General features: G+C 71.5%; 77 protein-coding genes and 4 pseudogenes. 43 read left to right on the forward strand and 38 right to left on the reverse strand.

Annotation, left to right across the window (positions count from 1 at the left end; translation table 11 throughout):
• From KBY19_RS12880 to KBY19_RS12895, 4 genes are all read right to left on the reverse strand, one after another.
• The coding region (locus KBY19_RS12880) for an FAD-dependent oxidoreductase (RefSeq protein ID WP_210965794.1) at positions 1-656 on the reverse strand (656 nt) is incomplete at its 3' end.
• Positions 657-743: 87 nt separating this feature from the next.
• Positions 744-1,769, reverse strand: a complete 1,026-nt coding sequence (locus KBY19_RS12885) for a 3-oxoacyl-ACP synthase III family protein (protein ID WP_099884413.1) — start codon at positions 1,767-1,769, stop codon at positions 744-746.
• Entirely contained in the window at positions 1,766-2,434 is a 669-nt protein-coding gene (locus KBY19_RS12890; protein WP_209214284.1) for an SRPBCC family protein, read from the reverse strand. The genes KBY19_RS12885 and KBY19_RS12890 overlap by 4 nt, the downstream gene beginning before the upstream one ends.
• Positions 2,431-4,230 carry a thiamine pyrophosphate-binding protein gene (locus tag KBY19_RS12895; RefSeq protein WP_210965795.1) on the reverse strand — a complete coding sequence of 600 codons (1,800 nt, stop codon included), beginning with the start codon at positions 4,228-4,230 and terminating at the stop codon, positions 2,431-2,433. The genes KBY19_RS12890 and KBY19_RS12895 overlap by 4 nt, the downstream gene beginning before the upstream one ends.
• Before the next feature lie 187 nt (positions 4,231-4,417).
• Between KBY19_RS12895 and KBY19_RS12900 the strand changes: the two genes are divergently transcribed.
• The 12 genes and pseudogenes from KBY19_RS12900 (at position 4,418) to KBY19_RS12955 (ending at position 17,889) form a co-directional block, all read left to right on the forward strand.
• The gene (locus KBY19_RS12900; protein WP_099884409.1) at positions 4,418-4,669 is read left to right on the forward strand and encodes an acyl carrier protein; all 252 of its coding nucleotides are present in this window, start codon (positions 4,418-4,420) and stop codon (positions 4,667-4,669) included.
• Entirely contained in the window at positions 4,666-5,559 is an 894-nt protein-coding gene (locus KBY19_RS12905) for a cyclopropane-fatty-acyl-phospholipid synthase family protein (RefSeq protein ID WP_185018185.1), read from the forward strand. Before KBY19_RS12900 ends, KBY19_RS12905 begins: the two co-directional genes overlap by 4 nt.
• Entirely contained in the window at positions 5,560-6,885 is a 1,326-nt protein-coding gene (locus KBY19_RS12910) for an FAD-binding oxidoreductase (RefSeq protein WP_185018184.1), read from the forward strand.
• Positions 6,882-7,898 (forward strand): SDR family oxidoreductase, encoded by a 1,017-nt coding sequence (locus tag KBY19_RS12915; RefSeq protein WP_099884404.1) that lies wholly within the window; start codon positions 6,882-6,884, stop codon positions 7,896-7,898. Before KBY19_RS12910 ends, KBY19_RS12915 begins: the two co-directional genes overlap by 4 nt.
• A gap of 21 nt (positions 7,899-7,919) precedes the next feature.
• The gene (locus KBY19_RS12920) at positions 7,920-8,846 is read left to right on the forward strand and encodes an SDR family NAD(P)-dependent oxidoreductase (protein WP_210956216.1); all 927 of its coding nucleotides are present in this window, start codon (positions 7,920-7,922) and stop codon (positions 8,844-8,846) included.
• Positions 8,847-8,984: 138 nt separating this feature from the next.
• Positions 8,985-10,457 (forward strand): MFS transporter, encoded by a 1,473-nt coding sequence (locus KBY19_RS12925; protein WP_185018182.1) that lies wholly within the window; start codon positions 8,985-8,987, stop codon positions 10,455-10,457.
• A gap of 143 nt (positions 10,458-10,600) precedes the next feature.
• Positions 10,601-11,611, forward strand: coding sequence for an acyl-CoA desaturase (locus tag KBY19_RS12930; protein ID WP_099884398.1), 1,011 nt, complete (start codon positions 10,601-10,603; stop codon positions 11,609-11,611).
• Positions 11,612-11,613: 2 nt separating this feature from the next.
• Positions 11,614-13,260 (forward strand): AMP-binding protein, encoded by a 1,647-nt coding sequence (locus KBY19_RS12935; RefSeq protein ID WP_210965796.1) that lies wholly within the window; start codon positions 11,614-11,616, stop codon positions 13,258-13,260.
• 36 nt (positions 13,261-13,296) lie between these two features.
• Entirely contained in the window at positions 13,297-14,394 is a 1,098-nt protein-coding gene (locus KBY19_RS12940) for a histidinol-phosphate transaminase (RefSeq protein WP_210965797.1), read from the forward strand.
• A gap of 87 nt (positions 14,395-14,481) precedes the next feature.
• Positions 14,482-16,319 (forward strand): annotated as a pseudogene (locus KBY19_RS12945) (acyl-CoA dehydrogenase).
• 94 nt (positions 16,320-16,413) lie between these two features.
• Positions 16,414-17,055: a hemerythrin domain-containing protein gene (locus KBY19_RS12950; RefSeq protein WP_307842518.1), complete on the forward strand. Its 642-nt coding sequence runs from the start codon at positions 16,414-16,416 to the stop codon at positions 17,053-17,055.
• A gap of 171 nt (positions 17,056-17,226) precedes the next feature.
• The gene (locus KBY19_RS12955; protein ID WP_143674917.1) at positions 17,227-17,889 is read left to right on the forward strand and encodes a DUF6875 domain-containing protein; all 663 of its coding nucleotides are present in this window, start codon (positions 17,227-17,229) and stop codon (positions 17,887-17,889) included.
• A 121-nt stretch (positions 17,890-18,010) separates the two neighbouring features.
• Here the strand turns inward: KBY19_RS12955 and KBY19_RS12960 are convergent, their stop codons facing one another.
• The 7 genes from KBY19_RS12960 to KBY19_RS12990 all read right to left on the reverse strand — a co-directional run bounded on the left by KBY19_RS12960 (position 18,011) and on the right by KBY19_RS12990 (position 25,656).
• Positions 18,011-18,880, reverse strand: coding sequence for a potassium channel family protein (locus KBY19_RS12960; RefSeq protein WP_210956213.1), 870 nt, complete (start codon positions 18,878-18,880; stop codon positions 18,011-18,013).
• Between the two features lie 80 nt (positions 18,881-18,960).
• Positions 18,961-20,703 (reverse strand): glycosyltransferase family 2 protein, encoded by a 1,743-nt coding sequence (locus tag KBY19_RS12965; protein WP_210965798.1) that lies wholly within the window; start codon positions 20,701-20,703, stop codon positions 18,961-18,963.
• Between the two features lie 210 nt (positions 20,704-20,913).
• Positions 20,914-22,995, reverse strand: a complete 2,082-nt coding sequence (locus KBY19_RS12970; RefSeq protein WP_099884385.1) for a SpoIIE family protein phosphatase — start codon at positions 22,993-22,995, stop codon at positions 20,914-20,916.
• 208 nt (positions 22,996-23,203) lie between these two features.
• Positions 23,204-23,740 carry a Dps family protein gene (locus KBY19_RS12975; RefSeq protein WP_099886796.1) on the reverse strand — a complete coding sequence of 179 codons (537 nt, stop codon included), beginning with the start codon at positions 23,738-23,740 and terminating at the stop codon, positions 23,204-23,206.
• A 188-nt stretch (positions 23,741-23,928) separates the two neighbouring features.
• Positions 23,929-24,459 carry a DUF1360 domain-containing protein gene (locus KBY19_RS12980; protein WP_185018179.1) on the reverse strand — a complete coding sequence of 177 codons (531 nt, stop codon included), beginning with the start codon at positions 24,457-24,459 and terminating at the stop codon, positions 23,929-23,931.
• A gap of 92 nt (positions 24,460-24,551) precedes the next feature.
• On the reverse strand, positions 24,552-24,881 hold the full coding sequence (locus tag KBY19_RS12985; protein WP_099884381.1) for a plasmid stabilization protein: 330 nt from the start codon (positions 24,879-24,881) through the stop codon (positions 24,552-24,554).
• A 175-nt stretch (positions 24,882-25,056) separates the two neighbouring features.
• On the reverse strand, positions 25,057-25,656 hold the full coding sequence (locus KBY19_RS12990; protein WP_307843500.1) for a helix-turn-helix domain-containing protein: 600 nt from the start codon (positions 25,654-25,656) through the stop codon (positions 25,057-25,059).
• Positions 25,657-25,702: 46 nt separating this feature from the next.
• Between KBY19_RS12990 and KBY19_RS12995 the strand changes: the two genes are divergently transcribed.
• Both KBY19_RS12995 and KBY19_RS13000 read left to right on the forward strand, forming a co-directional pair.
• A complete protein-coding gene (locus tag KBY19_RS12995; protein ID WP_210956210.1) occupies positions 25,703-26,515 on the forward strand; it encodes an AzlC family ABC transporter permease in 813 nt (270 codons plus the stop codon).
• Positions 26,512-26,820, forward strand: a complete 309-nt coding sequence (locus KBY19_RS13000) for an AzlD domain-containing protein (RefSeq protein WP_210965799.1) — start codon at positions 26,512-26,514, stop codon at positions 26,818-26,820. The genes KBY19_RS12995 and KBY19_RS13000 overlap by 4 nt, the downstream gene beginning before the upstream one ends.
• 29 nt (positions 26,821-26,849) lie before the next feature.
• On the opposite strand, the gene KBY19_RS13005 is transcribed toward KBY19_RS13000, so the two are convergent.
• The 4 genes from KBY19_RS13005 to KBY19_RS13020 form a co-directional block, all read right to left on the reverse strand.
• On the reverse strand, positions 26,850-27,350 hold the full coding sequence (locus KBY19_RS13005; RefSeq protein WP_247690930.1) for an ATP-binding protein: 501 nt from the start codon (positions 27,348-27,350) through the stop codon (positions 26,850-26,852).
• 383 nt (positions 27,351-27,733) lie between these two features.
• Positions 27,734-28,525 (reverse strand): enoyl-CoA hydratase/isomerase family protein, encoded by a 792-nt coding sequence (locus KBY19_RS13010; RefSeq protein ID WP_210965800.1) that lies wholly within the window; start codon positions 28,523-28,525, stop codon positions 27,734-27,736.
• An 87-nt stretch (positions 28,526-28,612) separates the two neighbouring features.
• Positions 28,613-29,884 (reverse strand): Ig-like domain-containing protein, encoded by a 1,272-nt coding sequence (locus tag KBY19_RS13015; protein WP_247690923.1) that lies wholly within the window; start codon positions 29,882-29,884, stop codon positions 28,613-28,615.
• Between the two features lie 312 nt (positions 29,885-30,196).
• Positions 30,197-31,495 carry an Ig-like domain-containing protein gene (locus tag KBY19_RS13020; protein ID WP_099884370.1) on the reverse strand — a complete coding sequence of 433 codons (1,299 nt, stop codon included), beginning with the start codon at positions 31,493-31,495 and terminating at the stop codon, positions 30,197-30,199.
• Positions 31,496-31,968: 473 nt separating this feature from the next.
• Between KBY19_RS13020 and KBY19_RS13025 the strand changes: the two genes are divergently transcribed.
• The 6 genes and pseudogenes from KBY19_RS13025 to glgB all read left to right on the forward strand — a co-directional run bounded on the left by KBY19_RS13025 (position 31,969) and on the right by glgB (position 43,410).
• On the forward strand, positions 31,969-33,258 hold the full coding sequence (locus tag KBY19_RS13025; protein WP_099886794.1) for an MFS transporter: 1,290 nt from the start codon (positions 31,969-31,971) through the stop codon (positions 33,256-33,258).
• Between the two features lie 439 nt (positions 33,259-33,697).
• Positions 33,698-35,299: a M4 family metallopeptidase gene (locus KBY19_RS13030; protein ID WP_307843501.1), complete on the forward strand. Its 1,602-nt coding sequence runs from the start codon at positions 33,698-33,700 to the stop codon at positions 35,297-35,299.
• A gap of 533 nt (positions 35,300-35,832) precedes the next feature.
• Positions 35,833-37,875: pseudogene (locus tag KBY19_RS13035) on the forward strand (maltotransferase domain-containing protein).
• Positions 37,862-39,571 carry a maltose alpha-D-glucosyltransferase gene (gene treS / locus KBY19_RS13040; RefSeq protein WP_185018176.1) on the forward strand — a complete coding sequence of 570 codons (1,710 nt, stop codon included), beginning with the start codon at positions 37,862-37,864 and terminating at the stop codon, positions 39,569-39,571. Before KBY19_RS13035 ends, treS begins: the two are co-directional and overlap by 14 nt.
• Positions 39,572-39,679: 108 nt before the next feature.
• Positions 39,680-41,106: pseudogene (locus KBY19_RS13045) on the forward strand (phosphotransferase).
• A pseudogene (gene glgB, locus KBY19_RS13050) lies at positions 41,103-43,410 on the forward strand (1,4-alpha-glucan branching enzyme). Before KBY19_RS13045 ends, glgB begins: the two co-directional pseudogenes overlap by 4 nt.
• 47 nt (positions 43,411-43,457) lie before the next feature.
• Here the strand turns inward: glgB and KBY19_RS13055 are convergent.
• Positions 43,458-44,822, reverse strand: a complete 1,365-nt coding sequence (locus tag KBY19_RS13055; RefSeq protein ID WP_099886792.1) for a cation:dicarboxylase symporter family transporter — start codon at positions 44,820-44,822, stop codon at positions 43,458-43,460.
• Between the two features lie 231 nt (positions 44,823-45,053).
• Here KBY19_RS13055 and KBY19_RS13060 point away from each other — a divergent pair, with 231 nt between their 5' ends.
• Both KBY19_RS13060 and KBY19_RS13065 read left to right on the forward strand, forming a co-directional pair.
• Positions 45,054-46,736: a sensor histidine kinase gene (locus tag KBY19_RS13060; protein ID WP_185018174.1), complete on the forward strand. Its 1,683-nt coding sequence runs from the start codon at positions 45,054-45,056 to the stop codon at positions 46,734-46,736.
• Complete coding sequence (locus KBY19_RS13065; RefSeq protein ID WP_099884359.1) at positions 46,733-47,440, forward strand: response regulator; 708 nt, start codon at positions 46,733-46,735, stop codon at positions 47,438-47,440. Before KBY19_RS13060 ends, KBY19_RS13065 begins: the two co-directional genes overlap by 4 nt.
• A 209-nt stretch (positions 47,441-47,649) precedes the next feature.
• Here KBY19_RS13065 and KBY19_RS13070 read toward each other — a convergent pair whose 3' ends face one another.
• Together KBY19_RS13070 and KBY19_RS13075 are read right to left on the reverse strand one after the other, a co-directional pair.
• A complete protein-coding gene (locus KBY19_RS13070) occupies positions 47,650-48,285 on the reverse strand; it encodes an LAETG motif-containing sortase-dependent surface protein (RefSeq protein ID WP_099884358.1) in 636 nt (211 codons plus the stop codon).
• A gap of 202 nt (positions 48,286-48,487) precedes the next feature.
• Positions 48,488-49,405, reverse strand: a complete 918-nt coding sequence (locus KBY19_RS13075) for a LysR family transcriptional regulator (protein WP_210965814.1) — start codon at positions 49,403-49,405, stop codon at positions 48,488-48,490.
• A 158-nt stretch (positions 49,406-49,563) separates the two neighbouring features.
• On the opposite strand from KBY19_RS13075, the gene KBY19_RS13080 reads away from it, so the two are divergent.
• From KBY19_RS13080 to KBY19_RS13090, 3 genes are all read left to right on the forward strand, one after another.
• The gene (locus KBY19_RS13080; protein ID WP_210965802.1) at positions 49,564-50,772 is read left to right on the forward strand and encodes an MFS transporter; all 1,209 of its coding nucleotides are present in this window, start codon (positions 49,564-49,566) and stop codon (positions 50,770-50,772) included.
• A 15-nt stretch (positions 50,773-50,787) separates the two neighbouring features.
• The gene (locus tag KBY19_RS13085) at positions 50,788-51,966 is read left to right on the forward strand and encodes a protein kinase (protein WP_185018172.1); all 1,179 of its coding nucleotides are present in this window, start codon (positions 50,788-50,790) and stop codon (positions 51,964-51,966) included.
• Positions 51,967-52,166: 200 nt separating this feature from the next.
• Positions 52,167-54,227: a hypothetical protein gene (locus KBY19_RS13090; RefSeq protein ID WP_210965803.1), complete on the forward strand. Its 2,061-nt coding sequence runs from the start codon at positions 52,167-52,169 to the stop codon at positions 54,225-54,227.
• A 73-nt stretch (positions 54,228-54,300) separates the two neighbouring features.
• On the opposite strand, the gene KBY19_RS13095 is transcribed toward KBY19_RS13090, so the two are convergent.
• Positions 54,301-55,326 (reverse strand): ATP-dependent 6-phosphofructokinase, encoded by a 1,026-nt coding sequence (locus KBY19_RS13095; protein WP_099884352.1) that lies wholly within the window; start codon positions 55,324-55,326, stop codon positions 54,301-54,303.
• Positions 55,327-55,735: 409 nt separating this feature from the next.
• Here KBY19_RS13095 and pta point away from each other — a divergent pair, with 409 nt between their 5' ends.
• The 3 genes from pta to pyk all read left to right on the forward strand — a co-directional run bounded on the left by pta (position 55,736) and on the right by pyk (position 60,679).
• Positions 55,736-57,895 (forward strand): phosphate acetyltransferase, encoded by a 2,160-nt coding sequence (gene pta / locus KBY19_RS13100; protein ID WP_099884350.1) that lies wholly within the window; start codon positions 55,736-55,738, stop codon positions 57,893-57,895.
• 83 nt (positions 57,896-57,978) lie between these two features.
• Positions 57,979-59,187, forward strand: a complete 1,209-nt coding sequence (locus KBY19_RS13105) for an acetate kinase (protein ID WP_099884349.1) — start codon at positions 57,979-57,981, stop codon at positions 59,185-59,187.
• 70 nt (positions 59,188-59,257) lie between these two features.
• Positions 59,258-60,679 (forward strand): pyruvate kinase, encoded by a 1,422-nt coding sequence (gene pyk, locus KBY19_RS13110; RefSeq protein ID WP_185018170.1) that lies wholly within the window; start codon positions 59,258-59,260, stop codon positions 60,677-60,679.
• 96 nt (positions 60,680-60,775) lie between these two features.
• On the opposite strand, the gene KBY19_RS13115 is transcribed toward pyk, so the two are convergent.
• The 4 genes from KBY19_RS13115 to KBY19_RS13130 all read right to left on the reverse strand — a co-directional run bounded on the left by KBY19_RS13115 (position 60,776) and on the right by KBY19_RS13130 (position 65,175).
• Entirely contained in the window at positions 60,776-62,218 is a 1,443-nt protein-coding gene (locus KBY19_RS13115) for a hypothetical protein (RefSeq protein WP_210965804.1), read from the reverse strand.
• Positions 62,208-62,792, reverse strand: a complete 585-nt coding sequence (locus KBY19_RS13120) for a DUF6114 domain-containing protein (protein ID WP_099884343.1) — start codon at positions 62,790-62,792, stop codon at positions 62,208-62,210. The genes KBY19_RS13115 and KBY19_RS13120 overlap by 11 nt, the downstream gene beginning before the upstream one ends.
• 118 nt (positions 62,793-62,910) lie before the next feature.
• Complete coding sequence (locus tag KBY19_RS13125; RefSeq protein ID WP_099884341.1) at positions 62,911-63,528, reverse strand: DUF6230 family protein; 618 nt, start codon at positions 63,526-63,528, stop codon at positions 62,911-62,913.
• A 684-nt stretch (positions 63,529-64,212) separates the two neighbouring features.
• Entirely contained in the window at positions 64,213-65,175 is a 963-nt protein-coding gene (locus tag KBY19_RS13130) for a tetratricopeptide repeat protein (RefSeq protein ID WP_185018168.1), read from the reverse strand.
• A 200-nt stretch (positions 65,176-65,375) separates the two neighbouring features.
• Here KBY19_RS13130 and KBY19_RS13135 point away from each other — a divergent pair, with 200 nt between their 5' ends.
• Entirely contained in the window at positions 65,376-66,062 is a 687-nt protein-coding gene (locus KBY19_RS13135; protein ID WP_099884338.1) for a TetR/AcrR family transcriptional regulator, read from the forward strand.
• A gap of 20 nt (positions 66,063-66,082) precedes the next feature.
• Here the strand turns inward: KBY19_RS13135 and KBY19_RS37215 are convergent, their stop codons facing one another.
• The 7 genes from KBY19_RS37215 to KBY19_RS13165 all read right to left on the reverse strand — a co-directional run bounded on the left by KBY19_RS37215 (position 66,083) and on the right by KBY19_RS13165 (position 71,149).
• Positions 66,083-66,214 (reverse strand): hypothetical protein, encoded by a 132-nt coding sequence (locus tag KBY19_RS37215; RefSeq protein WP_280635150.1) that lies wholly within the window; start codon positions 66,212-66,214, stop codon positions 66,083-66,085.
• Positions 66,189-67,517, reverse strand: coding sequence for an OFA family MFS transporter (locus KBY19_RS13140; RefSeq protein ID WP_099884336.1), 1,329 nt, complete (start codon positions 67,515-67,517; stop codon positions 66,189-66,191). The genes KBY19_RS37215 and KBY19_RS13140 overlap by 26 nt, the downstream gene beginning before the upstream one ends.
• A gap of 115 nt (positions 67,518-67,632) precedes the next feature.
• Entirely contained in the window at positions 67,633-69,333 is a 1,701-nt protein-coding gene (locus KBY19_RS13145) for a methylmalonyl-CoA mutase (protein WP_210965805.1), read from the reverse strand.
• A gap of 107 nt (positions 69,334-69,440) precedes the next feature.
• A complete protein-coding gene (locus KBY19_RS13150) occupies positions 69,441-69,779 on the reverse strand; it encodes a DUF3817 domain-containing protein (protein ID WP_185018167.1) in 339 nt (112 codons plus the stop codon).
• Positions 69,780-69,846: 67 nt separating this feature from the next.
• On the reverse strand, positions 69,847-70,365 hold the full coding sequence (locus KBY19_RS13155; RefSeq protein WP_099884330.1) for a MarR family winged helix-turn-helix transcriptional regulator: 519 nt from the start codon (positions 70,363-70,365) through the stop codon (positions 69,847-69,849).
• Positions 70,366-70,457: 92 nt separating this feature from the next.
• On the reverse strand, positions 70,458-70,754 hold the full coding sequence (locus tag KBY19_RS13160) for an MTH1187 family thiamine-binding protein (RefSeq protein ID WP_099884328.1): 297 nt from the start codon (positions 70,752-70,754) through the stop codon (positions 70,458-70,460).
• Positions 70,751-71,149 (reverse strand): DUF3817 domain-containing protein, encoded by a 399-nt coding sequence (locus KBY19_RS13165; RefSeq protein ID WP_099884326.1) that lies wholly within the window; start codon positions 71,147-71,149, stop codon positions 70,751-70,753. Before KBY19_RS13165 ends, KBY19_RS13160 begins: the two co-directional genes overlap by 4 nt.
• A 118-nt stretch (positions 71,150-71,267) precedes the next feature.
• On the opposite strand from KBY19_RS13165, the gene KBY19_RS13170 reads away from it, so the two are divergent.
• From KBY19_RS13170 to KBY19_RS13185, 4 genes are all read left to right on the forward strand, one after another.
• A complete protein-coding gene (locus KBY19_RS13170; RefSeq protein WP_099884324.1) occupies positions 71,268-71,912 on the forward strand; it encodes an AIM24 family protein in 645 nt (214 codons plus the stop codon).
• Positions 71,912-72,562 carry an AIM24 family protein gene (locus KBY19_RS13175; RefSeq protein WP_099884322.1) on the forward strand — a complete coding sequence of 217 codons (651 nt, stop codon included), beginning with the start codon at positions 71,912-71,914 and terminating at the stop codon, positions 72,560-72,562. Before KBY19_RS13170 ends, KBY19_RS13175 begins: the two co-directional genes overlap by 1 nt.
• Positions 72,562-73,365 (forward strand): AIM24 family protein, encoded by an 804-nt coding sequence (locus tag KBY19_RS13180; protein WP_099884320.1) that lies wholly within the window; start codon positions 72,562-72,564, stop codon positions 73,363-73,365. The genes KBY19_RS13175 and KBY19_RS13180 overlap by 1 nt, the downstream gene beginning before the upstream one ends.
• A gap of 126 nt (positions 73,366-73,491) precedes the next feature.
• Entirely contained in the window at positions 73,492-73,968 is a 477-nt protein-coding gene (locus KBY19_RS13185; protein ID WP_099884318.1) for a MarR family winged helix-turn-helix transcriptional regulator, read from the forward strand.
• A gap of 31 nt (positions 73,969-73,999) precedes the next feature.
• On the opposite strand, the gene KBY19_RS13190 is transcribed toward KBY19_RS13185, so the two are convergent.
• Both KBY19_RS13190 and KBY19_RS13195 read right to left on the reverse strand, forming a co-directional pair.
• Entirely contained in the window at positions 74,000-75,475 is a 1,476-nt protein-coding gene (locus tag KBY19_RS13190) for a cell wall metabolism sensor histidine kinase WalK (protein ID WP_099884316.1), read from the reverse strand.
• Positions 75,468-76,148, reverse strand: a complete 681-nt coding sequence (locus KBY19_RS13195; RefSeq protein ID WP_210965806.1) for a response regulator transcription factor — start codon at positions 76,146-76,148, stop codon at positions 75,468-75,470. The genes KBY19_RS13190 and KBY19_RS13195 overlap by 8 nt, the downstream gene beginning before the upstream one ends.
• 125 nt (positions 76,149-76,273) lie before the next feature.
• On the opposite strand from KBY19_RS13195, the gene KBY19_RS13200 reads away from it, so the two are divergent.
• On the forward strand, positions 76,274-76,948 hold the full coding sequence (locus KBY19_RS13200) for a PepSY domain-containing protein (protein WP_210965807.1): 675 nt from the start codon (positions 76,274-76,276) through the stop codon (positions 76,946-76,948).
• Positions 76,949-76,999: 51 nt separating this feature from the next.
• On the opposite strand, the gene meaB is transcribed toward KBY19_RS13200, so the two are convergent.
• On the reverse strand, positions 77,000-77,956 hold the full coding sequence (meaB, locus tag KBY19_RS13205; RefSeq protein WP_099884312.1) for a methylmalonyl Co-A mutase-associated GTPase MeaB: 957 nt from the start codon (positions 77,954-77,956) through the stop codon (positions 77,000-77,002).
• A 98-nt stretch (positions 77,957-78,054) separates the two neighbouring features.
• On the reverse strand, positions 78,055-79,272 hold the full coding sequence (locus KBY19_RS13210) for an acetyl-CoA C-acetyltransferase (protein WP_185018163.1): 1,218 nt from the start codon (positions 79,270-79,272) through the stop codon (positions 78,055-78,057).
• Positions 79,273-79,407: 135 nt separating this feature from the next.
• Here KBY19_RS13210 and mce point away from each other — a divergent pair, with 135 nt between their 5' ends.
• The 7 genes from mce (at position 79,408) to KBY19_RS13245 (ending at position 88,474) form a co-directional block, all read left to right on the forward strand.
• Positions 79,408-79,851, forward strand: a complete 444-nt coding sequence (gene mce / locus KBY19_RS13215) for a methylmalonyl-CoA epimerase (protein WP_099884308.1) — start codon at positions 79,408-79,410, stop codon at positions 79,849-79,851.
• 240 nt (positions 79,852-80,091) lie between these two features.
• A complete protein-coding gene (locus tag KBY19_RS13220) occupies positions 80,092-83,130 on the forward strand; it encodes a hypothetical protein (protein WP_210965808.1) in 3,039 nt (1,012 codons plus the stop codon).
• 125 nt (positions 83,131-83,255) lie between these two features.
• Positions 83,256-84,206: a cellulose-binding protein gene (locus KBY19_RS13225; RefSeq protein WP_099884304.1), complete on the forward strand. Its 951-nt coding sequence runs from the start codon at positions 83,256-83,258 to the stop codon at positions 84,204-84,206.
• Positions 84,207-84,406: 200 nt separating this feature from the next.
• Entirely contained in the window at positions 84,407-85,459 is a 1,053-nt protein-coding gene (locus tag KBY19_RS13230) for an ABC transporter ATP-binding protein (RefSeq protein ID WP_210965809.1), read from the forward strand.
• 2 nt (positions 85,460-85,461) lie between these two features.
• Positions 85,462-86,232, forward strand: a complete 771-nt coding sequence (locus tag KBY19_RS13235) for an ABC transporter permease (protein ID WP_099884302.1) — start codon at positions 85,462-85,464, stop codon at positions 86,230-86,232.
• A 137-nt stretch (positions 86,233-86,369) separates the two neighbouring features.
• Positions 86,370-87,566, forward strand: a complete 1,197-nt coding sequence (locus KBY19_RS13240; RefSeq protein WP_247690924.1) for an ABC transporter ATP-binding protein — start codon at positions 86,370-86,372, stop codon at positions 87,564-87,566.
• On the forward strand, positions 87,566-88,474 hold the full coding sequence (locus KBY19_RS13245; protein ID WP_099884298.1) for an ABC transporter permease subunit: 909 nt from the start codon (positions 87,566-87,568) through the stop codon (positions 88,472-88,474). Before KBY19_RS13240 ends, KBY19_RS13245 begins: the two co-directional genes overlap by 1 nt.
• Before the next feature lie 47 nt (positions 88,475-88,521).
• Here KBY19_RS13245 and KBY19_RS13250 read toward each other — a convergent pair whose 3' ends face one another.
• A complete protein-coding gene (locus KBY19_RS13250) occupies positions 88,522-88,884 on the reverse strand; it encodes an ATP/GTP-binding protein (RefSeq protein WP_099884296.1) in 363 nt (120 codons plus the stop codon).
• A 314-nt stretch (positions 88,885-89,198) separates the two neighbouring features.
• On the opposite strand from KBY19_RS13250, the gene KBY19_RS13255 reads away from it, so the two are divergent.
• Complete coding sequence (locus KBY19_RS13255; RefSeq protein ID WP_210956197.1) at positions 89,199-90,281, forward strand: LLM class flavin-dependent oxidoreductase; 1,083 nt, start codon at positions 89,199-89,201, stop codon at positions 90,279-90,281.
• Between the two features lie 197 nt (positions 90,282-90,478).
• On the opposite strand, the gene KBY19_RS13260 is transcribed toward KBY19_RS13255, so the two are convergent.
• Positions 90,479-90,871, reverse strand: coding sequence for an SCO5389 family protein (locus tag KBY19_RS13260; protein ID WP_099884292.1), 393 nt, complete (start codon positions 90,869-90,871; stop codon positions 90,479-90,481).
• Between the two features lie 218 nt (positions 90,872-91,089).
• Here KBY19_RS13260 and nucS point away from each other — a divergent pair, with 218 nt between their 5' ends.
• Complete coding sequence (gene nucS, locus KBY19_RS13265) at positions 91,090-91,752, forward strand: endonuclease NucS (RefSeq protein WP_099884290.1); 663 nt, start codon at positions 91,090-91,092, stop codon at positions 91,750-91,752.
• A gap of 104 nt (positions 91,753-91,856) precedes the next feature.
• Here nucS and KBY19_RS13270 read toward each other — a convergent pair whose 3' ends face one another.
• Both KBY19_RS13270 and KBY19_RS13275 read right to left on the reverse strand, forming a co-directional pair.
• On the reverse strand, positions 91,857-93,416 hold the full coding sequence (locus KBY19_RS13270) for a PH domain-containing protein (RefSeq protein ID WP_210965810.1): 1,560 nt from the start codon (positions 93,414-93,416) through the stop codon (positions 91,857-91,859).
• A 126-nt stretch (positions 93,417-93,542) separates the two neighbouring features.
• Positions 93,543-95,897 (reverse strand): ATP-binding protein (locus KBY19_RS13275; protein ID WP_210965811.1); only part of this gene is annotated, 2,355 nt, incomplete at its 5' end.

Here is a 95,897-nt window from a genome sequence, read left to right on the forward strand (position 1 = left end):
GCGTAGATGAACACGCTCTGCGCGTCCCGCACCAGACTCCCCCACACCTGGCCGCGCCCCCACGACTCGTGCGGGACGAAGCCGGAGCCCGGTGTCGGCGCGAGGATGCGCCACACGGTCCAGCCGCCGAAGGCGGGGCCGGGGAAGTCGGGGAAGAGGATGGCGCGGGCCGGGGAGCGCACGCCGTCGGCGGCGATGACCAGATCGGCCTCGTGCATCCCGTTCGGGGTGCCGACGTGGGCCTTGTGCCGCGCCGAGCCGGCGTGGGTGAGGAACGCCGCCTCCCCGGTGCGGACGGTGCCTTCGGGGAGCCGGTCGACGATCAGATCGATCAGGTCGCTGCGCCGCAGAACGATCAGGGGAGCACCGAACCGGGCGACGACGGCCTCGCTGTGGGTGCGGGTCAGGGGACGGCCCACCGGATCGCACATCAGGCCGTCGCCCTGCCAGGACGCCAGCTTGGTGATCTCCTCACCGAGGCCGAGCGCGGCCAGCGCGCGCTGAGCGTTGGGGGCCAGAGTGAGAGCGGCCCCGACGGGGGCCAGTCGGGAGGCGCGTTCCAGGACGACGGTGTGCCAGCCGCGCCGGTGCAGGGCCAGCGCGGTGGTCAGGCCACCGATGCCACCGCCGATGACGACGGCTCGGGGTCGGGACATGGGCTCTCCTCGGGGTGGATGCGGTGCGTGCTCGGGCCGGCGGGCCGGCGGACGGAGCCGGGGCCCGGTCCGGCCGGCCCACCCCGGTTACTCGCGCGCACCTCCCGCTCGCCAGTGCACGGCCGCCGCCCCGGCGAAGTCCCCGGCGTGGGCGAAGCCCGCCAGCATCAGCAGGCTGCCGTCCTCGACCCGGCCCTCGCGGATGCCGTGGTCGAGCGTGATGGGGACGCCCGCGCCGAAGAGGTTCCCGAACCGGTCGAAGGTGTCCAGATGGCGCTCCGGCGGGATGGAGAGCCGCTCCTGCCACTGCTTCAGGAACATCCGGTTGGGCTGGTTGGTGATCAGCAGATCGATGTCGCCGGTCTTGAGGTCGAGTTGCTCGCACACCCGGCCCACCACCTCGGGGACGAGCCGGTTGCCGCGCTCGACGATGTCCGACACCTTGTCGGGGGTGAAGCCGACATGCATCTGGCTCTCCCCCGGCTCCCAGTACTTGCGCCCGTCGTGGAGCGAGAGCCCGCAGTCGCGGGTGTAGTCGCCGCGGTTGGAGACCGCGAAGCCGAGCACCGGCGACTCGTCGGAGGCCGCCACGTAGGCGGCACCGCAACCGTCGCCAGGGATGACGGCCTCCGGGAGCTTGCGCACCTCGGACTGGGTCATCACCGGGCCCGCGCCGTTCTGGACGTTGAACAGCAGCGCGGAGTTGGCCTGGCCCGAGCCGATCAGGGCGGTGGCAAGCCGGAGCAGGTGCACGAAGGAGGCACAGCCGCCGTTGTGGGCGTCGAGCACCCAGTCGGCCCCGACGCCGAGCCGGTGGGCGACCTCGGCGCCCGGGCCGGTGAACGGCACCTCGGGCAGCAGCGTGTTGGTGATCACCACGTCGGCGCCCCGGACCGCGTCCTTGCCGATCCGCTCCTGCAGGAGCAGACCGGCCTTCTCCATCATGTCAGCGGGTGTCTCGTCCCTGCCCACCTGGTGCCGGTGGCGCGGCGCCTTGAACATGGTGTGCCCGGCCATCTCGCCGCTGTCCTCCTGGTATGGGAGGAAGTAGTCCGTGCCCACCGGTTCCCCCGGCAGGTAGGAGGCGAGTTCGAGCAGGCTCACCGTCCTCATGCGGCGGTTCCGTGGCGAAGTTCGAGGATCGTCTTGAGGTTGTCGATCTCCACCTTGTGACCGGCGTAGAAGAGGCCCCAGGTGTCGCCGACCCAGGGGCGCTCCGGGCTGGACGCCAGCTCGGGGTGGGGGTTCTTGTCGTAGTACGGGTGGTGGCAGTTGGTCCAGATGACCACCGAGCCGCGCTTGCCCAGCACGGTCTCCGCCGAGATGATCCGGTGGATGTAGACCATCCACAGTTCCTCGCCCTGGTCCCAGGCGCACTTCATGTCCACGGTGAGCGCGTCCGGGTTGCCGTCGATACGCAGGAATATCTTGGTCTCGTCGTCGAGCAGGGTGTCGCGGCCCTGGTAGAGGCCGGGGGTGTCGGTGGGGGCGAAGTCGCGGGTGCTGTAGGTGTACTCGTTGAGGTTGCGCTCGTCGGTCAGATAGTCGTAGACGGCCTGCGGGGGCGCGTCGATGTACTGATGGACCGTCACGAACTGCCCGTACACCTCGTCGTAGGTGAAGGTCTCCTTGGTCAGCTCCGCGGCGCGCGCGAACGCCTCCTCACGGGGCGTGGTCTCCCAGCGCAGCAGCCCGGGGACGTCCTTGAGGTCGTCGGGGACCGCGGGCGGCGGGGTGTATCCGGCGGCGGGGTCGGTGTGCGTCGGGGCGGTGGTCATCCTGGTACGACTCCTTGGTTGGCGGACCGGTTGGTTCCGGCGGCGATGGCGTGTTGGAACGGACGGAACGGGGGCACCTCGGCCGGATCGACCTCGATGCAGATCAGCGCGGGTGAGCGGCCCGCGTGGGCCCGGTCGAGCGCCGCGCGCAGTTCGCCCGCGCTCCGGGCGGTCACCGCGTCCAGGCCGGGGAACATGGCGGCCATGCCGTCACCGATCCGGGCCGGGCGGAAGAGGTTGTAGGAGTAGTCGCCCGCGTAGAACAGCTGCTCCCTGGTGTGGCACATGCCGTGCGACTGGTTGTTGAAGATCACGAAGGTGACGGGCAGCTGGTGCTCGACCGCGGTGTGCACCTCCATGCCGTGCATGAAGAACGCCCCGTCGCCGGCCAGCACGCAGGTGCGCCGGTCGGTGGCGAACGCGGCGCCGACCGCGGCGCCGAAGCTGTGGCCCATGCCGCCCATGCCCATGGCGGCGATGAACCGGCCACCCGGGGGCACGGCCACGTGGTGGATGGCGACCGCACCGGTGTTGCCGGCGTCGCTCACCACGGTGGAGCGCTCGGGCAGGGCGGCGCCGATGACGCGGGCCGCCGTCGTCATGTCCAGCGCCGCCGCTTCCGGTACGGCCGGCTCCGGCGTACCCGGTCCCGGCGCGCCGCCCGGCGGCTCCGTCCGCGGTTCCGGAAGCGCTGCGGGCGCCTCCCACCGCAGGTTCTCCGCCAGGGCCCGCGCGGCGCCGTTCCGCTCCTGGAGCGCCGCACCGGGCGCGAGCAGTTCCCCGGTCAGCAGCGACATCTCCTCCGCCAGGTCCCCGGAGAGCCGCACCAGGTCCTCGTGCGGCTCCAGGAACGGCGCCCTGGGGTCGAGGCAGACAACGGGCACGCCCTTGAGGTGGTCGTGCAGTCCGGCGCCCGCCATCTGCGGCAGCCGGGTGCCGGCCAGCAGGACGGCGGAGGCCTGTTCGAGCGCCGCCTGCACCTCCGCCCTGCCGATCACCCCGGCGATACCCAGATGGCGGGGGTCCCGGTCGTCGAAGACGTCCTTGGCGTCGGGCACCACCGCGACGCGCGCTCCCAGTGCCGCCGCGAGCGCGGCGAGTTGGGGTCTGGCGTCCGCCCTCGCCACACCTTCGCCGGCGATCACCGCCACCCCCTGCCGCTCCACGGCCGAGCGCAGCAGGGTCACGGCCCGCGCGCGGTCGGCGTCCGCGGAGCGCGGGCGCCCGGCGCGCGCTGTCGCCCCGGGCCTTGGCCAGGGCGCGAGGAGGGCCTGCTGGACGTCCTTGGGCAGCAGCAGGACGGCGGGGCCCGGCGCGGCCAGCGCGGCGGCGAAAGCCCGCGGCAGCTCCTCCGTGATCGCCGCCGGCTCCGCGACGCGGACGCAGTGCACGGCGATCTCCTCGAACAGCCGGGCCGCGTCCATCGAGCCCGCCAGGCCGCTGGTCTCCTGGAAGGAGCCGCACCCGTCCAGCGACCGGGGCGGCTGCCCGATCAACGCGAGGGCGGGCACGTAGGAGGACCGCAGTTCGGCGAGCCCGGGGACCAGATTCATGGCGCCGGCTCCGGAGGTGGAGGCGACCACGGGCATCCGCTGGGCGGCACGGTGGTAGCCGTCCGCCATCGTGGCGGCCGAGAACTCGTGTTTCGCGACCACGCCGAGCGGGCCGTCGGCCGAGACATGGAGAGCGTCGTAGAGGTCCTCGATATTGGCGCCACCGACTCCGAAGACGTGACGGACTTCCTGCCGGCTCAGGAAATCGACGATGAAGTCGACCACGCGGAATTGGGTTCTCATGGACCGTCCTTTTCTCAGGCGGTGGTCCATTCATTTCAGGTCCGGCGGCGCGCACCGGCAAGTGGCATCTGTCTGTCATCAGGGAGCGGGGACGGTATGGCAGGGATCTGCCATACCGGTCTGTCATGTGCCGTGCGGCCGGGGAGGTTAGGTTCCTGGAACCGCGATCGACCGAAAGGGAAAAGCCGTGATCAACACCGACACCGTATGCGCCCTCATAGCGAAGAAGCTCGGCAGCAAGGCCGCCGATCTCACCCTCGACGCCGATACCGCTTTCGACTCGGTGGGCCTGTCCAGCCTGCAGATCGCCGACATCGTCTACACGATCGAGGACGACGCGGAGGTCGAGCTGGATCCGAGCCAGGCGGCCAACGTGAAGACGGTCGGCGACCTGGTCCAACTGGTCGAGACGACCCGGGCCGCCGGCGCGACGGCGTGAGCGCGACCGCCTACCAGGGCGCCACCGCCGAGGCGATCCGGCACCACTACGACGTCTCCAACGACTTCTACGCGCTCTGGCTGGACAGCTCCCTCACCTACACCTGCGCCCTGTGGGCCGAGCCCGGGTCCGGGGAGGAGGCGGCGCCGGACGATCTGGAGACGGCGCAGGCGCGGAAGCTGGACCACCTCATCGAGGGGGCGCGGGCCGGTGGCGCGCGGCGCGTCCTGGACGTGGGATGCGGCTGGGGCAGCCTGCTGAAGCGGCTGACCCAGGTGCACGGCGTACAGCACGCGGTGGGCCTCACGCTCAGCGACAGCCAGGCCGACCTGGCCGAGTCGGCCCGCATCACCGGGGCCGAGATCCGGGTGGAGAACTGGCGCGACCACCGGCCGGCCGAGCCCTACGACGCGATCATCTCGATCGGCGCCTTCGAGCACTTCGCCCGGACCGGCCTCACACGCGGCGAACGGGTGGCGGCCTACCGGGAGTTCTTCGAGCGCTGCTACGAGTGGCTCCCGGCGCGCGGCCGCGTCGCCCTGCAGACGAACATCAAGGGCAACAACACGGTGATGGACAAGGCCACCGTGCGCGAACTGATGTTCATCATCGAAACGATCTTCCCGGAGTCCGAGATCCCGGCCCTCTCGGAGGTCGTCGAGTCCGGCGAAAAACTCTTCGACGTCGTCTCCCTGCGCAACGACCCGGACCACTACAGCCGGACCTGCGCGGAATGGCTGCGGCGGCTCCAGGAGAACAGGGAAGCGGCCGTCCGACTCTCCGGCGAGGAGAACGTCGTCAACTACGAGAATTATCTGGGGGCGAGCGTCAGGCATTTCCAGAATCGCCACCTGGGACTGTCGAGGATCATTCTCGAAAAGGGGCGCTGAGTGAGTACGCGAAAGCATGTCGTCTACTGGCACGAGACGGAACCGGTCGTCCCGGAACCACCGCTGCGCGAGAACGTGGACTGCGACGTCGCCATCGTCGGCGGGGGCTACACCGGGCTGTGGGCCGCGCACTTCCTCAAGGAGGCCGAGCCCGCGCTCGACATCCGCGTCGTCGAGGCCGAGTACGCGGGGCACGGTGCGTCCGGCCGGGCCGACGGCTTCGTCACGCCGACCATCGGCAAGGACATCCAGGCCCTGGTCGAGCAGTTCGGGACGCACCGCGCCCTGGAGGCCTCGCAGGCGGTCGGACGCTCCGTACTGGAGATCGGCCGCTTCACCCGCCGCAACAAGATCGACGCGGAGTACGAGGCCAACGACTACCTGATGGTGGCCACCACCCAGGCGCAGCTGCGCCGGCTGCGCGCCGACCGCGAGTTGGCCTCCACGCTCGGCGGCCGACAAGAGCCGCCGCTCCTCTCGGCGGCCCAGGCGCAGGAAGTGATCGGCTCCCCCGCCGTGCTGGGAGCCATGCGCGCCGGCGGCGCGCTGGTCAACCCGTTCAAGCTGGCCCGCGGGGTGGCCCGGGTGGTCAAGGAGCGCGGGGTGGTCGTCCACGAGAACACCCCGGTCCTGCGGGTGAGGCCGGGGGTGCGGCCGCAGGTCGTCACCCCCGGAGGCACGATCACCGCCGACAAGGTGATCGTCGCCGCCAACGCGCGCCAGTTCACCTTCCAGCAGTTCCGCAACAAGACGGTTCCGCTGTGGAGCTACGCGATGGTGAGCGAACCGCTCACCGACGAGCAACTGGGCCGCATCGCCTGGGCGGGCCGCGAGGGCATGGTCGAGGCGAAGACGTTCCTGACCTGTGCCCGCTTGACCGCGGACAACCGGCTGCTGTGGGCGGGCGGACCGGCCTTCTACTTCTGGGGCCGTGACATGCGCCGCCGCCGTATGAACGACCAACGCGCCTACCGCGCCCTCCTCCAGGAGTTCGGCCGGTTCTTCCCCATGTGGCGGGACCTGCGGTTCACCTACACCTACGGCGGCGTCATGGACATCACCCGGGACTACGCCCCGCACTTCGGGTCGCTGCCGGGCGGCAACATCTTCTACGGCTACGGATTCAACGGCAACGGCATCGCCGCAACCCATACCGGCGGCAAGGTGTTGCGGGACCTGACCCTGGGCAAGGACTCGGAGTTCTCCCGTTTGCTCTATGTGGACGACGCACAGCGCTCGGCACGCGACTTCCCGCCGGAGCCACTGCTGTACATCGGCGCCCGTGCCACCGCACGCCTGATGGAGTGGAAGGAGTCGCGGGCATGAGCGAGAGCCGCACCGTACTGCTGACGGGGGCCTCCGGCGTCGTCGGCCGGGCAGTCCTGCAGGAGGCGCCGGGCCGCCCCCTCCGGCTGATATCGATGACCAGGCCGCAGGGCACCGCGCTGCCCGCCGACGCCGGGGAACAGCTGGCGGCCGACCTGGCCGAGCCCCGCTTCGGCCTGGACGAGGACAGCTACCGGGCGCTGGCCCGCGACGTGGACACCGTCATCCACTCGGCCGGGCTGACCGAGTGGGGCCTGCCGGACGAGCGCTACCGGCCGGTCAATGTGGAGGGCACCCGCCGGGTGATCGAGTTCGCCGAGGTGTCCGGCGCCACGGTGCACTTCATGAGCACCGCGTTCGTCGCCGCGCTGTCGGCGGGCGCGCCGCACCGGCTCAGCGAGACCAACGTCACCACCAACTACGTACGCTCCAAGCTCCGTTCCGAGCAGCTGCTGCGCGACAGCGGCCTGCCGCACACCGTCTTCCGGCCGACCAACCTGATCGGCGACTCCCGGACCGGCTGGACCTCCCGGGGGCAGATCGTCCAGCTGATGTCGGACTGGATCAGCCGCGGGCGCGCGCCGTTCCTCCCGGTGCACCGCGGCAACCGGATCGATGTCGTACCCCAGGACCTGCTCGCCAAAGCGGTACTGCGCTGTATCGAACTGGGCGACGACAGCGGGGAGTTCTGGGTGACGTACGGCGAGGAGGCGATGGACATGGAGACCGCCGTCGAGGTGTGCGCCAAGCACGCCGCCTCGCTCGGGCGGCCACTGGCCCCGCCGCCGGTCACCGACCCCGACACCCTCGACCCCGAGGAGCTGCGCCGGCTTTCCCCACTGGCCCGCTCCTACCTCTCGGTGCTGCGGGACGTCAGTGAGGTGACCCGGTGCTGTGGCGGCGTACTGCCGACCTCGATGCCCTTGCTGCGCGAACGCTACGGAGTCCCGCACGTCGTGGACACGGACGCCTACGCGCGGACCCTCGCCTACGCCTCCGCCCACCTCAGCTAGCGAGCCGGAAAGGACGCAACCGTGAACCAGGACGCGCATGAGGAGTGGCAGCCGCCGCTGCTGGACAAGACCGTCGCCGTGGTCACCGGCGCCAGCCGGGGCGTGGGACGCGGTATCGCGCTCGCCCTGGGCAGCGCGGGCGCGACGGTGTACGTCACCGGGCGCAGCACCCGCGCCACCGGCCGCACCGAGGACCTGCCGGGAACGGTGGACGACACCGCTGAGGAGGTCACAGCGCGCGGCGGCACCGGCATCGCGGTGCGCTGCGACCACAGCTCCAGCGACGACAACCAGGCGCTCGCCGACCGGCTCGCGGCCGAGCACGGCTCCCTGGACCTGCTGGTGAACAACGCCTGGGCCGGCTACGAGCGCTCCGCCGACGTCCGCTTCGACGCCCCCTACTGGAAGCAGCCGATGTGGCGGTACGAGCTGTGCGAGGGCTCGCTGCGCGCCCAGTACGACGTGACGAGGCTGCTCACCCCGCTGATGATCGGGCAGCAGCGGGGGCTGATCGTCGGTATCGGCTTCACAGACGGCGACACCTACCTCGGTCAGGCCGCCTACGACGTGTTCAAGTCGGCGAGCGACCGGCTCAGCAAGGCGTTCGCCGCGGACCTGCGCAAGCAGCGGGTCGCCTCCCTCTCGCTGCACCCCGGCTTCGTGCGCACCGAGCGGGTGGAGGCGGCCTGGGAGGCGCTGGGCGACGGCCCCGCCGCGGTCGTCCACTCGCCCGAGTACGTGGGCCGGGCGATCGTCCATCTGGCCGCCGACCCGCAGGTGCTGGACCGCTCCGGGAAGGTGCTCTCGACCGGCGACCTGGCCGAGGAGTACGGCTTCAGCGACATCGACGGCCGACAGCTGCCCGCCTTCCGCCTGGAGGGCCGGATGAGCCTCGCCACCCGCATGGACCGGCTGAACCAGGTCGTCGCCCGGGCCGGCGCCTCCTGACCGGCCAGGCAGCGGGTCGGCACGGGAGCGGCCGTGACCCGCCTCGGCGCTCCGCATCGTGCTCCCGGGCGCCCCGAGCCCGGCACCCACCCCCACCCCGCTGTGTTCCCACGCAGCACGACGAAAAGGAGGAGCCCTATGGGCAGGGGAACAGCCCGGTCCACCGCGGGACCCGAATCCGCCGCGGCCCCCAAGGCAGCCGGCCTCGCGCTCGCGGTGACCTGTGGTGCGCAGTTCATGGTGATCATCGACGACACCGTCGTCGCCATGGCGCTGCCGACCATCCGCAGCAGCCTCGATTTCGACCGGGCCTCGCTGGCCTGGGTGGTCGATGCCTACATGCTGCTGTTCGGCGGTTTCCTGGTGCTCGGTGGCCGCTGCGCCGACCTGTTCGGCCGCCGCCGGGTGTTCCTCACCGGACTGGGGGTCTTCACCCTCGCCTCGCTCGCGTGCGGACTGGCCAACTCGCCCGGCATGCTGATCGTGGCCCGCGGCGCCCAGGGGTTCGGGGCGGCGCTGCTGAGCCCGGCCGCACTGGCCATCCTCATCACCGTCTTCACCCAGGCCAAGGAGCGGCGCAAGGCGCTGGGCGTCTGGGGTGGTCTCACCGGCATCTCCGGGGTCTCCGGAGTGCTGCTGGGCGGGGTCATCACCGATCTCATCGACTGGCGGTGGGTGTTCTTCGTCAACATCCCGATCGGCGCTCTGCTGTTCGCTCTCGCGCTGCGGCCCACGCTCGCCGACCGTGAGGCGGGGCCCGCCAAGCGGCCCGCGACCGACGGGACCGGAGCCGTTCTCATCACCGGGGCGCTGCTGCTGCTCGTCTACACCGTCATCAGCACCAACCACCGCCCGTGGGGGTCCGCCGCAACGGTGGGGGGTCTCATCGGCTCCGCGGTACTGCTGGCCGCCTTCGTGGTGCGGGAGCAGCGCGCTCCCGAACCGCTGATCCGGCTCGGCCTCTTCGCCAACCGGCAGATCTCCACCGCCAACGTGATGATGCTGCTCGCCGCCTCGGGGCTGTACGGGATCTTCTTCTTCCTGACCCAGTACATGCAGAACCTGCTGCACTGGTCGCCGCTGAAGGCGGGCCTGTCCTGGGCTCCTTTCGGCGTCACGATGGCGGTCTTCTCCGGAATCGCGATCCAGCTGCTGCCGAAGGTGGGCAGCCGTGTCCTGTGTCTGGTCGGCCTCGGTTCGGCGACCCTCGGGCTCGGCCTGCTGCTCAGGACGCCGCTGCAGGCGTCGTACCCCACCGACCTGCTGCCGACCCTGCTGCTGTGCGCGGCCGGCTACGGGCTGGCCATGGTGCCGCTGGTGGTGGCGGCCGTCAGCGGAGTGCCCAAGGCCGACTCCGGAGCGGCCTCCGGGGTGCTCAACACCGGCCAGCAGATCGGCGGCGCGATCGGACTCGCGGTCCTGGCCACCCTCGCGAGCAACCGGCTGGACGACGAGATCGCCTCCGGCACCGCGGTACCGGACGCGCTGCTGACCAGTTTCCACTCGGCGTTCCTGGTCGGAACGGTGCTCACCGCGTGCGCCGCGCTGCTGTCGCTGGCGCTGCCCGCGCTGCGTACGGAGTTCGACCCGGAGACCACCTCGGGCGTCTGATCCCGCGCAACCGGACCCGCCCCCCCCCCCCACAGGGCAGCACGTCAGCACGTCAGCAACCCGACAGGACAGACAGCACGACAGGACGACCAGTCAGGGCATGACCAGGCACGGCAGGAAAGAGAGAAGAGGACAACAGGGATATGGACGGCAAGGAACACCGCTGGTACATGCTCGTCGCGTCGCTGGTGCCGCTGCTCGCACTCGGCGCAGCCATGGTGCTGGCCTGGAACCACATCTTCGGCTGGACCGACGTCCTGGTCACGCTGATCATGTACGTCATATCGGGCCTCGGCATCTCCACCGGATACCACCGGATGCTGACGCACCGCTCGTTCGAGACCTACAAGCCGATCCGCGTCGCTCTCGCCACGGCCGGAGTGATGGCAGGCCAGGGCCCGCCGATCATCTGGGCCGCCCACCACCGCAAACACCACCGGGTCGCCGACAAGGAGGGTGACCCGCACAGCCCGCACCTCGGTTTCGAACCCGGGTTCAAGGGCGCGGTGGCCGGGATGTGGCACGCGCACCTGGGCTGGCTCTTCGACCAGGGGCTCAAGTCCGACCCCATCCGCTACTGCCCCGACCTGGTCAGGGAGCGGCCGCTGCGCTGGCTCAGCGAGAACTTCGTCGCCGTCGTCGCCGCCGGCATCCTGCTGCCCGGTCTGCTGGCCTTCGCTGTCAGCGGGGGCTCGGTCCAGGCGCTGCTGACCGGCATCCTGTGGGGCGGTCTGGTGCGGATCTTCCTGATCAACCATATGACGTACGCGGTGAACTCCATCGGCCACTACTTCGGCCGCCGGCGGTTCACCACGACCGACCATTCCCGCAACGTCGCCTGGCTCGCGCTGCCGTCCTTCGGTGAGGCGTGGCACAACAACCACCACGCCTTCCCCCGCTCCGCGCGGCACGGGATGAAATGGCACGAGGTCGATCTCTCGGCCGTCTTCATCTGGAGCCTGGAGCGCACCCGGCTGGCCTGGAAGGTCATCCGGATCGACCCGGAGCGGATGACGATGCGCGAGGCCGGGATCAGCCGGGTCAGCGGCAGCAAGCTCAGCCGGGAGGAACTGCTCGTCGAACAGCAGCGCATCGCCCCCATGGCGCACCGGTCCCGCGACGGTTCCGACGTCTCCCTCGTGGACGTGGAGTAGCCATGGCAGCCACCGGCACCGAACTGTGGGACCTGCTGCTGCGCGACCGGTCCCGGGGAGTCCTGCACCACTGGGACGGCGAGGACTTCGGGCACACCCCGTGGCGTGAGGTCGTCCAGGAGGCGCACGGCATGGCCGCCACACTCCGTGCGGCCGGCGTGCACCCCGGGACCCGGGTCGCGACCGTCCTGACCAACTCGGCGCACACCGTACGCGGACTGCTCGCGATCTGGCTGGCAGGCGGTGCAGTCGCGTCCTTCCCGTTGCCGGCCCGCGGCCAGACCCCCGAGGAGTACGGGAGCCAGCTGACGCGGCTGACCGAACGGCTCGACGCCGCGGTGCTGCTGACGGACGAGGCCATGGTGCCGCTGGTGCCCGCCGGACTGGCCGCGCGGCTCCCGGTCCTCACCTGGACCTCGCTGTACGGCGACGGGCACCTCGACCCGTCGCCGCCCGGACCGGAGGAGATCGCCTTCGTCCAGTACTCGTCCGGCAGCACCAGCCTGCCCAAGGGGTGCGCGCTCACCTCCCGCGCCATCGCCACACATCTGCAGATGCTCTACGGGCTCGCGGACGGGCGGGTCGGCGCCGAGACGATCGTCTCCTGGCTGCCGCTCTCGCACGACATGGGCATCTTCGGAACCCTGTTGAACGCCTGGGCGTTCGACTACGACTTCGTCCTCTCCTCACCGGAACGCTTCGGGATGGCGCCGCGCACCTGGTTCCGGGACATGTCGAGGTTCGGGGCCACCATGTCCGCCGGCACCAACACCGCCCTGTATCTGGCCGCCCGGGCGCAGGGCAGCACGCCGCTGCCGAAGCCGCTCGCCCTGAAGGTCTTCGTGGTGGGCGCCGAGCGGGTGGACACGGCGACCCTGGAGACCACCATGGCCGCGTTCGGGCCCTCGGGCCTGTCCCGGGCGGCGTTCATGCCCGCGTACGGCATGGCCGAGGCGACCCTGGCGGTCGCCAGCAGCCCGACGGGGCAGGACCCGGTCACCCGCAGCTTCGAGGCGGCGGCGCTGGTGGACGGCGAGGTCGTCGAGGTGGCCGACGACGCCCCGGGCGCGACCCAACTGGTCTCCAACGGCCCGCCGCTGCCCGGGGTCACGGTGACCACCCAGGAGCCGGGCCGGGTCTCGCAGCTCCTGGTCTCCTCCCCCAGCCTGGCCTCCGGATATCTCGGGGACCCCGAGCGCACGGCCGAGCGGTTCCGGGACGGCGTACTGCACACCGGCGATCTGGGCTTCGTCCACAAGGGTGAGGTGTACTTCGTCGGCCGTGCCGACGACCTGATCTCGGTGGGCGGGCGCAACGTGTACACCAGCGAGATCGAGTCGGCGATCGAGGCCCTCGGCCCGGTCCGCAAGGGGTGCTCGGCGCTGGTGGACGTGGCCGACGGCGGCATCTCCCGGCTGGTCCTGCTGCTCGAACCCAAGCGCCGGAGCGACGACTTCCGTCTGATCGCCGGCCGGGCCGCCACCGTTGCCCGGGAGAAGTCGGGCATCGCACTCGCCGAGTGCGTCTTCGTGGAGCGCGGCCATCTGCCCCGCACGCCCAGCGGGAAGATCCAGCGGTTCCGCTGCCGGGCCGCCCTGGGGCCGGACGGGGGCGAGCTGAAGACCCTCGCCCGGGTCCCCCTCGGCTGACCCGTCCCTTGGCCACCGTTCGAGAAAGGGATTCCCATGCCCCAGGACCGCTCGGCGCAGCCGGGCTTCTTCACCGCCACCGAGATCGTCGGCCGGGAGGACTGGCTGCGCCTCCACCTCAACGAGAACCCGTACGGTCCACCGCCCGGCACGGTCGATGACGTGTGCGCGGAGGCATCACGTCATCTCAACCGCTATCCGGACAGCGGGTGCCGACTGCTGCGGGAGCGCCTGGCCGAACGCTTCCGGGTCGCCCCCGACATGATCGCGGTCGGCAACGGCACCGACGAGCTGGTGCTGCTCGCCTCGATGACGTTCCTGCGCGAGCCCGGCAGCTCCGTCGTCACCACGGCCACCACCTTCCCCGGATACGTGACCTCGGCGGCGGCCGTGGGCGCGCCCGCACACGTCGTCCCGCTGGTGGACGCGGCGATCCCGGTCGCCGGCATCACCGCCGCCATGCGGCAGGGCGCCGCCCTCGCGTTCGTCTGCAATCCGCTCAACCCCACCGGCGCGCTGCTCAACCGCGACGAGGTCATGGAGCTGATCGACGCCGCCGAAAGCAGCGGCACCGTGCTGGTCTTCGACGAGGCCTACCTCGACTTCGCCGGCCCCGCCCACGAGTTCGCGCTCGAAGCGGTGCGCGAGGGGCGGCGGGTACTGGTGACCCGCACCTTCTCCAAGGCCTGGGGCCTCGCCTCGGTACGCGCGGGCTTCGCCCTCGGCCCGCCGGAGCTGATCGGGCGGATCGGCACCACGGCGACGGCGCTGCCCTTCAACGTCAACCGCCAGGCACAGCGGGCCGCGCTGCGGGCCCTGGAGGCACCCGAGCACCTGGACCGGGTACGCGCGGACAACACCAGGGTCAGGGAGCTGCTGTGCAAGACCCTGGACTCGCTGGGTCTCGGCCACTCCCCCACGGCGGCGAACTTCGTGATGGTCCAGGTCCCGGGGCAGGGCACCGAACCGGGCGACAGCACCCGCTTCGCGGCCCGTCTCGCCGAGGAGCACCACATCCTCGTCCGCGATCTGGCCGTCCTCGGGCTGCCCGGCCGGCTGCGTGTCTCGGTCGGTACGGAGGCGGAGGTCGAGCGTCTGGCCACGGCCCTCACCCAGCTGCTCGGCCGCCGCTGACCCAGCTGTGGCGCCGAGCGCCGCCCGACGCGGAGCCGCGTTCCGACGCCGGGCCATTTGTCTCACGAAAGGAGCGGGAAACCGGCCATGGGCCACTACAAGTCGAACCTGCGGGATCTGGAGTTCACCCTCTTCGACGTGCTGGGCCGCGCCGAGGCGTACGGCCGAGGGGCGTTCGCCGGGACCGGTCAGGACACCGCGCGCGCCGTGCTGGCCGAGGTCGAACGCATGGCCGTGCACCAGTTGGCGGACGCCTCCGTGGCAGCGGACCGCACCCCGCCGGTCTACGACCCCCGGGCCAGGTCGGTCACGCTGCCCGACTCCTTCAAGGAGGCCTACCGGGCCTGGATGGAGGGCGGCTGGCACCTGCTCGACCTGCCGGCGTCGTTGGGCGGGGCCGATGTGCCGCCGTCGCTGCGCTGGGCGGTCGCGGAACTGGCCCTGGGCGCCAACCCCGCGCTCTACCTCTACCAGGGGTTCACCGGTTTCGCGCGGGTCCTGGACCGGCTCGGCACCGATGAGCAGCGGCAGCTCGCCCGGCTGATGGTCGAACGGCAGTGGGGCAGCACCATGGTGCTGACCGAACCCGAGGCGGGCAGCGACGTGGGAGCGTGCCGGACCAGGGCGCGGCGGCAGCCGGACGGGAGCTGGCATCTGGAGGGCGTCAAGCGGTTCATCACCTCCGGCGAGCACGATCTGGCCGAGAACATCGTCCACTTCGTGCTCGCCCGGCCGGAAGGCCACGGCCCCGGGACCAAAGGGCTTTCCCTGTTCCTGGTACCGAAGTTCCAGGTCGCCGACCCCGGGACCGGCCGGCTGGGGGCACGCAACGGGGTGTTCGCCACCGCGCTGGAGGACAAGATGGGCCTGAAGGCCTCGGCCACCTGCGAACTCACCTTCGGGGCCGAGGAACCCGCGGTCGGCATGCTGCTCGGCGAGGAGCACGACGGCATCCGGCAGATGTTCCAGATCATCGAACAGGCCCGGATGATCGTCGGTACCAAGTCGGCGGCCACCTTGTCGACCGGCTACCTCAACGCGGTCGCGTACGCGAAGGAGCGGGTCCAGGGCACGGACCTGGCCGCCCTCGGCGACCGCTCCGCCCCCAAGGTGCCCATCACCCGCCATCCTGAAGTGCGGCGCTCCCTGCTGCTCCAGAAGGGGTTCGCGGAGGGACTGCGCGCCCTGGTCCTGTACACCGCGACCGTGCAGGACCGGATCGCCGCGGCGCGGGCCGAGGGGCGCACCGACGAGGAGGCGACGGCGCTCAACGGCCTGCTCCTGCCGATCGTCAAGGGCTACAGCTCCGAGCGCGCCTGTGAGCAGCTCAATCACGCACTGCAGATCCTGGGCGGGGCGGGCTATACGAAGGACTTTCCGCTGGAGCAGTACATCCGCGACACCAAGATCGACACCCTGTACGAGGAACCACCGCCATCCAGGGGCTGGACTTCTTCTTCCGCAAGGTCGCCCGGGACCAGGGCACGGCCTTGCGCGCCCTGCTCACCGAGGTGGAGAAGGACGCGCGGGACGAGACGGGCGGTGACCTGGCGCCGGAGCGGGCGCTGCTCAGCGAGGCGGTGGCGCAGTTGCGCGCGATGGCGGACGCCATGGGCACGCAGTTGCTCCGTTCGGTGGACGAGCCGTCCGCCGTCCACCAGGTGGGGCGGAACACCACACGGCTGCTGATGGCCACCGGCGACGTGCTGCTCGGTTGGCTGCTGCTGCGTCAGGCGGCGGTCGCCGAGGCGAAGTTGGCCGGCGGCCAGGATGGCCGGAACGGCACCGAACGCGCCTTCTGTCTGGGCAAGATAGCAACGGCCAGGTTCTTCGCGCAGGAGGTGCTTCCGTTGCTCACCGCCGAACGCGCTCTCGCGGAACGTCAGGACAGCCTCCTGATGGAGCTGCCGGACGACGCCTGGTGACCACCCCGTGCCGGTCCCGCGGTTCGCCGGCCCAGCACACGCGAAGCGCCCGCCCCCAGGGCCCTCTCACCGCCGAGCCTGTAAGGAGCTACTCGTGACCGAGTCCGACACCACCACACTGCCCCCGGCGCACCAGACGATGCTGCTGGCCCACCGCGCCATGGTGCGCGACCTGGAGCGCATCGGCCGCGCCGCAGGCGAACTGCCAGCGGGGAACACCGAACGCACCACAGCGCTGCGCGACTACGTGGACAGGATCTTCCAGCTGATCGAGCACCACCACGAGGGCGAGGACGACTTCCTGTGGCCCAAGCTGCGCGAGCGGGGCGCCGACGAGGAGGCGCTGGCCCTGATGACCGCCGAGCACGAGGAGCTCACCAAGGTCCTGCGCGCCTGGCACGCGACGAGTCGGCGGCTCGGTACCGACGAGACGGCCCCGGCCGAGCTGGCCGCACAGACGAAGGAGCTGCGCGAGCAGCTCACCAAGCACGCCGGAGACGAGGAGCGCGAGCTGTCGGGGCGACTGGCCCCCGCCCTGGACAGCCGGGTCTGGAAGGGCTTCGCGACCCATATGCGCAAGACGGCACCGGGCTGGACGCTGCGGTTCATGCCGGCCTGGCTGCTGTCCGTGGCGGGCCCCGGGGAGCGCGGCGGTGTTCCCGCAGCGCCGGTCGGGCGGCTGTTCAGCGGCCGGCTGGAGAAGGACCGGCGCGCCGCGTTCGGCGAGCACTACTGAGCGCACCGGCCCAGCAGCTGCCTCCCGGAACTGACCCACCGGCGCCGATCCACCGAAACTGAACGGCCAGAACTGAACCACTGAACCGCCCGGTCGCCGGGCGACCACACCCCCCGTGTCGTACGGGTCCGGGTGGCGGTTCAGTGCGTTCTTGAACGGGGAGGAATATCCATGCAAATACCTATATCTTCCGGATCACTGCCGCAGGAGAGAACCGAGGCGGAAGGCCCCCCGGCGTCGTCGCTCGTCGAAGCGGGACGCCGGTGGGTGGAGGAGTTCATCACCCGCCCGCACGAGGGCACCAACCGGGAGGGCGCGGTCTGCCCGTTCGTGGAGTCCGCGATGAAGGCGCGGACCTTCCTGCTGGAGGAGTGGGAGGTCGATCCGGGGATCGACGCCGAGGGCCTGGTGCAGGTGGTGCGCAGGATGGCCGAGGCATTCGAGGCCACCCGCTGGGAGGGCCGCAACAGCGTGCTGCACACGCTGGTGCTGGTCCTCTCGGGGCTCACCGAACGGCGCTACCACCTGCTCGACGAGGCGCACCGGCTGGTCAAGCCGGAGCTGGTGGGCCGGGGGCTGATGGTCGCGCAGTTCCACCCGCACTGCGACGAACGGGCTGCCCGCAACCCCGACTTCCGGGTCGCCCGGGCCCCGGTGCCGATGCTCGCCATGCGCCGGATGGCCTTCCACGACGTGCTGTTCCTCGACTCCGACCCCGAGTGGTTCGCCGCCTACGAGGAGCGGTACGGCAAGCGGCACGAGCGGGGGTCGGTCGCCGACCCGCTGTTCGCCGAGGCGTTCGCCGTGGCACGGAACCGGTGGAACGGCGCCTGAACGCGCCTGGACGGGCGCCGCGCCCGCCTTCCCCACGGGGCGGCGCAAGGCCGCCCACCGCCGTCATCTCCTTCGGGGGGGCAGGGAGAGGGAGCCATCACCGGCCGGGGTGCTCGCGCGGTCAGTCCTTCGCCGTCGGCTCGGTCTCGCGGCGGGACGAGGACCCGTCGGCCGGCCGGGGCGGGAGCAGGTCCGAAGCTGCTCCCATCGCGGTGAGCAGGGCGCGCTGTTCCTGCAGTTGACGCTGCTGGGCGCGGATGACCTCGGTGAGCTCGCGGACCTCCTGCCGGGTGACCGCCTCCTGTTCCGTACCGGCTGCCGACACGCGTTCGATGAACCAGGAGGCGAGCGAGGCGGACACCACACCCAGTACCGCGATGCCCGCGATCATCAGCAGCACGGCCACCAGCCGGCCGGTGGACGTGACCGGGTAGTAGTCCCCGTAGCCGACCGTGGTCACGGTGGCGAAGGTCCACCAGACGGCGTCGGGGAAGCTCTCGATGGTGGCGCCCTCGGCCCCGCGTTCGGCGTCCAGCACGGCCAGCGCTCCGCAGAACATCAGCAGACCGGTGGCACCGGCGGCATAAGTGGTGACCTGGCCTCGCAGGGAGGCCGTGGCGCGGCGGTTGAGGACGCTCATCACCGTCAGGAGCCGCAGCATCCGCAGCGGGCGGAAGAACGGCAGGACCACGGTGGCCAGCGGGAACAGATTGCGTTTGAAGTGGGTCCAGCGGTCCGTGGCACGCACCAGCCGGACGACGTAGTCGAGGGCGAAGATGCCCCAGGTGATCCAGCCGGCCCAGGCGCACGCGGTCCGCCAGCCGGTGCTCAGATCCGGCTGGAGGATCGGCCAGGCGTACGCCGCCAGGAAGACCAGCACCACGCCCATCAGCAGCACATCCACCGTCTGCAACCGCTGCGGAGGCTCCGGCGCGACCTTGGCGGCGCGGAATGTCCTGGGCTCCGAGGTGGTTTCCGTGCGCTCGTCCATCACGCGCACGATACCGACGCCCCTGAGCCGCGTCCCAGGTCGGTTCCCGCAGCTCCCGCAGCGGGGCTCGCCCAGGACGGTCAGGTGCGGGCCGTCACCCTGGGCTCCTGGCGCTGCCGCGGAGGCCGTACCTGGTGGAGAGCCGGCTCCTCGGTGCGCTCGGCCGGCTCCGGTACGTCGATCGAGTGGCCGGGCAGCGGCTGGGAGGTGCGCCAGCCGCCGCAGCCCAGTTGGAAGCGCAGATCCCAGGTCCCGGCCGCCAGCGGACGGCCGTGGTCGGCCGTTGCGGGGTCGACGGTGAACTCCGCCTCGAACCGCAGCGTGCACCGATCCTCCCGGCCGCGGCGGGCGCCCGGCAGCCAGGCGGCCAGCCGCGCGGTCAGCTCGGCGGTCGTGTCCGCGAGCGGCCCCGGCACCGAACGCGCCAACCGGCGACCTGCCGACCGGAGTCGGCGCACCACCGCGCCCTCCCGCCGGGCGCGCTCCCCCGCCGGCACCTCGATCACCCGCCAGGTCGTCGGCAGGTTCAGCACCGTGCCGCCCTCGCGGTGGTGGAGCTGGCCACGTACGTTGCTGCGGCGTACGGCCTTGGCGAAGTCGGCCCGGGCGGCAGCCGCCTCCACGGCGGCGACCCGCGGTGGCAGCCGCAGCACACGGCGGTCGCCGTCCCGGCGGAAGGCCAGCGGAACGGCGCGGCGTCCCGGTCCCCGGCCCGAGCGGCGTATCAGGGAGGTCGAGCAGCGGACCGTGAGCTGCCCTTCCCGCCACCGGGTCGAGACCACGCGGGGCCGGTGGACGACACCGGCCTCGAACCGCGCCTGCTCCTCCAGCAGCGCACGGTCGCCGTGCCGGGCCAGGGCCGCCACGATCCGCAGCCGGGTGGGCAGCGCCGTGTCCGCCTCCGGGGGCAGCTCCGCGGCCAGCGCGCCGACTGCTTCGACCCACTCGGCCCTGCGGTCCTCGGGCTGGTCCAGCAGGCGCTTCCCGGAGATGCGGTCGAGCGCCTTCTTGCCGTACCACTTGGCGACCAGCCGGTTGCGGTGCCGGCCCGGTGGCACACAGGTGTCGGGGGCGTCGAGGATGGCGAGGAGGCGCCGGATGCTGTCGATGTAGGGGCCCGGCTCGATGGTCCGGTAGCTGACGTTGTGCTCGCCGTCGGTGTGCCGGACCCAGTGGTAGCAGGTGTAGTCGTGCACCGTGGCCACCCGGTCGGTGAGGAGGAAGGCGCGCAGGGTGAACATGTGGTCCTCCAGGCGCACCTTGCCCTCGGGGAAGCGCAGCCGGTGTTCGCGCAGAAAGGCGCGGCGGAAGAGCTTGTGCACCGTCATCGAGGCCAGCAGCGCGGTGTCGGTGCGCAGGTCGCAGGAGGTCATCGGCTTCTCGAACAGGGCGCGCGGCGCCTGCCGTCCGTGCCCGGCCATCCGGCCGATGACGATGTCGGCGCCGGTCTCCCGCGCCCTGGCGTACAGCCGCTCCAACGCCTCGGGCGCGAGCCGGTCGTCGTCGTCCACGTAGTGGACGAACTCGCCACGGGCCAGGTCCGTCCCGATGTTGCGGGGGCGCCCCGGCCAGCCGGAGTGCTCGGCGCGCACCACGCGCACCGTCGACCCGGCGCCCTGCTCGGCGATCTCGTTCTCCAGCAGCGCGACCGTGTCGTCGTCCGACCCGTCGTCCACATAGATGACCTCGAAGTCGGGGCGGGACATGGACTGCGCGAGGAAGGAACGCAGACCGGTCAGGACCGTCTCGCCGGTGTTGTGGGTGGGAACGACGACGCTGACCTTGACGGGCTGCTGACGGGCGGGGGGTTCTGCGGTCTGCACTGCGGCCTTTCGTCCGATCCTTCGCCGGCCCTGCGTAGGTCGTGCGCCGGCCCGGCGCGTCCGTGGTCCGGGTGCCGTAGCTCATATGAGCGGCACCGTCCCGGCCGGGTGCCCCGCTGACCGCACGCCAATCCCCGGTCCCGCGGTTCGGCACAGCCGGCGCGCGACGACCGGTGGGGAGGCGGTGGGGAACGCGATACGGGGCGGTGATCAGTGCGGAAGCAGGGGGATCTCGCACCAGACGCGCTTGCCGTTGCCGCGAGGTTCGACGCCCCAGTCGGTGGCGAGCTCCTCGATCAGCATCAGGCCGCGCCCAGAGGTGGACTGCTCGGTGGCGGCCCGGCGCTGCGGCGAGGTGGGTGAGGAGTCGGTGACCGCGATACGGACGGCGCGGCCGCCGTTGCGTACCGGCCGGGCGGTCAAGGTGGCGTCGCCCTCGGTGTGCAGCAGCGCGTTGGTGGCCATCTCGCTGGCCAGCAGCTCGGCGGTGTCGGCGAGCTCGCCGAGGGACCAGCGGTGCAGCGCGGTACGCAGGGCCTGCCGTGCCGCGTGCAGGGATCGCGGGTCGCTGGAGGAGATGGTGACGGCCATCTGCGGGGCTGCGGCCCGTCTGCCGGACGCCCGACGCAGCAGCAGGAGGGCGACGTCGTCCTCCTCGCCGGTGAAATTGCCCATGGTGCGCAGCAGATGGTCGGCGAGTGCGTCCGGGCGGGTGGGCCCGTGCCGTACGGCGTCGAGGAGCTTCGCCCGGCCCTCGTCGATGTCGTGGACGCGGGACTCGATGAGGCCGTCGGTGCACAGCACCAGCGTGGAGCCGGGCTCCACCACCGTTTCGGCCAGCGTGTACGGGGGCTGGGCCGACGGCGCAGCGAGTCCGAGCGGCAGCCCGACGGGGGCGTCGACCCAGGCGCAGCTGCCGTTCGGGCGACGCAGCAGGGGCTCCAGATGGCCGGCGCGGACGCACGCGGCGACACCGGTGCGGGGGTCGAACAGGACGAGGAGGCAGGTGGCGAACCGGTCGGTGTCCAGTTCTGCCAGGAAGGCCGAGGCACGGGCCATCACGGTCAGCGGCGGATGCCCCTCGGCGGCGTAGGCACGCAGCGCGATCCGCAGCTGTCCCATGACGGCGGCGGCCGTCACGTCGTGGCCCTGCACATCGCCGACGACCGCGGCGATCCGGCCGTCCGGCAGCGTGACGGCGTCGTACCAGTCGCCGCCGATCCCGCCGCGGGCGCGGGCCGGCCGGTAGCGGGTCGCCATGGCGAGGCCGGGTACGTGCGGGATGTGCCCGGGGAGCATCGCCGTCTGGAGCCCGGCGGCGAGCTCGTGCTCCTGGTCGAAGAGGAGGGCGCGCTGGAGCGACTGGGCGATGGTGTTGCTGAGCGCGGTCAAAACGGTGCGCTCGTCGTGGGTGAAGCCGGTCTTGTCCTCGTAGGACAGGCCGACGGCGCCGATGGCGGTGTCGTGCGCGATCAGCGGGAGGAAGACGGCGGCGGTGGCGTTGGGCACCAGTTCGAGATATTTGCGCAGCCCCGGGTACTGGTGTGCGAACTCCTCGCGGTCGGTGAAGAAGACCGGCTCCCGGCTGCGGACCGCCTCACTGAGCGGCAGCGGCGAGCCGATGCGGGAGAGGTGGAAGTCGCGGATGAGCTCGTCGGGTACGCCGTTGGAGCCCACCAGCTCCATCCGCCCGCCGTCGACCAGCCCCAGGACGATGCTGGACGCGCCGAGCCGCTGCACCAGCCGGGTCGTGGTGAGGGCCTCGGCGACGTCGTCGACCGTGACGGTGGGCGCCAGCGCGTCGTTGACGTGGCCCACGATGTCGGCCTGCCGGCGCCGGTCGCTCTTGGCCTGCCGCAGCTCCCGCGTCTGGTCGATGGCCCGCAGCTCCTGGCTGGCGTCCCGGATGATCCCGATGACCTGCGCCGGATTGCCGTTGTCGTCGCAGACGACGGTGGCCTGGGAGTGCTTCCAGCGCAGCGAGCCGTCGGAGTGGCGGACCCGGAAGTAGAGGCTGTAGCCCGTCCGCTCCTTCAGCGCCCGGCCGACCTGCGACTGGATCTCGGGCAGCTCCTGGGGCACCATCCGCTCGGCGATGGTGGCGGGACGGTTGTCGTACTCCCCCGGCTTGAATCCCAGCACGGCGAGACCGGCGTCGTCGTACCGCATGTCACCGGCGTTCAAGTCCCAGCTGAAGCAGCCCATGCCGTTGACGGCCAGCGCGACATGAGCGGCAACCGGTGCGTCGCCGCGCCGGGTGGGCCCCGTGTTCGGTTCGCGGAAGCGGTGCATCGCTGTCTCCCGATCGCGTGGCCCGGTGCGTGGGTCCCGGCTCGGCGACAGCCACCGCAGCGCGCCTGAGGCCGGGACCACCTCCCCATCATGCGGGGGCCGGGCCACCGCCGCCCTCCCCCGGACTCCGTCCGGGTGGTGCCCCCACCGGTACGGCGGTGGCCCGGAAGCGTGAGAGGCCTGGGGCACGGTGGGAGCGGGCCCGGCGTCAGGGCTTGCCGCGGGCCTGGGTGGCGGCCTTCTCGGCGGCGGCCGATTCGGAGTCGTTCGGAGCGGTGGACAGCTTGCCGCCGGAGCTCTCGATGTGCGCGCGGACGAACCACTGGAACAGCTCCAGCTTCCGCAGGTGCTCGATGAGCAGGTCCTGGGTGACCAGGTCGGAGCTGTCGGTGGCCTGGACCGCCTTGCGGTGGTCCTCGATCACCCCGGTGTAGACGACGTCGAGGGCACCGAGGTGTTCGATGGCCTCGGCCCGCCCGAGCGTGTAGTCGCTCCAGGTCCGCTCGGCGACCAGCACACCCGGGGTGCCCCAGGGCGAGCCGCCCAGCGTCGAGATGCGCTCGGCCGTGTTGTCGATCATCTCGCGGACCGCCTCGACCTGCGGGTCCAGCATCTCGTGGACGGCGATGAAGTGCGGTCCGATCACATTCCAGTGCACATGCTTCAGCGTCAGCGCCAGATCGTTGAGGGCGTGCAGTCGCATCCGCAGAAGCTGGATGACGCTGCCACCGTCGGCCGTGGACATTCCCGGGACGGTGTAGGACGGCTGCGAGCCGTTGGTGGATACGTGGGCTGCCACGGTGCACTCCAATCCTCGGAAGGGCAGAACGTAGAAGAAGCAGTAGAAGAAGCAGGGGCCGACCGTGGAAGGCGGACCTGCCGGCCGTCGGGTGCCGTTCGCGTTCCCACGGCTGCCGGCCGGCGAGCCGGCGGTCAGTCGTGCGGCGAGTGCCGCTCCTGCGCGGCCGCGTACGCGTACTGGAGGAAGTCCGAGCCCGCGACGGCCGTCAGACCGGTCGTACAGGTGCGTGCGGTGGCCGGAGCCGCCGCGTGCAGGATGAGCAGCGCGGAGGCCGCCCAGGGAGCCAGGCAGAACGGGCAGGTCACCAGCTCACCGACGGCGTGCCGGAGCCCTTTTCCACGGGGTTCCTCCGCCACTTCGGCGGGCGCGCCGGTGCCCTGGTAGCGGGCGAAGGGGGCACGCAGCGGACTGGCCACCGCGTCCTTCGCCACCATCCTGGCCAACTTGTGGGTGGCCAGGGTCAACAGCACCAGTTCACGGGTGCTCAGCCTCTTGGGAGCCCGCCGCCCGGCCCAGCGCGCCGCGAGCGCGGCTCCCACGACACCGGTGCCGAACGAGGAGAGCACAGCCAGATAGCCGCCCAGCGGGCGCTCGGCGTCGGGGGCGTACTCGTGCTCGTGCTCTCGTACGGCTTCGCGGGCCGTGCGCTGCATGCTGGGCATGCGCTTACCTCCCATGGCGTGACACGGGCACGACGTGCGCGGACACGGCGTGCGCGGACACGACGTGGTGCGGGCGCTCCCGGACGGGGCGGTCAGCGGCCGAGGGCGCGCTGGAGCTCGTCCTTGTTCATGTGGGAGCGGCCCTTGACGCCACGCTGCTTGGCCTCGTTGTAGAGCTGGTCGCGGGTGGGGCCGGCGGGGCCGGTGCGGTTTCCGGAGCGCTGGCCGCCGCGCTTGGGGGCGGGCTTGTCACGCACGGAGGTGCGGCTGGCCGTCTTGGACTCGCCCTTTTGGGCGCGCTCCTTGTTCACCGTGCGGGCTGCGATCTCCTTGGCACGACCCGTGGAGGTGCCCCGGCTCTTGGCGCCCTCCTTGATGTGCTCGTACTGGCGCTCACGCTTGCGGTTCGACCCTGCAGGCATGGTTCCTCCGTCTCCTGCGGTGTGGTGCTGTCGCGGTCGGTGCGGCCGATCACTGCCCATATGGGCAGTTATGACCGTTTCCATCCTCCGCTCTCGCGGTCCGGACGGCGACCGCACCAGTGCGCTACGACCCCGGGTTCCACATGCGCCGACCGCCACACCTACCACCGGCTCGCTACCGGTGCTCCATCAGCAGCACCAGCGAGGACCCCGGCTCCAACGCCTCGCACAGATGGGGGACATCACCCGGATAGCTGACACAGTCGCCCGGCTCCAGCTCCACCGGATCGTCCGAGGCCCCGATGCGCACCCGCCCCGAGGCGACGACGGCATGCTCGAAGGTGCCGGGCGAGTGCGGCTCCGAGATCCGTGGCGCCCCCGGCTCGACGTGCACCGTGTACAGGTCCCTGCGCGCACCCGGCGGGCAGGCGGACAGCAGGGTGGCGACATAGTGCGCCTGCTCGGAGGGGACCGCGACGCCCTCGCCCCGGCGCAGCACCCGGGAGCGCGGCCGGGGCGGGTCGACGAGCCCGCTGAACGGCACATCCAGCGCGACACTCAGCGCCCACAGCGTCTCCACGCTCGGGTTGCCGGTGCCGGCCTCCAACTGCGAGAGCGTGGACTTGGCGATGCCGGCCCGCCTGGCGAGCTCGGTGAGGGAGAGTCCGGCGCGGGTGCGCTCGGCGCGGATCGCGGCGGCAATACGGGCCAGCGGCGGCCGGGCGGGACCGACGGAGGGCCCACCGGGCGAGGTCTGTTCGCTATGACGGTCCACCTGTTCTCCTTGACGAACGACAGCAGAGGCGTTCAGCATAGCGCCCATGCGTTCGCCACACCGAACATCCATACCCGGACCTGGCTCCCTGCCGCTGCGGGAGATCACCGTGCTCGCGGTCGCCATCGGCATCGTCGGGGTCTCCTTCGGAGCCGTCGCGGTCGCCGAGGGCGAACCACCGTGGGTACCGCTCGCGATGTCACTGACCGTCTTCGCCGCCGGGGCCCAGTTCGCCTCCCTCGACCTGGCGCTCGACGGCGCCGGGACAGCCGCCGCCGTGACCGCCGGGCTGGTGCTCAACGCCCGGCTCGCGCTCTTCGGCTTCGCACTGCCCGGAGTGCACGGGCGGCGCCTGGGCGCCCGGCTGTGGAGCAGCCAGCTCCTGGTCGACCAGTCGGCCGCGCTCGCCCTGGCGGAAGGCGAACCGGCGCGCCGCCGGGCGGTCTTCCTCGCCTGCGGCGGCGCGCTGTACCTGGCCTGGAACCTCGGCACACTGGTCGGCGTACTGGCGGGCGGCACCATGAGCGACCCGCAGGCACTGGGACTGGACGCGGCCGAGCCGATGGTGCTGCTCGCCCTGGTCCTGCCCGCGCTGTCGGCACACGGCCGCCGGAGTGACGACGACACGGCCCACGGCGCACGGCGGCGCTCCGCCACCCGCCGCGCCGCCCTCGCCGGGGCGCTGACGGCGCTCGCGGCGACCCCGTTCCTGCCCCCGGGAACCCCGGTGCTGGCGGCACTGCTGGGACTGCTCGCGCGCCGGCCCGGAAGGACACCGCCCCGCCCCGGGCGAGGCTCCCGCCCCGAAGGAGCCGCAGGTACCGAAGGAGCGGCCGGTACCGAGGGAGGCCGGGCATGACGCTGTTGGCCGTGGTCCTGCTGGCGGCGGGCACCTACGGGCTGCGACTGTGCGGCCCCCTCCTGCGGGCCCGTACGGAGCTACCGGCGCGCACGGAACTGCTGCTCGCGGACGCCGCGACCGTGCTGCTCTGCGCGCTGGTGGCCACCTCGGCACTCATGGAGGGCCAGCAGTTCGCGGGCTGGGCACGCCCCGCGGGGGTCCTGGTGGGCGCGGCGCTGGCCTGGCGGCGGGCGCCGTTCCTGGTCACCGTCCTGGGCGCCGCCGCGGTCACCGCGGGGATGCGCTGGGCGGGAGTGGCGTGACGGCCGCCCGTCCGGGGCCTGACGGCGACTCAGTCCGTGGCCCGCATCTCGAACCACGTCGTCTTGCCGCGGGGCAGCAGGTCCACGCCCCACCGTTCGGACAGCATGTCCACGAGGAAGAGCCCCCGGCCGCTGGTGTCCAGTTCGCCGACCGGCAGCAGGCACGGCAGCCCGCGCGAGGGGTCGCGGACCTCCACCCGGATCCAGCTGGAACGCCGCAGCATCCGGATGCCGATGGTGTGCGCGCCGGTGTGCCGCACGGCGTTGCCGACCAATTCGGAGACGAGCAGCACGGTGTACTCGGTGCGCTGCGTCGGGAGGTCCCAGTGCTGCTGGAGGACGGCCTGGGCGAGCCGCCGCGCCCGGCGGGCGGATTCCGGGAGGTTCGGGAGCGGCACCTCCCGCACGGTCGGATCGCCCTCCTGGTCGAGAACGGTGCTCACCGACTCGACGCCCCACGCCTCTTCGGGGTCTTCCGGAACCCGTTCGGTCACGCTCGCCACATCTCCCTGACCCGCCATGCCCACCATCATGGCGGCAGGTGAGAGCCCCTGGGGGCGGTTCGCGGGTTTCCAGAAAGCCGGAACCGCCCCGTCCAGGGCGACTGGTGCGCCACCCCGGGCCACCACACGACCGCTCGGGCACGGCGTGACCTGGTATGACATCGGGTGCGCGAGTGATCACATTGCGCCACAAGTGAGCGGCGAAAGAGGGCATATCACCGACGGGAAATTCCCCCCCACGGTGGGGCGCCCGACGCTCCCGCGCGTACGCCACCCCCCACCACCCCACCCCGCAGCTGAGGGACAGCGCCCCATCAGGGACCCGGGGGACCGCGCGGGCAACCGCAGCCCGCCCGCAGCCCGCACACCTCCGACAGGGGCGCCCCTGGCCCGATCCCGCGGCGCGCCGCCTAGCGGAACTTCGCCTTGCCCGGGCCCTCATCGACGAAGCTGCGCATACCGATCTCCCGGTCCTCCGTCGCGAACAGCCCGGCGAACCAGTTGCGTTCGAGCGCCAGCCCGGTCTCGATGTCCGCCTCGAGACCGAAGTCGACCGTCTCCTTGGCCGCGCGCAGCGCGAGCGCCGGGCCCCGCGCCAGCCGGGCCGCCCAGGCGTGTGCCTGCTCGTAGACCTCGGAGTCCGGCACCACATGGTCGACCAGACCGATCCGGGCGGCCTCGTCGGCCGCGACCGTGCGCCCGGTGAAGATGAGGTCCTTCGCCTTGGCCGGGCCCACCAGCCGGGACAGCCGCTGGGTGCCGCCGGCGCCGGGGATCAGTCCCAGCAGGATCTCCGGCTGGCCCAGCTTGGCGCTCTCGCCCGCGAACCGGACGTCGGCGCACAGCGCCAGTTCGCAGCCGCCGCCGAGCGCGTAGCCGGTGACGGCCGCCACGACAGGCTTGGGGATACGGGCGACAGCGGTGAACGCCTCCTGAAGCCCCCGCGAGCGCAGGACCATCGCGGCGTGGTCCATCTCGCGCATCTCCTTGATGTCCGCGCCGGCCGCGAACACCTTCGCACCGCCGTAGAGCACCACGGCCCGCACGTCCTCGCGGTGTGCCGCCTCCTCGGCGAGCTCGCGCAGCAGGCCCTGGGTGGCGATGTCGAGGGCGTTCATCTTCGGCCGGTCGAGCCGGATGGTGCCGACGCCGTCGGCGACCTCTAGGCGCGCGGTGGCGCCGCTGGGTTCGTTAACCGTCATACAGGGAGGTTAACGGCCGTTACACGACGCGGCCCCGGTGCCGTTCCTCACAGCACCGGGGCCCACGCGGCAGGGAGCCCTCGGGGCCTACTGCGGCGCCGTCCACTTCTTCCAGGACATGTTCCAGCCGTTGAGGCCGTTGTCCGGTTTGATCGTCTCGTCCGCGGAGTTCTTGACCTCCACCACGTCACCGACCAGCGAGTTCTGGAAGAACCAGGCGCCGGGTGAGCCGTTGGCGCCGCCGCCGCGCATGTCGAACAGGCCTATGCACCCGTGGCTGCCGTTGACCTTGCCGAACTGGTACTTGGCCATCCAGTAGTTGCCGTGGATGAAGGTGCCCGAGGTGCTCAGGCGCATCGCGTGCGGCACGTCCTTGATGTCGTACTCGCCGCCGAAGCCCACGGTCTCCCCGTTCATCCGGGTGACCTCGTGCTTCTCGCTGACGACCATCTTGCCGTTGTAGGTCGGATTGGCCGGGCGGCCGGAGGTGATCGGGATGGTCTTGAGCTTCTTGCCGTCCCGGGTGACGGTCATCGTCTTCTTCTTCGCGTCCACCACGCTGACCTGCTGCCTGCCGACGGTGAACTTCACCGTCTTGCGCTGCGTTCCGTAGACACCCTCGGAGCCCTCGACACCGCTCAGGTTGAGGTCGACGGTGACCTTGGTGCCGGATTTCCAGTACTCCTCGGGGCGGAAGTCCAGCCGCTGGTTGCCGAACCAGTGGCCCGCCACCTTTACCTGTGGGTCGGCGGAGACGGATATCGCCTTCTCGACGGCCGCGCGGTTGGCGACCGGCCGGTTGAAGTTGATCGAGAACGGCATGCCGGCGCCGACCTTGTCACCGTTCTCCGGCGTGAAGTACCCGACGAAGGTGTTCTGCGGGACGAAGGTGGTGAATGCGGCGTGCTTGGCCGAGGCGCGGCCCTCGGAGTCCTTGGCCACGGCGTCCACCGTGTACTTCGTCCCCGCCGCCAGGTGGGTGGCCGGCCGCCACACGGTGCCGCCGTCGGCGAGCTTGCCCTTGACCTTCTTGCCCTTGCTGTCCTGAACCGTCACCTTGGTCAGCTTGCCCTTGGCGGCCGAGACCTTGAGCACCCCGGAGGTCTTGACGTCCTCGGCACCGTCCTTGGGCGCGACGGTCACCACCGCCGCGGACGGGCCCTTCGCCGGCTTGTCGGCATCCTTGGTGTCCGCACGGGCCCCGGAGCCGCCGCCACCGCCGCATGTGGTCAGCGTGAGCAGCAGTACGACCAGCAGCACCACCAGCCCGACGGCCGAACCGCCTATGAGCTGGGCACGGCTGTCCCCCCGGATCGTCTCCCACTTGAGCTTGTCCCTGGCCACGGTCTTCAGATCCAAGACGGCCCACCCCTCGTCCTCACACGGCTTTCGCGCACCCGTGTGCGCCCCCGAAAACACGGTGCCGCGCCGCCCGGCCGTGAACGGCACATGAACGGCGGCGCGCGTCCGCCTTGTTAGATAACCACACCACAGTGACACCGAGCGGCGCCTGAGGGTCACCGTTCGGTCGCGGTTTTGCGGAGGCCGGGGGGAGGAAGGCGCTTTGGACTCGGAGGTCGGGTATGTCGGTCGGCACAGCGGGCGGCGGCGGCCGTCGGTGCCGCCCGGGCCGGGACGGCGGGTCGGGTCGCCTCCCGCCGCGGCGGCGGATCAGTTCAGCGCCGAGCCCGCCACCCATGCGTCCCAGGGCATGTTCCAGCCGCCGAGCCCGTTGTCCGGCGCCACGGCCCGGTCGTGCGAGCCGCGCACGGTCACCAGGTCGCCGACCAGCGACCGGCGGAAGAACCGGCCGGCGGGTGACTTCTCGTCACCGCCGCGCTCGTCCTCCAGCCCGATACAGCCATGGCTGGTGTTCTTCTCCCCGAACGTGCGCCGAGGAGCCCAGTAGTTGCCGTGCAGGAAGGTGCCGCTGCGGGTCAGCCGCATCGCGTGGGGGACGTCCTTGATGTCGTACTCGCCCCCGAACCCCACGGTGTCCCCGTTCATCCGGGTCTCCTCGAACTTCTCGCTGATGACCATGAGCCCGTTGTAGGTGGGGTTCTTCTTCGTGCCGGCCGTGATCTGGAACTTGTCGACGGTGCGCCCGCCGCGCTGGACGGTCAGGGTGCGGCGGCGCACGTCCACGACGCTGCGCTGGTCGCGGCCGATGGTGTACCGCACCTTCTTGTGCTGGGTGCCGTAGACGCCGGGAGCCCCGCGCACATCCCGCAGCCGCAGGTCGAGGGTGACCTCGGTGCCCGGCTGCCAGAACGTACGCGGCCGGAAGTCGAGCCTGTTGCGGCCGAACCAGTGTGCGGCCACCGGGACCCGGGGCCGGGAGGTGACGCTGATGGCGCGTTCCACGGCCGCCCGATCTGTGATGGGCCGGCTGAACTCGAGGGTGACGATCGTCGCGGTGCCCACCGTCTGCCCGTCCTCCGGCCGGAAGTAGCCCACGAAACGGTGCGGGGGGACCCGGGTGGAGAAGGTGGCGTGCCGGATCACCCGGTCCCCCTCACCGTCGACGGCCACCACGTCCACCACGTAGGTGCTCGCCAGCTCCAGCACCGTCTTGTTGCCGTGTCCGAGCTCGCCGCGTCCGGAGGCGTTGGCGCGGGAGGCCGGCAGCGGGCGCCAGCTGCGCCGGTCGGGGGAGAACCTGCCGGCGATGGCGCGCCCCGCGTCCTTCCCCTTGCGCTGCATACGGACGCTGCGCAGCTTCCCCTCGGGCACCGAGACCTCGACCCGGGCGTCGGTGGGTACGTTGCGTGCCCCGTCCTGCGGCGTCACGCGGATGGCGTCGCCCGGTGGTTTCGAGTCGTCCATGACACCGCACCCGGCAGGCGCGGCACACAGCACAGCGAGCCCCACCGCGACCACCACGGCGCGCAGCCTCCGCCGCACGCCCCGCGTGCGGTGAGGGTCTGCCCCGACTTCTCGTGCCGTCGTGCCCCGTGCGCCCCGTCCCATATCGACCCCGCTCCTGTGTGTACGTGCTGCCCGGCGCGTGCCGCTGCCCGATCTCACCCGGACGAACGGACCAACGAAGCGCGTGCGGCAGGGACACCGCGATCACACGTGTGAGCGAGGTTTCCCCTCCGGGAAGGAACGGGAGGAGCAGGACAGGCGGTGCCGCCCCGCACCGGACACCGCGCCGCTCGCTCCGACGCCGCAGAGCCGCGGGAGGCCGCCACGTGTCGTACGCCGAGCCGGCGCCCCCACCGACAGAACGGCTGTCGGGCTCCAGCGACCTGCACGCCCGGGGCGGGCGGCGGCCGTAGGCGGTGGTCGGCCTCGTCATGGCGCACGCTGGCTGCACCCTGCGCGATCTGGTCACCTACGAGCACGAACGCAACCAGGCGAGGGGGAGGGCAACCGGGACGGCACCGTATCGGCGGAAAAGAGTTCGCCGCCGCACCTCCGCGGTCCCACACTGGTTGGACGTGACCCCTCCCGGCGCCCCAGCGGCCTCACTCCGTTCCCGTAACTTCGTCCTCTTCTTCACCGGCCGGGCCGTCGCCAAGCTCGGTGACGCCATGCTGCCTCTCGCGCTGTCGGCCGGGTTGATCCAGCACGGTCACGGGCCCGGTGCGATCGGGGCGGCCCTCGCCTCGCTGACGGTGTGTCTGGCGGGCTTCGTCATCTTCGGCGGCGTCTTCTGCGACCGGTTCGACACCCGGACGCTGATGATCGGTTCCGATCTGGTGCGGGTGGTCACGCAGGCGGGGATGGCCGCGCTGTTCCTGAGCGGACATGTGGTGCTGTGGCAGGTGTGTGCGATCGGTGCCGTGAACGGTATCTGTGCGGGCCTGTTCCAGCCGGGTGTCGCCAGCACCGTCCCCCGGGTGGCGGCCGATGTGCAGGGCGCCAACGGGCTGATCCGTACCGCCGAGTCACTGGCGATGCTGCTGGGCCCGGCGCTGGCCGGTGCGCTGGTGGGTGCCTTCTCGCCGGGCGGGGTCTTCGCCGCGCACGCCGGTACGTATCTGCTGAGCGCGCTGTGTCTGGCACTGCTGCGGCTGCCCCCGGCGGCCGGGTGGCGCCCGGCCGAACGCGCCGGCTACCGCGCCGACCTGGTCGAGGGGTGGCGGGAGTTCCGGGCGCGCACCTGGATGTGGAGCGTCATCCTCATCTGGATGGTCTACATGGTGACCGTCTCCGGTCCGCTGGTGCCGCTGACCGCGTCCGAGATCATCCCGGCCGACGGGCCGGGCGTGTACGGCCTGGTCAACTCGGCGCTGGGCGGCGGTACCGCGCTGGGCGGGCTGCTGGCGCTGCGCTTCAGACCTGTGCTGCAGCTGCGCGCCGGTTCCATCGCACTGCTCGGCTGCTGCTGCTACCCCGCCGCTGTCGGGCTGGGGCTGCCGCCCGCGGCCATGATGGCGGCGGCCGCCATGTGGGGGGTGGGCGGTGGCATCTGGAGTGTGATGTGGGCGACCAGTGTGCAGACCCAGGTGCCCGGTCAGATCCTGAACCGCATCCACGCCTACGAGGTGGCGGGCTCGCTGGCGATGATGCCGGTGGGCCAGGCGCTGGCGGGCCCGGCCGCCCAACTGCTCGGCGGCCGTACGGTGCTGCTCGCGGGCGGCGTCATCATGGTCGGTATCAGTGCCTCGCTGCTGTCGGTGCCGGCGATCCGCAATCTGCGGGCGGTGACGACCCGGGCCGGTGCCGCCCGGAGCGCCGAGCCGTCGACGGACCGCGGTGACCACGCGCGCGACATCAGCGCCTGAAGCCGCCGTACCGGCACACCGCCACCGGCACACCGGCACACCGGCACACCGGCACACCGGCCTGTGACCGGCCGTCGGTCCCCCGGGCTCCTGACCTGCCGTCACCCTTCAGGCCGCTGACCGGCCGTCATGCGCTCCTGGGCGCCGCCCTCCCGCCCCGGCCGGCATGGCGGCGCGGCGCGGAGGCGGTTCTCCCAGTTGTCCGTTATGCGGGCACGGGTTTCGTATCAACGAACAGAATCCGGCCAACCTCTGATCGAAGAGGTGACGCCCAGTGACATGTCCACGTCGAAAGTGGCAGGCTCACCACACGCGACGCGGGATTCGCACAGCAGCACGATCTTCAGTCGTACGTCCGCGTGGCGCACCGCACTTCAGTTCTGCCCGGACGGTTGATCGCCCATGCCGCCCGGTCCCCATGGCAGAAGGAGCCACCGACGTGAGACCTCTCACCTCCAAGCAGCGGATATCCGCCCTCGCCGCAACGGCGGCCCTGGTAGCGGCGGGTGTCACCGCGGGCACCGCAGGCGCGGCACCCAGCGGACAGAACTCCGCGAACGGCGCGCTGCCCGCGCAGCTGACCGCGGCCCAGCACACCAAGCTGGTCAAGGCGGCGGACACCGAGGCGGCCAAGAGTGCCGACGCCCGCGCGCTGGGACTCGGGGCCAAGGAGAAGCTCCACGTCAAAAGCGTCATCAAGAACAGGGACGGGTCCACGCACACCCGTTACGAGCGCACCTACGACGGGCTGCCCGTGCTCGGCGGCGATCTCGTCGTCCACAAGAACGCCGACGGCAAGCGCACCGGCAGCACCAAGGCCACCAACGCGAAGATCGCGGTGAAGACCTCCGCCTCCACGGCGCACAAGCCCACCACCGCCAAGGCCAAGGGCAGCGAGGCGCCGCGGAAGGTCGTCTGGGCCGCCGAGGGCAAGCCCGCACTGGCCTGGGAGACCGTCGTCGGCGGCTTCCAGAAGTCCGGTGCCCCCAACGAGCTGCATGTGATCACGGATGCGAAGACCGGCAAGAAGCTCTTCGAGTTCCAGGGCATCAAGGAAGGCACCGGCAACAGCCAGTACAGCGGCAAGGTCGAGATCGGCACCTCGGGCAAGACCGGCAAGTTCAAGATGGTCGACGAGGGCCGCGGCGGCAACAGCACCAGCGACCTCAAGGGCGGCCAGAGCGGCAAGGGCAAGGTCTTCACCGACAAGGACGACGTCTGGGGCGACGGCACTTCGGGCGACCGGGCCACCGCGGGTGTCGACGCCCACTACGGTGCGGGCCAGACCTGGGACTACTTCAAGAAGGTGCACGGCCGCGAGGGCATCGCGGGCGACGGCAAGGGCGCGCTCAGCCGGGTCCACTACGGCAACAACTACGTCAACGCCTTCTGGGACGACTCCTGCTTCTGCATGACCTACGGCGACGGAGAGGGCAACAAGAAGCCGCTCACCTCGCTGGACGTCGCGGCGCACGAGATGTCGCACGGCGTCACCTCGACCACTGCCGACCTGGTCTACGCCGGTGAGTCGGGCGGCCTCAACGAGGCCACCTCCGACATCTTCGCCGCCGCGGTCGAGTTCCACGCCAACAGCCCGAAGGACGTGCCGGACTACCTCGTCGGCGAGAAGATCGACATCAACGGCGACGGCACCCCGCTGCGCTACATGGACGAGCCCAGCAAGGACGGCAACTCGCTGGACTACTGGAGCCCCGAGGCCGGCGACGTGGACGTCCACTACTCCTCGGGCATCGCCAACCACTTCTTCTTCCTGCTGTCGGTCGGCAGCGGGGAGCGCGAGGTGAACGGCGTGAAGTACAACTCGCCCACCAAGGACGGCTCGAAGCTGGACGGCATCGGCATCGAGAAGGCCGAGCAGATCTGGTTCAAGGCGCTGACCGAGCAGATGACCTCGACGACGGACTACGCCGGCGCCCGGGAGGCGACCATCAAGTCCGCCACCGGTCTGTACGGCAAGGACAGCGCCGAGGTCAAGGCGGTCAAGGCCGCCTGGACCGCGGTGAACGTCACCGGCAGCTGACGGACGCCTCCGGCGGAGGGCCGGGCGCGGTCGCAACGGCGATCGGCCCTTCGCTCATCCGGTCCGGGTCCGGCTGACCGGCAGGACGCGGCTCGAAGCCCGGAGTCGAGCCGCCCGACGAACGGCCCACGGGCCCCGTCCCCCTCGGGGGGCGGGGCCCGTTCGCGTGCGCGGTCCGAAGCGGCGGATGTTGCCGCGGGATGTCGCCGTGGCGCCCGGTGTTGCGGAGGTGTTGCCGGAGCAATATGCCTGCTCAACTCCCGTACACATGCCCGGACTTGATCTCGCGAGCGCCCTTTGCGGTCACGGAAGTATCACGTACTGCCGGGAACGCGGTACATGTCGAGCGTTACGCACTCGACGCCCGTATCCGGCACAGCCTCCACCCGAGTGAAGCGGGCAGGAGCCGTCATGCCCGCGCCCGGCCAGCGCTTCTTCGCAGTGACATCGCCTGACACAGTACGGAGACTTTCGCCCTCGCCGGCCTGAGGCCGGGAGACCTCTCATATGCCGCTATGCCCATAGGTGAGCTCATGATCGGTCGCATTCCCGTGCTCGATGTCCGCCCCTTTGTGGGGTGCGGAAACCGTCCCGCGAAAGCCGTGGTGGGCCATCCGGTCCCGATCACGGCGACCGTCTTCCGCGAGGGCCACGAGGCAGTCGGTGCCAATGTGGTGCTGCGCGACCCGGCCGGGCGAGCGGGGCCGTGGACCCCGATGAGCGAGCTGGCGCCGGGCACCGACCGCTGGGGAGCCGAGGTCGTCCCCGAGGCGGAGGGCCGTTGGAGCTACCTGGTGGAGGCCTGGAGCGACCCGATCACCACCTGGCGGCAGCACGCGCAGATCAAGGTCCCGGCCGGCATCGACACCGCACTCGTCCTGGCGGAGGGCGCCGCGCTGCACGAGCGTGCCGCGCTGCGGGTGCCCGAGCCCGCGGACCGCTGCGTCGTCCTGGCCGCGGCCGACGCGCTGCGCGAGACCACCGGACCCGTCGCGGCCCGCCTCGCCGCCGCGTTCACGCCCGAGGTCACAGCGGTACTCGCCCGCCACCCGCTGCGCGAACTGGTCTCTCCTCCCGCCCCTCCCGCTCCAGGTCGAGCGCCGCCGGGCGCTGTTCGGCTCCTGGTACGAGCTGTTCGCGCGCTCCGAGGGTGCCCTCGTCAAAGAGGGCGAGCCACCGGTCAGCGGAACGTTGCGCACGGCTGCCCGACGGCTGGACGCGGTGGCCGCGATGGAATTCGACGTGGTCTATCTGCCGCCCGTCCACCCCATCGGCGACACCTACCGCAAGGGCCCCGACAACACCCTCTCCGCCTCGGAACACGACGTCGGCTCCCCCTGGGCGGTCGGCTCGGCGGCCGGCGGCCACGACGCGCTCCACCGGATCTGGGCACCATGGCGGACTTCGACCACTTCGTCGCCCGCGCCCGGGAGTCGGGGATGGAGGTGGCGCTCGACCTCGCCCTGCAGTGCTCCCCGGACCACCCGTGGGTCAAGGAGCACCCCGAGTGGTTCCGCAAGCGCCCGGACGGCTCGATCGCCCACGCGGAGAACCCGCCGAAGAAGTACCAGGACATCTACCCGCTGTGCTTCGACGACGATCCGACGGCCGCCGACGGCATCCTGCGCGAGACGCTGCGGGTGCTGCGGCTGTGGATGGACCACGGGGTGCGGATCTTCCGCGTCGACAACCCGCACACCAAGCCGGTGGCGTTCTGGGAGCAGGTCATCGCCGACATCAACCGCACCGATCCCGATGTGCTCTTCCTCGCCGAGGCGTTCACCCGCCCCGCGATGCTGCACACCCTGGCGCGGATCGGCTTCCAGCAGTCGTACACCTACTTCACCTGGCGCAACACCAAACAGGAGCTGACCGAGTATCTGACGGAGCTGACCGGTGAGGCGGCGGCGTATCTGCGCCCCAACTTCTTCGTGAACACCCCCGACATCCTGCACGCCTATCTGCAGCACGGCGGCCGTCCCGCGTTCGAGGCCCGCGCGGTACTGGCGGCGACGCTCTCGCCGACCTGGGGGATGTACGCGGGCTTCGAGCTGTGCGAGAACACCCCGGTGCGGCCCGGCAGCGAGGAGTACCTGTCCTCGGAGAAGTACCAGCCGCGCCCTCGCGACTGGGCGGCCGCCGACCGCGAGGGCCGCTCGATCACCGGACTGATCACCACGCTCAACCGGCTGCGCCGCCGCCATCCGGCGCTCCAGCAACTTCGTGACCTGCACTTCCACCACGCGGACAACGACAATGTCCTCGTCTACTCCAAGCACACCACCCGGCCCCGACCGGACGTCGTGCTCGTCGTGATCAACCTCGACCCGCACCACACCCACGAGGCGACGGTGTCGTTGGACATGTCGCGACTCGCATCCGGACTGAGCGCCGCTCAGTTGAGCGGTGACGAGTCCTTCCCGGTGCGCGACGAGCTCACCGGAGAGACCTATCACTGGGGCAGGAACAACTATGTGCGGCTCACGCCGGGAGGTGAGTCCCCCGCCGCGGCCCACATCCTCACCCTGCGACCGTCCTCACCGACCGGAGGGTCACCCACTCATGATCGTCAATGAGCCCGTCCCCGACACCTTCGAGGACACACCCGTCAAGGACCGCGACCCTGACTGGTTCAAGCGCGCCGTCTTCTACGAAGTGCTCGTCCGCTCCTTCCAGGACAGCGACGGCGACGGCATCGGCGACCTGAAGGGGCTCACGGCGAAGCTGGACTACCTCCAGTGGCTGGGCGTCGACTGCCTGTGGCTGCCCCCGTTCTTCAAGTCCCCGCTGAAGGACGGTGGCTACGACGTCTCCGACTACACCTCCGTGCTGCCGGAGTTCGGTGACATCGCCGACTTCGTGGAGTTCGTGGACGCCGCCCACCAGCGGGGCATGCGCGTCATCATCGACTTCGTCATGAACCACACCAGCGACCAGCACCCGTGGTTCCAGGAGTCCAGGCGCGACCCCCAAGGGCCGTACGGGGACTACTACGTCTGGGCCGACGACGACAAGCAGTACCAGGACGCGCGCATCATCTTCGTCGACACCGAGGTGTCCAACTGGACGTTCGACCCGGTGCGCAAGCAGTACTACTGGCACCGCTTCTTCTCCCACCAGCCGGACCTCAACTATGAGAACCGGCTGGTCCAGGACGAGATGATCTCGGCGCTGCGGTTCTGGCTGGACCTGGGCATCGACGGCTTCCGGCTGGACGCCGTCCCCTATCTGTACGCCCAGGAGGGCACCAACTGCGAGAACCTGCCGCAGTCGCACGCCTTCCTCAAGCGCGTCCGCCGCATGGTCGACACCAACTACCCGGACACGGTGCTGCTGGCCGAGGCCAACCAGTGGCCGGAGGATGTCGTCGACTACTTCGGCGACTACGCCAAGGGCGGCGACGAGTGCCACATGGCGTTCCACTTCCCCGTGATGCCGCGCATCTTCATGGCGGTGCGCCGCGAGTCCCGCTACCCCGTCTCCGAGATCCTCGCCAAGACCCCGCCCATCCCCTCCGGCTGCCAGTGGGGCGTCTTCCTGCGCAACCACGACGAGCTGACGCTGGAGATGGTCACCGACGAGGAACGCGACTACATGTACGCGGAGTACGCCAAGGACCCGCGGATGCGCGCCAACATCGGCATCCGGCGACGGCTGGCGCCCCTGCTGGACAACGACCGCAAGCAGATCGAACTGTTCACCGCACTGCTGCTGTCCCTGCCCGGCTCGCCGATCCTCTACTACGGCGACGAGATCGGCATGGGCGACAACATCTGGCTCGGCGACCGCGACGCCGTACGCACCCCGATGCAGTGGACGCCCGACCGCAACGCCGGGTTCTCCTCCTGCGACCCGGGGCGGCTGTTCCTGCCGACCATCATGGACCCGGTGCACGGCTACCAGGTCACCAACGTCGAGGCCGCCATGAGCTCGCCCAGCTCACTGCTGCACTGGACCCGGCGGGTGATCGAGGTCCGCAAGCAGAACCCCGCCTTCGGACTGGGCTCCTACGAGGAGCTGTCCTCCTCCAACCCGGCCGTCCTGGCCTTCCTGCGGGAGCTGAGGCTTCCCGACGGCGGTGACGACCTGGTCATGTGCGTGCACAACTTCTCGCGGTTCCCGCAGCCGACCGAGCTGGACCTGCGGGCGTGGAAGGGCCGCATCCCGGTCGAGCTGATCGGCGGCGTCCGCTTCCCCGCCATCGGGGAGCTGCCCTATCTGCTCACCCTCGCGGGGCACGGCTTCTACTGGTTCCGCCTGCGCCGCTCCTGACGAGGGGTGCCCGTGCCTGTCGTATGCAGAGCGCGGGTGCGCCGTGGCTGGTCGCACCGCCCCCGCGCCCCTTCGAGGCACTGCCCCCGACGAAACGGGAAGGACGTCATGTTGGACGGTACGTCGTCCCTCATACGATCGCTGGGCCCGCAACTGAAGGAATGGCTCCCTCACCAGCGCTGGTTCGCCGGGAAGGGGCGCCCCCTCACGGACGTCTCCCTCGTGGCGGCCACCGAAGTGCTGCCGTGCGGCACCGGCGGCGGGGGCGCCCCGGGCCTCCTCCACCTCCTCGTCCGGGCCCGACCCCACGAGGGCGGCGGCTGCTACCAACTGCTGCTCGGCGTCCGCGAGGCCCCGCCGCCCGAGCTGGCCCCCGCCCTCATCGGGCGCCCGTCGGCGGGCCGTTACGCGGCGCGGCGGTCTACGAGGCGTTACGGGACCCGCGGCTGACCGGCCTGCTGCTGGAGCGGCTGCGCACCCCGGGCATCCTGGGACCGCTGCGCTTCCGCCGGGAGCGGGACGCCACGCTCCCGGCGCGGAGCAGCCCGCGCCTCCTGGACGCCGAGCAGTCCAACTCCGCGGTGGTGTACGGCAACGCGGCGATACTGAAGGTGTTCCGCAGGGTGGAGCCCGGTGTGAACCCGGAACTGGAGCTGACCCTGGCCCTCTCCCGGCGCGGCTGCTCCCATGTGCCGCCGCCGCTGGCGTGGTTCGCGACCGGTGGCGACGGGGGCGAACCCGGCGACGGCTCCGAGACGTTGGGCATCCTCCAGCCCTACCTCGCCGACACCCGGGACGGCTGGCAGTTGGCGCTGCGGGCCCTGGCGAAGGGCACGGACTTCACACCGGCGGCCCGGGCGCTGGGCCGCACGACGGCGCGCGTCCACACGGGGCCGGCCGAGGCCCTGCCCACCTGCACACTGTCCCGCACCGATGTGGAGCGCACGGCGCACAGCATGGCCGGGCGGCTGGAGGCGGCGAGTGCGGCGGTGCCCGCACTGCGCCCGTACCGTACCGCGCTGCTGGACGTCTTCCGCGCGCCGGCCGGACTCGGCAGTCGGCGGCGGGCACTGCCCGCCCAGCGCGTACACGGCGATCTGCATCTCGGTCAGGCGCTGGGCCCGGACGGCGACCGTGTCCCGGACGGCTGGACGCTCATCGACTTCGAGGGGGAACCCGCCCGCCCGCTGGTCGAGCGCCGTGCGCCCCAGCCCGTGGAGCGGGACGTCGCCGGGATGCTGCGCTCGTTCGACTACGCGGCCTGCCAAGCCCCGGCGGCCGGGCCGCAGACCGCGTTCTCCCGCGAGTGGGCGGCGGCCAACCGGGCGGCCTACTGCGCGGGTTACGCGGAGGCGTGCGGCCGTGATCCGCGGGAGGACGCCGTGCTGCTGCGCGCGTACGAGACGGACAAGGCCGTCTACGAGGTGCTGTACGAGGCGCGCAACCGGCCCTCGTGGCTGGAGGTCCCGCTGTCCGCGATCCGGCGACTGGCGGCTCCCCCGCACTCGTCGCCGTGCTCCCCGCCCTCAGCATGAACGTTTCTTCGCCGCCCGCCCGGCCCCACTGGAGGAGGAAGCACGTGCGTTCCGACAAGCCGCTCTCCCAGCCCCGCGAGGTCGAGGCCCCCAGCCCGCTGCCCGGCCAGGAGCGCGCCCGGCTGCTGGCCGGTACCCACCACGACCCGCACGCGCTGCTCGGCGCGCACCTGGCCCGAGACGGGGTCGCGGTCCGCACGCTGCGGCCGTACGCCAAGGCCGTCACCCTGGTCACCGACGGGCTGCGGGCCGGACTCAGGCACGAGGGGGACGGGCTGTTCGGCGGGGAGCTGCCGTGGGAGCCGGGGGCCGCGCCCGGGTACGAGTTCGTCATCCGGTACGGCGCCGGGCCCGGCGAGGACGAGATCACCACCGCCGACCCGTACCGGTTCCTGCCCACGCTCGGCGAAGTGGACCTGCACCTGATCGGCGAGGGCCGGCACGAGGAGCTGTGGCGGGCGCTGGGGGCACATCCCATGACCGTCGAGGGGGTGCGTGGCACCCGGTTCACCGTGTGGGCGCCCAACGCGCGGGGCGTTCGGGTCGCCGGGGACTTCAACCACTGGGACCCGACCGCCGCACCGATGCGGTCGCTGGGCTCCTCCGGCGTGTGGGAGCTGTTCCTGCCCGGCGTCGGCACGGGCGCGCTCTACAAGTTCGACCTCGCACGGCCCGACGGCTCGCACACGCTGCGGGCCGACCCGATGGCGCGGCGCACCGAGTGCCCGCCCGCCACGGCGTCGGTGGTGGAGGAGTCCACCTACACATGGCAGGACGCGGAGTGGCTGGCCGCCCGGGCGCAGAGCGCTCCGCACCGGGAGCCGCTGTCGGTGTACGAGGTGCACCTGCCCTCCTGGCGGCCGGGGCTGGACCATCGGGAGCTGGCCGAGCAGTTGCCCGCGTACGTGCGGGACCTGGGCTTCACCCATGTGGAGCTGATGCCGCCGGCCGAGCACCCGTTCGGCGGCTCGTGGGGCTACCAGGTGACCGGTTTCTACGCGCCGACGGCCCGGCTGGGCACCCCGGACGACTTCCGATACCTGATCGACGCGCTGCACCGGGCCGGCGTCGGCGTGCTGATGGACTGGGTACCGGCGCACTTCCCCAAGGACGAGTGGGCGCTGGCCGCGTTCGACGGGACGCCGCTGTACGAGCATCCCGACCCGGCGCGGGCCGAGCACCCGGACTGGGGCACCCTGGAGTTCGACCTGGGGCGGCGCGAGGTGCGCAACTTCCTGGTGGCGAACGCCGTGTACTGGTGCGAGGAGTTCCACATCGACGGACTGCGGGTGGACGCGGTCGCCTCGATGCTCTACCTGGACTACTCGCGCGGCGAGGGGCAGTGGACGCCGAACGTGTACGGCGGGCGGGAGAACCTGGAGGCGGTCTCCTTCCTCCAGGAGATGAACGCCACGGTCTACCGGCGCTGCCCCGGGGTGATCACAGCCGCCGAGGAGTCCACCGCGTGGCCGGGGGTGACCCGCGCGACCCACCACGTCGGCGAGGGCGGCTTCGGCGGGCTCGGCTTCGGCTTCAAGTGGAACATGGGCTGGATGCACGACTCGCTGGAGTACATGTCCAATGAGCCGGTGCACCGCAGGTACCACCACGGTGAGATGACGTTCTCGTTGGTGTACGCCTGGGCGGAGAACTACATCCTGCCGATCTCGCACGACGAGGTGGTGCACGGCAAGCGGTCGCTGGTGGCCAAGATGCCGGGCGACTGGTGGCAGCAGCGCGCCAACCACCGCGCCTATCTGGCCTTCATGTGGGCCCACCCGGGCAAGCAGTTGCTGTTCATGGGACAGGAGTTCGCCCAGGGGGCCGAGTGGTCGGAGGAGCACGCCCGACTGGTGGCTGCTGGATCCCTCCTACGCCGCGGAGCCGGACCACCGCGGGGTGCGCGACCTGGTACGCGCGCTGAACACCGAGTATCTGGCGGCACCCGCGCTGTGGGAGCGGGACACCGAACCCGCGGGGTTCGCATGGATCCTCGCGGACGCCGCCGAGGACAATGTGCTCGCCTTCTTGCGGTTCGCCGCCGACGGGAGCCCCCTGCTGGCGGTCAGCAACTTCTCCCCCGTCGTCCGGGAGGGCTACCGGCTGGGGATGCCGGACCTGGGCGGTTGCTGGCGCGAGATCCTCAACACGGACGCCGCGTGTTACGGAGGCAGCGGCGTGGCCAACACGGGGCTCATACGCGGGGAGCACCGCCCCGCGGATGGGCGCCCCGCCTCGGTCACCCTGACGCTGCCACCGCTCGCCACGGTGTGGCTACGCGCCGACGCCGAGCGCAGGGGCTGAGGCGGTGCGGCAAACCGCACCGCCTCGGCCGCACGCGCCCGGAAGGGTCAGGCCTTGGTCATGACCTGGGACGGAACCTTCTCGTCGGCGCCCTCAGCGAGGGGGTCGTGTGCCGGTGCCGGCCCGTACTCGGTCGACAGGGTCTGCTCGTCGAACGGCAGCCGCCCGGCCAGCACCTCCCGTACCCGCTCCCGGTCGATCTCCTTGGTCCAGGTGCCGATCAGTACCGTCGCCACCGCGTTGCCCGCGAAGTTGGTCAGGGCGCGGGCCTCGCTCATGAAGCGGTCGATGCCCACGATCAGGCCGACGCCGTCCACCAGCTCGGGGCGGTGGGACTGGAGGCCGCCCGCGAGGGTGGCGAGGCCCGCGCCGGTGACTCCGGCGGCGCCCTTGGAGGCGACGAACATGAAGAGCAGCAACGAGATCTGCTCGCCGATGCCCAGCGGGTTGCCCATGGCTTCGGCGACGAAGATCGAGGCCATGGTCAGGTAGATCATCGTGCCGTCGAGGTTGAAGGAGTAACCGGTCGGAACGGTGATGCCCACGACGGGCCTGCTGATGCCCAGGTGCTCCATCTTCGCGATCAGCCGCGGCAGCGCCGACTCGGACGAGGAGGTGGACAGGATCAGCAGGAACTCCCGGCCCAGGTACTTCAGCAGCGAGAAGATGTTGATGCCCGTGAAGACACGCAGGATCAGCCCGAGTACCACGAAGACGAACAGGAAGCAGGTGGTGTAGAAGCCGATCATGATGACGGCGAGGGACTTCAGCGCGTCCACGCCCGTCTCCCCGACCACGGCGGCCATCGCGCCGAAGGCGCCGACCGGGGCCACCCACATGATCATCGCGAGCACCCGGAAGACCAGCTTCTGGATGTGCCCGATACCGCGCAGCACCGGCGCCCCGGCCTCGCCCATGGCCTGCAGCGCGAAGCCGACCAGCAGCGCGATCAGCAGGGTCTGGAGGACCTGCTCCTGGGTGAAGGCGGAGAGCATGGTGGTGGGGATGATGCCGATCAGGAACTCGACCGTCCCCTGGCTCTCCCCGGCCTGCGAGGAGCCCGCGTCCCGCGCGGCCTCGGTCAGATGCAGCCCATGGCCGGGCTCCAGGATGTTGCCGACGAACAGCCCGATCCCCAGCGCGACCAGCGACATCGTCAGGAAGTAGCCGAGCGCCAGCCCGCCCACGGCGCCCACCTTGGCCGCCTTGCGCACCGAGCCGATGCCGAGCACGATCGTGCAGAAGATGATCGGCGAGATCATCATCTTGATGAGGTTGACGAACCCTTCGCCGAGCGGCTTGAGCTCGGTGGCCACGCCCGGTGCCGTCAGCCCCAGGATGACGCCCAGCACCACCGCGGCGATCACCGCGATGTAGAGGTAATGGGTACGGTCCCGCTTCGGCTGCTTCATCGCCGGGCCTCCCGGTGCGGCACCCGCTGCGGCCTGCTGCGGTGTCTTCTTCGACACGTCGGCGGCTCCTCGTCCGTGGGTCACTTCACGATGTCCTCGCGGGAACGCCCTGGTGGACGCTCGATTGCGAATCCGGATCGTGTTGAGTCCCGGCGACTATGCAACACGGTGCGACGTGCGTCACCCTTACGTGCATTACGTGCACGAAACAAGCCACGGCAGACTGAGAGAATGCGCGTTCCCCGCCTCCGCCCGCCTGTGCGGTCCCGCCCGCGCAGCCTGGCGGGCCAGCTTTTCGCCATGCAGGTGGTGCTGGTCGCGGTGGTGGTGGCCGGTTGCGCCGTGTTCGCTTACGTTTCCGGAAAGTCACAGGCCAGGGAGGCGGCGACGCATCGGGCCCGGGCGACGACCGAGGCGGTGGCTGATTCTCCCTCCGTCCGGGAGGCCATCCGCTCCGCCGACCCCAGCGCGCTGCTGCAGCCGTACGCGGAGGAGGTACGCCGCGACACCGGCGTCACCTTTGTGACGATCATGGACACCGGCGGCAGCCGGTGGACGCACCCCGACCCCCACCGGATCGGCAAGAAGTTCGTCGGCCATATCGGACCCGCGCTGCGCGGCCGCACCTTCGACGAGACCTACACCGGCACTCTGGGGCCCTCGGTGCGGGTGGTGAGCCCGATCCGGGAGGCCGGGCACGACGGGCGCCGGGGCCGGATCATCGGCCTGGTCAGCGCCGGAATCGCCGTCGACACCATCAGCAGGCGGGTCAGCGAGCAGCTCACCGCGATACTGGCCGTCGCCGGCGGAGCCCTCGCGCTGGGCGCCGTGGGCACCTATGTGATCAACGCCCGGCTCCGCCGCCATACGCACGGCATGAACGCGGCCGAGCTGAGCCGGCTGTACGACTACCACCAAGCGACGCTGCACGCGGTACGGGAGGGACTGCTGCTGCTCGACGGACAGGGCAGGGTCGCGCTCGTCAACGACGGGGCACGCCTTCTGCTGGGCCGGGACGAGCAGGAGGAGCTGGTCGGCCGGCGCGTCGCGGACCTCGGTCTGCCGACCGAGCTGACCGAGGCGCTGCTGGCCGACGAGGAGCGGGTCGACGAGGTCCATCTGACCGGTGAGCGGATCGTCGTCGTCAACACCGCCCCGGTGGACGGCGGAGAGCGGCGCGGCGCGGTGGTGACGCTGCGCGACCACACCGAACTGCGCGCCCTGGCGGGCGAACTGGACTCGGTGCGCGGCTTCGCCGAGGCCCTGCGCTCCCAGGCCCACGAAGCGGCCAACCGGCTGCACACCGTCGTCTCCCTCATCGAGCTGGGCCGGGTGGAGGAAGCCGTGCGCTTCGCGACCGAGGAACTGGAGCTCGCACAGGCACTGACCGACCGGGTGGTCAACGCCGTCCGGGAGCCGGTGCTCGCCGCACTGCTGCTGGGCAAGGCCGCCCAGGCCAAGGAACGCGGCGTCGAACTGACCCTCAGCCCGGACTCGGGCGTCGAGGACGTCGCCGGGCTGCCGGGCCGCGATCTTGTGACGGTGCTGGGCAATCTGATCGACAACGCGCTGGAGGCCGTGTCGGGAGGCCCCTCCCCCCAGGTCACCGTCACCGTCCGGCGCACCTCGGCCCCGGGCGCGCTGCTGCTCCGCGTCGCCGACAACGGCCCCGGCCTCCCCCCGCACGCCGAGGGCCACCTCTTCGAGCGGAACTGGTCCACGAAGCCGGGTCCGGGCGGCGGCATCGGCCTGGCCCTCGTCCGGCAGACGGCCCGCCACCACGGCGGCGAGGCCGAGGCGCGCAACCTCCCCGGCGCGGGCGCCGAGTTCGAGGTGCGGCTGCCGCTCCCCCAGGAGGCGCTCCCCCAGGAGGCACTCCCCCATGAGGCACTCTCCCAGGAGGCGCCGCGATGACACTCCGCGTCCTCGTCGTCGAGGACGACCCCGTGGCTGCCGACGCGCACGCCCTCTACGTCAGCCGTGTGCCGGGCTTCGAGGTGGCGGCGACGGCCCACTCCCGCGCGGAGGCGCTCCGCGCCCTGGAGGAGGCCGCGGCCCGGAGGGCGGGCGGCGTCGATCTGATCCTGCTCGACCTGTACCTGCCCGACGGCAACGGCCTGGACCTGCTGCGCTCGCTGCGAGCGGCAGGCCACTCCGAGGACGTGTTCGCGGTGACCTCGGCGCGCGATCTGACGCTGATCCGCGAGGGGGTCTCGCTCGGCGTCGTCCAGCATGTGCTCAAGCCGTTCACCTTCCGTACCCTCAGCGACCGGCTGCTGCGGTACGCGGACTTCCGGGCCACGGCGGAGGCGCGAGGCGAGGCGGTGAGCCAGGACGAGGTGGACCGGACCCTGTCGGTGCTGCGTGCCGCGCCGACCGCCTCGACCCTGCCAAAGGGGCTGAGCGCCCCGACGCTCGGCCGGGTGACGGAACGGCTGCGGGAAGCGGCCGGGGCCGGGCTGACGGCGAGCGAGGCGGCGTCGGCGCTGGGCGTCAACCGGATCACCGCGCGCCGCTATCTCGAACACCTTGTCACCACGGGCCGCGCGGAACGGCGGCAGCGCTACGGCCAGGTGGGGCGCCCCGAGCACCACTATCTGTGGCGAGGCGGGCAGTAGCCCGACGCGACGGTCGCGCTGCCGCGCCCGCCGCGCCCTTCCGCCGTCGCATGTGCGTGCCGGTGCGGCGGGGCGGGGCGGGCGGCGGGCGGGATGCCCGGCGGCCGGGTGGGGCGGGCCGCCGGGCGGTGGTACGGGCTGTCGTCAGTCACCCGACCCAACGGTTCAGGGCTGCACGGGGGACAGCCCCGTCGCGGTCGGCGCCGCGGTCAGTTCTGCGACGAACGGCGCTTGCGCGCGAAGGCCACCAGGGCCCCGCCTGCGACGACCACGGCGGCCGCGATGCCGGCGATCATCGGGGTGTTGCTGGAGGAACCCGTCTCGGCCAGGTCGTCACCGCCGCCCTGCGGCTTCTCGGCCGGGGCGCTGGTGCTGCTCTCGGGCGCGCTCGGCTCCGGCTTCTCACTCGCACTCTGCGAGGGGCTGGCGCTGGGCGAGGGCGAGGTGGACTCCGACTCGCTGGGCTCCGGGGCGGGGGTGGGCTTCTCCGTCTCGCAGACCGGGGACTGCTTCGTCTCCGGGCCCCAGGAGAACTGGTCACCGTCCGAGGCGACCACCTGGGCCGTCACGTCCAGCGGCTTGCTGTGCTCGGGCAGGTCCACCTTCTTGTGGAAGCTGCGGCCGAAGGTGTCGTCGATCAGGACCTTGCCACCCGCCTTGACGGTGACCTTGTTGCCCTTCTCGGCGTACTGCTTGAGATCGATCGAGACCGAGTCACAGGTCACCGACCATTGGGGGGTGTGTGCCTGGGCGGGGGCGGCCGCTATCGCGGTGCCGACGAACGCCGCGGCACCGGTCGCCGCGATGGCGACCGACCGCTGCCATCTGAGGCGCAGTGCTGTCATCGTTTTCCTTCCGGTAGGACCACGCCGCACGAGAGGCACGTACGGCGGGTGACAGCACGGTACTCGCATCCACAACGCAGGACACACGGACCCCGCAATATCCAACTGTTCCCGGCCAACGGCCGGTTCGCCGCGCCTCCACCGAACCTCCATGGCCGCAGGTCGAGAGGGCGGCGTCGGGTCTGCTCCAAGGAGATTGCGATTAGGTGAAGTTGGGGACGGGCACCGCGGCCGGCTCCGCGCCGGGCGCCGCCGCCCCGGTCACCGCCCGGGCGAAGGCCCGCAGCAGCGCGGTGTCCGCACCTCGGACCGTCACCGTCGCCAGCTCCGACGACGGCAGTCCCTCCAGAGGCACATAGGCGATGTCCGCGCGGGCGTGTGCTTCGGCGGTAGGGCGGCACAGCAGCATGCTCCCGCGCCCGGCCGCGGCGTTGGCCAGCCCCTCCTGCAGCGTGGCGACGGCCGGTCCGCGCCGTGTGGCACGGCCCTGCGGGGTGCGCGGCGGCGCCTGGTGGTCGCGCCAGTAGCCGGGGGCGGGCGGCGCGGCGGCGACGAGGGGGCTGTCGGCCAGGTCCTCGGCGTCCAACGTGCCGCGGGCGGCCAGCGGATGGTGCGCCGAGACGGCCAGCATCCAGGGCTGTTCACCGAAGCAGGGGCCCACCACCAGGTCGGGCTCCGCGACGGGCAGCAGAACCACGGCCACGTCCACCTCGCCGCGCCGCAACGGGCCGAAGGGATCCGCCATGGTGATCTCCACGACGTCCGTGACCACCTGGGGATGCCGGGCGTGGAAGAGGCCGAGTGCCGCCGTCAGCCGGTGGTTGGCGCTGCCCAGAAACCCCAGCCGCAGCCGCCCGGCCACGCACCGCGCCGCCGCCCGCGCCTCGTCCACGGCGTCCCCCAGCATCCCGTAGGCAGGGCGCAGCTGTGCGAGGAAGCGGGAGCCCAGTGCGGTCAGCTCCACCCGGCGGCTGGTGCGTTCCACCAGCCGCGCCCCGATCCGGCCCTCCAAAGAGCGCAGCAGTTGGCTGACCCTGCTCTGGGACACATACAGCCGCTCGCCGGTACGGCCGAAATGCAGCTCCTCGGCGAGGACGAGGAAGCACTCCAGCTCCCTCATCTCCAGCGAACGGATCCGCGTCGCCCTGTCCAACTCAGCCTCCCACTGTCACTGCGCGGCTGCGCGTCGGCTCCGCCCGCCGCACCGATGAGTCCCGCTCATGGAAGGATGAGAAGTCCGCCGTTGTTCCCGACCGGGCCGCGGCGAAGGCTGAGGGCATGGCAGAAACCCTCACCTCCACCCCCTCCACGGGGCCGCACCGCACCCCGCTGCGTGTCTGGCTCGGCGTCGCCTCGCTCACCTCGGCCACGTTCGCGGTCACCGCGGCCGAGATGCTGCCCGTCGGGCTGCTCACCCCGCTCAGCGACAGCCTGCACGTCTCCGAGGGCTCCGCGGGGCTGACCGTCACCCTCACCGGCGTCGTCGCCGCCCTCGCCGCGCCCCTCGTCCCCCTGGCCGCCGGCAGACTCGACCGGCGCGCCTCACTGGCCGGACTGGCCCTGCTGCTGGCCGCCGCCAACGCGCTGTCCGCCGTGGCGCCCTCCCTCACCGTGCTGCTGATCGCGCGCGTCCTGGTGGGCATCGCACTGGGCGGCGTGTGGGCACTGGCGGCCGGCCTCCCGGTACGGCTGGTGCCGCAGCACTCGCGGGGCACCGCGCTGGCGGCCGTCTTCGGCGGTATCGGCATCGCGAGCGTACTGGCTGTTCCCGCGGGCACCATGCTGGGCGAAGTCGTCGGCTGGCGGGCGGCTTTCGGCGCCGCGGCAGCTCTCGCGGTGGCCGTCGCGCTGGCCCTCACACTGCTGCTGCCCGCGCTGCCCGCCGAACGCCCGGTGAGGCCGGGCACCCTGCTGCGGCTCCTGCGCAACGCCCGGCTGCGCACCGCTTTCGTCTTCCTCGCGCTGCTGGTGACCGGCCACTTCGCCGCCTACACCTACGTTCGGCCGGTGCTGGAGCAGATCTCCGGCATCGCTCCCGCGCTGATCGGAGCGCTGCTGCTGGGCTACGGCGCGGCGGGCATCGTCGGCAACTTCGCCGCGGGCGCCCGCGCGGCACACCGGCCCCGGGCCACGCTGCTGACGCTGGGCGCGGGCATAGCGGTGACGACGGTGCTGCTGGCGGCGACCGGTTCGGCCACCGGGTTCGCCGTCGCGGTGCTCCTGCTGTGGGGCCTGGCCTACGGCGGACTCTCGGTCAGCGCCCAGGCGTGGGTCCTCGCCGCGGCGCCGCTGCAACGCGAGCCGGCGGGTGCCCTGTTCGCCTCCGTCTTCAACGCCGCCATCGCGCTGGGCGCCTTCACCGGCGGGCGGGTGGTGGACGCCGCACCGCTGCGCACGGTGCTGCTGGTGGGCGCCGGGCTCGCCGCCTGCGCGCTGGTCGTGCTCGCCTTCGCACAGGGTCCGGCCGCCGACCGGGCGGACGGGTGAACCTAGCATGAGCGCATGCGAGGGCGTCGGCTGCACGACCGGTACGAACTGCTGGAACTCCTCGGCACCGGCGGGATGGGCGAGGTGTGGCGGGCCGGCGACCTTCGGCTGGGGCGGGAGGTCGCCGTCAAGGTTTTCATGCCGCAGCGCGACGTCACCGACGGCACCGACCGCGACGAACTGCTGGCCCGTTTCCACCGCGAGGCCCGCTCGGCCGCGGCCCTGGACAGCCCGCACATCGTGACCGTGCACGACCACGGCACCGACGGCGGCACGCCCTTCCTCGTGATGGCGCTGGTGCACGGCACGTCACTGCACGAGGTGCTGCGCGACACCGGCCGCGTCCCGCTCGCCGACGCGCTGCGCTGGACCGCCGACGTGTGCCGCGCGCTGGAGGCGGCCCACACGGCGGGCGTCGTGCACCGCGACATCAAACCGGCCAACATCATGGTCGAAGGTGCTGAGGGGCACAGCCGGGCGAAGGTCGTCGACTTCGGCATCGCGAAGTTCGTCGAGGCCCGCTCGACCGAGCCCCGGCTGACGACGACGGGCGGGATGCCCTTCGGCAGCGTGCTGTACATGGCGCCCGAGCAGTTCCGGCAGGAAGGCGTCGACGGACGCACCGATCTGTATGCGCTCGGCTGCGTCCTGTACGAACTCCTCGTCGGCCGCCCGCCGTACACCGGCTCGGCGGCCGGCGTCATGTTCAACCATCTGCACGATGTACCCCTGCGCCCCGGCCGCGCCCGCGTGGAACTCCCCGCCCGTCTCGACCGCCTGGTCCTCGACCTGATGGCCCGCGACCCCACCGACCGCCCGGCGGACGCGGCGCGGACGCTGGAGCGGATACGGGATGTCGCGCGGGCGGTCCGCGAGAACGAGAGTGCCTGTGTCGCACCGGGCCAGGAGGCGGCACCGGCACGGGGAGGGGAGCCCGGTCCGCACGTCGAGGACCGCCGCCCCGCCTCGTCCGGCCTGCGCACTCCCTACCACCCTCCTCAGGTGCCCGCCCTGCGCCGCGGAGTCCCCACGCCCACGACTCGTTCCACGGCGGGACGTGTCTGGCGCGACCCGGAATGGACGCCCACCGCTGCGCAGATCAGCCGGCTGATCCCCGGCCGGGGCCGACGGGGCACCGTCCTGCTGCCACTCGCCGGCGTTCTGATCGTCGTTGTCATCCTCCTCACCCGGTGAGGCCGCTCCGCCGAATATGGGCGCGAAGTTTCCCAGGGGGGTGAAGTGGGCCTTCAGGCACGCCATCTGTGACATCACCGCCGGGCAAGGACATCGCACAGGCACCGACCTGTTGCCGCCAATGCTGCCTTGACCACCGGCATCACTGTCTTTCTCTCTTCATCGGATAGTTGCCCCCTCCCTTGCCTACACTCCTGCTGGTGACGACGCCTTCTCTCGACAGCACGCCCACCGGAACGCTGTCTCCGCTTGCCTCGCGTTCCGACTCCCTGCCCCTGCTGCCCGGTGGCAACGATCAGCAACTCGCCGTCCTGCGGCGGCTCATCGACCAGCTCGGCACCGGGCGCGAGGCCACGGACCGCATTGCCTGGCCGGACGAGGGCGACAGCGTCACCGTCCGCGATGCCGTGCGGCGCCTGGGAAGTGTGGGGGTCGTGGCGCGCGAGGGGTCACGGGTGGTGCCCACCGCCACCGCGCTGGACTGGCGGCGGACGGGGCAGCATGACCTCCTCGTGGGAACCTTCCACCGTCATGTGGCGTTCGTCGGCGAACTGCTGGCGGCACTCAGCGACGGGCCGCTCGGCCTGGAGGACCTGCTGAGGCTGGGCAAGGAGGCATACGGCTTTAGCTGGCAGACGGTAACTCCCGTACGCCAGCGGACGATCTGGCTCCGGGTCACCGGCATGATCGCGTACTTCGACGGCAAGGCCCGGCTCACCGACGCCGGCCGCACACTGCTCGGCCGCCTGGTACTCGGCGAACCGGCCGGCGGCGCGCGGGGCCGGGAAGAGAGCGCACCCCCCAGCTTGTCCCGCGCAGCCACCGCGGTGACCAGCCTCTGGGAGAAGCGGGCCACCAAGGGCTGGGAGACCAGGGGAACCGGTCGGAACCTCTACATCCCCGGGTCCAAGGACGACAACGGCCGCCTCCGCGCGCTGCGGACCCTGGTCGCCGGTTCCCGCCCCCAGGTCACGCGGGAGAAGTTCGGTCAGCTGTGCGACAAGGTCTCGGGAAGGCCGGTCGCCGTCTCCTCCGTCAGCACCGTGCTGGACGCGGTCAGTGCCCTCGGGCTGCTCACCCGCGTCGGTGAGAACGCCTGGACCCCCGCCGCCGCCGCAGAAGCCTGGCTGGCGGCGGACGACCCGCTCGACCTGGCCCGGATCATCCACTCCGCGATCCGGTACTTCGGCGAAATACTGGCCGTGCTCGGCACGGAAACGGTCTCCACAGGCTCCCTCGTACGGCACAGTTCGGCATACGTGGACGACGGCCTCACGCCGGCGGCCGTCAACGCACGCCTGCATCTGCTCGAGTCGTGCGGGCTCGTGAAGAAGATCACCAGCAAGACCTACCAGGCCACGCCCCTCGGCCGGGCCTTTCTCCGCACCCTGCCTCCCGACTCGGTCATCAGCGCCCCTCCCCGCTCCACGGGGGCGGCTGCCGACTCCGCACCGGGCCACAGGCCGCGAGCCACGGCGGAGGAAGTGGCGGCCGAACTGGAAATCGCGGCCAGGGAGAGCGAAGACCACGTCCGGCTGGAGAAGGCCGCCGTCGCCGCGCTGGAACAGCTGGGCCTGGAGGGAGTACACCTCGGAGGCAGCGGCAGGACCGACGGCGCCGTACGGCTCGGAGTCGGGCTTCGGAAACGGACCTTCGCCGTGGAGGCCAAGGCCACCGCGACGGGGGCGGTGGAGCGCAAGGCCGTCGATCTGGAAGGGCTCGCCGAGCACCGTGAAAAGCTCGACGCCGAGGCGACGTTGCTCATCGGCCCCGCCTTCCACGAGCGGGTACTGACCGCCGCGCGCAAGGACGGCAAGGTCGCCGTCCTGCACACCGGGCTACTGGCCGCCGTGGTCCGCAGCCGGCAGACGGTGCCCCTCACGGGCGAACTCCTCGACCTTCTGCTCGACCCCGCCCGCGATCCCGCGACCCGGGAGAAGGAGATCGAGGCCGCCCGGCAGGAGGAAGAGCGGCGCTTCGCCGTCGAACGAGCCGTCGTGGACGCCTTGTTGGAGGAGGCGGAGTACTCGGAGGGCTGGCTGACTCTGCGCGACCTGGTACGCGATCTGCGGAAGGGCGGACCGGCCACCGACGAGGGGGAGATCCAGGAGGTGCTGCACTTTCTCGCCTTCCCCCGGATCGGCGCCGTCGAGGAGAGGAACGGTCAGTTCCGGGTGACCGTCAACCGGCGCACCCTCGTGCACCTCGTGCAGACGATGGGCCGCTCCTGGCTCACGGTCTCCCCGGAGGAGGCCGGGTGACGCGAGGCCGGGGGTTGTCCCTCGCGGCACCGCGGCCAGGTGGGCGATACGCCCGATGCTGCGGAACCGGCGCTCAGAAGACCGCTTCGGTCTCGTCCATCCGGTCCTGCGGGACCCGCTTCAGCTCGGAGACGGCGTCCGCGAGCGGGGCCATGACGATCTCGGTGCCGCGCAGGGCCGTCATCCGGCCGAAGTCCCCGCGGTGGGCGGCCTCGACGGCGTGCCAGCCGAAGCGGGTGGCGAGCACCCGGTCGTAGGCCGTGGGCGTGCCGCCGCGCTGGATGTGGCCGAGGATGACCGGCCGTGCCTCCTTGCCGAGCCGGTGCTCCAGCTCGACCGCGAGCCGGTTGCCGATGCCGGCGAAGCGCTCGTGACCGTACTGGTCGATCATGCCCTTCTCGTACGGCATGGACCCCTCGGCCGGGTGTGCGCCCTCGGCGACGCAGATGATGGCGAACTTCTTGTTGCGGGCGAACCGCTCCTCGACCATCTTGGCCAGGTCGTCGACCTCGAAGTTGCGCTCGGGGATGCAGATGGCGTGGGCGCCGGCCGCCATGCCCGCCTCCAGGGCGATCCAGCCGGCGTGCCGGCCCATGACCTCCACGACCATGACGCGCTGGTGGGACTCGGCGGTGGTCTTGAGGCGGTCCATGGCCTCGGTGGCGACGCCGACGGCCGTGTCGAAGCCGAAGGTGCGGTCGGTCGCGGAGATGTCGTTGTCGATGGTCTTGGGGACGCCGACGACCGGCAGCCCGATCTCGGCGAGCATCCGCGCCGCGGTCAGCGTGCCCTCGCCGCCGATGGGGATGAGCGCGTCCAGACCGAGGCGGTCGATCAGCTCCTCGGAGTTGTTGCACGCCTCACGCAGCCGGTCGCGCTCCAGCCGGGCCGAGCCGAGGATGGTGCCGCCACGGGCGAGGATGCCGCTGACGGAATTTATGTCCAGGGGGCGGTAGCGGCCCTCGAGCAGGCCCTTGAATCCGTCTTCGAAGCCGATGACCTCGTCGCCGCGGTCGTGTACGGCACGGTGCACGACGGATCGGATCACGGCGTTGAGACCGGGGCAGTCTCCGCCTGCGGTGAGGACTCCGATGCGCATGGGGTTCGCTTCTCCTGCTGAAGTAGATGCCCGCCCGGGGACGGGCCGCTTGGGCACGGTCGGACCTCACTGTCCGGGGGTGCCGCTGGTCCGTGTGAGCCGGTGCGATTGTTTCACGTCTTGAACGCGAGGGCATGGGTCCCGCCCAGCATCCGGACCCCCTGGCTCCGGCCCCGCAGCAGTCGTGCGGCGGTCGTACGGCGGGGGTGCCGCGGTCGTCGCCGCTGCCCTTGGGCCCCCTCCTCCGGGCCCGGTGCCCGGGGTCGCGGATCGCACTCCTGGCGAGCGGCATAGCCAGAAGCGCAGGTATTGTCAAGGGTATAGCCATACCCTTACGGGTGCTTTCTGGGCAATACCGCTCAAGAACCCCCCCAAGGCGATCTCGACCGCGACCCGGAGGAGACAGCGCGTGACGCGCAGCGTGTACGTGACCGGCATCGGACGCAGCGACGGCCGACAGGTCGTCGAGCTGGGCGTCATGGAGCTCCTGACCCGGCAGGTCGATCGCGTCGGGGTGTTCCGTCCCCTGGTGCACGACGGGCCCGACCGCCTGTACGACCTGCTGCGCAGCCGCTACCGGCTCAGCCAGCCCGCCTCCTCGGTCTTCGGTATGAGCTACGAGGAAGCGGCGGCGCTCCAGGCCGAGCAGGGCACGGACGAGCTGATATCCCGCCTGGTGGACCGCTACCACCAGGTTGCCGACACGTACGAGGCCGTACTCGTCCTCGGCACCGATTTCGCCGACACCGGGCTGCCCGCCGAGCTGGCCCTCAACGCGCGGCTCGCCAACGAGTTCGGTGCCGCCGTGCTGCCGGTGGTCGCGGCCCGCGACCAGTCCCCCGAGGCGGTGGTCGCCGAGGTGCGCAACGCCCACCACGCCTACGCCTCGCTGGGCGCCGACCTGATCGCCATGGTCGCCAACCGGGTGGCCGACCCGGAGGCCGCCGCCGCGGTGCGCGGGCTGGCCGAGCGGCTGCCGGAGCCGGTGTTCGTGCTCCCGGAGGAGCCCGCGCTGGCCGCGCCCACGGTCGCCCAGGTCAAGGAGAGGACGGGGGCCGAAGTGCTGCTCGGCGACCACGCCGGGCTCTCCCGCGACGTCCGCAACCTGGTCTTCGGCGGCGCCCACCTGCCCGCCTTCCTGCCCGCGCTGACCGAGGGCTGCCTGGTGGTCACACCCGGCGACCGCTCCGATCTGATCATCGGTGCGCTGGCTGCCCACTCCGCGGGCTCCCCCGCCATCGCCGGTCTCCTGCTCACCCTGGACGAGCGCCCCGGCGAGCAGACGCTGGCGCTGGCCTCCCGGCTGGCGCCTGGCACGCCGTTGCTCGTCGTACCGGAGGGCTCCATGCCGACCGCGGACGCGCTGCTGTCGCTGGAGGGCAAGCTGACCGCGGCCACCCCCCGCAAGGCGGAGATCGCGCTGGGGCTGTTCGAGACCCATGTGGACACCGCCCGGCTGTCCGAGCGGCTGTCGGTGGAGCGCAGCGAGCGGGTCACGCCGATGATGTTCGAGCACGAGCTGGTGGAGCGCTCGCGCGCCGGGTCCTCGAAGCGACGCCACATCGTGCTGCCGGAGGGCACCGAGGAGCGGGTGCTGCGCGCCGCCGAGGTGCTGCTGCGCCGCAACGTCTGCGACCTGACGCTGCTGGGCGAGCCGACGGTGGTCCGCAAGCGCGCCGCGGAGCTGAGCATCGGCCTCGACCTGCCGGCGGACGACGAGACACCGGCACAGCCCACCACGGGCGCCGGCGGGGCCACCGCGCGAGTCGTCGATCCCCAGACCTCCCCGCTGCGGGAGCGCTTCGCCGAGTCGTACGCCAAGCTGCGCGCCCACAAGGGCGTCACCTACGAACTCGCCCACGACGTGGTCTCCGACGTCTCGTACTTCGGCACGATGATGGTCCACGAGGGGCTGGCCGACGGCATGGTCTCCGGCGCCGTGCACTCGACGGCGGCGACGGTCCGCCCCGCCTTCGAGATCATCCGCACCCGGCCGGACGCCTCGATCGTCTCCTCCGTCTTCTTCATGTGCCTGGCCGACCGGGTGCTGGTCTACGGAGACTGCGCCGTGGTACCCGACCCGGACGCCGAGCAGCTCGCGGACATCGCGATCCAGTCGGCCACCACCGCGGCACGGTTCGGGGTGGAGCCGCGGATCGCGATGCTGTCGTACTCGACGGGCACCTCGGGCTCCGGCGCCGACGTGGACAAGGTGCGGCGGGCCACCGAGCTGGTCCGTGAGCGCCGCCCCGACCTGCTGACGGAGGGACCGATCCAGTACGACGCGGCCGTGGAGCCCTCGGTCGCCGCCACCAAGCTGCCCGGCTCCCGGGTGGCGGGGCAGGCGACCGTGCTGATCTTCCCGGATCTGAACACCGGCAACAACACCTACAAGGCCGTGCAGCGCTCGGCAGGGGCCGTCGCCGTCGGTCCCGTGCTCCAAGGGCTGCGCAAACCGGTCAACGACCTGAGCCGGGGCGCCCTGGTGCAGGACATCGTCAACACCGTGGCGATCACGGCCGTCCAGGCGCAGGGCGACGACCCGGTGCCCGGCGGCCCGGTCGGCTGACCCCCTTCCGGTTTCCCCGGTATCCCCGGCCCCCGTCCCCGATCGGTTCCCGAACCCCGCCCCCGTAGAGAAAGCCCCTTGCTGTGAGCCCCACCCGGATCCTCGTCCTCAACTCCGGCTCGTCGTCGGTGAAGTACCAGCTGATCGACATGGCCGACCGCACCCGGCTGGCCGCGGGGCTCGCCGAGCGGATCGGCGAGGAGACCTCGGCCGTCTCCCACCAGCCGCTGGCCACCGGCGGCGAGCCGCGCACGCGCGAGGGCCGGCTGGCCGACCACGACGCGGCGCTGGGAGCCATCGCGGACGAGCTGGCCGCCGACGGGCTCGGCCTGGACTCCCCGGACCTGGCCGCGATCGGCCACCGGGTGGTGCACGGCGGGCTGAAGCTGACCGCGCCGACCGTGGTGGACGACGTGGTGCTCAAGGAGATCGAGCGGCTGGTCCCGGTGGCGCCGCTGCACAACCCGGCCAACGTCACCGGCATCCGTACGGCGCAGCGGCTGCGCCCGGACCTGCCGCAGGTCGCGGTCTTCGACACCGCCTTCCACTCCACGATGCCGGAGCACGCGGCCCGCTACGCCATCGACACGGAGACCGCGGACGCGCACCGGGTGCGCCGCTACGGCTTCCACGGCACCTCGCACGCCTACGTCTCGCGCAGGGCGGCCGAGCTGCTGGGCAAGGACCCCGCCGAGGTCAATCTGATCGTGCTGCACCTGGGCAACGGCGCCTCGGCCTCCGCCGTGCGCGGCGGGCGCTGCGAGGACACCTCCATGGGTCTGACCCCCTTGGAGGGCCTGGTGATGGGAACCCGGTCCGGCGACATCGACCCGGCGGTGGTCTTCCACCTGGGCCGGGTGGCCGGGATGGACGTGGACGAGGTGGACGAGCTGCTGAACAAGCGCAGCGGCCTGCTGGGGCTGTGCGGCGCCAACGACATGCGGGAGATCCGCCGCCGGGTGGACGCGGGCGACGCGGCGGCCACCCTGGCCTTCGACATCTACATCCACCGGTTGCGGAAGTACATCGGCGCCTACTACGCCGTACTGGGAAAGGTCGACGCCGTGGTGTTCACCGCCGGCGTCGGGGAGAACGCGGCGCCCGTGCGCGAGGCCGCCGTCGCGGGCCTGGAGGAGCTGGGCCTGGCGGTGGACGGCGAACTCAACGCGGCGGGCGGGAAGGAAGCACGGCTGATCTCGCCCGAGTACGCGAGGGTGAAGGTGGCCGTCGTACCGACCGACGAGGAACTGGAGATCGCAGAGCAGACCTACGCGCTGGTCGCCCCGAGCTGAGCGGCCCTGACGCCCGGGGGAGCCGCCCCCGAATCGTTCAGTACCTAAACAAAACGATAGGATCGCCACCATGCGCCGTTCCAAAATCGTCTGCACCCTGGGCCCCGCCGTCGACTCCTACGAACAGCTCAAGACGCTGATCGAGGCGGGTATGAACGTGGCCCGCTTCAATATGAGCCACGGCTCCCACGCCGAGCACGAGGAGCGGTACCACCGCGTCCGCAAGGCCGCCGAGGAGACGAGCCGCGCCGTCGGTGTGCTCGCCGACCTGCAGGGGCCCAAGATCCGGCTGGAGACCTTCGCCGAGGGCCCCGTCGAGCTGGTCCGCGGTGAGGAGTTCACCATCACGACCGAGGACGTGGCGGGCGACAAGACCATCTGCGGCACCACCTACAAGGGGCTGCCGGGCGACGTCTCCAAGGGCGACCCGGTGCTGATCAACGACGGGAACGTCGCACTCCAGGTCGTCGAGGTCGAGGGCCCCCGGGTACGCACCATCGTCATCGAGGGCGGTGTCGTCTCCGACCACAAGGGCATCAACCTGCCCGGCGCCGCGGTGAACGTACCGGCGCTGAGCGAGAAGGACGTCGACGATCTGAAGTTCGCGCTGCGGATGGGCGCCGACATGATCGCCCTCTCCTTCGTGCGGAGCGCCTCGGACGTTCGCGACGTGCACCGGGTGATGGACGAGGTCGGCCGCCGGGTACCGGTCATCGCCAAGGTCGAGAAGCCGCAGGCCGTCTCCAACATGGAGGAGGTCGTGCTGGCCTTCGACGGCGTGATGGTGGCCCGCGGCGACCTGGCGGTCGAGTATCCGCTCGAGCAGGTCCCGATGGTGCAGAAGCGGCTCGTCGAGCTGTGCCGCCGCAACGCCAAGCCGGTGATCGTGGCGACCCAGATGATGGAGTCCATGATCACCAACTCGCGGCCCACCCGCGCGGAGGCCAGCGACGTCGCCAACGCGGTGCTGGACGGCGCCGACGCGGTGATGCTCTCGGCGGAGTCCTCCGTCGGGCAGTACCCCATCGAGACGGTCAAGACGATGTCGAAGATCGTGCAGGCCGCCGAGGAGGAGCTGCTGGGCCGCGGCCTCCAGCCGCTGGTGCCGGGCAAGAAGCCGCGCACCCAGGGCGGTTCGGTCGCCCGCGCGGCCTGCGAGATGGCCGACTTCCTCGACGGCAAGGCCCTCGTCGCCTTCACCAAGTCCGGTGACACGGCGCGGCGGCTGTCCCGCTACCGCGTCAGCCAGCCCATCCTCGCCTTCACCACGGACTCGGCCACCTGCAACCAGCTGACGCTGAGCTGGGGTGTGGAGACGTTCGTGGTCAAGCACGTCGACCACACCGACGAGATGGTCGAACTGGTCGACGCGGAGCTGCTGCGCCTGCAGCGCTTCGAGACGGGCGACACCATGCTGATCACGGCAGGCTCCCCGCCCGGCGTCCCCGGCACCACCAACATGGTCCGCGTCCACCACCTGGGCACCGCCTGATCCGGCTCCGGACAGACGAAAAGGCCCGCACCCTGGCAGGTGCGGGTCTTTTCGTGAGGGGGTTGTTCGCGGGTCGCCGCCGACTGCCGCCGCGGCTTACTTGCTGACGTACTGGTGCAGTCCCGGCACCGTGAGGGTGCCGCCGAACTGCCCGGCCTGGGTCACCGAGACATCGGTGAAGTAGGCGAACGGCACATTGATCGGCGGCGGCGTCTCGGGGGAGAAGGTGATCGGGATCAGCCCGAACAGATTGCCCTTCAGCTCCTCGGTGTACATCGTCACCTTGCCGCCGCGGATGGTGGAGGTGGAGCCCTCGGCCGCCTGCACGTGGTAGGTGACGCCGTCGGCCTTGACGGTCTGGTGCAGGTCGCCGATGTCCAGCGCGTCGGCGGTGAACTTGAGGGCCTGCTTGGTCTTGCCGTTGGGCATCTTGATGTTGACGACGCCCTCGTAGTCGAGGCCCTTGAGGGTGAGGGAGGAGGCTTCCAGGTACCAGGGGTCGTACGGGATCTGCGCGGGGGTCTGTTCGTCCTTGCCCTCGACGCTCATCTTCTCGGGGCACGGGAACGGCTTGCCCGCGTCCTTGGCGGGGTCGTAGTCGCGTGCGGTGCCGTCCTTCTTGTCGGCACCGGGGCCCTCGGAGTCCTTGCCGCCCTTGTCGCCCTTGTCGCTCTTGCCGTCCTCGCTGTCCTCGGCGGACGTGCCGGGCTTGTCGTCCTTCTTCGCGGACCGCGAGTCAGAGCCCGCCTCGGGGCTGCCGGCCTTCGGCTCGCCGCCGCCGCTCTTGCGGCTGCCGCTGTCCGAACCGCCGCTCGGCGCGGAGGACTTGTCGCCGTCCCCGGAGCCCGAGTCGGAACCGGAGCCCGTCGAGGGGCTGGGGGTGGCGGAGGGTTCGTCGGCGGGCTCGTCCTTGTCCTTGTCGGGGTCGAGGACACCATCGAGCGTCTTGCCGACCCCCAGCGGGTCGTACCAGGGGTTCTCCTCGTCGTCCTGGGAGCCGGCCGAGCCGTCGTCGGAGCCGGTGGACGGCGAGGGCGACGGGGCGGGCTTCGCACTCCCGGAGGAGCCGCTGGAGCGCTCGGAGGGCGTCGTGTCGCCGGGCTTCTCGCCGGAAGCGCCGCCCTCGGCCTTCTCCTTGGCGTCGTCGGCGCCCTTCCCGGCCTTCTCGGCGGCCTCCTTGGCCGCCTTCTCGCGCTTGGCCTGCTCGCGGGCGAGGTCCTCCTTGAGCTTCGCCGCCCGCTCCTTGCGCTCCTGCTTCTCCTTCTCGGTCTCCTGCTGCTCCGAGATGGAGACGCAGGAGTCGCCCTTGAACGGATTCTTCGGGAGCGGCTTGGCGTTGGCGAGCTGCGGAGTGAGGCCTACGCCCATCAGGACCGCCGACGGCATCGCGGCCAGGGCTATCGCCTTGCCGGCGGGCAGATGGAACCGGGTCAGCAGCGGCTTTCTGGGGGCCGCGTGCCGGGGACCGGTTCTCCCCCGGGCGCCGGGCGCGGCGTCGGTGCGCGCGCCCTCCCCCTCGTGGACCTCGTCACCCGGCACGGTGCCTCCCGTTCCCGTCGTCCGCGTCGACCCCGTGCAGGGGGGACGCTCCAGAGACTGCTGTGTTGTCGCTCGCCGGCCCCGGCCCGGCGTCCGTGGCGGCGTCCGCTGCGGGGTGCTCGGCCTGCTCGACACGGTCGGCGGGCTCGACCCGTGCGGCGGGTTCGGCCTCGACCGGCTTGCCCGGAGCCCAGGAGACGCCCAGCGCACCGCCGATCAGTCCGAGCAGGAAGCCGACCAGGAAGGCGCCGAAGTTGGACACGACGAGGGAGACCAGCGCGAGCAGGATCGCGGCAACGCCCGCGAACACCCGCGAGTGGGGCTGGAACCACATGGTCAGCCCGAGGACGACCAGCAGGACGCCGATGATCAGCGAGCCCGCGCCCGCCGTCGTCGACATCCGGATCGTCAAGGACCCCAGGGTGAGGTTCTGGTAGGGGACGTACATGATCGGGATGCCGGCCAGCAGCGTCAGCATCCCGCCCCAGAACGGGCGCTGGCCGCGCCAGTGCCGGAAGGACTGCCGCTTGTGGCCGAATCCGGTCGTCAGACTCTGTCGCGTGTCGGCGCTCATGGGTACGGGGCTCCTCGGAACTGGCACAGAACTTGCTTGTGTGGAGCGGACCCTACGGGTGCGGAGTGCGGGAGACGGAGCGGGCGTCCCCGTTCTCCGCACCCGAGGGAGGCTCACGTCAGTAGCACTCGTGCTTGCCCTTCTTGACGCTCATGTGCAGACCACTGAGCTTGAAGGTGCCGGCCGTGGTCGCCCACGCGCGCTGCTTGACGTCGGTGAAGTGGACGCTCTCCGCCTGCTGGGAGAACGAGCCCTTGGCGTAGCTGTCGCCCTTGTGCGGACCAGGACCCTTGGTGGTCTTGTCCACGCTGACGCCGATGTCGATGTTCTTGAACGTCGCGTTGGTGTGCAGATCGTCGGCGTCGATGTAGAGCTTCTTGGCCGCGACACGGGGGCCGCCCGCACGCCCGGCGCTGAGCTTCATCGACACGTCGCCGAAGACCGGCACCGGGACGACGACCGACTGGCAAAGGTTGCGTATCTTCGCCGAGTTCATGCCGACGACAGCGACGGCCTTCTTGCCCTTCTCGGTGCTGTCGAGGGCGCCGTACTGAACGAAGCCGGTACCGTCCAGCTCGTCCGCCGTGACCTTGAACTGCTGGCCGGAGACGCTGAACGACGCCGCCAGCGCACCCTGCGAGAGGGCGACGCCGATCGCTGCCGTAGCGGCCACGCTCGGCACCATGACGACGGCGAACCGCTTCCATCTGGTCCCGCCACGAGCCAGGGACTCCATGACTTTCCTCCTTCTCGGACGTACATCTCCGGCTCGGAGAGCCGTGCCGCCTGTCTCAGCGGGCCGCTCCTGCCGTGGGGGTACCTCCCGGCCACGGGGCTGGGGAGGGAGACGAGCTACGTCCTCGGAACGGAGAACGCCAACGTCGTACGTGCCGTTCTCACGCACGTCACGTCCGAGCTGCCGGCGATCACCCCCGAGCGACAACCACGGGCCACGCTCTCGCGCAACCTTGCTTTTGTAAGGACAGGCCCTGCCGTGGAGCAGGGACCCCCCTGTCCTGAGGACCGGCGAGTGGAAAGGGTGTGTGGTGGTGCGGGTGGTGCGGTGCCGGTCCGCTCGGTGGGGACCCATCGTCGCGCGCGCCGAATGGCTGCCGGGCTGCGGGCGATGGACCGAGCGTGGCCGATCGTGGTCCATCTGAGCCCGCCGCACAAGGGGGTTCGTTACTTACGAGTAACGGCTGGATAACCCCAGGGCCGCCAGGGGGTGTCGCCCGGCGACGGAGGGTCGCGGAAGGGGTGGGGCTGCAAGCCGCATCAACCGGGCAAGCCGGGAGGATTCCGCGAGATGTCGTAACCATGAGTAACGGCGACCGCGATTGCCAAGTTTTGGCAAAGCGCGGCCGCCGTTGTCGCTAAATCAATGAGTGGCGACGCGTGTGTGACCGCCGGTACGGGCAGGTCAGAACAGCGCGCGAGCGAGTGCCGCACGCGCGGTGACCACGCGCGGATCCTCCGGCCCGATCACCTCGAACAGCTCCAGGAGCCGCACCCGCGCCGCGTCCCGGTCCTCACCGGCCGTACGCCGCACCGTGTCCACCAATCGCCCGAAGGCGTCCTCCACATGGCCCCCCGCCATGTCCAGGTCCGCGACCTTCAGCTGCGCGGCCACGTCCTCGGGCCGGTCGGCGGCGTCCTTGCGGACCTGCCGGGCGTCCATGTCCTGCACCCGGGAGAGGAGTTCGGCCATCGCCAGGCCGACCTTCGCCTCCACGTTCGCGGGCTCGTCCGCCAGCTTGTTGCGGTACGCCTGGATCGCCCCGGGCAGATCGCCGGAGTCCAGCGCCTGCTGCGCGGCGGCCAGCACCGGGTCCTCCGGCGCCTGCGGCTCGGCGGGCTGCTCGGCGGCCTCACCCTCCTGCGGGACGCCCTGCAGGCCCGTGATGCCGAACCGCTGCTCGGCCACCTGGACGAGCTGATCCAGCGTGGCGCGGATCTGCTGCTCGGGAGCCGCCCCCTGGAACAGCGGCAGCGCCTGCCCGGCCACCACGGCGAAGACCGCCGGGATGCCCTGGACACCGAACTGCTGCATCAGCATCTGATTCTGGTCGACATCGATCTTGGCCAGCAGCAGCCGGCCCGCGTACTCCTGGGTGAGCCGCTCCAGAACCGGTGAGAGCTGCTTGCACGGCTCGCACCACTCCGCCCAGAAGTCGATGACGACCGGCACCTCGGCGGAGCGCTGGAGCACCTCCGCCTCGAAGTCGGCCTCACCGACGTCGATCACCAGACCCGACGGTCCCGGCGCGCCGTCCCCCTGCGCCGCCCGGGCCCGATCCTGTTCCGCCTTCTGCTTGGCCTCACCGGCCGCCTTCACCGCGGCGAGGTCGACCACACCGCTCATGGACATGTTGCGTGGCTGCATGGGTCCAGTCTCCCCCCTTCGCGCGGCCGTGTGTGCAGTGGTCGCCAGGTCCCCACCCGGCGTGTGATTGTCGCGGGGGTCATTCCGCTACGGCTCGTAGCGTAACTTGTGCGGCCCACGCTCCCGCAAGGCCGTCCCACCCCGGCATCCGGTGATCCACCTCACGATGCACAAGTCATACCGATCGGTAGGGTCGGCCCATGGCCGCGCCCGACCCCCTGTCCTCCCCACAACGCCGCGGACGTCCGCGAAGTGCCGCGGCCGACCGTGCGATTCTCGCCGCGACCCGGGCCGCGCTGGTCGAGGTCGGCTGGAGCAGACTGACGATGGGCGAGGTCGCCCACCGCGCCGGAGTCGCCAAGACGACCCTCTACCGGCGCTGGGCCGCCAAGAGCGAACTCGTCCTCGACGCGGTGGCCGTCCTCTTCGACGAACTGGAACTGCCCGACCGGGGCTGCCTGCGGGCGGATGTGGAGGGCGTCGTGCTCTCCTTCGCGGCCCTGCTGCGCCGGCCGGAGACCAAGACCGCGCTGATGGCCGTCCTGGCCGAGTCCACCACCGATCAGGGGCTGCGGGCGCGGATCCGCGAGGCCATCGTGGACCGCCAGAAACGGCTGGTACTCGACGGTCGGTCCCGGGCGCAGCAGCGCGGAGAGCTGCCGCCCGATCCGCCCGACGCGGCCGAGACCGCCCGGGTGGTGGACCTGATCTTCGATGTGATCGCGGGAGCGGTGGTGCACCGGTCACTGGTGAGCGACTGCCCCGTCGACGAGGCGTGGGCCCGGCAGTTCGCCACACTGCTGCTGGAGGGGCTGAGCACCGTCTCGTCCGCGCCCGGCGGCGCCTCCGAAGGCGATACGCAGCCCGACGAGCAGCCACGGGGCTGAGAAGGCGCCGAGCGGCCGCCTCAGCCGGTGAACAGCTGGGTCGCCTTCCTGACCAGTTCGTAGACGCCGTACGCGAGCGGCAGGCCCACCCAGCACCACGACAGCACGATCAGGCCGGTACGCCGCTCAGACGGACTGCCGCTGCTGGACATCGGGCTCCTTCCGCAGATGGTGACGTTCGTGCACGGGCCTGACCAGTTCGTTGGCCACGAAGCCCACCAGCAGGAGCGCGATCATGATGGTGAGCGACAGTCCGTACAGACCCGGGCCGCTCTTGCCGGCCGACTCCTGGGAGTCGGCGACCCAGTTGACGATCAGCGGGCCGAGGATCCCGGCGGTGGACCACGCGGTCAGCAGCCGTCCGTGGATGGCGCCGACCTGGTAGGTGCCGAACAGATCCTTGAGGTACGCCGGGACGGTGGCGAAGCCGCCGCCGTAGAAGGAGAGGATCACCAGCGCGCAGAGGACGAACAGCGGCTTGGAGGAGTCGCCGAGCTGGGCGATGGCCAGGTACATCAGGGCGCCGACGCCCAGGTAGACCCGGTAGATGTTCTTCCGGCCCACCAGGTCGGAGGTCGCGGACCAGCCGATGCGCCCCACCATGTTCGCCGCCGACAGCAGCGCCACGAACCCGGCCGAGGCGGCGGCCGAGACCGGGGTCGAGGTGTCCGCGAAGAAGTCCGTGATCATCGGTGCGGCCTTCTCCAGGATGCCGATCCCGGCGGTGACATTCATGCACAGCACGATCCACAGGCACCAGAACTGCGGGGTGCGCAGCGCCTGCCGGGCCGAGACCTGCGGCCCGGACGTGGCCGCCGACGCGACCGACGCGCCCGCCCCCTCGGTCCGGTCGGGCGCGGGCACCCGTACCAGCAGCACGCCCAGCGCCATGAAGACCGCGTACACCAGGCCGTGGGTGAGGAACGCGGCGGCGATGCCGCCGGGGCCGCTTCCGTAGGACTCCAGCATCTGCGCCGACCACGGCGAGGCGATCAGCGCGCCGCCGCCGAAGCCCATGATGGCGATGCCGGTGGCCGTGCCGGGCCGGTCGGGGAACCACTTGAGCAGGGTGGAGACGGGCGAGATGTAGCCGATGCCGAGCCCGACCCCGCCCACGCCGCCGTAGCCGAGCACGATCAGCCAGTACTGCTCGCTCCAGGCCCCGAGCGCGGAGAGGAGGAAACCCGCGGAGAAGCAGCACAGGGCCACCGTCATGGCCCAGCGCGGCCCGTTCCGTTCGACCAGGGTGCCGCCGAACGCGGCGGACAGGCCCAGCATCACGATGGCCAGTTGGAAGGGCAGCGCGCTCTGCGTGCCCGACAGCTGGAGGGCCTCCTCCAGCGGGGGTTTGAACACGCTCCAGGCGTACGCCTGGCCGATCGACAGGTGCACCGAGAGTGCGGCGGGCGGCACCAGCCACCTGCTCCAGCCGGGCGGCGCCACAGGAGGTGTCATGGTCAAGAACGTTAAAGTTTGAACTTCCCGTTTGGGAAGGCTCGCGCACCGCCTTCCTGACAGCCGACGAGACGCGCGGTGGAGGCCGGAGGGCCCGGCCCCGCACCGCGCCGGGTCAGAACACCGGCGGTTCGGTGTAGGTGCCCCACTCGTCCCGCAGGGCTCCGCAGATCTCGCCCAGCGTGGCCTCCGCCCGCACCGCCTCCAGCATCGGCTCGATCATGTTGCCCTCCCCGCGCGCGGCCTCCACCAGCGTGGCGAGCGCGCCGCGTACGGCCGCGTCGTCCCGCGCGGCCCGCCGGTCGGCGAGGGACCGCACCTGCTCGCGCTCCACCTCGTGGCTGACCCGCAGGATCTCCAGGTCCCCGGTGACCGACCCGGTGTGGCAGTTGACGCCGACGACCTTCTTGTCGTTCTTCTCCAGCGCCTGCTGGTAGCGGAAGGCGGACTCGGCGATCTCGCCGGTGAACCAGCCGTCCTCGATGCCGCGCAGGATGCCGGAGGTGATCGGGCCGATCGGGTGCTGCCCGTCGGGCACGGCGCGCCGTCCGCGCTCCTTGATCTGCTCGAAGATCTTCTCCGCGTCGGCCTCGATGCGGTCGGTCAGCGCCTCGATGTACCAGGAGCCGCCCAGCGGGTCGGCGACATTGGTGACGCCGGTCTCCTCCATCAGCACCTGCTGGGTGCGCAGCGCGATCTCGGCGGCCTGTTCGCTGGGAAGGGCGAGGGTCTCGTCCAGGGCGTTGCTGTGCAGCGAGTTGGTGCCGCCCAGCACCGCGGAGAGGGCCTCTATGGCGGTGCGGACGACGTTGTTGTAGGGCTGCTGCGCGGTGAGCGAGACCCCCGCGGTCTGGGTGTGGAAGCGCAGCCACTGCGCCTTCTCGCTGGTGGCGCCGTACACGTCCCGCAGCCAGCGGGCCCAGATTCGGCGGGCCGCGCGGAACTTGGCGATCTCCTCGAAGAAGTCGAGGTGGGCGTCGAAGAAGAAGGAGAGGCCGGGTGCGAACGTGTTCACGTCCAGCCCGCGGCTGAGCCCCAGTTCGACGTAGCCGAACCCGTCGGCCAGCGTGTAGGCGAGCTCCTGCGCGGCGGTCGCCCCAGCCTCGCGGATGTGGTAGCCGGAGACCGACAGCGGCTTGTACGCGGGGATGCCGTGCGCGCAGTGCTCCATCAGGTCGCCGATGAGGCGCAGATGGGGCTCGGGCTGGAAGAGCCACTCCTTCTGTGCGATGTACTCCTTGAAGATGTCCGTCTGCAGGGTGCCGTTGAGCACGGCCGGGTCCACGCCCTGCCGCTCGGCGGCGACCAGGTACATGCAGAAGATGGGTACGGCGGGGCCGGAGATCGTCATGGAGGTGGTGACATCGCCGAGCGGAATGTCCCGGAAGAGGACCTCCATGTCGGCGGCCGAGTCGATGGCGACACCGCAGTGGCCGACCTCGCCCAGTGAGCGCGGGTCGTCCGAGTCGCGCCCCATGAGCGTCGGCATGTCGAAGGCGACGGACAGCCCGCCGCCGCCCGCCTCCAGAATCATCTTGTACCGCTCGTTGGTCTGCTCGGCGTTGCCGAACCCGGCGAACTGGCGGATGGTCCAGGTCCTGCCCCGGTAGCCGGTCGGGTAGAGCCCTCGGGTGAAGGGGAACTCACCCGGCCATCCGATGCGCTCGAACCCCGTTACGGTGTCGCCGCCCCGGGGGCCGTAAACAGGCTCGACGGGGTCGCCGCTGAGCGTGGTGAAGTCCGCGTCCCGCTTGCGCGCGGAGTCGTAGCGCTCCTGCCAGCGGCGGCGGCCTTGTGCGATGGCGTCAGCATCCATACCCCCGAATTTACTAGGACGTCCAAGTAAAAGTCGATGACCGACGGGCGGGTGTGGCCCACGACGCTCGGAGGCAGGCGCGGCCGGGCGCGGTGCCGGGACCGGTCTCAGGCGCCGACCGGAGCCGCCGTCTCGTCCTTGACCAGCGGCGCGACCTCGCGAGTGACCTTGCGCTCGACGAAGAAGGCGGCGGTGGGCACGGTGCCCGCCAGCAGCACCCAGATCTGCTTGCCCAGCGGCCACTTCGCCTTCTGGCCGAGGTCGAAGGCGAAGATCAGGTAGAGGATGTAGAGCCAGCCGTGTGCGATCCCGACCACGCTGGTGAAGCCCTCGGCACCGTCCATACCCAGCAGATACTTGCCGATCATGCCGAGCGTCAGCAGGACGAGGAGCACGGCGGTGACGTACGCCATGACGCGGTAGCGGGTCAGCACGCTTCGTTTCATGGAATCGAGCGTAACCGCCGCTCCGGTGCGATCCTTCACCACCCTGCGGCCCCCGCCGCCGGCACGCTCAGCGGCCGGGGCTCTCCGCGAAGTCCCCGGCCGCCACCCGCAGCGGGCGCAGCAGGTCGAAGATCTCGTCGAGCTGCTCGGTCTGGTAGGCGCCGAGCCCGAAGTCCATCGCCATCAGGTCCTCGGTGGCCGCGTCGCACACCGCGCGGCCCTTGTCCGTGATCGCCGCGAGGGTGCCCCGGCCGTCGTTGGGGTTGGGCCGCTTCTCCACGAAGCCCGCCGCCTGCAGCCGGTCGACGGTGTTGGTCACCGACGTGGGATGCACCATCAGCCGCTCGCCGATCTTGGACATCGGCAGCTCCCCCTTCTGCGAGAAGGTGAGCAGCACCAGCGCCTCGTACCGTGCGAACGTCAGCCCGTACGGCTTGAGCACCGCGTCGACCTCGGACAGCAGGATCTGATGGGCGCGCATGATCGAGGTGATCGCGGCCATGGACGGCACCGAGCCCCATCGCTGCTTCCAGTGCTCATCGGCACGGGCGATCGGGTCGAACGACAGACTGAGCGGCTTGGGCACCCTGAGACCCTACCGGCCGGTCAGGTGCCGGTCGAAGCCGTCCCGCTCCGCGGGCGCTCCGCTCCGGGGCCGGGCGCCTCCCGCGGCGCTGCTCAGTCCTCGCCCAGATACCGGTCGACCGTGGCGACCTTCGAGGTGAGGCCGTCGACGACGCCGGGGCGGATGTCGGCCTTCAGGACGAGCGAGACGCGCGGGGCCCGTGCCTCGACCGCCGCGACGGCCCGCCGCACCACGTCCATGCACTCCTCCCACTCGCCCTCCAACGAGGTGAACATGGCGTCCGTACGGTGCGGCAGCCCCGACTCGCGGACCACACGCACGGCGTCGGCGACGTACTCCCCCACGTCCTCGCCGACGCCGAGCGGGGTGACCGAGAAGGCGACGATCACGAGTTGACCGCGCTTGAGCCGCTGCTCACCGGCGAGGTCTGCTCCTTGCGGGCCCGCGCGGCGATGACGCCGGCCTCCTCCTCCTTGCGCAGCATCTTGTCCGCGAAGAAGCCGCCGGTGGGCAGCACGGAGAGGACGAAGTAGAGCGCGGCCCGGCCGAACGGCCACTTGATCCGGTTCCAGGCGTCGGCCCAGAAGATCACGTAGAGGATGAACAGGATGCCGTGGACGGCGCCCATCACCGGCACGGCGTTGAAGTCCGTGGTCCGCTTGAGCACGGAGCAGACCAGCAGGACGAGGAAGGAGACCCCCTCGGGCACCGAGGTGAGTCGCAGACGGCGCAGGGCGGAGACCGCCTTGGGCGGCAGGCCGCTAGGAGTTTCCAGTATGGCCACGGCAGGTCCTCAGATCGTGTGTCGTCGATCGGTTGTCGTTGTTTGTGAAGGAACGCACAAGCTCCTGCCATTGTGGCAGCCCTGCACTCGATCACGGCCCGCAGGGTAGGTTCGTCGCGTGGCTCAGTTCCGACTCGAGAGCAGCAAAGTACTGGCCGTCACGCTCGGCGGTGGCGGCGACGCGGTCAAGGCGAAGAACGGCTCGATGGTCGCCTACGACGGCGAGATGGCGTTCAAGAAGATGAGCGGCGGCGGCGAGGGCATGCGCGGCATGGTCACGCGCCGGCTCACCGGTGAACAGCTGACGGTGATGGAGGTGAAGGGGCAGGGCACCTGCTACTTCGCCGACCGGGCCGCCGACATCAGCCTCGTCCGGTTGAACGGCGAGAAGCTGCACGTCGAGGCGAGCAATCTGCTGTGCACGGACGGCGGCCTGCGTACCGGCACCAGCTTCACCGGGCTGCGCGGCGCCTCCCAGGGCAACGGCCTGTTCACCACGTCCGTGGAGGGGACCGGCCAGGCAGCGCTGATGTCGGACGGTCCCGCGGTGCTGCTGCGGGTCACCTCCGGGACCCCGCTCCAGGTGGACCCGGGTGCCTATGTCGCGCACCAGGGGAATCTGCGGCAGAGCTTCCAGACCGGGGTGAACTTCCGCACGCTGATGGGGGAGGGCTCCGGGGAGGCGTTCCAGATCCGCTTCGAGGGTGAGGGCGTGGTGTACGTGCAGCCGAGCGAGCGCAACACGCTGGGAGGAGAGGTCTGATGCCGTTCCGGGAGCTGTCCGGCAAGCTCGTCGAGGCCCGGGTGGCGCCGGGTCAGCGGATGTTCAGCCAGCGCGGCGCGATGGTCGGCTACAAGGGCGAGGTGACCTTCACACCCAACATGCAGGGCGGCCAGGGCGGTCTGATGTCGATGATCGGCCGCCGGGTGGCGGGCGAGGCCGCACCGCTGATGACGGTCGAGGGCGACGGGACCGTGATGTTCGGCCACGGCGGCCACCACGTCCAGGTGATCGACCTGGACGGTGACACCCTGTGTGTGGAGGCCGACCGCCTCCTCGCCTTCGACGGCAGCCTGCAGCAGGGCACCCTCTTCCTCGGCAGGGACGGCGGGGTGATGGGCATGGTGCGCGGCCAGGTCTCCGGCCAGGGCCTGTTCACCACCACACTGTCGGGCAAGGGCGCGGCGGCCGTCATGGCGCACGGCGGCATCATCCAGCTGCCCATCACCCCCGACCGCCCCGTCCACGTCGACCCGCAGGCGTACGTCGCGCACTTCGGCGACGTACGCAACAAACTGTCCTCGGCGCTGGGCTGGCGCGACATGGTGGGGCGCGGCTCGGGCGAGGCGTTCCAGCTCGAACTGTCCGGCAACGGGGCCGTTTTCGTGCAGGCCAGTGAGGAGAAGCTGTGATGTCCCAGCCGCAGGGGGCCGCAGGGGACGGCTACCGCGTGTACGACGCGACGACGCTGCCCGCGAACGACAACGTCAATCCCTACGCCTTCTCCGTCGAGCTGGACGGCCAGTGGTTCCTGCAGAAGGGGAAGATGATCGCCTACTACGGGCAGATCGACTTCCACGGCATCGGGCACGGTCCGCTGGACCGGCTGGTGGCGAGCAGTTTCCACTCGCCACTGCACGCCTCGGACTGGGTCGTCGCGCAGGGGCGGGGCAAGCTGCTGCTGGCCGACCGCGCCTTCGACGTCAACTCCTACGATCTGCAGGACGGCAACCTGACCGTGCGGTCGGGCAATCTGCTCGCCTTCGAGCCCTCCCTCTCGCTGAAGCAGTCGATCGTCCCGGGCTTCCTCACCCTGATCGGCACGGGCTCCTTCGTGGCCGCCTCCAACGGGGAGGTGCACTTCGTTCAGCCGCCGGTGCGGGTGGACCCGCAGGCGCTGGTCGGCTGGGCCGACTGCCCCTCGCCCTGCCACCACTACGACCACCAGTACCTCAAGGGCGTCATGGGCGGTCTGCGCGCCATGACGGGGATGGGGGGCACGTCGGGTGAGGAGCACCAGTTCGAGTTCGTCGGCGAGGGCACCGTACTGATCCAGTCCTCCGAGGTTGTCATGGCCGAGCGCGACGCCGGTGCCGTACCGCAGCAGGCGGGGGTGCCGGGCGGCGGCCAGGGCGGACAGAGCGGACAGGGCGGACAGCAGCGTCCGCAGCTTCCGGGCCAGTTCGGCAGCCTGCAGCGGCGCTTCGGCCTCTGACCCCGGCCCCGCCCTCGTCCTCGTCCTCACCCTCGGCCTCTTCAGAAGGCGAGCCGACAACGCTGCGACATCTTTGCACCACGCCGCGTAAGCACGTGTGTGCGAGCCTCGGTAAAGTCTCACGGTATGGACACCGACGACGGCACCCGTTGGCTCACCGAGGACGAGCAGCGCGCATGGCGCACCCATCTGGACGTCGGCAGGCTGCTCAGCTACCAGCTGGAGCGTGACCTGCAGCCGTTCGGGCTGACCCTCAACGATTACGAGATACTGGTGAACCTTTCGGAGTCACCCGAGCACCGGATGCGGATGACCGACCTCGCCTCCGCGACGCTCCAGTCCAAGAGCCGTCTGTCACACCAGATCACGAGGATGGAGAAGGCCGGACTGGTGCGGCGCGAGTCCTGCGAGTCCGACAAGAGGGGGCTGTTCGCCGTGCTCACGGAGCACGGCTGGGACACCATGCGCACCGTGGCCCCGCACCATGTCGCCTCGGTGCGGCGCCACTTCATCGACAGCGTCTCCCCCTCGGACCTCACCCACCTGGAGCGCACCCTCCGCCCCGTCGCGGAGAAGCTGCGCACCGAGCGGGGCCGGGTGTAGGGACCGGGCGGGCCGGGCGTCCCAGGCGCGGTCAGCCGTCGGCGAGCGGCAGCCGCAGCACGAAGCGGGCCCCGTCCCCGGTGGGGCCCTCCACCCGGAGGGACCCGCCGTGGCGCTCCGCCACGTCGCGGGCGATGGCCAGGCCCAGCCCGGCCCCGCCCTCGTCCCGGGAGCGCGCGGCGTCCAGCCGGACGAACCGCTCGAAGATCCGCTCCCGCTCCCCCTCGGACACCCCCTCGCCGTCGTCCTGGACGCTGAGGGCGAGCCCGTCGCCCTCCCTCCGTACGGCCACCGAGACCTGGGAGGCGGCATGCCGCTGGGCGTTGTCCAGCAGATTCGCCAGCACCCGTGACAACTGGCCCGCCGACCCCCGCACTTCCCCGGGCTCCAGCGCTCCCACCCGCACCGGATGCGGATCCGCCACCCGCTGGGCCACATGCTCCTGTACGAGGGCGTCCAGGGCGACCCGCCCCTCGGCGGGCCGCTCCCCCGCGTCGAGCCGGGCCAGCAGCAGCAGATCCGCGGCGAGCGTCTGGAGCCGCACGGTGTCCTCGACCGCCTCGTCCAGGTCGAGCAGTTCGGGGTGGGCCGCGGCGACCTCCAACTGGGTGCGCAGCGAGGCGATGGGGCTGCGCAACTCATGTGAGGCGTCGGCGACGAACCTGCGCTGCCGCTCCACGGACGCCTCCAGCGCGGCGAGCGTCTCGTTCGTCGTACGGGCCAGCCGTGCGACCTCGTCGCGCGCGTCCGGCTCCGGGACGCGGCGGGTCAGATCGGTGCTGGCGGTGATCGCGCTCATCTCCTGCCGGATGCCCTCGACGGGCCGCAGGGCGCGCCGGGTGACCAGCCAGGTCACTCCGGCGACGACCAGCAGCAGCACGGGCAGCCCGAACAGCATGGAGCGGGTCACCGTGGAGACGGCCTCCTGCTGGGCTCCGAGAGAGGCGCCGGAGTAGACGGTGACGGGTGTGCCGTCCATGGTGCGGCCCTGGACGGCGGCGACGTTGAACTCCTGGGTCCCGACGACGTCCTCCTTGTCGTAGGTGACCTCGCCGTCGTCGTCCACCGGGAAGGTGAGGGTCTTGGTCTCGCTGTCGGTGTCGACCTCCGCCCGGCCGTCGTCGGTGTCCGCGGCGTCGTCGGCATCTGCCCCCTCGGCGTCCCCGGCGTCCCCTGCGTCGTCGTCGGGCCGGTCGGCGCGCGAGAAGTCGGCCATCGGGCCGCGCCCCTTGAGCGGGTCGCTCGCCCCCAGGACCTTGCCGTCCGCGTCCACCACCTGCGCGGGCTCGTCTCCGTCCAGCCCGTCCACCTGTGCGACCTCGGTGTCGGGCACATCGGCGATCTGGGCGGCCGTCCCGCGGGCCGCGTTCTCCGCGTTGAGCCGAGCCGTGTCGGCGAGCCCGCCACGGAGTGTGGCCACCACGAAGAACCCCGCGGCGACGAGCGCCAGCGCCACCACGACGGTGGCACCGAGTGCGGCACGTACCCGTACCGACGCCCTACGCACGGCGGGCCCCCGCGGTGCCGTCCTCGAGCCGGTAGCCGGCGCCGCGCACCGTGCCGATCCAGCCGGGACCCAGCTTGCGCCGCAGGGCGCTCACATACACCTCGACGATGTTGACATCGCCCTCGTAGGCGAAGTCCCACACATGTTCGAGGATCTCCGTCTTGGCGACGACCTCCCCGGCGCGGACCGCCAGATACTCCACCACGGCGAACTCCTTGGCGGTCAGCTCCACCTCCCGCTCACCCACCGTGACGCGCTGCGCGGCGGGATCGACGGCCAGCTCACCGACCCGCAGGACCGCCTTGGCGCCCCGCGTACGGCGGCGCAGCAGCGCACGGACCCGGGCCAGGAGCACGACATAGGAGAACGGCTTGGTGAGGTAGTCGTCCGCACCGGTGTCCAGCCCCTCGGCCTCGTCGTACTCGCCGTCCTTGGCGGTCAGCATCAGCACGGGTGTCTCGTCGCCCGCGGCGCGCAGCGCACCGCAGACCCGGTACCCGTTCATCCCGGGAAGCATGATGTCGAGAACGATCAGGTCGTACTCGTTCTCGACCGCCATGTGCAGTCCCTCCGCGCCGTCGTGCACGACGTCCACGGCGAAGCCCTCGGCCATCAGGCCCCTGGCGAGCGACCGGGCCAGTCGCTGCTCGTCCTCCACGATCAATAGGCGCACACCGCAACCCTGCCAAATCGCGGCTGAAGAGGGCTTCAGGTAGCTTCAGCTTACGTTCAGCAATGGTCGGCCACCGTGGAGTCATCGAAAGCGAGAGCAGCGAACGACCCGAGGAGTCGAACGTCATGAAGCGCAAGGTCATCATCGCAACCGTCACCGCTGCCGCCCTGGTCGGAGGTGGTACGGCGACCGCCTTCGGGGTCGCGTCCCACGACGGCGGCACGGACGGCAAGCAGGCGTCCGCGGCGCAGTCCCGGTCGGACGTGCGCACGGTCGACCACGACGACGACCACGGTGACAGCGACGACGACCGGGGCGACGACCGCGACGGTGGCCGCGCCGACAAGGCCGAGGACACCGGCGCCGCCGACGTCTCCCTCGACCGTGCGGCCCGCGCGGTGCTGAAGGAGGTCCCCGGCAGCATCACCGAGCTGGAGCTGGACACCGACGGCGACCGGCTCGTGTGGGAGGCCGACGTCCTCGGCAAGGACAGCAAGTGGCACGACGTGCACATCGACGCCACCAAGGGCGACGTCCTCAAGAACCGGGTCGACACCCGCAAGGACGAGGACCGCTCCGTCGTCCGCCACGCCAAGCTGGACGCGGCCGAGGCCGGCAAGAAGGCCGCCGAGGAGACCAAGAGCTCCGTCACCTCCGTCAGCCTGGACGACGACGGCCGGGACAAGGGCCAGTGGGAGGCGGACGCGGTCGACAAGAAGGGCAAGGAGCACGAACTCACCCTCGACGGCACCTCCGGCAAGGTCCTGCACCACGAGACCGAGCAGGGCGACGACGACTGAGGGCCGGAGCCCTCCGCCCAAGCGCCATCCTCACCCGTCCGGGTCAGGGCGTCACCCCTCGGTGACGCCCTCGACCAGTTCGTCGGCCGCCGTGTACGGGTCCAGCGTCCCGCCGACCACACGCTCGGCGAGCGCGTCGAGCCTTTTGCCGCCCCGCAGCTCGCCGATGCGCCGGCGCAGCGTGGTGACCGCGATGGTCTCGATCTCCTTCGCGGCCCGCGCCGCACGGCGCTCGGCCAGCACCCCCCGCTCCTCCATCCAGCCGCGGTGCTTGTCCAGCGCCGCGACCATCTCGTCCACGCCCTCGGCGCGGGCGGCCACCGTCTTGACCACGGGGGGCCGCCAGTCGCCGGGCTTGCGGGCCTCACCGAGACCGAGCATGTGGTTCAGCTCGCGCACGGTGGCGTCCGCGCCGTCCCGGTCGGCCTTGTTGACGACGTAGACGTCACCGATCTCCAGGATTCCGGCCTTCGCCGCCTGGATACCGTCGCCCATACCCGGCGCGAGCAGCACCACGCTGGTGTCGGCCTGCGCCGCGATCTCCACCTCGGACTGCCCGACGCCCACGGTCTCGACCAGCACCACGTCGCACCCGGCCGCGTCCAGCACCCGGATCGCCTGCGGCGCTGCCCAGGCCAGGCCGCCGAGGTGGCCCCGGGTGGCCATCGAGCGGATGTAGACCCCCGGGTCCGAGGCGTGCTCCCCCATCCGGACCCGGTCACCGAGCAGCGCACCGCCCGAGAACGGCGAGGACGGGTCCACCGCGAGCACCCCGACCCGCCTGCCCTGCGCCCGGTACGCACTGACCAGCGCCGAGGTGGTGGTGGACTTGCCGACCCCCGGGGAGCCGGTCAGCCCCACCACATAGGCGTTGCCGCAGTGCGGGGCTATGGCCGCCATGGCCTCGCGGAGCTGGGGAGAGGCCCCCTCGACGAGGGAGATCAACCGCGCCACCGCGCGGGGCGCCCCCTCCCGGGCCCGCGCCACCAATGCTGCGACATCCGCCATCTCAGACCGCTTCCTCTCTCAGGGCCGTGGCCCTCGCCCCTCGGCCGCCGTGCCGGCGGGGCGCCGCCGGGTGACCTCTCCTGCCTCGGTGCCCGCTGCTACGGGACGCGGATGATCAGGGCGTCACCCTGCCCACCGCCGCCGCACAGGGCCGCGGCACCCAGGCCGCCCCCGCGACGCTTCAGCTCCAGCGCGAGGTGGAGCACGATACGCGCCCCGGACATGCCGATGGGGTGCCCCAGGGCGATGGCCCCGCCGTTCACGTTCACCTTTTCGGGGCCGACTTCGAGGTCCTTCATTGACTGGTGCGCCACGGCTGCGAACGCCTCGTTGATCTCGATCAGGTCGAGGTCCCCCACGGCGCGCCCCTCCTTCTTCAGCGCGTGCTGAATGGCGTTGGAGGGCTGGGACTGGAGGGAGTTGTCGGGGCCGGCGACGTTGCCGTGGGCGCCGATCTCGGCGATCCACTCGACGCCGAGCTCCTCGGCCTTGGCCTTGCTCATCACGACGACCGCCGCGGCACCGTCGGAGATCTGCGAGGACGACCCCGCGGTGATCGTCCCGTCCTTCGCGAACGCGGGCCGCAGCTTGCCCAGCGACTCGGCGGTCGAGTCGCCCCGGATGCCCTCGTCCTCGGAGAAGAGCACCGGCTCGCCCTTGCGCTGCGGAATCTCGACGGGAGTGATCTCCGCGGCGAAGAGGCCGTCGCGCTGCGCGGCGGCGGCGCGCTGGTGGGAGCGCGCAGCGATCTCGTCCTGGACGTCGCGCGGAATGCCCAGCCGGGTGTTGTGCTTCTCGGTGGACGCGCCCATGGCGACGCCCTCGAAGGAGTCGGTGAGGCCGTCGTGCGCCATGGAGTCGAGCACCTCCAAAGCGCCGTACTTGTAGCCCTCGCGGGACTTGGGCAGCAGGTGCGGGGCGTTGGTCATGGACTCCTGACCACCGGCGACGACGACGTCGAACTCGCCCGCACGCACCAGCTGGTCGGCGAGCGCGATGGCGTCGAGTCCGGAGAGGCACACCTTGTTCACGGTCAGTGCCGGGACGTTCATCGGGATGCCGGCCTTGACCGCCGCCTGGCGCGCGGGGATCTGACCGGCGCCGGCCTGGAGCACCTGGCCCATGATCACGTACTCGACCATGTGTCCGGCGTTCCCGCCGATCCCGGCCCGCTCCAGTGCCGCCTTGATGGCGAACCCTCCCAAGTCCGCACCGGAGAAGGACTTCAGCGAGCCGAGCAGCCGCCCCATGGGCGTACGGGCGCCCGCGACGATCACGGAGGAGGTGGTGCTGCTGCTGGAGGAGGTGGCAGTCATGAGGAGTTCCCTTCCGAGGGGAAGTTAACGAGGGTTACCACTCAAGATACTGAGCGGTACCAGCCCGGGTCACCGGTCGGTGAGTGTGACCGTGCGCACGTTGCGTAACCGCACTCGGAGCGCTGCACTGTTCCCATGCTGACGCGTATCGACCACATCGGAATCGCCTGCCGGGACCTCGAAGCCACCGTCGATTTCTACTCTCGCACCTATGGCTTCCAGGTGTTCCACACCGAGGTCAACCAGGAGCAGGGCGTTCGCGAGGCCATGCTGCGGATCAACGGCACGGACGACGGCCAAGCGTCCTACCTCCAGCTGCTGGAGCCCATCCGGGAGGACTCGGCGGTGGGCAAGTGGCTGGCCAAGAACGGCGAGGGCGTCCACCACATCGCGTTCGGCACCCAGGACGTGGACGGCGATGCGGAGGTCATCCGCGACAAGGGCGTCCGCGTCCTGTACGACGAGCCCCGCCGGGGCTCCATGGACTCGCGGATCACCTTTCTGCACCCGAAGGACTGTCATGGGGTGCTCACCGAACTGGTGACCTCGGCAACACCCGGCGACCAGCACGCGCACTGACCCCACGCCCCATGAACCACAGCGCCACCAACGGACCACTGACGTCGGCTTCCAGGCCCGGTAGAGTGGGCATTCGGCCGGGGCGGGCCCTCCCCACCCGTTACAGAGATCTCCGGGCTGGGGGCTCGGTCCACGTTCCGCCGATGATCTGACACCATTTCCGGGAGACGTGTCCAACCAAGTCCGGGGAGAGGGCTCGGATCATCTCCACGACTACCAGGGGACGGATGGGACCGCGCAGTGCGGGGCTACGACCGCTACGAGGCTGACGATCACCTCTCGCAGTTCGAGGCCGAGATGGAGCGGCTGAAGAAGGAGCGGGAGAAGGCCGTCGAGCATGCCGACGACCTCGGCTACCAGGTCGAAGTGCTGCGCGCCAAGCTGCACGAGGCGCGCCGCGCCCTGGCCACGCGCCCGGCGGGGTACGACAACCTCTCCCACCAGGCCGAACAGTTGCTCCGCAACGCCCAGCTGCAGGCCGACCAGATGCGCGCCGACGCCGAGCGGGAGCTGCGGGAGGCGCGCGCCCAGACCCAGCGGCTGCTCCAGGAGCAGGCCGAGCAGCAGTCGCGGCTGGAGGCCGAGCTGCACGCCGAGGCGGTACGCCGCCGCCAGCAGCTCGACCAGGAGCTGGCCGAGCGCCGCGCCACGGTGGAGAACCACGTCAACGAGAACGTGGCATGGGCCGAGCAACTGCGGGCCCGCACCGAGCAGCAGGCGCGTCGGCTCATGGAGGAGACCCGGGCGGAGGCCGAGCAGTCCCTGACCCGTGCCCGGGCCGAGGCGCAGCGGCTCACGGAGGAGTCGCGGCAGCGGCTGAACGCGGAGGCCGAGCAGGCCCGCAGCGAGGCCGAGTCGATCCTGCGGCGGGCCCGCGCGGACGCGGAGCGGCTGCTGAACGCGGCCTCCACACAGGCGCAGGAGGCCACCGACCACGCCGAGCAGCTGCGTACCTCCACCGCCGGCGAGGTGGAAACCAGCAGGCGCGAGTCCGCCGAGCTGGTGCGCCGCGCCGAGGAGCGGATGCGCGAGGCCGAGGAGGCCCTGCGCGAAGCCCGGCAGAAGGCGACCGACAAGCTCCAGGAGGCCGAGGAAGAGGCCGGCAAGCGGCTCGCGGACACCGAGTCGGAGAACGAGCAGCGCACCCGTACGGCCAAGGCCGAGGTGGCGCGGCTGGTCGGCCAGGCCACCAAGGACGCCGAGGCGATCAAGGCCGAGGCGGAGCAGCTGCGCGAGGACGCCAGGGCCGAGGGCGAGCGGATGATCGCCGAGGCCCGGGAGAAGGCCCGCACCACCACCGCCGAGGAGTCCGCGAACCAGCTCGCGGAGGCGGCCCGTACGGCGGAGGACGTGCTCAACCGGGCGTCCGAGGAGGCCAAGGCCACCACGAAGTCGGCCGCCGAGGAGGCCGAGCGGCTGCGCCGGGAGGCCGAGGAGGAGGCCGACCGGCTGCGGGCCGAGGCACACGATGTGGCCGAGCAGCTCAAGGGCGCCGCCAAGGACGACACCAAGGAGTACCGGGAACGGACGGTCGAGCTCCAGGAGGAGGCGCGCAGGCTGCGCGGCGAGGCCGAGCAGCTGCGGGCCGAGGCGGTCGAGGAGGGCGAGAAGATCCGCGGCGAGGCCCGCCGCGACGCCGTCCAGCAGATCGAGGAGGCCGCCAACCGCGCCGAGGAGCTGCTGGGCAAGGCCAAGGCCGACGCCGAGGAGACCCGTACGGACGCCGCCACGGAGAGCGAGCGCGTGCGTACGGAGGCCATCGAGCGGGCCACGGCGCTGCGCAAGCAGGCCGAGGAGGCGCTGGAGCGGGCCCGTGCGGAGGCCGAGGAACTGCGCACGCAGGCCGAGGAGCAGGCCGAGCAGACCCGCGAGGAGGCGGAGGAGGCCGCGCGGCGCACCCGCGAGGAGGCCGAGCAGGCGGCCCGCGAGCGCGAGGCCGAGGCCGAGGCGGAGGCGACGCGGCTGCGCGAGGAGGCCGAGGCCAAGCTGGCCGAGGCCGAGGCCGGTCTGACCGAGGCCCGCGCGGAGGCCGAGCGGGTCCTGGACGAGGCCCGCGAGCAGGCCGCGAAGAAGCGCGGCGAGGCCGCCGAACAGGCCGACCAACTCCTCGCCAAGGCCCAGGAGGAGGCCGACCGGGCCCGTACCGAGGCCCAGCAGTTCAGCGAGGAGACCCGCACCGAGGCCCAGCAGTTCAGCCGGGAGACCCGCGCGGAGGCCGAACAGTTCAGCGAGGAGACCCGCGCCGAGGCCGAACGGGTCAGCGGCGAGCTGCGGACCAAGGCCGAGCGGTTCAGTGAGGAGACCCGCACCGAGGCCGAGCGGATCGGCGAGGAGGCCCGCGAGGAGGCCCAGCGGCTGCTGGACGAGGCCCGCGAGCAGGCCGCCGCCAAGCGCGGCGAGGCCGCCGAACAGGCCGACCAACTCCTCGCCAAGGCCCAGGAGGAGGCACTGCGTACGCAGGCCGCCGCCGAGGAGCAGGCCGACTCCATGGTCGGTGCCGCACGCTCCGAGTCGGAGCGGCTGGTGACCGAGGCGCGGGCCGAGGGCCGGGAGCTGGTCGAGAAGGCGCGCTCCGACTCGGACACCATGCTGGAGGAGGCGCGCAGCGACGCCGGCGCGATCCGCGAGCGCGCCGAGGAGCTGCGTACCCGCATCGAGACGGAGGTCGAGGAGCTGCACGAGCGGGCCCGCCGGGAGGCGGCCGAGGCGATGCAGTCGGCGGGCGAGCGCTGCGACAAGCTCGTACAGGCTGCCGAGGAGCAGCTGGCGGAGGCGCGGGCGAAGGCGGAGGAGATGCGCGCGGATGCCGACGCCGAGGCGGGCAAGGTGCGGATCGCCGCCGTCAAGAAGGCCGAGGGCCTGCTCAAGGAGGCCGAGCAGCGGAAGGCCGCGATGCTGCGCGAGGCGCAGCAGGTACGGGACGAGGCGACCGAGGAGGCACAGCGCACGGTCGAGGCCGGGCAGCACGAGCTGGATGTGCTGATGCGGCGCCAGGAGGACATCAACGCGGAGATCTCCCGCGTGCAGGACGTGTTGGAGGCGCTGGAGTCGTTCGAGACGCCGGGGGCCGCGTCAGCGACCCAGGCGGGCTCCGGCAACACCGATTCCGGTTCTGATTCCGCTTCGGGCTCCGGCGGCGGATCCGGCTCCGGCGGCGGGTCGGGGCGCGGCTCGGGGACCGGCAAAAAGGGCGGACGTGACACCAGTGCAAAGGGTGGTGTGACAGCGGGCGTTGGCGCTGGTACAACTCGTTCGAGTGGCAAGAGTTCGGAGAGTTAGCCACTCGAATGAGGGCACATTCTCCAGATCAAACCCGCATAAGCTCGATGACACGCCGCTTCGGCCCCTAGGATTCCCTCTATCACTCCCCCGTCTGATAACCCGTCTGACTCGACAGGAACCCCATGAGCGACACTTCCTCCCCCTTCGGCTTCGAGCTCGTGCGGCGTGGCTACGACCGCGGGCAGGTGGACGACCGCATCACGAAGCTCGTCGCCGACCGTGACAGCGCCCTGGCCCGTATCACCTCTCTGGAAAAGCGCATCGAGGAACTGCACCTCGAAACGCAGAATGCCCAGGCTCAGGTCAATGACGCCGAGCCGTCGTACGCCGGGCTGGGCGCCCGAGTCGAGAAGATCCTCCGTCTCGCGGAGGAAGAGGCCAAGGACCTGCGCGAGGAGGCCCGTCGCGCCGCCGAGCAGCACCGCGAGCTCGCCGAGGGCGCGGCGCAGCAGGTGCGTAACGACGCCGAGGCGTTCGCCGCCGAGCGCAAAGCGAAGGCCGAGGAAGAGGGCTCCCGCATCGTCGACAAGGCGAAGAGCGAGGCCGCTTCGCTGCGCAGCGAGGCGGAGAAGGACGCCCAGTCCAAGCGCGAGGAGGCCGACACCCTCTTCGAGGACACCCGCGCCAAGGCGGCTCAGGCGGCGGCCGACTTCGAGACCAACCTCGCCAAGCGGCGCGAGCAGTCCGAGCGCGATCTGGCCTCCCGTCAGGCGAAGGCCGAGAAGCGGCTCGCCGAGATCGAGCACCGCGCCGAGCAGCTGCGCCTGGAGGCCGAGAAGCTGCGTACGGACGCGGAGCGCCGCGCCCGCCAGACCGTCGAGACCGCACAGCGCCAGGCCGAGGACATCGTCGCCGACGCCAACGCGAAGGCCGACCGGGTGCGCAGCGAGTCCGAGCGCGAGCTGGCAGCGCTCACCAACCGCCGCGACAGCATCAACGCACAGCTCACCAACGTGCGCGAGATGCTGGCCACGCTGACCGGCGCCGCCGTGGCGGCCGCGGGCCAGCCCGGCGAGGAGGTCGCGGACGAGGAGGCCGCCGGCCGCTCCGTGCCGGCCCAGCAGTCCCGCTGACCGGCCGCTCGGGGCAACTGCGGGGCTCCGCGCAGCGCGTCTCCCCGTGCACCGACCTCTCCCGTCGCAAGGAGATACCTCCGCCGCGGTGGGGATGTGGCGGGCCGCACCACACGGTGCGGCCCGTTTCGCATGTGCGGGTGATGTGCGGATAATGCGCACAAGTGGCGAGTGCGCGGGCAGGCCCTTAGCGTCGAAGAATGATCGAGCTGGAAGACCTCACCAAGCGGTACGGCGACAAGCTCGCTGTCGACGGTCTCAGCTTCACCGTACGTCCGGGTACGGTCACCGGCTTCCTGGGCCCGAACGGCGCGGGCAAGTCGACGACCATGCGGATGGTGCTCGGCCTCGACGCCCCGACCCGGGGCGATGTGCGTATCGAGGGCAAGCACTACGGGGAGCTGCGAGAACCGCTCAACAGTATCGGTGCGCTGCTGGAGGCCAAGGGCGTCCACGGCGGCCGCAGAGCTTACGACCATCTGCTGTGCCTGGCGCAGTCCAACGGCATCCCCGAGCGCCGGGTGGGCGAGGTGCTGGAGATGGTGGGCCTGCAGGAGGTGGCCCGCAAGCGGCCCAAGGGCTTCTCGCTCGGCATGGGGCAGCGGCTCGGGATCGCCGCCGCGCTGCTGGGCGACCCGCGCATCCTGATGTTCGACGAGCCGGTCAACGGCCTCGATCCGGAGGGCATCCACTGGATCCGCAATCTGATGCAGCAGTTGGCCCGGGAGGGCCGCACGGTCTTCGTCTCCAGCCATCTGATGAGCGAAATGGCACAGACCGCAGAGCACCTGGTCGTCATCGGCCAGGGCAAGCTGCTGGCCGACACCTCGATGTCGCAGTTCATCGCGGAGAACTCCCGTACGCATGTACGGGTCCGCACTCCTGAGCCGGAGCGGATGCGGGACGTGCTCGTCGAGGCCGGTCTCAGGCCGGTCACCGGAGGGGACGGCGCCCTGGAGGTGGACGGCGGGGAAGCGCCGCGGATCGGTGAGCTCGCCGCCGCGAACGGGGTGGTGCTGCACGAGCTGAGCACCCAGCGGGCCTCACTGGAGGAGGCGTTCATGCGGCTGACGGCCCAGAGCGTCGAGTACCACGCCTACGCGCCCGGTGCTGACGGCACGCAGCTGCCGCAGACGCCCCCGGGCACCGCCCCACCGCCGGGCGGCACGGCGCCACCGGCGCAGCCGGGGCAGCCGGGGCAGCCGGGGCAGGCACCCCCCGCCTGGGGCGAGGACTGGAAGAGGGGGCGTTGAGAATGAACCACACCACCCGGGTACTCAAGTCCGAGTGGACGAAGGTCCGCTCCGTACGCTCCACCGTCTGGACACTCGCCACAGCGCTGATCGTCTCCGTCGGTCTGGGCGCGCTGATCTGCGCGGTGACCGCCTCCACGTTCGACGACATGTCCACCGGGGACCGGCTCACCTTCGACGCCACCTACACCAGCTTCGCCGGTATGGGCCTCGGGCAGCTGGCGATGATCGCGTTCGGGGTGCTCATCGTGTCGGCCGAGTACAGCACCGGCATGATCCGCAACTCACTGGCCGCGGTGCCCCAGCGGAGCACGTTCCTGTGGTGCAAGGTGCTGATCGCGGGCGTACTCGTGCTGGTCGTCGGCATGCTCACCAGCTTCTGCGCGTTCTTCCTCGGCCAGGCCCTGCTGGGCTCGCACGGGGTGGGCATCGGCGATCCGGGGGTGCTGCGCGCCGTTGTCGGCGGCGGCCTGTACATGGCGCTGATCGCCATGTTCGCCGTCGGGATCACCTTCGTCCTGCGCAGTCCGCTGCTGGCGTTCGCGATCCTGATGCCGTTCTTCTTCCTGATCTCCAACATCCTCGGCAATGTGGAGGCCACCAAGAAGGTCGGCCAGTACCTCCCGGACCAGGCGGGCACGACGGTGATGGCCGTGGTGCCGGAGACACTGGACCGCCCGTACGGCCCCTGGGAGGGGCTGTTGATCATGGTGGCGTGGACGGCGGCCGCACTGGTGGCGGGCTTCATCGTGCTCAAGAAGCGGGACGCCTGAGCCGCACTTCCCCACGATTGTCCAGGAAGGCGGCTCCCCCTCGGGGGGGCCGCCTGATGGAACCGATTCGGGGCCCCGTAGCCTCCTAGGCCATGTCCGGGGGCGAACGAGCCCCGAACTGCGTCCAAGGGCAAAGGATGATCGAGGCGTACGGCCTGACGAAGCGCTACGGCGCCAAGACGGCCGTGTACAACCTGTCCTTCCAGGTGCGGCCGGGGGCCGTGACCGGGTTTCTGGGGCCCAACGGCTCCGGGAAATCGACCACGATGCGCATGATCCTGGGGCTGGACACGCCGACGTCCGGCCGGGTGACCGTGGGCGGCCACGCTTTCCGCGGCCTGCCCAACGCACCCCGCCAGGTCGGTGCGCTCCTCGACGCGAAGGCCGTGCACGGCGGTCGCAGCGCACGCAACCATCTGCTCTCCCTCGCCCAGCTGTCCGGCATTCCGGCCCGCAGGGTCGATGAGGTGCTCGGCGTCGTGGGCCTCCAGGAGGTCGGCAAGAAGCGCTCCAAGGGCTTCTCGCTCGGCATGGGCCAGCGCCTGGGGATCGCGGCCGCGCTGCTCGGCGACCCGCAGGTGCTGCTCTTCGACGAGCCGGTCAACGGCCTCGACCCGGAGGGCATCCTGTGGGTCCGCAACCTGATGCGGCGACTGGCGAGCGAGGGCCGCACGGTCTTCGTCTCCAGCCATCTGATGAGCGAGATGGCGCAGACCGCCGACCACCTCATCGTCATCGGACGCGGTCAGTTGATGGCCGACATGTCCGTGCAGGAGTTCATCGAGCGCAACTCCGTCGGGTTCGCCCGGGTGCGCACCCCGGACACCGAGCCGGAGCAGCGCGAGAAGCTGATCGTGGCGCTGCAGGAGGCCGGCGGCCAGGCACAGCCCGAGAACGACGGCGCCCTGCGCGTCACCGGGCTGCCGCTGCCGCGCATCAGCGACCTGGCGCACAGCGCGGACGTCCGGCTGTGGGAACTGTCGCCGCATCAGGCCTCCCTCGAAGAGGCGTACATGAGGCTCACCCAGGGCTCGGTCGACTACCGCTCGACGACCGACATGCGCGCGGGGCTGCAACAGCCCACCGGCGCCCCGGGAATGGCGGTGCCCGGCACGGTACCGCCGCAGGCGGCGCCGGTACCGGGGGCGGCTGCGCAGATGCCGCCGGCCCCGCAGGGCAACCCGTACGTGGCCCAGCAGCCGGTACCGCAGCAGGCGCCCCCGCCGGGCGTTCCGGAGGGCGGCACGCTCCAGATGCGTGCGCAGCAGCCCCCGGCCGGCGCCGCCGGCAGCAGCACGAGCAGCACCACCAAGAACGAAGGCGAGGACGCCTGATGAGCACCCAGCAGTACGAGGGCCAGGCGGCTGGGCAGGCGAACTGGCCGAACGGCATCGCCCCCTACAACTCGCCCATCCCGATGGCGCGTACCCACCTCGGTCACGCGCTCGTCTCGGAGTGGACCAAGATCCGCACCGTCCGCTCCACGGTGTGGACGCTCAGCGTGATGTTCGTGCTCGTCGTCGGTATCGGCCTGCTGACCGCCATGGCGCTGAGCGGCGACGACTACACCGGGATGCCGCTGCTCTCCAGCGGCCTGTTCGGGCTCATGCTGGGCCAGCTCTGTGTGATCACCCTCGGTGTACTGGTGGTCACCTCCGAGTACGGCACCGGCATGATCCGCACCACCCTCACCGCCTGCCCGCAGCGGGGACGGGTGCTGCTGGCCAAGGCCGTGGTCTTCTTCGTGCTGGCGTTCGTGATGACGACGCTGGCCTGCACCCTCACCGCGCTGATCAACTCCGCGCTGCTGAGCGACCAGACGCGTCCCTCGTACGTGAGCGACAGCAACTTCGGCGGGTCCTTCGAAGGAGGGAAGCTGGTCGCCTCCGGCGGCGAGTGGCTGGGCGCCACCGTCGGAGCCGGGCTCTATGTGGCCCTGCTCGGGCTGCTGTCGCTGGCGGTCGGCGCACTGCTGCGGCACTCGGCGGGCGCGATCACCACCATGATGGGCGTTGTCCTGCTGCCGCTGGTGATGGCGCTGTTCATGGCGGGCGAGGCCCTGAAGGACGTCCGCGACTTCCTGTTGGAGTACTCCCCGCTCAACGGGCTCGCCTCCCTCTACCGCATCCCCATGAGCGAGGACCAGGACGCCACGGGCTGGCCGCTGCTCGGCGGCCTGGCCGTCGTCACGCTGATCGTCCTCGGGGTGGCCTACGCGCTGCTGCACAAGCGCGACGTGTAGCGGCGGGGGTCACCGCACGGGGCGGCGGCGGCCGACCGGCCCGGCCCTCAATAGCGCGGCGCGTTACGGGACCGCTGGAGTCTGGCACTCCGGCGGTCCCGTGCGTTCCAGCAGGCGCGGTGCCAGTGCCGACGGTCGGCCACATCGCCCTCCAGGGGCCAGGCGACGACGTGCGGGACGCCGGGTGGAATCTCCTGGTCACAGCCGGGGCACCGGTAGTGCTTGACCGCCGCGCCGCCGCTTATCTGGCGGACCGCCCACTCCTCGCCCCGCCAGTCCTCGGTGCGCTCCAGGCCGTAGCGCTCCCGCTCGCCGCGCTCCTCACCACCGCGCCGCCCCCCGGAGCCGGTGCGGGCGGCCTTGGCCGAGTTGACTGCGCCGCTGCGGGAGCGGTTACGACGCGGGGACACGTGGGCACCTCGGAGGGTCGACGGCGGTGGACGGGCTGGCGGCCGCCCGCAGCACCGCCCGGCAGCGCGAGTGACGCCCCGGGGTGCGTGCGGCGCGGCGGCCGTACGCGTTCCAGCCTACGCAGGTGGCCGACGACCGCTCGCGGCTGTCCACAGGCGACGGCCGATCGGCGTTCATCTGATGAATGGCCTGTCAGGCCGTGCCTTCGGCACATGTCCGGCGTTAGTGCCGGGTAGGGTGTCCGGCCTTCCGGAACGCCCCGCCCGGGCCCGGCGTTCCGGAAGGCCGCGGGCAGTCACGAGGGCGGTGGGGAATGCGAGTTGGAGCTTTTGTCCTGGGCGCACAGTTCCCGGGCCAGGGGCAGGGTGAGGCGCTGGACCGGGCGGTGAGCACCGCTCAGGCCGCGGAGGAGGCGGGGCTGGCCGATGTCTGGCTGGCCGAACACCACTTCGTGTCGTACGGAGTGTGCCCCTCGGCGGTCACGCTCGCGGCGCTGCTGCTGGGGCGTACCCGGCACATCGGCGTGGGCACGGCCGTCAGTGTGCTGCCCAACGCGCATCCGGTCGCGCTCGGCGAGCAGACGGCACTGCTCCATCTGCTCTCCGAGGGGCGCTTCACGCTCGGCGTCGGACGCGGCGGCCCCTGGGTGGATCTGGAGGTGTTCGGCGGCGGCCTGAAGGCGTTCGAGGAGGGCTTCCCGGAGGCACTGGACCTGCTGCTGCGCTGGCTGCGCGAGCCGAGGGTGGGCGCGGACGGCGAGCGGTACCGCTTCCGTGAGGTTCAGGTGGTGCCCCGCCCGGACGCCGCGGGCCCTTCCGCCGGGTGCGCCGCGGACGGGCCGGCCAGGGGCGCGGACGGCGGCCCGGGGGCCGGCCCCGGTGTGGTCGTCGCCTGCACCTCGCCGGGGACCGTGCGGCTGGCTGCCGAGCGATTGCTGCCCATGCTGCTGGGCATGCACTGCGGGGACGAGGACAAGGCCGACATGACCCGCCTGTGGCGGCGTACGGCACTGGAGGCGGGACATCCGCCCGAGGTCGTGGAGGCGGTCGCGGGACGGCATGTGTCGGCCGGTGTGGTACAGGTCGGCGACTCGTTCGAGGAGGCACGGCGGCTGCTGACGAAAACCACGCCCGGCTGGCTGCGCGAAGGGCTGGGCCAGCATGTGACCGTCGACGGCCGGCCGCGCCCGATGCGGGACCCCAACGGCTACACCGAGCTGCTGTGCGAGCTCCATCCGGTGGGAACGCCCCGGCTGTGCGCGGACCGGCTCGCGGCGACGGCGGAGCGCACCGGCATCGAGCGGTTCGCGCTGCTGGTGGAGGGCACCGGCGACCGGGACGCCACGCTGCGCAACGTCCACCGGCTGGCCGGTGAGGTGCTGCCGCTGCTCTGCTGAGAGCAGGCCCGGACAGGTCCGCGACCCGGGCCCGAGCCGGCGGCACCGCAAAGGCTGAAAAACGTTGCAGGCGGCGCTTGCCGCTGGCGATCCCACTCGGCGAGCGGCGCCCGCGTGGTGGCATGCCGAGAAGCGGTTGCGGCGACGACACTCCACCGCCGCAACCGCCTCAGGGCCCCGTCCGCAGTGGGTGGGGCTCAGCAGTCGCGCAGCTCGGGGGACTGGTTGAGGAGCTGACCGCGTATGGAAGTGAAGCGGGCGAGTCGGTCGTCCACCGACGGGTCCAGCGGGAAGACAGCGACCCGGTGACAGTTCTGGAAAGCGAGCCGCACACCGAAGTGACGCTCCAGCGCACCACGGATCGCGTCGCTGGCCATTGCACGGAGCAATTGCCCCCGGCGCTGCTCATCCGGCGGCGGTGTCTGGTTGTCGGCGAACTCCCCGCCGTCCACCTTCAACTGCGCGACGAGCGAACTGACCATCTCCCAGGCGTACGGGAGGGAGGTGCGGACGCAGTCGACGAACGCCGCCTCATCCACCTCGCCACGCTCTGCCTGTTCCAACAGCGCAGGTGGGACGTCGAGCGACATGGGTTTCTCCTCTCGCGACCCGGGCCCGGAAGCCGGGTCTCTTGGGGCTGAAGGGACATCACCGTGTAGTCGCGCAACCTCGGACGGCGACGCCCAGCCTTACCGTACGGCCACGAGGGTGAGAGCAGCACGAGAATGGGAATACTCGCGCCACTGTCGAACACCCCATCCGGGGGCGAATCGCGCACAGCACGTGCGGTCGAGTAGCGTGACCGACCATGCGTCTCGTCATCGCCCGCTGCTCTGTCGACTACGCCGGCAGGCTCACCGCACACCTGCCCTCAGCGCCCAGGCTCATCCTGGTCAAGGCGGACGGATCGGTGTCCGTCCACGCCGACGACCGCGCCTACAAGCCCCTCAACTGGATGTCTCCCCCGTGCACTCTCAAAGAGGGGGACGACGAGCGCTGGACGGTGGAGAACAAGGCGGGCGAGAAACTGATCATCACGATGGAGGAGATACTGCACGACTCCTCCCACGAACTGGGCGTCGACCCGGGTCTGATCAAGGATGGCGTGGAAGCGCACCTCCAGGAACTCCTCGCCGACCGTATGGAGACGCTGGGCGACGGATGGTCGCTGATCCGCCGCGAATTCCCCACCGCCATCGGCCCCGTCGACATCCTGGGGCGGGACGGCGACGGGACGACCGTCGCCGTCGAGATCAAGCGCCGCGGTGAGATCGACGGCGTCGAACAGCTCACCCGCTACCTGGAACTGCTCAACCGGGACCCGCATCTGGCCCCGGTCAAGGGCGTCTTCGCGGCCCAGGAGATCAAACCCCAGGCCCGGGTCCTGGCCACCGACCGCGGCATCGACTGCGTCACCCTGGACTACGACGCCCTGCGCGGGATCGAGGACGACAAGCTCCGCCTGTTCTGACCCGGCGGCCCGGCCTGCCCCGGCACCGGCCCGGCCGGACGGCCGCTCCGGACGGCGCCGGACGGCCGCTCCGGACGGCCGCCGTCGCGGGCCGCCGGGGGTGGTCACGTCCGAGGGCTCGCGGCCTGCGCCGACGTTCGCGCGGCTCCCAACTCGCGGACCAGGCGGGCGAGGTCGTCCGGGGCGGCCGCGAGGCGGACCGGCGTACCCGCGTCGTCGAGTTCGGCGATGTGCCAGCCCCTGGGAACGGTGTCGCCGTCGTCGCCCCGGACCCGCCGCACGTCCCGCACGGTGAGCCGCTGCACCGGAATCGGTCTGGCCGCGAATCTTCCCGGACCCGAGTGGGGGGTCACGGCGGGCGGGCCGTCCCCGACGACGATGTGGGTGCCGAAGCCGTGCGGGTTGTACTCGGTGTGCTCCAGGAACCGGGCGGCCAAGAACGCCTCCCGCTCCGGCTCGGCGGACACCTCGGCCGCAGCGTCCTCAGCGTCCGCCGCCGGCGTACGGACGCGGGTGGCGTACCAGGCCCGGACGAACAGGCCCAGCGTGACCAGCGAGCCCGCGGCGGCCCAGGCGACGGCCTCGGAAGAGGCGAGGCCCGTGGGGTGGCGGTAACACAGCGGCAGCAGCCACACGGCCGTGCCGACGAGCGCGCCCGCGAACGGAAGAGCCGACGGGAGAACCTCGTCGTCGGGCCGGCGACGGGCGCGCAGCCGCAGCAGCACCTTCGCGCCCGGATAGACCGCGGCGAGGGCGACCGCGGCCGCGACGACGGCCAGCGCCCCGGCGCCGGGGATGTGGTTGCGCCACACATGCCCCTCCCCCGCGACCTCCATCACCTCGCGGCGCCAGACGGTCAGTTCGACGCTGTCACCGGCATCGAACGCGAGCGCGGCCTCGCGGGAGACCGCGAGCCGCTTCTGCGGCCGGCCGTCGGTGAAGTACAGCCAGCTGCTGTGCTTGGGCCGGCCGGTCTCGGTCCGCTCGATCTCGGCCGACAGGGTGGTCAGGCACTCGTCACGCTCGTCGGCGGGAGTGCGGGAAGTGCACGGGGTCGCCGACTGCCACGCCCTCTCCTGCGACGACGCGTTCGGTACGAACCAGGCGGCCACCCCCGCGCCCGCCAGCAGCAGCACGCACAGACTCAGCGCCCCGGCCCAGGTTCGTCCGACGGTGCGGTACGAGAGGACGGGAAGGTGGCTCGACCGCGGGGTTCCGTGCCGGCGGTGCAGTGCGCGGAGCACGTCCAGTTCCGCGTCGAAGTCCGGGTCGTCGTAAGGGCCGTGCGGCAGGGGCAGGAGCCGCTTGCCTCCGTCACACAGCAACACGCTGACGCGGCGGGTGGTCCTGGCCCGGTGGTTGCGCTCGTGCCGCAGCTGTACCCGTAGGTCGGCGACGTCCTGCCACGGCACGCTCCAGCGGCTCAGCAGCGTCCAGGAGCGCAGACCGTACGCGTCGGCGCGCACCCGGGCGGTGGCCGCGTACAGCGCCGCGACGCCCAGCGGGGCGAGGAGCAGTCCGACGCCCAGCCACACCACCGCGAGCTCGCCCCGAAGCAGCGTGCCCACCACGGCCACGCCCACCCCGGCCGCCCCGAGCCCGACGAGGAACCACAGGGTGCGCCCCCAGCGCGGACGGCAGAGCACTTCGCGGTCATCGGTCATGCACGAGATCCTGCCGCTGCCGGGCCGCCCGCACCTGTGCACGATGCGGCAGCCTCCTCGCGGGTGACACTGCCGACCCGCGGCAGCGGCACCTCGGCTGTCCCGCGGAGCACGTTCCCTCGGGACCTACGACGCCGAGGGTGCGGCCGAGTCGGATCCCTGACCGGTGCTCGGGGAGCCGCCAGTTGTCGTACCGGCGTCCGTGGGGGTCCGGTCCGCGCCGCCCGAGGGGGTCTTCCCCGGGTCCGGCGAGGACGGGTCGCCGCTGGGGTCGGGCGACGGGTCCTGGGAGGAGGGCGGGTCCTCCGGCGAGGAGGACGGCGGCTGGTTCGGCGAGGAGGGCGGGTCGTCGGGCGAGGACGGCGGCCTGTGGGGGCTGCTGGGGTCGTCCGCAGAGCTGGAGGACTCCTCGGAGGAGCTCGGCCTGCCGCCAGGCGTCCCCGCGTCCTGCGACGAGGACGCCGGTCCCTGTGGAACGCCCTGCGACGGGCTGCCCGCGGCGGGCTGCTGCCGCCCCGGCTGTCCGCTCCGGCTGCCGTCACCGGGCGAGGCGTCGCCGGGGGCGTTGTCCTCGTCGTCCTGGGAGGTGCCGGCATCCGGCCGTACCGAGTCCGGGGGGTCGTCGTCGGAGACGGTGCCGAGCGTGACGACCGTGCCGAGTACGGCGGCGATCAGCGCGCCCGCACCGGCCGCCGCGAGGTTGCGCTTGCTGCTGGTGAAGGCGCGCCAGCCGCGCGGTGCGCCGTGCCGACCGCTCGTGTGCCCGGCGCGGGACGCGGTGTCGGCCGAGTCGGGCGCGCCGTCCGTCGGCGAGACCAGCGTCTCCCCCGGCTGCTGCTGCGCGGCGGCGGTCGACAGGGCCGGGGTGGTGGCCGCGTCGCTCTCGACGGCTGCGGTGGCGGCCTCCGGAGCGCCCAGCGGCGGTGTGTCGACGGGGGCGTACGGGTTCACGGCCGGGCTGGCCGCCGGTCCCCCGGGCGGGGTGGACCCGGCCGCGGCCGGTCCCGCGGCGCCGGCCGCGGCGAGCTGGTCGGTCACCAGAGCGAGCGCCCTGCGGCCCGCGACCATGCCGCGCTGCTCCGCCAGTGTGCCGCGCAGCCCGAGCGCGGTCTCCAGTTCGGAGCGGGCCCGCTCGGGGTTGCCGGCGGAGAGGGCGAGGATGCCCAGCTCGTGGTGGAAGTAGGCCTCCTCGGCGAGCTCGCCGGAGGCGCGGGCGGCCTCCTGGCCGCAGCGCAGCACCCGCTCCCAGGCGCTCCAGCGCATGCCTGCCGCCAGCACGGGCGCTGCCGTGCGGGCGAGCAGCACCGCGGCACTGGCGCTGCCGCCGTGCCGGGCGCCCCGTACGGCGGCGAGCAGCGCGTCGGCTTCCTGCGCGACGCGGTCGGCGCTGACGGAGGCCTGCCCTGCCCACCAGCTGTAGTGCTGCGCGGCAGCGAGCGCGTGTGCCGCGCCGCCCTCGGTGTGACCGGTCTCGGTGAGCTGTGCGGCGACGCCCGCGGCGAGCTTGAAGTGGCCGCCTGCCGGGCTGATCAGCCCGGAGGCCAGCAGTTCGGTGACGCTCTCGTCGGCCTGCGGGTCGCCGGTGAGGGCGGGCAGATGCTCGGGGTCCGGGAGCTCTCCGTCGAGTGCGAGGGCCAGCCGCAGTGCTCCGCGGCCCGCCTCGGAGAGCGCCGCGGCCAGCAGCGGAGCCAGCGCCACGTCGTCCGGCAGGTCGGGCACGACGCTGTCGCTGCCCTGCAGCCGCAGCAGCGCCCCGGCCTGGACGAAGCGCAGCGGCAGCCCCTCGGAGCCGAACCACAGGTCCGCGGCCCAGTCGGCCTCCTCGTCGGTGAGCTGGCGGTGGACGGCCCGTTCCATCAGCTCCATACAGGCGGTACGGCTCAGCCCGGGCAGGAACACCTCTTCGAGGTACGAGCCGGGGGCGGGCGCCGGCTGGTCGGGGGTGACGGCGAACACGAAGGCGCACTCGGGCGTGGCCCGCAGCAGCTCGTCCAGGGCCTCGCCGCCGAACTCCAGATCGTCGACGAGGACGACGGAGCCGATCCCACCGAGCGCGCTGACCAGCTCGGTCTTCCCCGGCCGATGCAGCGGGGCACTGTGCACGGCGGCGAACAGGTCGTACATCAGGTCGCTGGGCGTGCGGTGGTAGCCGCTGAGCCGGATCACCCCGTCGGGCGCGAGGGAGGCGACGTCCGCGGCGACGGCGTCGAGGAGGGCGCTGCGGCCGGACCCGGAGCGCCCGGTGAGCCGCACCGAGCGCCCGCGGGAGAGCAGCCGGGTGAGTCGTTCGCGCTCCTCGTCCCGCTCCAGCAGGCTGCCGGGCGGCAGCGCGGCCACGGCGGTGGCCGTCTCGGGGACGGGGCGGTCCTGCGGGGCGAGCTTGGCCGGGGTGCCGCGCTGCTCACCCGGCGGGCAGGGTTCGATCTCGCTGCCGTCGACCGGGTTGACCGTCACCAGGTACCGGTCGGCCACGAGCCGGAC

Source organism: Streptomyces sp. B15, from assembly GCF_018070605.1.
GTDB lineage: Bacteria > Actinomycetota > Actinomycetes > Streptomycetales > Streptomycetaceae > Streptomyces > Streptomyces smyrnaeus.

What these genes read in the sequence shown, in the direction of transcription:
- KBY19_RS13145 (WP_210965805.1), bottom strand. Translation starts at nt 69,333, where the DNA reads ATGGATGCTGACGCCATCGCACAAGGCCGCCGCCGCTGGCAGGAGCGC.
- KBY19_RS13255 (WP_210956197.1), top strand. Translation starts at nt 89,199, where the DNA reads ATGCGAGTTGGAGCTTTTGTCCTGGGCGCACAGTTCCCGGGCCAGGGG.
- KBY19_RS12955 (WP_143674917.1), top strand. Translation starts at nt 17,227, where the DNA reads ATGCAAATACCTATATCTTCCGGATCACTGCCGCAGGAGAGAACCGAG.
- meaB (WP_099884312.1), bottom strand. Translation starts at nt 77,956, where the DNA reads ATGGCGGATGTCGCAGCATTGGTGGCGCGGGCCCGGGAGGGGGCGCCC.
- KBY19_RS13120 (WP_099884343.1), bottom strand. Translation starts at nt 62,792, where the DNA reads ATGAGCGCCGACACGCGACAGAGTCTGACGACCGGATTCGGCCACAAG.
- KBY19_RS13200 (WP_210965807.1), top strand. Translation starts at nt 76,274, where the DNA reads ATGAAGCGCAAGGTCATCATCGCAACCGTCACCGCTGCCGCCCTGGTC.
- nucS (WP_099884290.1), top strand. Translation starts at nt 91,090, where the DNA reads ATGCGTCTCGTCATCGCCCGCTGCTCTGTCGACTACGCCGGCAGGCTC.
- KBY19_RS13140 (WP_099884336.1), bottom strand. Translation starts at nt 67,517, where the DNA reads ATGACACCTCCTGTGGCGCCGCCCGGCTGGAGCAGGTGGCTGGTGCCG.
- KBY19_RS13070 (WP_099884358.1), bottom strand. Translation starts at nt 48,285, where the DNA reads ATGACAGCACTGCGCCTCAGATGGCAGCGGTCGGTCGCCATCGCGGCG.
- mce (WP_099884308.1), top strand. Translation starts at nt 79,408, where the DNA reads ATGCTGACGCGTATCGACCACATCGGAATCGCCTGCCGGGACCTCGAA.
- KBY19_RS13000 (WP_210965799.1), top strand. Translation starts at nt 26,512, where the DNA reads ATGACGCTGTTGGCCGTGGTCCTGCTGGCGGCGGGCACCTACGGGCTG.
- KBY19_RS13060 (WP_185018174.1), top strand. Translation starts at nt 45,054, where the DNA reads ATGCGCGTTCCCCGCCTCCGCCCGCCTGTGCGGTCCCGCCCGCGCAGC.
- KBY19_RS12925 (WP_185018182.1), top strand. Translation starts at nt 8,985, where the DNA reads ATGGGCAGGGGAACAGCCCGGTCCACCGCGGGACCCGAATCCGCCGCG.
- KBY19_RS13135 (WP_099884338.1), top strand. Translation starts at nt 65,376, where the DNA reads ATGGCCGCGCCCGACCCCCTGTCCTCCCCACAACGCCGCGGACGTCCG.
- pyk (WP_185018170.1), top strand. Translation starts at nt 59,258, where the DNA reads ATGCGCCGTTCCAAAATCGTCTGCACCCTGGGCCCCGCCGTCGACTCC.
- KBY19_RS13020 (WP_099884370.1), bottom strand. Translation starts at nt 31,495, where the DNA reads ATGGGACGGGGCGCACGGGGCACGACGGCACGAGAAGTCGGGGCAGAC.
- KBY19_RS12975 (WP_099886796.1), bottom strand. Translation starts at nt 23,740, where the DNA reads ATGTCCACGGCCGACGGTGGCAGCGTCATCCAGCTTCTGCGGATGCGA.
- KBY19_RS12895 (WP_210965795.1), bottom strand. Translation starts at nt 4,230, where the DNA reads ATGAGAACCCAATTCCGCGTGGTCGACTTCATCGTCGATTTCCTGAGC.
- KBY19_RS13180 (WP_099884320.1), top strand. Translation starts at nt 72,562, where the DNA reads ATGTCCCAGCCGCAGGGGGCCGCAGGGGACGGCTACCGCGTGTACGAC.
- KBY19_RS13240 (WP_247690924.1), top strand. Translation starts at nt 86,370, where the DNA reads ATGATCGAGGCGTACGGCCTGACGAAGCGCTACGGCGCCAAGACGGCC.
- KBY19_RS12995 (WP_210956210.1), top strand. Translation starts at nt 25,703, where the DNA reads ATGCGTTCGCCACACCGAACATCCATACCCGGACCTGGCTCCCTGCCG.
- KBY19_RS13075 (WP_210965814.1), bottom strand. Translation starts at nt 49,405, where the DNA reads ATGAGGGAGCTGGAGTGCTTCCTCGTCCTCGCCGAGGAGCTGCATTTC.
- KBY19_RS12935 (WP_210965796.1), top strand. Translation starts at nt 11,614, where the DNA reads ATGGCAGCCACCGGCACCGAACTGTGGGACCTGCTGCTGCGCGACCGG.
- KBY19_RS13010 (WP_210965800.1), bottom strand. Translation starts at nt 28,525, where the DNA reads ATGACGGTTAACGAACCCAGCGGCGCCACCGCGCGCCTAGAGGTCGCC.
- KBY19_RS13130 (WP_185018168.1), bottom strand. Translation starts at nt 65,175, where the DNA reads ATGCAGCCACGCAACATGTCCATGAGCGGTGTGGTCGACCTCGCCGCG.
- KBY19_RS12940 (WP_210965797.1), top strand. Translation starts at nt 13,297, where the DNA reads ATGCCCCAGGACCGCTCGGCGCAGCCGGGCTTCTTCACCGCCACCGAG.
- KBY19_RS13230 (WP_210965809.1), top strand. Translation starts at nt 84,407, where the DNA reads ATGATCGAGCTGGAAGACCTCACCAAGCGGTACGGCGACAAGCTCGCT.
- KBY19_RS37215 (WP_280635150.1), bottom strand. Translation starts at nt 66,214, where the DNA reads ATGTCCAGCAGCGGCAGTCCGTCTGAGCGGCGTACCGGCCTGATCGTG.
- KBY19_RS13085 (WP_185018172.1), top strand. Translation starts at nt 50,788, where the DNA reads ATGCGAGGGCGTCGGCTGCACGACCGGTACGAACTGCTGGAACTCCTC.
- KBY19_RS13175 (WP_099884322.1), top strand. Translation starts at nt 71,912, where the DNA reads ATGCCGTTCCGGGAGCTGTCCGGCAAGCTCGTCGAGGCCCGGGTGGCG.
- KBY19_RS13210 (WP_185018163.1), bottom strand. Translation starts at nt 79,272, where the DNA reads ATGACTGCCACCTCCTCCAGCAGCAGCACCACCTCCTCCGTGATCGTC.
- KBY19_RS13080 (WP_210965802.1), top strand. Translation starts at nt 49,564, where the DNA reads ATGGCAGAAACCCTCACCTCCACCCCCTCCACGGGGCCGCACCGCACC.
- KBY19_RS13095 (WP_099884352.1), bottom strand. Translation starts at nt 55,326, where the DNA reads ATGCGCATCGGAGTCCTCACCGCAGGCGGAGACTGCCCCGGTCTCAAC.
- KBY19_RS13260 (WP_099884292.1), bottom strand. Translation starts at nt 90,871, where the DNA reads ATGTCGCTCGACGTCCCACCTGCGCTGTTGGAACAGGCAGAGCGTGGC.
- KBY19_RS13225 (WP_099884304.1), top strand. Translation starts at nt 83,256, where the DNA reads ATGAGCGACACTTCCTCCCCCTTCGGCTTCGAGCTCGTGCGGCGTGGC.
- KBY19_RS13245 (WP_099884298.1), top strand. Translation starts at nt 87,566, where the DNA reads ATGAGCACCCAGCAGTACGAGGGCCAGGCGGCTGGGCAGGCGAACTGG.
- KBY19_RS13185 (WP_099884318.1), top strand. Translation starts at nt 73,492, where the DNA reads ATGGACACCGACGACGGCACCCGTTGGCTCACCGAGGACGAGCAGCGC.
- KBY19_RS13065 (WP_099884359.1), top strand. Translation starts at nt 46,733, where the DNA reads ATGACACTCCGCGTCCTCGTCGTCGAGGACGACCCCGTGGCTGCCGAC.
- KBY19_RS12985 (WP_099884381.1), bottom strand. Translation starts at nt 24,881, where the DNA reads ATGCCTGCAGGGTCGAACCGCAAGCGTGAGCGCCAGTACGAGCACATC.
- KBY19_RS12915 (WP_099884404.1), top strand. Translation starts at nt 6,882, where the DNA reads ATGAGCGAGAGCCGCACCGTACTGCTGACGGGGGCCTCCGGCGTCGTC.
- KBY19_RS13270 (WP_210965810.1), bottom strand. Translation starts at nt 93,416, where the DNA reads ATGACCGATGACCGCGAAGTGCTCTGCCGTCCGCGCTGGGGGCGCACC.
- KBY19_RS12890 (WP_209214284.1), bottom strand. Translation starts at nt 2,434, where the DNA reads ATGACCACCGCCCCGACGCACACCGACCCCGCCGCCGGATACACCCCG.
- KBY19_RS12960 (WP_210956213.1), bottom strand. Translation starts at nt 18,880, where the DNA reads ATGGACGAGCGCACGGAAACCACCTCGGAGCCCAGGACATTCCGCGCC.
- KBY19_RS13125 (WP_099884341.1), bottom strand. Translation starts at nt 63,528, where the DNA reads ATGGAGTCCCTGGCTCGTGGCGGGACCAGATGGAAGCGGTTCGCCGTC.
- KBY19_RS12980 (WP_185018179.1), bottom strand. Translation starts at nt 24,459, where the DNA reads ATGCCCAGCATGCAGCGCACGGCCCGCGAAGCCGTACGAGAGCACGAG.
- KBY19_RS13150 (WP_185018167.1), bottom strand. Translation starts at nt 69,779, where the DNA reads ATGAAACGAAGCGTGCTGACCCGCTACCGCGTCATGGCGTACGTCACC.
- KBY19_RS12930 (WP_099884398.1), top strand. Translation starts at nt 10,601, where the DNA reads ATGGACGGCAAGGAACACCGCTGGTACATGCTCGTCGCGTCGCTGGTG.
- KBY19_RS12885 (WP_099884413.1), bottom strand. Translation starts at nt 1,769, where the DNA reads ATGAGGACGGTGAGCCTGCTCGAACTCGCCTCCTACCTGCCGGGGGAA.
- KBY19_RS13005 (WP_247690930.1), bottom strand. Translation starts at nt 27,350, where the DNA reads ATGGTGGGCATGGCGGGTCAGGGAGATGTGGCGAGCGTGACCGAACGG.
- KBY19_RS13235 (WP_099884302.1), top strand. Translation starts at nt 85,462, where the DNA reads ATGAACCACACCACCCGGGTACTCAAGTCCGAGTGGACGAAGGTCCGC.
- KBY19_RS12970 (WP_099884385.1), bottom strand. Translation starts at nt 22,995, where the DNA reads ATGCACCGCTTCCGCGAACCGAACACGGGGCCCACCCGGCGCGGCGAC.
- KBY19_RS13055 (WP_099886792.1), bottom strand. Translation starts at nt 44,822, where the DNA reads ATGAAGCAGCCGAAGCGGGACCGTACCCATTACCTCTACATCGCGGTG.
- treS (WP_185018176.1), top strand. Translation starts at nt 37,862, where the DNA reads ATGATCGTCAATGAGCCCGTCCCCGACACCTTCGAGGACACACCCGTC.